The sequence below is a fragment of the Actinosynnema sp. NPDC049800 genome, from assembly GCF_040656635.1.
Classification (GTDB): Bacteria; Actinomycetota; Actinomycetes; order Mycobacteriales; family Pseudonocardiaceae; genus Actinosynnema.
On the sequence record NZ_JBFAMT010000003.1, the window covers coordinates 224,140 to 337,742 of the forward strand.

Annotated in this window: 116 protein-coding genes and 1 riboswitch (2 of these 117 only partly in view); of the genes, 28 read left to right on the forward strand and 88 right to left on the reverse strand. The window is 72.0% G+C overall.

Features of this window, described 5'->3' with window-relative positions:
- On the forward strand, nt 1-796 hold the 3' portion of the coding sequence (locus AB0I91_RS06305; RefSeq protein WP_498781722.1) for an AsnC family protein. It extends 116 nt beyond the left edge of the window; the window shows 796 of its 912 coding nt (coding positions 117-912); the start codon falls outside the window, past its left edge; its stop codon occupies nt 794-796.
- A gap of 25 nt (nt 797-821) precedes the next feature.
- Here the strand turns inward: AB0I91_RS06305 and AB0I91_RS06310 are convergent, their stop codons facing one another.
- From AB0I91_RS06310 to AB0I91_RS06330, 5 genes are all read right to left on the reverse strand, one after another.
- On the reverse strand, nt 822-2,054 hold the full coding sequence (locus tag AB0I91_RS06310; protein WP_499635567.1) for a multidrug effflux MFS transporter: 1,233 nt from the start codon (nt 2,052-2,054) through the stop codon (nt 822-824).
- 108 nt (nt 2,055-2,162) lie between these two features.
- A complete protein-coding gene (locus AB0I91_RS06315) occupies nt 2,163-3,098 on the reverse strand; it encodes an RluA family pseudouridine synthase (protein ID WP_498781724.1) in 936 nt (311 codons plus the stop codon).
- Between the two features lie 73 nt (nt 3,099-3,171).
- Complete coding sequence (lspA, locus tag AB0I91_RS06320) at nt 3,172-3,756, reverse strand: signal peptidase II (RefSeq protein WP_498781726.1); 585 nt, start codon at nt 3,754-3,756, stop codon at nt 3,172-3,174.
- Nucleotides 3,757-3,779: 23 nt separating this feature from the next.
- Nucleotides 3,780-5,102 carry an aminotransferase class V-fold PLP-dependent enzyme gene (locus AB0I91_RS06325; RefSeq protein ID WP_498781727.1) on the reverse strand — a complete coding sequence of 441 codons (1,323 nt, stop codon included), beginning with the start codon at nt 5,100-5,102 and terminating at the stop codon, nt 3,780-3,782.
- 39 nt (nt 5,103-5,141) lie between these two features.
- Nucleotides 5,142-5,256: riboswitch (SAM riboswitch) on the reverse strand.
- A gap of 140 nt (nt 5,257-5,396) precedes the next feature.
- Nucleotides 5,397-6,878 (reverse strand): potassium/proton antiporter, encoded by a 1,482-nt coding sequence (locus tag AB0I91_RS06330; RefSeq protein WP_499635569.1) that lies wholly within the window; start codon nt 6,876-6,878, stop codon nt 5,397-5,399.
- 197 nt (nt 6,879-7,075) lie between these two features.
- On the opposite strand from AB0I91_RS06330, the gene AB0I91_RS06335 reads away from it, so the two are divergent.
- Nucleotides 7,076-8,023, forward strand: a complete 948-nt coding sequence (locus tag AB0I91_RS06335; RefSeq protein ID WP_499635572.1) for a M28 family metallopeptidase — start codon at nt 7,076-7,078, stop codon at nt 8,021-8,023.
- Here the strand turns inward: AB0I91_RS06335 and AB0I91_RS06340 are convergent.
- A complete protein-coding gene (locus tag AB0I91_RS06340; protein ID WP_498781731.1) occupies nt 8,020-8,301 on the reverse strand; it encodes a DUF167 domain-containing protein in 282 nt (93 codons plus the stop codon). The two genes, AB0I91_RS06335 and AB0I91_RS06340, sit on opposite strands and share 4 nt — an antisense overlap.
- Entirely contained in the window at nt 8,294-8,842 is a 549-nt protein-coding gene (locus tag AB0I91_RS06345) for a TetR/AcrR family transcriptional regulator (RefSeq protein WP_499635574.1), read from the reverse strand. Before AB0I91_RS06345 ends, AB0I91_RS06340 begins: the two co-directional genes overlap by 8 nt.
- A 125-nt stretch (nt 8,843-8,967) precedes the next feature.
- Here AB0I91_RS06345 and AB0I91_RS06350 point away from each other — a divergent pair, with 125 nt between their 5' ends.
- Entirely contained in the window at nt 8,968-9,528 is a 561-nt protein-coding gene (locus tag AB0I91_RS06350; RefSeq protein ID WP_498781734.1) for an RNA polymerase sigma factor, read from the forward strand.
- Nucleotides 9,529-9,626: 98 nt separating this feature from the next.
- Nucleotides 9,627-10,193, forward strand: a complete 567-nt coding sequence (locus AB0I91_RS06355) for an RNA polymerase sigma factor (RefSeq protein ID WP_499635723.1) — start codon at nt 9,627-9,629, stop codon at nt 10,191-10,193.
- A 75-nt stretch (nt 10,194-10,268) separates the two neighbouring features.
- Here the strand turns inward: AB0I91_RS06355 and AB0I91_RS06360 are convergent, their stop codons facing one another.
- The 14 genes from AB0I91_RS06360 to ftsW form a co-directional block, all read right to left on the reverse strand.
- Complete coding sequence (locus tag AB0I91_RS06360) at nt 10,269-11,522, reverse strand: chymotrypsin family serine protease (RefSeq protein ID WP_499635577.1); 1,254 nt, start codon at nt 11,520-11,522, stop codon at nt 10,269-10,271.
- 336 nt (nt 11,523-11,858) lie between these two features.
- On the reverse strand, nt 11,859-14,966 hold the full coding sequence (ileS, locus tag AB0I91_RS06365; RefSeq protein ID WP_498781737.1) for an isoleucine--tRNA ligase: 3,108 nt from the start codon (nt 14,964-14,966) through the stop codon (nt 11,859-11,861).
- A 318-nt stretch (nt 14,967-15,284) separates the two neighbouring features.
- The gene (locus tag AB0I91_RS06370; RefSeq protein WP_499635726.1) at nt 15,285-15,785 is read right to left on the reverse strand and encodes a hypothetical protein; all 501 of its coding nucleotides are present in this window, start codon (nt 15,783-15,785) and stop codon (nt 15,285-15,287) included.
- Nucleotides 15,786-15,837: 52 nt separating this feature from the next.
- Complete coding sequence (gene wag31 / locus AB0I91_RS06375; protein ID WP_106613404.1) at nt 15,838-16,653, reverse strand: DivIVA-like cell division protein Wag31; 816 nt, start codon at nt 16,651-16,653, stop codon at nt 15,838-15,840.
- A gap of 45 nt (nt 16,654-16,698) precedes the next feature.
- Nucleotides 16,699-16,983 (reverse strand): YggT family protein, encoded by a 285-nt coding sequence (locus tag AB0I91_RS06380; RefSeq protein ID WP_033437765.1) that lies wholly within the window; start codon nt 16,981-16,983, stop codon nt 16,699-16,701.
- Between the two features lie 20 nt (nt 16,984-17,003).
- Nucleotides 17,004-17,621 (reverse strand): cell division protein SepF, encoded by a 618-nt coding sequence (locus AB0I91_RS06385; protein ID WP_498781741.1) that lies wholly within the window; start codon nt 17,619-17,621, stop codon nt 17,004-17,006.
- A gap of 70 nt (nt 17,622-17,691) precedes the next feature.
- Nucleotides 17,692-18,390, reverse strand: a complete 699-nt coding sequence (locus AB0I91_RS06390) for a YggS family pyridoxal phosphate-dependent enzyme (protein WP_498781743.1) — start codon at nt 18,388-18,390, stop codon at nt 17,692-17,694.
- Nucleotides 18,387-19,091, reverse strand: a complete 705-nt coding sequence (pgeF, locus tag AB0I91_RS06395) for a peptidoglycan editing factor PgeF (protein ID WP_499635580.1) — start codon at nt 19,089-19,091, stop codon at nt 18,387-18,389. Before pgeF ends, AB0I91_RS06390 begins: the two co-directional genes overlap by 4 nt.
- A gap of 187 nt (nt 19,092-19,278) precedes the next feature.
- A complete protein-coding gene (ftsZ, locus tag AB0I91_RS06400; protein WP_498781746.1) occupies nt 19,279-20,619 on the reverse strand; it encodes a cell division protein FtsZ in 1,341 nt (446 codons plus the stop codon).
- Between the two features lie 209 nt (nt 20,620-20,828).
- Nucleotides 20,829-21,341: a DinB family protein gene (locus AB0I91_RS06405; protein ID WP_498781748.1), complete on the reverse strand. Its 513-nt coding sequence runs from the start codon at nt 21,339-21,341 to the stop codon at nt 20,829-20,831.
- 111 nt (nt 21,342-21,452) lie between these two features.
- Entirely contained in the window at nt 21,453-22,214 is a 762-nt protein-coding gene (locus AB0I91_RS06410; RefSeq protein WP_499635584.1) for a cell division protein FtsQ/DivIB, read from the reverse strand.
- Nucleotides 22,215-22,277: 63 nt separating this feature from the next.
- On the reverse strand, nt 22,278-23,675 hold the full coding sequence (gene murC / locus AB0I91_RS06415) for a UDP-N-acetylmuramate--L-alanine ligase (protein WP_499635587.1): 1,398 nt from the start codon (nt 23,673-23,675) through the stop codon (nt 22,278-22,280).
- Nucleotides 23,672-24,775, reverse strand: coding sequence for an undecaprenyldiphospho-muramoylpentapeptide beta-N-acetylglucosaminyltransferase (gene murG / locus AB0I91_RS06420; RefSeq protein WP_498781751.1), 1,104 nt, complete (start codon nt 24,773-24,775; stop codon nt 23,672-23,674). Before murG ends, murC begins: the two co-directional genes overlap by 4 nt.
- A gap of 42 nt (nt 24,776-24,817) precedes the next feature.
- Nucleotides 24,818-26,266 carry a putative lipid II flippase FtsW gene (gene ftsW / locus AB0I91_RS06425; protein WP_498781752.1) on the reverse strand — a complete coding sequence of 483 codons (1,449 nt, stop codon included), beginning with the start codon at nt 26,264-26,266 and terminating at the stop codon, nt 24,818-24,820.
- A 126-nt stretch (nt 26,267-26,392) separates the two neighbouring features.
- Between ftsW and AB0I91_RS06430 the strand changes: the two genes are divergently transcribed.
- Entirely contained in the window at nt 26,393-26,881 is a 489-nt protein-coding gene (locus tag AB0I91_RS06430) for a hypothetical protein (protein WP_498781753.1), read from the forward strand.
- Between the two features lie 90 nt (nt 26,882-26,971).
- Here the strand turns inward: AB0I91_RS06430 and AB0I91_RS06435 are convergent, their stop codons facing one another.
- Together AB0I91_RS06435 and AB0I91_RS06440 are read right to left on the reverse strand one after the other, a co-directional pair.
- On the reverse strand, nt 26,972-27,205 hold the full coding sequence (locus AB0I91_RS06435) for a DUF397 domain-containing protein (protein ID WP_499635590.1): 234 nt from the start codon (nt 27,203-27,205) through the stop codon (nt 26,972-26,974).
- A gap of 19 nt (nt 27,206-27,224) precedes the next feature.
- The gene (locus tag AB0I91_RS06440) at nt 27,225-28,070 is read right to left on the reverse strand and encodes a helix-turn-helix domain-containing protein (protein ID WP_499607330.1); all 846 of its coding nucleotides are present in this window, start codon (nt 28,068-28,070) and stop codon (nt 27,225-27,227) included.
- A gap of 103 nt (nt 28,071-28,173) precedes the next feature.
- Here AB0I91_RS06440 and AB0I91_RS06445 point away from each other — a divergent pair, with 103 nt between their 5' ends.
- The gene (locus tag AB0I91_RS06445; protein WP_498781756.1) at nt 28,174-28,494 is read left to right on the forward strand and encodes a hypothetical protein; all 321 of its coding nucleotides are present in this window, start codon (nt 28,174-28,176) and stop codon (nt 28,492-28,494) included.
- Here the strand turns inward: AB0I91_RS06445 and murD are convergent.
- The 9 genes from murD to mraZ form a co-directional block, all read right to left on the reverse strand.
- Nucleotides 28,482-29,846: a UDP-N-acetylmuramoyl-L-alanine--D-glutamate ligase gene (gene murD / locus AB0I91_RS06450; protein WP_499607327.1), complete on the reverse strand. Its 1,365-nt coding sequence runs from the start codon at nt 29,844-29,846 to the stop codon at nt 28,482-28,484. The two genes, AB0I91_RS06445 and murD, sit on opposite strands and share 13 nt — an antisense overlap.
- Nucleotides 29,847-29,848: 2 nt before the next feature.
- Entirely contained in the window at nt 29,849-30,937 is a 1,089-nt protein-coding gene (gene mraY, locus AB0I91_RS06455) for a phospho-N-acetylmuramoyl-pentapeptide-transferase (RefSeq protein ID WP_230570221.1), read from the reverse strand.
- The gene (locus AB0I91_RS06460; RefSeq protein WP_499635593.1) at nt 30,934-32,394 is read right to left on the reverse strand and encodes a UDP-N-acetylmuramoyl-tripeptide--D-alanyl-D-alanine ligase; all 1,461 of its coding nucleotides are present in this window, start codon (nt 32,392-32,394) and stop codon (nt 30,934-30,936) included. Before AB0I91_RS06460 ends, mraY begins: the two co-directional genes overlap by 4 nt.
- Entirely contained in the window at nt 32,391-33,920 is a 1,530-nt protein-coding gene (locus tag AB0I91_RS06465; protein WP_498781759.1) for a UDP-N-acetylmuramoyl-L-alanyl-D-glutamate--2,6-diaminopimelate ligase, read from the reverse strand. The genes AB0I91_RS06460 and AB0I91_RS06465 overlap by 4 nt, the downstream gene beginning before the upstream one ends.
- Nucleotides 33,921-34,067: 147 nt before the next feature.
- Nucleotides 34,068-34,541, reverse strand: coding sequence for a hypothetical protein (locus AB0I91_RS06470; RefSeq protein WP_499635596.1), 474 nt, complete (start codon nt 34,539-34,541; stop codon nt 34,068-34,070).
- A 57-nt stretch (nt 34,542-34,598) separates the two neighbouring features.
- Nucleotides 34,599-36,509, reverse strand: a complete 1,911-nt coding sequence (locus tag AB0I91_RS06475; protein WP_499635599.1) for a peptidoglycan D,D-transpeptidase FtsI family protein — start codon at nt 36,507-36,509, stop codon at nt 34,599-34,601.
- Between the two features lie 61 nt (nt 36,510-36,570).
- Nucleotides 36,571-37,212: a cell division protein FtsL gene (ftsL, locus tag AB0I91_RS06480; protein WP_498781762.1), complete on the reverse strand. Its 642-nt coding sequence runs from the start codon at nt 37,210-37,212 to the stop codon at nt 36,571-36,573.
- A complete protein-coding gene (gene rsmH / locus AB0I91_RS06485; RefSeq protein WP_498781763.1) occupies nt 37,209-38,156 on the reverse strand; it encodes a 16S rRNA (cytosine(1402)-N(4))-methyltransferase RsmH in 948 nt (315 codons plus the stop codon). The genes ftsL and rsmH overlap by 4 nt, the downstream gene beginning before the upstream one ends.
- Nucleotides 38,157-38,326: 170 nt before the next feature.
- A complete protein-coding gene (gene mraZ, locus AB0I91_RS06490; protein ID WP_053715381.1) occupies nt 38,327-38,758 on the reverse strand; it encodes a division/cell wall cluster transcriptional repressor MraZ in 432 nt (143 codons plus the stop codon).
- Nucleotides 38,759-39,218: 460 nt separating this feature from the next.
- Between mraZ and AB0I91_RS06495 the strand changes: the two genes are divergently transcribed.
- Genes AB0I91_RS06495 through AB0I91_RS06505 form a run of 3 tightly spaced genes read left to right on the forward strand, consistent with a single transcriptional unit; the run spans nt 39,219 to nt 44,097 of the window.
- The gene (locus AB0I91_RS06495) at nt 39,219-40,358 is read left to right on the forward strand and encodes an AAA family ATPase (protein ID WP_499607313.1); all 1,140 of its coding nucleotides are present in this window, start codon (nt 39,219-39,221) and stop codon (nt 40,356-40,358) included.
- Between the two features lies 1 nt (nt 40,359).
- Nucleotides 40,360-41,625 (forward strand): DUF58 domain-containing protein, encoded by a 1,266-nt coding sequence (locus tag AB0I91_RS06500; RefSeq protein WP_498781765.1) that lies wholly within the window; start codon nt 40,360-40,362, stop codon nt 41,623-41,625.
- Nucleotides 41,626-44,097: a transglutaminase TgpA family protein gene (locus tag AB0I91_RS06505; protein ID WP_499635602.1), complete on the forward strand. Its 2,472-nt coding sequence runs from the start codon at nt 41,626-41,628 to the stop codon at nt 44,095-44,097.
- A gap of 297 nt (nt 44,098-44,394) precedes the next feature.
- On the opposite strand, the gene AB0I91_RS06510 is transcribed toward AB0I91_RS06505, so the two are convergent.
- The 6 genes from AB0I91_RS06510 to AB0I91_RS06535 all read right to left on the reverse strand — a co-directional run bounded on the left by AB0I91_RS06510 (nt 44,395) and on the right by AB0I91_RS06535 (nt 50,423).
- Nucleotides 44,395-44,778 (reverse strand): SCO2097 family morphological protein, encoded by a 384-nt coding sequence (locus tag AB0I91_RS06510; RefSeq protein WP_033437744.1) that lies wholly within the window; start codon nt 44,776-44,778, stop codon nt 44,395-44,397.
- Between the two features lie 1,044 nt (nt 44,779-45,822).
- Nucleotides 45,823-46,740, reverse strand: coding sequence for a hypothetical protein (locus tag AB0I91_RS06515; protein WP_499635605.1), 918 nt, complete (start codon nt 46,738-46,740; stop codon nt 45,823-45,825).
- A 179-nt stretch (nt 46,741-46,919) separates the two neighbouring features.
- Nucleotides 46,920-47,177 carry a hypothetical protein gene (locus AB0I91_RS06520; protein WP_498781768.1) on the reverse strand — a complete coding sequence of 86 codons (258 nt, stop codon included), beginning with the start codon at nt 47,175-47,177 and terminating at the stop codon, nt 46,920-46,922.
- Between the two features lie 84 nt (nt 47,178-47,261).
- Nucleotides 47,262-47,903, reverse strand: a complete 642-nt coding sequence (locus AB0I91_RS06525; RefSeq protein ID WP_498781769.1) for a Crp/Fnr family transcriptional regulator — start codon at nt 47,901-47,903, stop codon at nt 47,262-47,264.
- A gap of 97 nt (nt 47,904-48,000) precedes the next feature.
- Complete coding sequence (locus AB0I91_RS06530; RefSeq protein ID WP_498781770.1) at nt 48,001-49,284, reverse strand: DNA polymerase IV; 1,284 nt, start codon at nt 49,282-49,284, stop codon at nt 48,001-48,003.
- Between the two features lie 38 nt (nt 49,285-49,322).
- Nucleotides 49,323-50,423, reverse strand: a complete 1,101-nt coding sequence (locus AB0I91_RS06535) for an amidohydrolase family protein (protein ID WP_499607302.1) — start codon at nt 50,421-50,423, stop codon at nt 49,323-49,325.
- Nucleotides 50,424-50,459: 36 nt separating this feature from the next.
- Between AB0I91_RS06535 and AB0I91_RS06540 the strand changes: the two genes are divergently transcribed.
- Nucleotides 50,460-51,791 (forward strand): glutamine synthetase family protein, encoded by a 1,332-nt coding sequence (locus tag AB0I91_RS06540; RefSeq protein WP_499635608.1) that lies wholly within the window; start codon nt 50,460-50,462, stop codon nt 51,789-51,791.
- Nucleotides 51,792-51,797: 6 nt separating this feature from the next.
- Here AB0I91_RS06540 and AB0I91_RS06545 read toward each other — a convergent pair whose 3' ends face one another.
- The 3 genes from AB0I91_RS06545 to AB0I91_RS06555 form a co-directional block, all read right to left on the reverse strand.
- Nucleotides 51,798-52,403: a sigma-70 family RNA polymerase sigma factor gene (locus AB0I91_RS06545; protein WP_498781773.1), complete on the reverse strand. Its 606-nt coding sequence runs from the start codon at nt 52,401-52,403 to the stop codon at nt 51,798-51,800.
- A 201-nt stretch (nt 52,404-52,604) separates the two neighbouring features.
- The gene (locus tag AB0I91_RS06550) at nt 52,605-53,195 is read right to left on the reverse strand and encodes a sigma-70 family RNA polymerase sigma factor (RefSeq protein WP_498781774.1); all 591 of its coding nucleotides are present in this window, start codon (nt 53,193-53,195) and stop codon (nt 52,605-52,607) included.
- Nucleotides 53,196-53,274: 79 nt separating this feature from the next.
- Entirely contained in the window at nt 53,275-53,997 is a 723-nt protein-coding gene (locus AB0I91_RS06555) for a class I SAM-dependent methyltransferase (protein WP_498781775.1), read from the reverse strand.
- A gap of 34 nt (nt 53,998-54,031) precedes the next feature.
- On the opposite strand from AB0I91_RS06555, the gene AB0I91_RS06560 reads away from it, so the two are divergent.
- Genes AB0I91_RS06560 through AB0I91_RS06575 form a run of 4 tightly spaced genes read left to right on the forward strand, consistent with a single transcriptional unit; the run spans nt 54,032 to nt 57,314 of the window.
- Complete coding sequence (locus tag AB0I91_RS06560; RefSeq protein WP_498781776.1) at nt 54,032-54,868, forward strand: ParA family protein; 837 nt, start codon at nt 54,032-54,034, stop codon at nt 54,866-54,868.
- Nucleotides 54,865-55,500 carry a LysE family translocator gene (locus AB0I91_RS06565; RefSeq protein WP_498781777.1) on the forward strand — a complete coding sequence of 212 codons (636 nt, stop codon included), beginning with the start codon at nt 54,865-54,867 and terminating at the stop codon, nt 55,498-55,500. Before AB0I91_RS06560 ends, AB0I91_RS06565 begins: the two co-directional genes overlap by 4 nt.
- Entirely contained in the window at nt 55,487-56,281 is a 795-nt protein-coding gene (locus AB0I91_RS06570) for a DNA-formamidopyrimidine glycosylase family protein (protein WP_499635611.1), read from the forward strand. The genes AB0I91_RS06565 and AB0I91_RS06570 overlap by 14 nt, the downstream gene beginning before the upstream one ends.
- A 10-nt stretch (nt 56,282-56,291) precedes the next feature.
- On the forward strand, nt 56,292-57,314 hold the full coding sequence (locus tag AB0I91_RS06575) for a quinone-dependent dihydroorotate dehydrogenase (RefSeq protein ID WP_499635614.1): 1,023 nt from the start codon (nt 56,292-56,294) through the stop codon (nt 57,312-57,314).
- A 7-nt stretch (nt 57,315-57,321) separates the two neighbouring features.
- On the opposite strand, the gene AB0I91_RS06580 is transcribed toward AB0I91_RS06575, so the two are convergent.
- The gene (locus AB0I91_RS06580; protein WP_498781784.1) at nt 57,322-57,717 is read right to left on the reverse strand and encodes a MarR family winged helix-turn-helix transcriptional regulator; all 396 of its coding nucleotides are present in this window, start codon (nt 57,715-57,717) and stop codon (nt 57,322-57,324) included.
- 132 nt (nt 57,718-57,849) lie between these two features.
- Here AB0I91_RS06580 and AB0I91_RS06585 point away from each other — a divergent pair, with 132 nt between their 5' ends.
- Nucleotides 57,850-58,629: a nitroreductase/quinone reductase family protein gene (locus AB0I91_RS06585; RefSeq protein ID WP_499635617.1), complete on the forward strand. Its 780-nt coding sequence runs from the start codon at nt 57,850-57,852 to the stop codon at nt 58,627-58,629.
- A gap of 3 nt (nt 58,630-58,632) precedes the next feature.
- Here AB0I91_RS06585 and AB0I91_RS06590 read toward each other — a convergent pair whose 3' ends face one another.
- The 7 genes from AB0I91_RS06590 to rimO all read right to left on the reverse strand — a co-directional run bounded on the left by AB0I91_RS06590 (nt 58,633) and on the right by rimO (nt 65,052).
- Nucleotides 58,633-59,877: a uracil-xanthine permease family protein gene (locus AB0I91_RS06590; protein ID WP_498786622.1), complete on the reverse strand. Its 1,245-nt coding sequence runs from the start codon at nt 59,875-59,877 to the stop codon at nt 58,633-58,635.
- A 221-nt stretch (nt 59,878-60,098) separates the two neighbouring features.
- On the reverse strand, nt 60,099-60,878 hold the full coding sequence (gene pspM / locus AB0I91_RS06595) for a phage shock envelope stress response protein PspM (protein WP_498786620.1): 780 nt from the start codon (nt 60,876-60,878) through the stop codon (nt 60,099-60,101).
- Between the two features lie 16 nt (nt 60,879-60,894).
- Nucleotides 60,895-61,758, reverse strand: coding sequence for a PspA/IM30 family protein (locus tag AB0I91_RS06600; protein ID WP_498786618.1), 864 nt, complete (start codon nt 61,756-61,758; stop codon nt 60,895-60,897).
- 284 nt (nt 61,759-62,042) lie between these two features.
- Complete coding sequence (locus AB0I91_RS06605; RefSeq protein WP_123746079.1) at nt 62,043-62,468, reverse strand: helix-turn-helix domain-containing protein; 426 nt, start codon at nt 62,466-62,468, stop codon at nt 62,043-62,045.
- Nucleotides 62,469-62,624: 156 nt separating this feature from the next.
- A complete protein-coding gene (locus AB0I91_RS06610; RefSeq protein WP_498786615.1) occupies nt 62,625-63,098 on the reverse strand; it encodes a CinA family protein in 474 nt (157 codons plus the stop codon).
- Nucleotides 63,095-63,679, reverse strand: a complete 585-nt coding sequence (pgsA, locus tag AB0I91_RS06615; RefSeq protein WP_498786613.1) for a CDP-diacylglycerol--glycerol-3-phosphate 3-phosphatidyltransferase — start codon at nt 63,677-63,679, stop codon at nt 63,095-63,097. Before pgsA ends, AB0I91_RS06610 begins: the two co-directional genes overlap by 4 nt.
- Complete coding sequence (gene rimO, locus AB0I91_RS06620; RefSeq protein ID WP_498786628.1) at nt 63,676-65,052, reverse strand: 30S ribosomal protein S12 methylthiotransferase RimO; 1,377 nt, start codon at nt 65,050-65,052, stop codon at nt 63,676-63,678. The genes pgsA and rimO overlap by 4 nt, the downstream gene beginning before the upstream one ends.
- 475 nt (nt 65,053-65,527) lie before the next feature.
- Here rimO and AB0I91_RS06625 point away from each other — a divergent pair, with 475 nt between their 5' ends.
- The 5 genes from AB0I91_RS06625 to AB0I91_RS06645 all read left to right on the forward strand — a co-directional run bounded on the left by AB0I91_RS06625 (nt 65,528) and on the right by AB0I91_RS06645 (nt 68,252).
- A complete protein-coding gene (locus AB0I91_RS06625) occupies nt 65,528-66,028 on the forward strand; it encodes an amino-acid N-acetyltransferase (RefSeq protein WP_498786611.1) in 501 nt (166 codons plus the stop codon).
- Nucleotides 66,029-66,054: 26 nt separating this feature from the next.
- Nucleotides 66,055-66,945, forward strand: coding sequence for a MerR family transcriptional regulator (locus AB0I91_RS06630; protein WP_498786609.1), 891 nt, complete (start codon nt 66,055-66,057; stop codon nt 66,943-66,945).
- Nucleotides 66,942-67,262, forward strand: a complete 321-nt coding sequence (locus AB0I91_RS06635) for a hypothetical protein (protein WP_498786607.1) — start codon at nt 66,942-66,944, stop codon at nt 67,260-67,262. Before AB0I91_RS06630 ends, AB0I91_RS06635 begins: the two co-directional genes overlap by 4 nt.
- A complete protein-coding gene (locus tag AB0I91_RS06640) occupies nt 67,259-67,516 on the forward strand; it encodes a hypothetical protein (protein ID WP_499607288.1) in 258 nt (85 codons plus the stop codon). The genes AB0I91_RS06635 and AB0I91_RS06640 overlap by 4 nt, the downstream gene beginning before the upstream one ends.
- 298 nt (nt 67,517-67,814) lie before the next feature.
- Nucleotides 67,815-68,252 (forward strand): phospholipase, encoded by a 438-nt coding sequence (locus AB0I91_RS06645; protein ID WP_499607285.1) that lies wholly within the window; start codon nt 67,815-67,817, stop codon nt 68,250-68,252.
- 175 nt (nt 68,253-68,427) lie between these two features.
- On the opposite strand, the gene AB0I91_RS06650 is transcribed toward AB0I91_RS06645, so the two are convergent.
- Together AB0I91_RS06650 and AB0I91_RS06655 are read right to left on the reverse strand one after the other, a co-directional pair.
- Nucleotides 68,428-69,114 carry a glycoside hydrolase family 12 protein gene (locus AB0I91_RS06650; RefSeq protein ID WP_498786603.1) on the reverse strand — a complete coding sequence of 229 codons (687 nt, stop codon included), beginning with the start codon at nt 69,112-69,114 and terminating at the stop codon, nt 68,428-68,430.
- A 253-nt stretch (nt 69,115-69,367) separates the two neighbouring features.
- A complete protein-coding gene (locus tag AB0I91_RS06655; protein WP_498786601.1) occupies nt 69,368-71,824 on the reverse strand; it encodes an FtsK/SpoIIIE family DNA translocase in 2,457 nt (818 codons plus the stop codon).
- A 130-nt stretch (nt 71,825-71,954) separates the two neighbouring features.
- Between AB0I91_RS06655 and AB0I91_RS06660 the strand changes: the two genes are divergently transcribed.
- Complete coding sequence (locus AB0I91_RS06660) at nt 71,955-72,734, forward strand: lysophospholipid acyltransferase family protein (RefSeq protein ID WP_499635621.1); 780 nt, start codon at nt 71,955-71,957, stop codon at nt 72,732-72,734.
- A 271-nt stretch (nt 72,735-73,005) separates the two neighbouring features.
- Here AB0I91_RS06660 and AB0I91_RS06665 read toward each other — a convergent pair whose 3' ends face one another.
- On the reverse strand, nt 73,006-74,229 hold the full coding sequence (locus AB0I91_RS06665) for an MFS transporter (protein WP_499635623.1): 1,224 nt from the start codon (nt 74,227-74,229) through the stop codon (nt 73,006-73,008).
- A gap of 127 nt (nt 74,230-74,356) precedes the next feature.
- Nucleotides 74,357-74,926: a dienelactone hydrolase family protein gene (locus AB0I91_RS06670; protein ID WP_498786595.1), complete on the reverse strand. Its 570-nt coding sequence runs from the start codon at nt 74,924-74,926 to the stop codon at nt 74,357-74,359.
- Between the two features lie 685 nt (nt 74,927-75,611).
- On the opposite strand from AB0I91_RS06670, the gene AB0I91_RS06675 reads away from it, so the two are divergent.
- Nucleotides 75,612-75,776, forward strand: coding sequence for a hypothetical protein (locus AB0I91_RS06675; RefSeq protein WP_499635626.1), 165 nt, complete (start codon nt 75,612-75,614; stop codon nt 75,774-75,776).
- Nucleotides 75,777-76,002: 226 nt separating this feature from the next.
- Here the strand turns inward: AB0I91_RS06675 and AB0I91_RS06680 are convergent, their stop codons facing one another.
- From AB0I91_RS06680 to thyX, 6 genes are all read right to left on the reverse strand, one after another.
- On the reverse strand, nt 76,003-77,685 hold the full coding sequence (locus AB0I91_RS06680) for a ribonuclease J (RefSeq protein ID WP_498780758.1): 1,683 nt from the start codon (nt 77,683-77,685) through the stop codon (nt 76,003-76,005).
- Complete coding sequence (gene dapA / locus AB0I91_RS06685; RefSeq protein ID WP_499613446.1) at nt 77,682-78,578, reverse strand: 4-hydroxy-tetrahydrodipicolinate synthase; 897 nt, start codon at nt 78,576-78,578, stop codon at nt 77,682-77,684. The genes AB0I91_RS06680 and dapA overlap by 4 nt, the downstream gene beginning before the upstream one ends.
- Before the next feature lie 38 nt (nt 78,579-78,616).
- Nucleotides 78,617-79,237, reverse strand: coding sequence for a TIGR03085 family metal-binding protein (locus tag AB0I91_RS06690; protein ID WP_498780755.1), 621 nt, complete (start codon nt 79,235-79,237; stop codon nt 78,617-78,619).
- Between the two features lie 9 nt (nt 79,238-79,246).
- The gene (locus tag AB0I91_RS06695) at nt 79,247-80,698 is read right to left on the reverse strand and encodes a serine/threonine-protein kinase (RefSeq protein ID WP_498780753.1); all 1,452 of its coding nucleotides are present in this window, start codon (nt 80,696-80,698) and stop codon (nt 79,247-79,249) included.
- 67 nt (nt 80,699-80,765) lie between these two features.
- Nucleotides 80,766-81,155 (reverse strand): ACT domain-containing protein, encoded by a 390-nt coding sequence (locus tag AB0I91_RS06700; RefSeq protein ID WP_498780751.1) that lies wholly within the window; start codon nt 81,153-81,155, stop codon nt 80,766-80,768.
- A 6-nt stretch (nt 81,156-81,161) separates the two neighbouring features.
- Nucleotides 81,162-81,914: an FAD-dependent thymidylate synthase gene (gene thyX / locus AB0I91_RS06705; RefSeq protein ID WP_498780750.1), complete on the reverse strand. Its 753-nt coding sequence runs from the start codon at nt 81,912-81,914 to the stop codon at nt 81,162-81,164.
- A 173-nt stretch (nt 81,915-82,087) separates the two neighbouring features.
- Here thyX and AB0I91_RS06710 point away from each other — a divergent pair, with 173 nt between their 5' ends.
- Complete coding sequence (locus AB0I91_RS06710) at nt 82,088-82,612, forward strand: toxin-antitoxin system HicB family antitoxin (protein ID WP_498780749.1); 525 nt, start codon at nt 82,088-82,090, stop codon at nt 82,610-82,612.
- 9 nt (nt 82,613-82,621) lie between these two features.
- The gene (locus AB0I91_RS06715) at nt 82,622-83,512 is read left to right on the forward strand and encodes a DUF4097 family beta strand repeat-containing protein (protein WP_498780748.1); all 891 of its coding nucleotides are present in this window, start codon (nt 82,622-82,624) and stop codon (nt 83,510-83,512) included.
- A 54-nt stretch (nt 83,513-83,566) separates the two neighbouring features.
- On the opposite strand, the gene AB0I91_RS06720 is transcribed toward AB0I91_RS06715, so the two are convergent.
- The 4 genes from AB0I91_RS06720 to AB0I91_RS06735 all read right to left on the reverse strand — a co-directional run bounded on the left by AB0I91_RS06720 (nt 83,567) and on the right by AB0I91_RS06735 (nt 87,401).
- Nucleotides 83,567-84,154 (reverse strand): TetR/AcrR family transcriptional regulator, encoded by a 588-nt coding sequence (locus AB0I91_RS06720; protein ID WP_498780747.1) that lies wholly within the window; start codon nt 84,152-84,154, stop codon nt 83,567-83,569.
- Between the two features lie 72 nt (nt 84,155-84,226).
- Entirely contained in the window at nt 84,227-85,240 is a 1,014-nt protein-coding gene (locus tag AB0I91_RS06725) for an aldo/keto reductase (protein WP_499635630.1), read from the reverse strand.
- Between the two features lie 63 nt (nt 85,241-85,303).
- The gene (locus tag AB0I91_RS06730; protein ID WP_499635634.1) at nt 85,304-86,515 is read right to left on the reverse strand and encodes a winged helix-turn-helix domain-containing protein; all 1,212 of its coding nucleotides are present in this window, start codon (nt 86,513-86,515) and stop codon (nt 85,304-85,306) included.
- Nucleotides 86,505-87,401, reverse strand: a complete 897-nt coding sequence (locus AB0I91_RS06735; RefSeq protein WP_498780743.1) for an EamA family transporter — start codon at nt 87,399-87,401, stop codon at nt 86,505-86,507. Before AB0I91_RS06735 ends, AB0I91_RS06730 begins: the two co-directional genes overlap by 11 nt.
- A gap of 130 nt (nt 87,402-87,531) precedes the next feature.
- On the opposite strand from AB0I91_RS06735, the gene AB0I91_RS06740 reads away from it, so the two are divergent.
- Both AB0I91_RS06740 and AB0I91_RS06745 read left to right on the forward strand, forming a co-directional pair.
- Nucleotides 87,532-88,083 (forward strand): GNAT family N-acetyltransferase, encoded by a 552-nt coding sequence (locus AB0I91_RS06740; RefSeq protein WP_499635636.1) that lies wholly within the window; start codon nt 87,532-87,534, stop codon nt 88,081-88,083.
- Nucleotides 88,084-88,104: 21 nt separating this feature from the next.
- A complete protein-coding gene (locus AB0I91_RS06745) occupies nt 88,105-88,605 on the forward strand; it encodes a hypothetical protein (RefSeq protein ID WP_498780740.1) in 501 nt (166 codons plus the stop codon).
- On the opposite strand, the gene AB0I91_RS06750 is transcribed toward AB0I91_RS06745, so the two are convergent.
- The 21 genes from AB0I91_RS06750 to rimP all read right to left on the reverse strand — a co-directional run bounded on the left by AB0I91_RS06750 (nt 88,553) and on the right by rimP (nt 108,888).
- Nucleotides 88,553-88,930, reverse strand: coding sequence for a hypothetical protein (locus tag AB0I91_RS06750; RefSeq protein ID WP_498780739.1), 378 nt, complete (start codon nt 88,928-88,930; stop codon nt 88,553-88,555). The genes AB0I91_RS06745 and AB0I91_RS06750 overlap by 53 nt on opposite strands.
- Nucleotides 88,931-88,994: 64 nt before the next feature.
- On the reverse strand, nt 88,995-89,774 hold the full coding sequence (locus AB0I91_RS06755; protein WP_499613431.1) for a cellulose-binding domain-containing protein: 780 nt from the start codon (nt 89,772-89,774) through the stop codon (nt 88,995-88,997).
- A 226-nt stretch (nt 89,775-90,000) separates the two neighbouring features.
- Nucleotides 90,001-90,456, reverse strand: coding sequence for a tetratricopeptide repeat protein (locus AB0I91_RS06760; RefSeq protein ID WP_499613428.1), 456 nt, complete (start codon nt 90,454-90,456; stop codon nt 90,001-90,003).
- A gap of 35 nt (nt 90,457-90,491) precedes the next feature.
- Complete coding sequence (gene dapB / locus AB0I91_RS06765) at nt 90,492-91,250, reverse strand: 4-hydroxy-tetrahydrodipicolinate reductase (RefSeq protein WP_498780734.1); 759 nt, start codon at nt 91,248-91,250, stop codon at nt 90,492-90,494.
- Entirely contained in the window at nt 91,247-92,554 is a 1,308-nt protein-coding gene (locus tag AB0I91_RS06770) for a M16 family metallopeptidase (RefSeq protein ID WP_498780766.1), read from the reverse strand. Before AB0I91_RS06770 ends, dapB begins: the two co-directional genes overlap by 4 nt.
- A 95-nt stretch (nt 92,555-92,649) precedes the next feature.
- Nucleotides 92,650-94,887 (reverse strand): polyribonucleotide nucleotidyltransferase, encoded by a 2,238-nt coding sequence (locus AB0I91_RS06775; protein ID WP_498780732.1) that lies wholly within the window; start codon nt 94,885-94,887, stop codon nt 92,650-92,652.
- A gap of 226 nt (nt 94,888-95,113) precedes the next feature.
- Nucleotides 95,114-95,383, reverse strand: coding sequence for a 30S ribosomal protein S15 (gene rpsO, locus AB0I91_RS06780; protein ID WP_498780731.1), 270 nt, complete (start codon nt 95,381-95,383; stop codon nt 95,114-95,116).
- 122 nt (nt 95,384-95,505) lie between these two features.
- Nucleotides 95,506-95,958: a 2'-5' RNA ligase family protein gene (locus AB0I91_RS06785; RefSeq protein ID WP_498780730.1), complete on the reverse strand. Its 453-nt coding sequence runs from the start codon at nt 95,956-95,958 to the stop codon at nt 95,506-95,508.
- 12 nt (nt 95,959-95,970) lie between these two features.
- Nucleotides 95,971-96,459, reverse strand: coding sequence for a helix-turn-helix domain-containing protein (locus AB0I91_RS06790; protein WP_498780728.1), 489 nt, complete (start codon nt 96,457-96,459; stop codon nt 95,971-95,973).
- Between the two features lie 91 nt (nt 96,460-96,550).
- Nucleotides 96,551-97,492, reverse strand: a complete 942-nt coding sequence (locus AB0I91_RS06795; protein WP_499613419.1) for a bifunctional riboflavin kinase/FAD synthetase — start codon at nt 97,490-97,492, stop codon at nt 96,551-96,553.
- A gap of 47 nt (nt 97,493-97,539) precedes the next feature.
- Nucleotides 97,540-97,989 (reverse strand): hypothetical protein, encoded by a 450-nt coding sequence (locus tag AB0I91_RS06800; protein WP_499613416.1) that lies wholly within the window; start codon nt 97,987-97,989, stop codon nt 97,540-97,542.
- 17 nt (nt 97,990-98,006) lie between these two features.
- The gene (truB, locus tag AB0I91_RS06805; RefSeq protein ID WP_498780722.1) at nt 98,007-98,867 is read right to left on the reverse strand and encodes a tRNA pseudouridine(55) synthase TruB; all 861 of its coding nucleotides are present in this window, start codon (nt 98,865-98,867) and stop codon (nt 98,007-98,009) included.
- Nucleotides 98,868-98,935: 68 nt separating this feature from the next.
- Nucleotides 98,936-100,285 carry an MFS transporter gene (locus AB0I91_RS06810; RefSeq protein ID WP_498780721.1) on the reverse strand — a complete coding sequence of 450 codons (1,350 nt, stop codon included), beginning with the start codon at nt 100,283-100,285 and terminating at the stop codon, nt 98,936-98,938.
- Nucleotides 100,286-100,395: 110 nt separating this feature from the next.
- A complete protein-coding gene (locus AB0I91_RS06815) occupies nt 100,396-101,697 on the reverse strand; it encodes an MATE family efflux transporter (RefSeq protein WP_499635641.1) in 1,302 nt (433 codons plus the stop codon).
- Nucleotides 101,698-101,803: 106 nt separating this feature from the next.
- Nucleotides 101,804-102,781 carry a DHH family phosphoesterase gene (locus AB0I91_RS06820; RefSeq protein ID WP_498780764.1) on the reverse strand — a complete coding sequence of 326 codons (978 nt, stop codon included), beginning with the start codon at nt 102,779-102,781 and terminating at the stop codon, nt 101,804-101,806.
- A gap of 127 nt (nt 102,782-102,908) precedes the next feature.
- Nucleotides 102,909-103,358 carry a 30S ribosome-binding factor RbfA gene (gene rbfA, locus AB0I91_RS06825; protein ID WP_123746043.1) on the reverse strand — a complete coding sequence of 150 codons (450 nt, stop codon included), beginning with the start codon at nt 103,356-103,358 and terminating at the stop codon, nt 102,909-102,911.
- Nucleotides 103,359-103,407: 49 nt separating this feature from the next.
- Nucleotides 103,408-103,704, reverse strand: coding sequence for a DUF503 domain-containing protein (locus tag AB0I91_RS06830; RefSeq protein WP_498780717.1), 297 nt, complete (start codon nt 103,702-103,704; stop codon nt 103,408-103,410).
- Nucleotides 103,705-103,775: 71 nt separating this feature from the next.
- On the reverse strand, nt 103,776-106,871 hold the full coding sequence (gene infB / locus AB0I91_RS06835) for a translation initiation factor IF-2 (RefSeq protein WP_499635644.1): 3,096 nt from the start codon (nt 106,869-106,871) through the stop codon (nt 103,776-103,778).
- A gap of 88 nt (nt 106,872-106,959) precedes the next feature.
- Nucleotides 106,960-107,385 (reverse strand): YlxR family protein, encoded by a 426-nt coding sequence (locus AB0I91_RS06840; RefSeq protein WP_498780714.1) that lies wholly within the window; start codon nt 107,383-107,385, stop codon nt 106,960-106,962.
- A complete protein-coding gene (gene nusA / locus AB0I91_RS06845; RefSeq protein ID WP_498780712.1) occupies nt 107,327-108,349 on the reverse strand; it encodes a transcription termination factor NusA in 1,023 nt (340 codons plus the stop codon). The genes AB0I91_RS06840 and nusA overlap by 59 nt, the downstream gene beginning before the upstream one ends.
- A complete protein-coding gene (gene rimP, locus AB0I91_RS06850) occupies nt 108,346-108,888 on the reverse strand; it encodes a ribosome maturation factor RimP (protein ID WP_498780710.1) in 543 nt (180 codons plus the stop codon). The genes nusA and rimP overlap by 4 nt, the downstream gene beginning before the upstream one ends.
- 295 nt (nt 108,889-109,183) lie before the next feature.
- Between rimP and AB0I91_RS06855 the strand changes: the two genes are divergently transcribed.
- Nucleotides 109,184-109,627, forward strand: a complete 444-nt coding sequence (locus AB0I91_RS06855) for a hypothetical protein (RefSeq protein ID WP_499613404.1) — start codon at nt 109,184-109,186, stop codon at nt 109,625-109,627.
- Nucleotides 109,628-109,685: 58 nt separating this feature from the next.
- Entirely contained in the window at nt 109,686-110,120 is a 435-nt protein-coding gene (locus AB0I91_RS06860) for a ferritin-like domain-containing protein (RefSeq protein ID WP_230570292.1), read from the forward strand.
- A gap of 552 nt (nt 110,121-110,672) precedes the next feature.
- Here AB0I91_RS06860 and AB0I91_RS06865 read toward each other — a convergent pair.
- The 4 genes in view from AB0I91_RS06865 to AB0I91_RS06880 are tightly spaced (at most 41 nt apart) and all read right to left on the reverse strand, a layout consistent with a single transcriptional unit that may run on beyond the window.
- Nucleotides 110,673-111,428, reverse strand: a complete 756-nt coding sequence (locus AB0I91_RS06865; protein WP_499613402.1) for a hypothetical protein — start codon at nt 111,426-111,428, stop codon at nt 110,673-110,675.
- A 25-nt stretch (nt 111,429-111,453) separates the two neighbouring features.
- Nucleotides 111,454-112,461 (reverse strand): aminotransferase class V-fold PLP-dependent enzyme, encoded by a 1,008-nt coding sequence (locus AB0I91_RS06870; protein WP_498780701.1) that lies wholly within the window; start codon nt 112,459-112,461, stop codon nt 111,454-111,456.
- A gap of 7 nt (nt 112,462-112,468) precedes the next feature.
- Entirely contained in the window at nt 112,469-112,948 is a 480-nt protein-coding gene (locus tag AB0I91_RS06875; protein ID WP_499635647.1) for a DUF4442 domain-containing protein, read from the reverse strand.
- Nucleotides 112,949-112,989: 41 nt separating this feature from the next.
- Nucleotides 112,990-113,603: the 3' portion of an SDR family oxidoreductase gene (locus AB0I91_RS06880; RefSeq protein WP_499635650.1), read on the reverse strand. 163 nt of this gene lie beyond the right edge of the window; 614 of the gene's 777 nt are visible here — the last part of the coding sequence; the start codon falls outside the window, past its right edge — the gene reads right to left on this strand; the stop codon is at nt 112,990-112,992.

The following is a 113,603-nucleotide window of genomic DNA, read 5'->3' on the forward strand; positions in this document are numbered from 1 at the left end:
CCGGCTGATCACGTTGTCCGGCAGCGGGTTGCCGCTGCTCGTCGGCGTGGAGTGCGACCCGAACGGCATCCGCAAGGCGCTGGCCAACAGCGTGGCGTGGGGCAACTACTCGGGGCCCGGCGGCCAGGCCGCCCGCGGCACGCCGAGCGGGCCGTACCCGCCGCCGCCGGGCACGGTGCAGGGCACGCCGTCCGGCTCCTACCCCGGCTACCCCGGTCCGCAGGGGCCGCCGAGCACCCCGTTCCCGGCGCAGCCGCAGACCGGTCCGCAGCCCGCGGCGTCCGGTCCGGTGCGCGTGCCGGAGCCGGTCAGCACGTGGGGCGTGCCGGGCACGTCCGGCTGGGCTCGCGGCGACCAGGCGCCCGCGCCGCGCTCGCGCACCGGCAAGATCGGCAGCACGTTGGAGACCGAGGGCCTGGAGGGCGCCCGGTTCACCATCCAGCTGGTCGAGGTGGTCGACCCGGCGGACTTCCTGTTCACCGCGGCCGGGTACAAGCTGGCCGACGGCGAGCGGGCCGTGGTCGTGCACACGGAGCTGGCGAACATCGGCCAGGTGCCGTTCAACGCGCTGCCCGACATGTACCTCGTGCTGATGACCAACAAGGGTGAGACGGTCGGCAAGGCGCCGGTGTCGCTGTCGTCCCGGCCGCCGCACAAGATCGGCGTGCAGCCGGGCGAGACGGCCGGCGGCCACACCGTCTACGTGCTGCCCGAGGACACCGTGATCTTCTCGGTGCGCTGGAGCTCCCGCCCCGAGACCGACCTGAACACCCTGGTCTGGACCATCGACGACTGACCGGCCCGCGTGTCCGACGTCGGGCTCACGCGTGCTGGGTGTCGGGCTCGCGGCGGGCGGTCGGTTCGGCGTCCCGGGTGATGCCCACGTCGCCCCTGGTCAGGACGGCGAACAGGATCACGGCCAGGACCGTCGCGCCCGCCATCACGGTCACCATCGGCAGCACGCTCGCCGAACCGCCCGCGCCGACCAGCGGCGCCATCAGGCCACCGACCATGAACGTCGTCACGCCCAGCACGGCCGACGCGCTGCCCGCCGCCTCCGGGTGCCGCGCCATCGCCAGCGACCCGGCGTTCGGCATGAGCAGGCCGACGCTCATCGTCAGCACGAACAGCGGTGGCAGGAACGTCGCCAGCCCGCCGCCGACGAGCCCGCCCACCAGCAACCCGATCCCACCGGTCGCCGCACCCGCCAGCCCGATCTTGAGCAGTGGGCGCGGCATGATCCGGCCCGTCAGCCTGGTGTTGAGCAGCCCCGCCAGGACGATCGCCACCGAGTTCGCGCCGAACACCAGGCTGAACTGCTGCGGGCTCAACCCGTACACGCCCTGGAGCACGAACGACGCCCCGGCGACGTAGCCGAACAGGGAGCCCAGCGCCAGCGCCGACGCCAGCGCGTAGCCGACGAACTTGCGGTCGGCCAGCAGCCCGCCGAACACCTTGATCGTGAGCAGCAGGTTCGCCGGCCGCCGCTTGTTCCGCGGCAACGTCTCCGGCAGGCCCACGGCCAGGGCGATCAGCAGGGCCAACCCGATCAACGCGAGCGCGATGAACGTGCCGCGCCAACTGGTGAACCTCAGCAGCTGACCGCCCAGCACCGGGGCCGCCACCGGCCCCAGGCTGTTGACCAGCATCATCAACGACATGAACCGCGCCATCGCGAGACCCTCGAACCGGTCGCGCGCCACCGCCATCGCGATCACGAACCCGGCCGCCACGCCGAGCCCTTGCAGCAGCCGCAGGCCGGAGAGCGCGAGCGCGCTGGGCGCCACCGCGCAGAACAGCGAGGTCACGACGTAGCTGCCGATCCCGACCAGCAGCGGACGCCGCCTGCCCCACGAGTCCGACAGCGGGCCCACGAGCAGCTGCCCGACCGACAGACCGATGATGAACGTGGTCAGCGACAGCTGGATCTGCGACTCGGTCGAGCCGAACTCCGCCGCGATGCCCGGGAACGCGGGCAGGTAGGTGTCGATCGAGAGCGGGCCGAGCAGGCACAGGGTGCCCAGCAGCACCACCAGTCGGGACCTGTTGTCCATCGCCAACCCCCAGTGCTCGTCTGGCAAAAGCTTCGCAAGCCAAACGATCCGGGGAAAGCGATATGTCCGAGGTCACGCGCTGGGCGCAAGTGTTTCGCCCCGGACGGCTCAATATCCCTCTGCGCGCAGGAATTCCAGGGCGGCGGCGAGGTCGTCGGGGTACTCGCTGGTGAACGACACCCACTGGTTGTCGGCCGGGTGGTGGAAGCCGAGCGTGCGGGCGTGCAGCCACTGCCTGGTGACGCCGAGGCGCTTGGCCAGCACCGGGTCCGCGCCGTAGGTGATGTCGCCGACGCACGGGTGCCGCAACGCGGAGAAGTGCACCCGGATCTGGTGCGTGCGACCGGTTTCCAGGTGCACGTCGAGCAGCGACGCGGCGCGGAACGCCTCCACCACCTCGTAGTGCGTGATGCTCGGCTTGCCGTTCGCCATCACGGCGAACTTGTAGTCGTGCTTGGGGTGCCGGTCGATCGGCGCGTCGATGGTGCCCTTGATCGGGTCCGGGTGGCCCTGCACGAGCGCGTGGTAGAGCTTGTCGACCGTGCGCTCCTTGAACGCGTGCTTCAACGCCGAGTACGCGTGCTCGCTCTTGGCCACCACCATGACGCCGGTCGTGCCGACGTCCAGCCGGTGCACGACGCCCTGGCGCTCGGCGGCGCCCGACGTGGCGATCCGGACGCCCGCCGCGGCCAGGCCGCCGACCACGGTCGGACCGGTCCAGCCGGGGCTGGGGTGCACGGCCACGCCGACCGGCTTGTCGACCACGATCACGTCGTCGTCCTCGTGCAGGACCACCAGGCCCTCCACGGGCACGGCCTGCACCTGCACCGGGCGTTCCGGCTCGGGGAGGGTGATCTCCAGCACGGAGCCCGCGACCAGGCGGTCCGACTTGCCGGCGGGCTGCCCGTCGAGCACGACGTCACCCGATTCGGTCAACGCCGCCACCACGGTCCGCGACAGGCCGAGGAGCTTGGCCAGACCGGCGTCGACCCTCATCCCGTCCAAGCCGTCCGGCACCGGAAGGGACCGGTAGTCGCCGCTCATGCGCACACCTCGCTGACGCTCGGCGTGGCAAGAGCGGGGCCGGCTGCGTTGAATGACTCGCTCGCAAGCTCGCTCATGCGCCCGCCTTCTTCTCGCTGGACTTCTTCTCCACGCGGGTGCCGTCGTAGTCGCGCTGGAGCAACGCCATCAGCACGATCACGCCGCCGCCCACGCAGATGGCGGAGTCCGCCAGGTTGAACACGGGGAAGAAGTTGCCCCACGGGTCGAGCACCGAGATGAAGTCGACCACGCCGCCGCGCAGCGGGCCGGGGCCGCGGAAGATCCGGTCGACCAGGTTGCCCATCGCGCCGCCCAGGACCAGGCCGAGGCCGATGGCCCAGCCGACCGACCGCAGCCGGCGCGCGATCCACAGGATGAACACGACCACGCCGGAGGCGATCAGGGCGAGGATCACCGTCCAGCCCTCGGCCAGGCCGAACGCGGCGCCGGTGTTGCGGATCAGCGGCAGGTAGAGCAGGCCGCCGAACAGCTCGATCGGCTCGCGCCCCTCCAGCTTGTCCACCGCGATGATCTTGCTGACCAGGTCGAGCGCCAACACCAGCGGCGCGATGACGGCCAGCAGCAGGACCCGTCGCTTCGGCAGCGGTGCGTCCGGCTGGTCCGGCGTGTCCGGCTCGGTGTTGGGATCGGTGCTCACCGGGCCATTGTCCAGCATCGGAGTCAGCGCAGGAACGGCGGGAGCGCGCGCTGGTCGTCCAGCGGCGCCCAACGACCCTCCCGGACCTCGTACTCCCACCGCGAGCCCTCGACCACGAGCGCGCGCAACGCGGCCACGAACCGGTCCACGTGCTCCTCGGTGGTGCCCAGCCCGATCGACGCGCGCAGCGCGCGTTCGCCGTGGGCGAGCCGGTGCACGGCCACGTGCGCGCAGAACGCGCCGTCACGCACGCCGATGCCGTGCTCGGCGGACAGCGCGGCGGCCAGGTAACCGGCGTCCTGGCCACCGACGGTGAAGCTCACCACACCCACCCGGTCCTGGTCCGAGCCGAACAGCGTCAGCTCGTGCACGCCGGGCACGGTCTTCAGGCCCTCGCGCAGCCGCGCCAGCAGCACGCGCTCGTGCTCGGTGGTCTGCTCCCAGTGCCTGCCCAGCACGTCGCACGCCACGGCCAGCGCGTGCACGCCCACCACGTTCGGCGTGCCCGCCTCGTGCCGCTCGGGCACCGCCGACCAGGCCACGCCCAGCCGGTCGCCGTGGTCGGTGACGCGGGCCGTCGCACCACCGCCCACCAGGTACGGCTCGGCGGCCTGCAACCAGTCGGACCGGCCGACCAGCACGCCCGCGCCGAACGGGGCGTAGATCTTGTGCCCCGAGAGCACGGTGTAGTCGACGTCCAGCGCACGCACGTCCACCGGCCGGTGCGGCGCGAGCTGGGCGGCGTCCAGGGCGATCCGGGCGCCGTGCCGGCGGGCCACCCGGGCCAGCTCGGCCACCGGCCAGATCTCGCCGGTCACGTTGGACGCGCCGGTCACCACGACCAGCCGCGGGCCGACCGGCGCCGCGCGCAGCGCCCGGTCCAGCTCCAGCACCGCCTGGGCGGGCGAGGCCGGCGTGCGCAGGCGACGCACGTTCGGGCCGCGCCACGGCAGCAGCGCGGCGTGGTGCTCGGTGTCGAAGAGGATCACGGCGGTGTGCTTCGGCAGGCTCCTGGCCAGCAGGTTCAGCGCGTCGGTGGTGTTGCGGGCGAACACCACGGCGTCGCTGTCGCGGGCGTTGAGGAACCGCCGGACCGACGAGCGGGCCTGCTCGTAGACCTTGGTGCTGACCTGCGAGGCGAAGCCCGCGCCCCGGTGCACGCTGGCGTACCAGGGCAGCACCTCGTCCACGGCGTCGCGGACCTGCTCCAGGCACGGCGCGCTGGCCGCGTGGTCGAGGTTGGCGTACTCGACGCGCTCACCGGTGACCAGCGGCACGCGCAGCGACGCGCCGACCACACGGGGCAGAGCCGCGACGGTGGTGGTGAGGGGAACTGCGATCGTCATGACGCCCTCCGGGGTCCGGGGACACCCCACCGGAGAGGGAGCCCGCGCTTGCCGGGCGCCCTGCGCGCCAGGCCAGGTCCTCACCAGGGGCACCCCACCGCGGTAGGAGGGTTGCCGGCCAGCAAGCCTGGGCTTAGCGCTGGCACTCATGACCTTCGCCCCGAAGCTAACCCAGCCCGCGCGTCCCCGTCGAGGGGCGTTCACATCCTGGGAGCGCCACGGCGGGGCCGGCGTCGCGATCCTGGGGCGTCACGACGGGGCCGGCGCGGGACGTCACGAGCCGTCCCGGGCACGTCACGGCAGACCGACGTCGCCCTTCCAGCGCGCGAACCGACCCGCCCGGTCCACGGCGCGGATGCGGCGCTCGGTCGCCGTGCGCATGGCCTCGGTGCACACCACCAGCAGCTGGTCGTGCTCCTGCAAGCGGGTCGTCGGCTGCGGCGTGAAGCCGTTCGCGTCCCGCACCACGAGGCTCACCGACGAGCCCGGCGGCAGCCGCAGCTCGGACAGGTACACGCCGTGCAGCTTGGAGCCGGGCTGGATGCGGACCTGGAGCAGCTCCGCGCCCAGGTCGTCCAGCGCCGACGAGTCGACCTGCACCTCGTGCGCCTCGCCGGACTTGACCAGCCCCAGCCACTTGGCCAGCCACGGCAGGCTCGTGCCCTGCACCACGGTCAGCACCACGACCAGCACGAACACCGCGTCCACCAGCTGCTGCGCCCCGCGCACGCCCTGGATCAGCGGGATCAGGGCGAACACGATCGGCACGGCCCCGCGCAGCCCGGACCACGAGATGAACACCTGCTCCCGCCACGGCACCCGGAACGGCAGCGCCGCGAACGCCACCGACAGCGGCCGGGCCAGCAGCACCAGCACCGCGCCCGCCACCAGCGCGGGCACCAGCGCGTCGAGCAGCCGTCCCGGCGACGCGTACAGGCCGAGCAGCACGAACAGGCCGATCTGCGCGATCCAGCCCAGCCCTTCGGCGAACGACAGGGTGTCCGCCCGGTGCGGCAGGCGGGCGTTGCCGAGCACGAGGGCGGCGATGTAGACGGCCAGGAAGCCGGACGCGTGCGCGAGGTCGCCGACGGTGTAGGCGAGCAGGCACACCGCGACCGTGGCCAGCGGGTACAGGCCGGTGGCGGGCAGCGCGGCCCGGCGCAGGCCGACGCCGCCGAGCCAGCCGAGCACGATCCCGATCGCCCCGCCCGCGATCAGCTCGTAGCCCATCAGCAGCGGCGCGGTCCACGTGATCGGGTCCGGCGCGGCGAGCAGCACGACGGCGATGTAGACCGGCGCGTCGTTGATGCCGGACTCCAGTTCCAGCGAGCCGATGAGCCGCTTGCCGACGCCCACCCCGCGCAACACGCTGAACACGGCCGCCGCGTCGGTGGACGACAGCACGGCGCCCCACAGCAGCGCCGTGCGCCAGTCCATGTCCAGCAGGAAGTGCAGCGCAAACCCGGTGACCGCGATGCTCACGCCGACGGCGACCGTCGACAGCGCGATGCCGAGGCCGAGCGCGGGCTTCACCGCGCTCCACCGGGTGGTGAGACCACCCTCGGTGAGGATCAGCACGAGCGCCACCGTGCCGAGTGAGCGGGTCAGGTCGGCGTCCTCGAACTGGATGCCCACCACGGCTTCGCCGAGCAGCACCCCGATGCCGAGGTAGAGCAGGAGGGACGGCAGACCGAGCCGGATCGACACCCTGACCGCGATGACCGAGAGCAGCAGGACCGCGGCGGCTATGCCCAAGTAGCCCGTCACATCGCCCACTCGACCTCCACGCCGCCGCTGCGTCACCCGACGGGGTCATTCTCCCCGGTGATACCGAAATGGACGAATCCGGCACCGCACGCAGCGTCACCAGCCGAACGTCGCTAGCGGGAACCATGCGAAACCGTGCATGTTGACGACAGGGTCCGCCGCCCCCGGTCACCTCCACGTCCCCGCACCTCCCTGCTGGAGTCACCGTGAAGCTGCGAACGATCTCCATCGCGCTGGTCACCACCGGCGCGCTCCTCGGCTCGGGCCCCGGCCCGGCCACCGCCGCGCCGCCCTCCGCCCTGGCCGGGCCGAACATCCCGGTCTCCGCCGTGCAGGCCGACCTGGCCCAGCTCCAGAGCATCGCCACCTCGAACGGCGGCAACCGGGCGCACGGCCGTCCGGGCTACCTGGCCTCGGTGAACTGGGTGAAGTCCAAGTTGGACGCCGCCGGGTTCACCACCAGGGTGCAGTCGTTCACCAGCAACGGCGCCACCGGCTACAACCTGATCGCCGACTGGCCGGGCGGCGACCTGAACAACGTGGTCATGCTCGGCGGCCACCTCGACAGCGTGTCGGCGGGCCCGGGCATCAACGACAACGGCACCGGCTCGGCCGGGCTGCTGGAGGTCGCGCTGGCCGTGCGGTCCACCGGCTTCCAGCCGACCAAGCACCTGCGCTTCGCCTGGTGGGGCGCGGAGGAGCTGGGCCTGGTCGGCTCGACGTACTACGTGAACTCGCTGTCCACAACGGACCGCTCCCGGATCGACGCCTACCTCAACTTCGACATGATCGGCTCGCCTAACCCGGGCTACTTCGTCTACAGCGCGTCCGGCCAGCCGTCGGGCTCCCTGCGGCTCCAGCAGACGCTCCAGGGCTACTTCGGCTCGATCGGCGTGCCGACCGAGCTGACCAGCGTGGGCGGGCGGTCCGACCACGCCGCGTTCGCGCGGGCGGGCATCCCGGTCGGCGGCACGTTCACCGGCGCCGAGGGCATCAAGACCTCCGCCCAGGCGCAGAAGTGGGGCGGCTCGGCCGGTGTCGCGTTCGACCGCTGCTACCACCGCTCGTGCGACACCTCGTCGAACGTGAACGCGACCGCGCTCGACCGCCACACCGACGCCATCGCGCACACCCTGTGGACGCTGGCGGCCTAGCCGTCCAGCAGCCGCGCCAGCAGCTCGGCGGCGCCGGCCGGGGCGGGGTCGACCCGCACGACCTTGTCCCGGCCGCGCTCGCCCGCGACCACCTCGACGTCCTGCCTGCGCACGCCGAACGCCTTGGCCAGCGCCTTGCGGACGGCCTCGTTCGCCTTGCCCTCCACGGCGGGCGCGGCGACCGCGACGACCAGCGCGCCGTCACCCCACCGGCCGCCGACGGCCTCGCGCTTCGCGCCCGGCTTGACCCTGATCGAGAACCGGAAGGCGTCAGCCACGGCACAGCACCAGGGTCAACGTCTCCTCCACCAACGCCCGCCGCGCCCGCACCAGGTGCGGGCCGGCCGCCAGCAGCTGGGCCTGCCCCAGGTAGACCGAGTAGGCGAGCACGGCCCGCCGGCGCGCCACGTCGGCGGCGAAGCCCAGCCCGACGAACAGCTCCTCCAGGTAGCCGATGCGGCGCTCCGTGACGCGGCCGAGCACCGGCGCCACCGCCGGGTCGTCCTTGGCCGCGAGCATGGCCAGCTCGACCGCGCTGTGCTCGACGTCCTCCAGCACGGTGGCGAACAGCAGCCGCAGCCTCTCCGACGGCTCCGACACCGAACCGACGAGCTCGATCACGGCCTCGGTGTGCTCGCGCTCCCAGCGTTCCAGGGTGGCCTTGAGCAGGGCTTCCCGGTTGGGGAAGTGCCAGTAGGCGCTGCCCTTGGTCGCCCCGATGCGCGCCGCGAGCGGTTCCACCGCGACCGCCGCGACCCCGCCCTCGACCAGCGCCCGCAGGGCCACCTCGGTCCAGTCGTCGCGCGTCCGCCGTGCCATGTCCCCATACGCTATCGAATGGAAGCCCGGCCGCGGCCGTCGCAGCGGTGGCCCCCGACCGGATTTCCTCCACAACCTCCGGTCTCGTCCGTCTACCCGGTACGGGACCGGAGGGGGGAGGGTTCGTGACGCCGGAGGATCCCGACGACCACGCGGCCACCTTCAGCGACTTCTACCACCGGGAGCGCACCCGGCTGTTCCGCTTCGCGGCCGTGATGTCACCCCACCTGGACCACGAGTCGGCGGTCCAGGAGGCGTTCGTCGGCGCGTGGCGGAACTGGCCGGTGATCGCTCCCGGCGCCCGACGTGCTTGGCTGGTGAAGACGATCCGCAACCTGCTGGTGGACCAGGCCCGTCGGCGGGAGCGGCCGGGCGACCTCACCGACGAGGTCCTCGCCCGGCAGCGCGGCACGTACCGGATCCTGGTGCCCAAGCAGCGGGACGCCGAGGCGTGGCACGAGCTGGTCAGCACGCTGGCGGCGGTCGCGAACCTGCCGGACCACCTGCGCACCGCGCTGGTCCTGCGGTTCTGGGACTTCGACGACGACGAGATCGCCGACGTGCTGGGCTGTCGGCGCGCGTCCGTGCGGCGGTACGTGTCGCAGGCGCGGGCGCGGGTCAGCGAGCGGGTCGGCAACGAGGAGCGACGGGTGCGCGGCTCCCAGCGCGGGAAGGAGACGTCATGACCGACGAGCTGGATCCCCGACTCGACCACCTGCGCGCCGAACTGGCCGAAGCCATCCCGGAGGACCCCGGCACGGACGACCTCGGCGTGGCGGCGATCATGGCGCAGGCGTCCCGGTACGAGCGGCAGGCCGCCCTGGTGCAGGCCGCGCGGTCCGGTTCACGGGCGGCGCTGGACTCCCTGGTCGCCGAGCTGACGCCGTTGGTGTGGCACGTGGCCAGGGGCAACGGCCTGGACCAGCCCACCGCCGAGGACGTCGTGCAGACGGTGTGGCTGAGCCTGCTGCGGCACCTGGACCGGCTGGCCGACCCGAAGGCCGTCGCGGGCTGGCTGATCGTCGCCACCCGCCGGGAGGCGCGACGCGCCTGGCGCGACCTCAACGGCCGCCCGGCCCTGTCCACCGACTCAGCCCTCGACATGCCCGACGACCGGTGGCTGCCGGAGCCGGAAGCCCTGCGCGACGACCGCGACCGGCGGCTCTGGCACGCGTTCAACGCGATGTCCCGGCGCTGCCAGGAGCTGCTGCGCCTGACCGTCCTGGCGGGCCGGGCCGAGTACCGGGCCGTGGCCGAGGCCCTGTCCATGCCGCGCGGCTCGATCGGCCCCACCCGGGGCCGCTGCCTGAACCAGCTGAAGGCCCGGTTGGAACGGGACGACGTGCGCTGACACCCGATCCTCGCGCCGAGCGGGGTGGCAGGCCTCGACCTGCCACCCCGCTCACGTCGCTCGCGCGGCGCGGTGTCACTGGGTGCTGGGCACCACCCCGAGGGCCTCGTTGATGGCGTTGACGTCGACGCTGAAGACCATCAGCGAGCACGTCCGCCCGTCACCGGCCGGCAGGCCCTGGCAGTCGTCCTCGTAGAACGTGTCGATGCTCTCGATCATGCCGAGGATGACGGCCTTGTCGAGCCCGTCGCTGGTCCGGGGCCGATAGGTCGGGCCACCGCTGTCACCGTTGCCCGCCGAGCCGATGCGCGACTGCTTGAGCGTCTCGAAACCGGGCCCCACGACACCTTCGGGGTAGTCGTACCAGACCCCGGTTTCGTACACGAGGACGTCATTGCACACCTCGCCGGAAAGCGCACCACCGTGGCACACGTATTCACCTTCGACCGCCTGGCTCCACGCGTGCACCTGCTTTCCGGTGCCCATCGACGAATCCCAGGCCCCGGTGTAGAGGACGGGGCTGTACCCGGGCCCCACCAGCAGCCGGGAGTCGGATTGGTAATCGTCGTCGACCGAAATCCCGTAAACCCGGTCGGAGACGCCCGCCATCCAGAATCCGTCCGGGCTGAAGCAGTGTTCCGCGGTAACGGCGCCCGTGCCGCCATCGGGCAGGTCGACGGCCCACCCGGCCGAGCAGATACTAGTCTGCGTCCGGTCGATCAGGAGGGCGCCGCCCCAGAAAGGGGCTGAATCGGCATAGCGCACGGCGCGCTCGCGCTTCCCCCTCTCGAACACCTCGATCGCCATCCGGCTCTCGATGCGCGCCGACGCGACCGAGACCACCGCGGGGTCGACGCCCACCTTGAGGCCCGTGTAGTCGTCGTTGGGCGCCGCCGTGACGGCCGGCTCGTAGGTCTCGAGGATCCGCCGCGACTCCGCGTGCAGTTCCTCCAGCGTGTAAGGCACGTCCTTGAACTCGACCGCGATGCCCGCGCCCTTCTCGGCGGCCACCAGCTCCCGCACCGCCGTGGGCACGTCACCGTGCCAGAAGAACGTGACTGCGAGCCGGTCGACGTCGATCTTCGCGTCCACGTAACCCGCGCGGTCCGGTGCGTTCGCGACCTGCTCCACCAGCCTGAGCAGCGGCTGCTGGCGGGTTGTCTTCGAATCGGGCGTCGCACCGCCACGGGGTGGCGCGACGTTCTTGTCCTGTGTCACCGAGGGAACACCTCCCAACGCCGACCTGACCTTGTCCGGCAAGGACTCCGACGTGTCCGCCGCCGACGGCAGCGCGGCCACCGCCGCCGCGACGACAATCCCCGCGGCCACTACCGCGACACGTCTGACACGCGAAGTTCCACCAGTTGTGAACACCATTCCCCCACACGCTGACCGTACTGTCCGGAAGGAATCTTCCGATCAGCAGGATCATGGACGCGCGAGGGGACCGACAACCCCCTTTCCCGGTGCCGCGGCCACCACGGGCGCCAGTGTAGTGCGAAAGGCGCACCGCCCGCACCGGGAAGGAGCAGCCACCCGAATCCGAATGACCGAGGAATCGGCCGGAAAGCGGGGAAGGGCCCGGAAAAGCGTTTCCCGCCGGCGGGATGGGAATTCCCGCCGGCGGGAAATGGAGCAAAGCCGGCCCGTTCGACCCGGGACGGGTCAGGCGCGGACGACCGCGACCCGGACCTTCTGGCCCTCGCCGACCACGCCGTCCGAGCCCTCGGCGACCTCGCCGTGCTCGACCGACTCGGCGAGCGTCTCCTCCTTCACGAACGCCTCGAACCGGCGCACCGCGTCCGCCACCGCCGCCGGCAGCTGCACCGTCAGCGCGATCCGGTCCGACACGTCCAGCCCGGCGTCCTTGCGCGCCTGCTGCACCACGCGCACCAGGTCGCGGGCCACGCCCTCGGCCGCCAGGTCCTCCGTCACCGCGGTGTCCAGCACGACCAGCCCGCCGCTGTTCGGCAGCGCCGCCGTCGCGCCCTGGTCGGTGGCGACCAGCCGCTGCTCGTACTCCTCCGGGAACAGCTCGATCCCGGCGGCCACGACGCGACCGTCCACCTCCTGCCAGTCACCCGCCTTGACGGCCTTGATGACCTTCTGCACGTCCGGCCCGAGGCGGGGACCGGCGGCACGCGCGTTGACCGCCAGCTGGAAGTGGCCGTGCGCGTCCACGTCCGTGGTGAGCTCGACCTCCTTGACGTTCACCTCGTCCCGCAGGATCCCGGTGAACGCCTCCAGCTGCGCCACCTCGCCCGAGGCGATCACGAGCTTCGCCAACGGCAACCGCACCCGCAGCTTGTTCGACTTCCGCAGCGACAACGCCGTGGACGCCACCTGCCGCACCTGGTCCATCGCGGCCACCAGGGCGTCGTCCGCGGGCAGGTCCGCCGCCGACGGGTAGTCGGCCAGGTGCACCGACCGGCCGCCGGTCAACCCGCGCCACACCGACTCCGCGGTCAGCGGCAGCAGCGGCGCCGCCACCCGGCACACGACCTCCAGCACGGTGTGCAGCGTGTCGATCGCGTCCTGGTCGCCGGACCAGAACCGGTCGCGCGAACGCCGCACGTACCAGTTGGTCAGCACCTCCAGGAACTCCCGGATCGAGGCGCACGCGCCCGAGATGTCGTACACGTCCAGCTGCGCCGTCACCCCGGCCACCAGGTCGTGCGTCTTCGCCAGCACGTACCGGTCCAGCACGTGCTCCGACGACGTCCGCCACTGCCCCTCGACCCCGTCCGCGTTGGCGTACAGGGCCAGGAAGTACCACGAGTTCCACAGCGGCAGCACGGCCTGCCGCACCGCGTCGCGGATGCCGCGCTCGGTCACCACCAGGTCGCCGCCGCGCAGGATCGGCGACGCCATCAGGAACCAGCGCATGGCGTCCGAGCCGTCGCGGTGGAACACCTCGTTGACGTCCGGGTAGTTCTGGCGCGACTTGGACATCTTCTGCCCGTCGTCGCCCAGCACGATCCCGTGCGCCACGCAGTTGCGGAACGCGGGCCGGTCGAACAGCGCCGTGGCCAGCACGTGCATGGTGTAGAACCAGCCGCGCGTCTGGCCGTTGTACTCGACGATGAAGTCGCCCGGGTAGTGGTCCTCGAACCACTGCGCGTTCTCGAACGGGTAGTGGACCTGGGCGAACGACATCGAGCCGGACTCGAACCAGCAGTCCAGCACCTCCGGCACCCGCCGCATCACGGACTTCCCGGACGGGTCGTCCGGGTTCGGCCGGGTCAGGTCGTCGATCGTGGGCCGGTGCAGGTCGGTCGGGCGCACGCCGAAGTCGCGCTCCAGCTCGTCCAGCGAGCCGTAGACGTCCACCCGCGGGTACGCCGGGTCGTCCGACACCCACACCGGGATCGGCGAGCCCCAGAACCGGTTGCGGGAGATGTTCCAGTCGCGGGCGTTCTCCAGCCACTTGCCGAACTGGCCGTCCTTGATGTGCTCGGGCACCCAGTTGATCTGCTGGTTCAGCTCGACCATGCGGTCCTTGAACCGCGAGACCGCGACGAACCACGACGACACGGCGCGCTGGATCAGCGCGTTGTCGCACCGCCAGCAGTGCGGGTACGGGTGGTCGTAGGTCTCGTGCCGCAGCAGCAGGCCCGCTTCCTTCAGGTCGCGGATGATCGGCTTGTTGGCCTCGAAGACCTGCAACCCCTCGTACGGCGGCACCTCGGCGGTGAACCGGCCGTGCGCGTCGACCGGCACGACGACCTCGATGCCCGCCGCGTCGGTGACGGCCTTGTCCTCCTCACCGAACGCGGGCGCGATGTGCACCATGCCCGTGCCGTCCTCGGTGGTGACGTAGTCGGCGGCCAGCACCTGGTGCGCGTTCTCCCGGCCGACGAAGAAGTCGAACGGCGGCGCGTACTTGCGCCCCACCAGGTCGGCGCCCTTGTACCGGGCCACGACCGGCGGCTCCTCGCCCAGCTCGCGGGCGTACGCGGGCACGCGGGCCTCGGCGAGCAGGTAGCGCTCGCCGTTCGCCTCGACGGTCACGTAGTCGACGTCCGGGTGCACGGCGGCGGCCAGGTTCGACGGCAGCGTCCACGGCGTGGTCGTCCAGACCAGGGCCAGCTCGCCGGTCTCCAGGCGCAGGCCGACGGTCACCGCCGGGTCCTGCCGGTCCCGGTAGGTGTCGTCCATCTTGGTCTCGGTGTTGGACAGCGGCGTCTCGCAGCGCCAGCAGTACCAGAGCACCCGGAAGCCCTCGTAGACCAGGCCCTTGTCCCACAGGGTCTTGAAGGCCCACATGACGCTTTCCATGTAGTCCAGGTCGAGGGTCTTGTAGTCGTTGTCGAAGTCCACCCAGCGGGCCTGCCGGGTCACGTAGTCGCGCCACTGGCCGGTGTAGCGGAGCACCGAGGTGCGGCAGGCCTCGTTGAACTTCTCGATCCCGAACGCCTCGATCTCGCTCTTGGACGAGAACCCGAGCTGCTTCTCCGCCTCCACCTCGGCGGGCAGGCCGTGGGTGTCCCAGCCGAAGCGGCGCTCGACGTGCTTGCCGCGCATGGTCTGGTAGCGCGGGACGACGTCCTTGACGTAGCCGGTGAGCAGGTGGCCGTAGTGCGGCAGGCCGTTGGCGAACGGCGGGCCGTCGTAGAAGACGAACTCGTTCGCCCCGTTCTCCCCGGCCGGGCGGGCGTCGATCGAGGCCTGGAACGTCCGGTCGGACTTCCAGAAGTCGAGGACACCCTCCTCGAGGGCGGGGAAGGACGGCTGGGAGGGAACGGAACCCTCGCCTGCCTTCGGGTAGGCCATCGTGCTGCTCCTCGCGTGCGTCCAACCGGCTCACGGGGACGACACGCCGGTCAGGCGCACCGCGGTACCACCCCGCTTGCCAGGGCGCGAAGGCACTGGCCTCTCTTCGACGGCTGTGACGGGCCGCTCCCGTCCGGTTCTACTGGGGCTCGCGCCCGTTCTTCCGGAGGCTCCCCGGTGATGGCCGGATCAACGCCGTGCTGCCACCCAGGGTAGCCGAACCGCGCAAACCACTTTGAGCCGTTCCCCTCGGAAGGGCCTCCCGACCCGTTGCCGAGCAGGGGCGTCCTCCGCGCACGCGATCCCGTGCAGCGGGACTCAGTCGGCTTCCGACCGGTCCGCGGTCCGCTTGCGGGCGGCGAGGCCGGCGTCCGGGCGGCACACCGCGCACGGCGTGAAGCCCAGTTGGCGCGCCTCGTCGACCGGCAGGCCCAGCGACGCCCGTGAGGCGAGCCAGGAGCAGTCGGCGAGGTGGTAGCGAGGACGCTCGTCCAGCACCCGCACCTCGTCCGTGAGCTCGCTCACGATCAAGGCGTCGGCCGCGTCCGTGTCCTCCTCGCCAGGTTCGAGATGTGCCTGATCGGGTGGACTTTCCGGGGTTTCGCCCTCGGTGCCCCGCGGCACCTCGTGTTGATCGCCGGCGCTAACCTGGTGATCAACAACTGCGGCGCCGGCAGCCTGGGGGCCCGACCGGCGGCGAAGCCACCAGTCGAGCACCAGGACCACGGCAGCGGCCCCGCTCGCACCCACGGACAACCAGGCCCAGTGCGTCTGGGCGCTGGTGAGCGCGGGCACGAGCAACCCCAGGGCTGCCAGCACCAACAGCAGGACTGTGTAGAGCACGTCGAGCAGACTAGATCAGCAACGCCGATCAGCCGGCTTCGGCGCGCGCCCCGAACGAGTACCCACCCTGCTGACGGCCGTCGGACGGCGCGGCGGGGCCGCGGTCCTGCAGGTCGCGCAGCGACGACTCGAGCATCGTCTTGAGCCTCGTGCGGTACTCGCGCTCGAAGGTCTGCAGCTTGTCGATCTGCTTCTCGAGCGTGTTCTTCTCCTGGGTGATGTTGCCCATCACCTCGGCGTGCTTGCGCTGCGCGTCGCGGTCGAGCGCGCTGGCCTTCTCACGGGCCTGCCGCTCCAACGTCTCGGCGCGGGTCCGCGCGTCGTTCAGCATGGTCTCGGCACGCGTGCGCGCCTCGTTGACCATCGTGTCGGCCTTGGACCGCGCCTCGGACAACAACTGCTCCGACTTGGTCCTGGCCTCCGACAGCATCCCGTCGGCCTCGGCCTTGGCCTCGCCGGTGAGCCGGTCGGCCATCTCCTGGGCCAGGCCGAGCACCTTGGCGGCCTGGACGTGGTGGTCACCACCACCGCCGGGCGATGTCTGCTCCAGCGCCGAAGGGGGCGGCACCGGAGCGAGCCTGCGGGGCTCGTCCACGACGCGGCTCGGGCCGACGCCCGCGGCAACCTTCGCCCGGGCGTCTTCGAGGTCGGCACGCGCGGTCTCGACCTGCTGGTCGAGCTGCTCGACCTGCTGGCGCAGGTCGTTGTTCTCCTCGATCAGGCGGGCCAGTTCGCCCTCAACCAGGTCGAGGAACGCGTCCACCTCGTCCTCGTTGTAGCCCCGCTTGCCAATCGGCGGCTTGCTGAACGCGACGTTGTGCACGTCCGCGGGGGTCAACGGCATCAGATCACCTCACGCACTCCTGGGCTGTGGACATCCCTGGTCCCCTCACCTGGGATCGGCTACTCGCATCAGAATGATAACGACCAGCAACAGCACAATAATGGACAAGTCCAGACCGATGCCGCCGATCCGCACCGTCGGGATGATCCGACGCAGCAAGCGGACCGGAGGATCGGTCACGGTGTAGACGGTCTCAAGCGCCACCGCGACCCCGCCCGCAGGCCGCCATCCCCTGGCGAAACTACGGACGAGCTCCACGACGACACGCGCCGTGAGCAGCAGCCAGAACGAGAACAACACGTAGTAGACCACGAGCCAGAGGGCATCCACATGCTCAACTGTGCCACCACTCAGCCCTGGTTGAGGAACCCGCCCTCCGCGAGTCGCCTGCGGTCCTCCGCTGTGACGTCGATGTTCGGGGGTGAGAGAAGGAACACCTTGTTGGTGACCTTGTCGATCGAGCCGCGCAGCGCGAACGCCAGACCGGCCGCGAAGTCGACCAGCCGCTTGGCGTCCGCGTCGTTCATGTCGGTGAGGTTCATGATCACCGGCGTGCCGTCGCGGTAGTGCTCCCCGATCGTCCGCGCCTCGTTGTAGCTGCGCGGATGCAGCGTGGTGATGCGGGCGAGCGGGTTGCCGGCGGGCTCCGGGGCGGGCCGCAGCCTGCCCACGGGCTCGCGCTGCGGCTCCACGGCCAGTGCGCCGTGCGTGTCCGGGCTCCACGGCCGACGCGGGCGGGCGCCGCGCTCCGGCTCGAAGTCGTCCCCGTCGTCCAGCTCGGCGCGGTAGCCGTTGAACGAGCGGCGACGGGCGGTGCGCTGCTCCGGGTAGGTCTCGTACTCTTCCGGGTCGGCGTAGTCGGACCGGTAGTCCGCGTAGCGCCGGTCGTCGTCGTAGGCGGCCGGGTCGTCGGCGTACTCGGCGGGAACCATCCCGAAGTAGGCCTTCAGCTTGTGAAACCCGCTCATGGCTCGAGCCCTTCCTCCGCCGAGATCCCTACCCGAAGGACGTCGCGGCCGTCCCAGAGGTTCCAGACAGTTACGGCGAGGCTAGTCTCCGGCTGCCCAGCAACGCTGTTCCGACACGCACGCACGTGGAACCGTGCGCTATCGCATCCTCCAGGTCACCGCTCATCCCCGCCGAGATCACGGTGGCATCGGGATGATCGACCCGCAAGCGGGTTACCGCTTCGTATAGAGCGGCAAACGCCTGCTGTGGAGACATCCCGAGGGGTGCGACGGTCATCACACCTCGAAAAATAAGTTCACCTGAACGTGCTACGTGATCGGCCAGTCGCGGAAGGTCACCGATCGGGTGACCGCCGCGGGTCTCGTCACCGTCGATGCTGACCTGGACCAGCACCTCGGTCGGCTCGGTCGCGGCCTTGGCGATGGCGTCGGCGAGCCGGACCGAGTCGACGGTGTCGATCCGGTCGGCCCAGCGGAGGACGGACTTGGCCTTGTTCCGCTGGAGCGAGCCGACCATGTGCCACTTCGCCGCGGCGTCCGGGCGCAGTTCGGCGAACTCGGCGGTCTTGCGGCTCGCCTCCTGGTCGCGGTTCTCGGCGAAGGCGGTGAGGCCGAGGTCGCTCAGGATGGCCACGTCCTGCGCCGGGAAGGTCTTCGTGACGGCCAGCAAGTCGACCTCATCGGGTGATCTTCCGACGGCCGCGCACGCCTTGGCGATGCGTTCCCTGACCTCCGCGAGTGACAGGGCCAGCTCCTCGCGCCGGTTCACGGCTCCATCCAGACGACGCCCGCCAGCCGTCCCGTCCCCGGGTCGCGGCGGTGGCTGAACAGGGACTTCTCCTCGACCGTGCAGCGCGGGTCGACCCCGATCCGGCCCACGCCCGCGTCGGCGAGCTGCTGCCAGAGGCCCGCGCGCAGGTCCAGGGCGGGCTTGCCGGCGCGGGTCTTGGACGCGCTGCCGGGCAGGTGCTTCTCGACGTCGTCGCGCATCGCGGCGGGCACCTCGTAGCACTGGCCGCAGACCGCCGGGCCGAGCAGGACCTCGACGCGGTCCACCCGCGCGCCCAGCTCGACCATGCGGTCCAGGGTCGCCGGGACGACGCCGACCCGTGCGCCGACGCGTCCGGCGTGGACGGCGGCGATCACGCCCGCCTCGGGGTCGCCGAGCAGCACCGGCACGCAGTCGGCGGTCAGCACGACCAGGCCGAGCCGCTCCTGGCTCGTGACGACGGCGTCGGTGGCCTCCAGCGGCTCGCTCACCGGCCCGTCCACGACGCCGACCGTGCGGCCGTGCACCTGCTCCATCCAGACCAGCCGGTCGGGTTCGAGCCCGATCCCCTCGGCGAGCCGCTTCCGGTTGGACTCGACGGCCGCCGGGTCGTCACCGACGTGGTCGCCGAGGTTGAAGGAGTCGTAGGGGGGTTTCGACACGCCGCCTTCGCGGGTGGTCAGGACACGACGGATGCGCACCACCCAAGCTTCCCAGACCCCGCGTGCCGAACTCCCGGGTCCCGCGAGTCGAGCCTCCGGGACCTCGGAATTCGCCGTTCAGGTCGGGCGTGTCGAACGCGCAAAACCCCCGGGTCCGACGCTCTCGACGGCCGATCGGCCGTCCTGAGCGTTGAACTCGGGGGTCCTGAGTGTTCGACTCGCGGGGTCAGCGACGCATGAACGGCGGCACGTCGACCTCGTCGTCGGGGTCGTCCGTCACCGGCACGGCCCGGTTCGGCAACGACCCGCTGGTGCTCCCCGGCACGCCCGGCGACAGCGACCTCGGCATGGTCGGCTGCGGCGCGGCGTACGGGGACTGGCCGTTGCCCTGGCCGGACTGCGGCTGCTGCGGCACGGTCGGCCGCGGCGGCACCGGCTGCTCCACCTGCTGCACGGGCTGCGGCTGCGGCTGGTGCTGGTGCACGGGCGGCGGTTGCTGGACCTGCGGCACCGGCTGCGGCTGCGGGTTGTGGTTCACCTGACCCGCGGCGGCCGAGGCCACGGGCGTGCCACGCGGCGGGCTGGACAGAGCCTGCGGCTCCAGCTTCTTGTGCGTCGGCCCGCCACTGTCAAAACCCGCCGCGATCACCGTCACCCGGACCTCGTCACCGAGCGAGTCGTCGATGACCGTGCCGAAGATAATGTTCGCGTCGGGGTGCGCGGCTTCCTGCACCAGCGAAGCCGACTCGTTGATCTCGAACAGCCCGAGGTCGCTGCCACCGGCGATCGAGAGCAGCACGCCGTGCGCGCCCTCCATCGAGGCTTCCAGCAACGGCGAGTTGATCGCCTTCTGGGCGGCTTGGACCGCTCGGCCCTCGCCTCGGGCCGAGCCGATGCCCATCAACGCGCTGCCCGCGCCGGACATGACCGACTTGACGTCGGCGAAGTCCAGGTTGATCAGACCGGGCGTGGTGATCAGGTCGGTGATGCCCTGGACACCGGACAGCAGCACCTCGTCCGCGGAGCGGAACGCGTCCATCAGCGAGACGCCGATGTCGCCGAGCTGCAGCAGCCGGTCGTTCGGGATCACGATGAGGGTGTCGCACTCGTTGCGCAGGGCCTGGATGCCTTCCTCGGCCTGCTTGGCGCGGCGCTTGCCCTCGAACGAGAACGGTCGCGTGACCACACCGATGGTCAGCGCGCCGAGCTTGCGGGCGATCGAGGCGACCACGGGCGCGCCACCGGTGCCCGTGCCACCGCCCTCGCCGGCGGTCACGAACACCATGTCCGCGCCCTTGAGGACTTCCTCGATCTCCTCGCGGTGGTCTTCGGCGGCCTTGTGGCCGACTTCGGGGTTGGCGCCTGCACCGAGGCCGCGGGTGAGTTCGCGGCCGATGTCGAGCTTCACGTCGGCATCCGACATGAGCAGCGCCTGGGCGTCGGTGTTCACCGCGATGAACTCGACGCCCTTGAGCCCGACCTCGATCATGCGGTTGACGGCGTTGACACCGCCACCGCCGATGCCGACGACCTTTATCACCGCGAGGTAGTTGTGCGGGGGCGTCATCGGTCCGCCTTCCTGATCGTGTCCGTGCTCATGTGCTGGAGTGGATGACCACCGGTGTCACAGCCCGGACGGATCTCCACCCGGATTGAAACTCTCAACCAGAGGTTCAGAGTTATGTCAACCCCGTATGTTCCTGCTGGACGTTATGCATCGCGAATGCCTCGGTCCAGCAGCCACGCCGTGTTGTGTCCTGACCGGGTGAGCGGTCTCTACTCGCCGGTCACCCCGTCGAGCAGTTCCCGCACCACGTCCAGGTGCCCCGCGTGCCGACCCGTTTCCTCGATCATGTGGATCAGCACCCAGCGCACCGAAAGCCGCTTGTCGCCGCGGAACGCCACCTCGTGGTCGAGGTCGAGGCCCGCGACGAGTTCCCGACTCGCCGTGCACTGCTCAGCGTAGTCGGCGATCAATCCCGAGATCGTCTCGCCCGGCTCGATGCGCCAATCGGCGTCCGGGTCCTCGCGGGTGTAGGGGGCGCGCGAAGGCCGGCCGGCCAGCGCCACCTCGAACCAGTAGTGCTCGACCCACCGCAGGTGCTTGACGATGCCCGCGGCCGTGTTGAGCTGCGACGGGAGCACCGATCGCGCGGCGTCGTCGTCGGACAGCCCGGCGCACTTGAACTCGATCGTCCCGCGCAGGAAGTCGAGGAAACCCGACAGCAGGGCGCGTTCGTCGCCGGTGTACGGGAGTTCGATCCGGTTGTCCACCGGCGTCTGCGTCATACCGGAAGTATCACCGCGCGACCACGCCCGGACGATCGACTTTCCCGGATACCTCGTGTGGCGGGTTTCACCACGTCACCGGGTTTACCGGCCCCGTTCCCGGGACCGGGTTCACGACACCGTGGGCAGTTCGGGGCTGGACACGTCGAACACGGTGCCCTTGCGGGTCATCAGCACGTCGAGCACGGCGGCCTTGCGCACGGTGTCGGCGGACGAGCCCCAGCGGGCCTCACGGCTGCCGCTCAGCATCAACCGGATGTCCGAAGGCGAGTCCGCGGTGACGCTGAGCACGTCCTCCCGCAACGCCCCGGGCACCTGCGTGAGCACGGACACCGCCGCGGCGACCGCGTCCGCGGACACCTTCAGCTCCGGCAGGCCGGCCGGCGGCTGCACGACGGTCGCGTAGTCCTTGCCGGTCACGTCGACCAGGTGCGCGCCGTCGGGCGCGATGATCACCGCGACCGGTTCCCGCTCGTCCACGGTGAGCCGCACGGTGCCGGGCACGACCCGCTCGACCTCGACACCGGCCACGCGCGGCAGTTCCCGGACCCGGGCGGCGACCGCGTCGACGTCCAGCCGCACCAGGGGCGTGCCCGGCTCGATCGCGGCGGCCGTGCGGACCTCGTCGCCGGTCAGGTTGGCCACGCCGCGCACCTCGACCTCGCGGACGCCGAGCGCGGGCGTGAACCAGACCGTGCAGACGACGACGGTCACCACGAGCATCGCGAGGATCGCGCCGACGCGGCGGCGGACCACCTTGCGCCGGTACAGCTCGGCCCGCGTCGGACGTCGGGTGGGACGACGGCGCGCCGGCGGCCGGGAACCCGGGCCGGAGGAAGCGCCCGGACGACGACGCGCCGCCTGTGTGCTCATGTCACGCCTCGCCCGCGCCCGACGACGGGACCGGGGCGCCGGGCGCCGCGCTCGCGAGCCCGCTCATGCCCGGTCCAGCTCGCCGACGATCTCCGGCCCGAGCATGGTCACGTCGCCCGCGCCCATGGTCACCACCAGGTCGCCCTCGCCGACCATGCTCGCGACCAGCGCGGGCACCCGGTCGAACGACGGCTCGTAGACCACCTTGCCGACGTCGAGCGGCACCAGGCCCGAGACCAGCGCGCCGGTGACGCCGGGCTCCGGCTCCTCCCGCGCGCCGTAGACGTCGAGCACGACGACGCCGTCGGCGGCGCCGAGCGCGGCGGCGAACTCCTCGGCGAACAGCCGCGTCCGCGAGTACAGGTGCGGCTGGAACACCACGACCAGCTTGCCGTCACCCGCGACCGGCCGGGCGGCGGCGATCTGGGCGGCGACCTCGGTGGGGTGGTGGGCGTAGTCGTCGTAGACCCGCACCCCCCTGGCCTGGCCCTTGAACTCGAACCGCCGCCGGACGCCGCCGAACGCGGCCAGCCCGATCAGCACGCCCTGGCGGTCCGCGCCCAGCTCCAGCGCGGCGATCAGGGCGGCGATGGCGTTGCCCGCCATGTGCTCGCCCGGCACGGCCACGCGCACGTCCACGACGTCGCCGTCCAGCTCGACCCTGGCGACGCCGCCGGAGTCGGCGGGCCGGTAGTCGAGCACGCGGACCGAGCCGTCGCCGGTGGCCGTGCGGCCGTAGGTGCGGACCCGGATGCCGAGCTTGGCGGCCCGTTCGGCCAGCGCCGCCGAGCCCGGGTCGTCCGCGCACGCGATCAGCACGCCGTCGGGCGTGATGCGCTCCAGGAACGAGTCGAACACCGCCACGTACGCCTCGACGGTGCCGTGGTGGTCGAGGTGGTCGGCCTCGACGTTGGTCACGACCGCGACCGACGGCGAGAAGTAGAGGAACGAGCCGTCGCTCTCGTCGGCCTCGGCGACGAACACGCCGCCGGCGCCCTGGTGCGCGTTCGCGCCGGACTCGTTGAGGTCGCCGCCGATCGCGAACGACGGGTCCATCCGGCAGTGCTGCAGCGCGACCGTGAGCATGGACGTGGTCGACGTCTTGCCGTGCGTGCCGGCGACGCACACCACCCGGTGGTCGAGCATCAACGCGGCCAGCGCCTCGGCCCGCCGCAGCACGACCGTGCCGCGGGCGCGGGCTTCCACCAGCTCCGGGTTGTCCTCGCGGATCGCGGTGGACACCACGACCGCCGTGGGGCCGTCGGGCAGCTGGTCGAGGTTCGCGCCGGCGTGGCCGACCGCGATCGCCGCGCCCTGCGCGCGCAGCGCGAGCACGGTGCGCGAGTCCTTGGCGTCCGAGCCGGACACCTGGGCCCCGCGGGCGAGGAGGATCCGGGCGATGCCGCTCATGCCCGCCCCGCCGATGCCGACGAGGTGCACGCGGTCCAGGACGTCGCTCACTTCTTGACCACCTCGAGCACCATGCGGGCCAGCACCTCGTCCGCCTCGCGGTGACCGGTGCTCAGCGTGGCCGCGGTCATCGCGGCCAGCCGGTTGCGGTCGGACACCAGGGGGACCACGTTCGCCGTGATCCAGTCCGGCGTCAGCTGCTCGTCGGGCACCAGCAGGCCGCCGCCGGCGGCGACGACCGCGCTCGCGTTGAGCGACTGCTCGCCGTTGCCGATCGGCAGGGGCACGAACACCGCGGGCAGGCCCACGGCGGACACCTCGGCCACCGTCATCGCGCCGGACCGGCACAGCACCGCGTCCGCCGCCGCGTAGGCGAGGTCCATCCGGTCCAGGTACGGCACCGGCACGTACGGCGGCGCGCCCGGCACCGACTGCACCGCGACGGTGTTCTTGGGGCCGTGCGCGTGCAGCACCCCGATACCGGCCTGGGCGAACGCCGACGCGGCGCCGGACACCGCGTTGTTGATCGACCGGGCGCCCTGCGAGCCGCCGAACACCAGCAGCGTGGGCGCGGTCGGGTGCAGGCCGAAGTGGGCGCGGGCCTGCTGCCGCAGCTCGGCGCGCTTGAGCGAGGTGATCGAGTAGCGCAGGGGGATGCCGATGATCTCGGCGTCGGTCAGGCCCGAGTCGGGCACGGCGGCGGCGACCCGTTCGGCGAACTTCGCACCGACCTTGTTGGCCAGGCCCGCCTTGGCGTTGGCCTCGTGCACCACGATCGGCACCCGGCCGCGCGCGGCGAGGTAGGCGGGCAGGGCGACGTAGCCGCCGAAGCCCACCACGACGTCGGCGCGGACCCGTTCGAGCACCTCACGGGTGTGCTTCACGGCGCCGCGCACCCGCAGGGGCAGCTTGAGCAGGTCGGGCGTCGGCTTGCGCGGCATCGGCACCGGCGGGATCAGCTCCAGCGGGTAGCCGCGGGCCGGCACGAGTCTGTTCTCCAGACCGCGCTCTGTGCCGAGCGCGACGACCCGCGCGTCGGGCCGAAGCCGCATGACCGCGTCGGCCAGGGCCAGGGCTGGCTCGATGTGCCCGGCGGTGCCGCCTCCGGCGACCACCACGCACGGTCCGGCCTGCTGGGGAACCCCGGTCACGCATTTCCTCCTCGCGTCGGTGTACCGCTGTGTCCGGTACCGCTAACGCCCGTCACGCCGCCTGGACCGCGCGTCCCGGTCCTGGCCGGCCTTTCGGGATTCGCGACGACGGTACTCCGACGGCGGAGCGTGACGACCGGCCATCCTCCGCTCGTCGACGGGAGGCGGCGCGGCCTTGCGGCCGCGGGGAGGCGGTGACGGCCGCACCGGGCGCCGCTTCGGCGGCGGCTTGTAGACCACGGGCGCGGGCAGCTTCAGCACCCCGCCGACCCGGCCGGGGCCCAACGACCGCAACGCCGAGACCGCGTCCGGCTCGTGACGTGCGCAGTTGGCGAGGATGCCGAACACGAACATCGTCGTGACGACCGACGTGCCGCCGGAGGAGATCATCGGCAGGGTGATGCCGGTGACCGGCAGCAGCTGCACGACGTAGCCGATGTTGATCGCGGCCTGCGCGACCAGCCACACCGTGAGCGTCGCGGACACCATGCGGATCCACGGGTCGGTGTTGCGCGCCGCGATCCGCAGGCCTACCACCGCGAGCAGGACGAACAGGCCGAGCACCAGCACGCAGCCGATGAAGCCCAGCTCCTCGCCGATCACGGCGAAGATGAAGTCGCTGTGCACGTTCGGCAGGTAGCGCCACTTCGAGCTGCCGTTGGTGAGGCCCTTGCCGAAGAACCCGCCCTCGGCCAGGGCGTAGAGCGCCTGCAACGCCTGGAGCCCGTCGCCCTGCGGGTCGGCGGCGGGGTTCAGGAAGGTCTGCACGCGCTTGAACCGGTAGTCCGAGCCGAGCGCGAGCACCAACGCGCCCGTCACCGCGCCGATCGCGATGATCCCGAAGATCCGCATGGGCGCGCCCACGAACCAGAGCAGGCTCATCAGCACGACACCCAGCGTGATCGTGCCGCCGAGGTCGGGTTGCAGCATCACCAGCGCGAACACCAGCATCGCCACGGGGACGACCGGGACCAGCAGGTGCCGGTACTGGTCGAGGAGGGCGCGCTTGGTCACCAGGACGTGCGCGCCCCAGAGCGCGAGGGCGAGCTTCGCGGGTTCGATGGGTTGGAACGAGACGGGTCCGATGGTGAACCACGACTGCGCGCCGCCCAGGACCGAGCCGAGCGGGGTCAGCACGAGGACGAGCAGGATGACGCAGACGAGCATCGCCATCGTGCTGCCGTGCCGGATCGTGCGCAGCGGGATGCGCAGGACGATCAGGAAGACGATCGCGCCGACGCCCACGTACAGCAGTTGCTTCTTGAAGACGCTGTAGGCCGACGCGCCCTCCGCGACCTCGCCCGGCGCGGACGCGGACAGCACCATGATCAGCCCGAGCACGGTGAGCATGCCGAAGATCGCGAGCAGCAGGTGGAAGTCCGCCAGCGGACGGCCGAGCCAAGCGGTCAACGACGTCCGCACCGCGACCACGCGCTTGCGCTGCGCTCTGGGCGGTCGCTCCCCCACCGGCTTCCGGTCCACCGCAGTCATGCGCCCATCGTCTCCCGCGCGGCCCGGCGAACGCCGCCAATCGGCCGCGTGTCGCGCGACGCGACCGCGATCACTGCCCGGTGACCCGGATGGCACCTCCCGCGAGTTTCAAGGTACTTTGCAACTATGGGCATCTCGGCGTCCGAGATCAACTTCAGCGACCTGTCGAACAAGCCGGCCGACTCGGTCCGCAAGCTCCAGGAGTCGCCGAGCCGGACGCTGCTCGTGCACCGGCGCGGCGACGAGGAAGACCTGGTGCTCACCACCGTGAGCAGAGCCGAGGAGGTGCGCGAGGTCATCTCGACCACGACCGCCCTCTTCGTGGCTCTTGTGCAGCACAGCGAAAGCGTCCGGGACCTGGTGACCGACGTGATGCCCAAGGCGTTCCCGTGGGTTCGGTTCCTGCCGCGCGAGGACATGCGGGCGTTCGTCGTGGAACTCGTGGAGACGTTGGAGGCCGCCGACTCCCTGGGCACGCCGGCCCCGGTCACGCAGCTCATCAGCGAGTGGCAGCACACAGCCGAGGTCCACGCCGATCCACGGCTCCTCGCGATCCTTCAGCAGGACGGCGAGGACCCGGGTGACGTCCCCGAACCGGGAGCGACCACCGCGTGAGCCCGAAGAAGGGCGACCCGGTCGCACCACCGCCGTGGGCGCGGAGTGGCGCGTTCGCCACTGCACCACCCACCGACTAGACCCTGAACGCTAGACGTTGTCCCGCTTGACACCGGCCAGGAAGATCGCCATGGCCCGGCCGCCGAACGTCAAGGCCGGGCCGGCGGTGTTCTTGCTGTCCCGAACCCGGAACGCGTCAGCCGAAACCGCCACCTCGACGCAGTTGCCCGAGCCGTTGCTGCGGCTGCTCTTACGCCACACGGCCACCTCGACGCAGGCACCGCCGCCGTTGCTACGGGTGCTCTTCCGCCACTCCGACCACATCGCGTTCCCCCTCGGCGAGCTAAAGATCTTCGATCACCCTCCTGATCAGCGCGACCGACTCGTGTGGGTCGAGCGCCGCAGCTCGCAGGTGATCCAACACCAGGCTATACCGCTCGACCTCGGCCTCTTCATCCAAATAGAGGCCGCCGGTCAGGTTCTCGATGTAGACCACACTCGGGAAGTCCTCGAACTTCAACAGGTGGAACGCGGTGCCCATGGCCATGTGCTGGCCCTTGCCGAAAGGCAACACCTGGAGTGTCACATTGGGCCGCTCGACCACCTTCGACAGGTGGTTCAGCTGTTCCAGATGCACCTCGCGGCCGCCGACCGCCCGGCGCAGCGCTGCCTCGTCGACAATCGCCCACACCGACAGCGACCCGTCTTCCACTCGGCGCTGCCGGGTCTGGCGCAGCTCAGCGCGCTTGTTGATGACTTCGTCCGTCGCATCGGGTGCGTAGGCGCGCATCGACCACCACGAGTAGGCCGGGGTTTGGAACAGGCCTGGGATGAGGTCGATCTCGAAGATGTTGACCGCCGTGGCTTCGGACTCCAGGACCACGTACTCGGAGAACCAGTCGAACAGGACATCGCCGTACACGTGCCACCAGCCGCGCTTCTTGGCGACCTTCGCCAACCGCAGCAACCAGGCCGTCTTCTCGGGTGTGGCCCCGTAGAGCTCCGCGAGCGCCCGGGTGTCTACTATGGACACACCGGTGTACGCCGACTCGATGCGACTGATCTTCGACTTCGAGTAGCCCAGGTTCTCGACCACGTCGTCGAAGTCGAGCCCTGCCTCCTCGCGGAGTTGGGTCAGCGCGCTCGCCAGGACGCGCCGCCGGACTCCAGGGCCTTGGTTCTGCGGCATGGTGCGACATTAGCGGGAAACAGGGCCACTGATCGGGTGAACTTCTGCCGATACGCACATTGCCGTGTTGCATCGAAAGCCGCTGAAGTGCACCTTTGGGCGCATGATCTCCGATGCGCTCGCCCGCGCCTTCCACCTGCTCGACCAGGACATGCTCGGCTACCTGGACGCCGTCGAACTGCTGACCAACGAGCACGAAACCGACGACGACACGGTCCGCGCCATCGCACGCACGGAAGTCCCGCGCCTGGTCGCGGCCCTGCGCGGCACGCTCGGCAACCACCAGGCCGACGCCTTCGGGCTGTGCCTGGGCTGCGCGCCGACCTGGCTCGACGGCCGGTTCACGCGCACGCCGTGGCCGTGCCCGGTGGTCGACGCCGCCCACACCTACCTGAAAGACCCGGACAGCATCTACCCGCGCTGACCGACCAGCCCCACCACCGCGTCGGCGAACGCGTGCCCGCGATGGGCGTAGTCGGTGAACATGTCCATCGACGCGGCGGCCGGGGCGAGCACCACGGCGTCCCCGGGCTTCGCCATCGCACGGGCCTCGTGCACGGCGTCGGCCATGGAGCCCTCGTCCAGCACCACCACCGGCACCGACGGCGCGTGCCGGGCCAGCGCCGAAGCGATCACCTCGCGGTCCGCGCCGATCAGCACCGCCCCGCGCAACCGATGACCTTCATCCCGCACCAGCTCGTCCACCGACGCACCCTTGAGCAGCCCACCCGCCAACCACACGACGCTCTCGTGCGACCGCAACGACGCCGCCGCCGCGTGGGGGTTCGTGGCCTTCGAGTCGTTGACGTACGAAACCCCGTCCACCGTCGCCACGAGCACGGCCCGGTGCGCCCCCGGCGTGAAGTCGCGCAGGCCCTGGGCCACCGCCGCCGCCGACACGCCGTGCGCACGGGCCAGCGCCGCCGCCGCCAGGGCGTCGGCGATCCCGGGAGGCCCACCGGGGTGGACGTCGGCGACCGGCAGCAACACCTCGTCGGCAGGCCCGAACGCCCGGTCGACCAACTGCCCGTCGTGGACGCCGAGCTGGCCTTCCTCCGGCGAGGAGAGCGTGAACCCGACGTGCGCGGCGGCCGGCGACGAGGCCAGCAGCCGCGCCACCACGGGGTCGTCCACCCCGCCGACGGCGACCTCACCGGTCAGGACACCGGCCTTCGCCTCCGCGTACGCCTCGAACGTGCCGTGCCAGTCGAGGTGGTCCTCGGCCAGGTTCAGCAGCACCCCGGCGAACGGCCGCACGGACGGCGACCAGTGCAGCTGGAAGCTCGACAGCTCCACCGCCAGCACCCGGCGCCCGGCCAGCAGGGCGTCCACCACGGGCAGGCCCACGTTGCCGCACGCCACCGCGTCGATCCCGGCCGCGCGCAGGATCGACTCCAGCATCCCGACGGTCGTGGTCTTGCCGTTCGTCCCCGTCACGGCCAGCCACGTCGGCGGGTCGGCCAGCTCCAGCCCCATCCGCCAGGCCAGCTCGACCTCGCCGATCACCTCGATGCCCGCCGACGTCGCCGCCTCCAGCAGCGGGCTGGACGGACGCCACCCCGGGCTGGTCACGACCAGGTCCGTCCCCGAGGGCGGCTCGACCAGGCCGGGCGTCAGCGTCACGCCGGGCAGCAGCTGTTCCAGCGCGGCGAGGCGGTCGGCCGAACCGTCGGTGACGGTGACGACCGCGTCCGCCGCCAGCAACGCCTCCGCCGCCGACCGGCCGGTCACCCCGGCGCCGGCCACGAGGACGTGACGACCTGCGAGGAATCCCATCGTCAGCTCTCGACCGCGGTCAGCCACTCGCTGTAGAACAGGCCGAGCCCGAGCATGCAGCACATGCCCGCGAGCAGCCAGAACCTGATGATCACCGTGGTTTCCGCCCACCCGGCGAGTTCGAAGTGGTGGTGGAACGGCGCCATGCGGAACAACCGCCGTCGTGACGTCCGGAAGACCGCGACCTGCAGGACCACCGACAGCGCCTCGACCACGAACAGACCGCCGATGACGACCATCAGCAGCTCGGTGCGCGTGGCGATGGACAGGCCGGCGACCAGACCGCCCAGCGCGAGCGAGCCCGTGTCACCCATGAAGATCTTGGCCGGCGCGGCGTTCCACCACAGGAAGCCGATGCAGCCGGCCATCGCGGCGGCGGCCACCAGCGCGAGGTCCAGCGGGTCGCGCACGTCGTAGCAGCCGGCCACGAGCAGGTTCGAGCAGTTGTAGCGGAACTGCCAGAAGCTGATCACCACGTAGGTGCCGAGCACCATCGCGGACGTGCCGCCGGCCAGGCCGTCGAGGCCGTCGGTCAGGTTCACCGCGTTGGACCAGGCGCTGATCGCGGCGTAGCAGAACACCACGAACCCGACCACGCCGAACGACACCACGGCGATGTCGCGCACGAACGACAGGTTCACCGAGGCGGGCGTCATCCCGTCCTTGTTCGGGAACTGGATGACCAGCACGGCGAAGATGATCGTGGCCACGAACTGGCCGACCAGCTTCGCGGTCTTGTTCAGGCCCAGGTTGCGCTGCTTGCGGATCTTGATGAAGTCGTCCAGGAAGCCGACGACGCCCAGCGACGTGGTCAGCATCAGCACCAGCAGGCCGGACGCGCTCGGCGTCTGGTCCTGCGCGGACGCCGACATCGAGTTCACCAGGTGCGAGCCGAGGTAGCCCGCCCACATCGCGACCAGGATGGCGACGCCGCCCATGGTGGGCGTGCCGCGCTTGGTCTTGTGGCTCTGCGGTCCCTCTTCACGGATCTCCTGGCCGAAACCCTGCCGGGAGAAGATCTTGATCAGGTACGGCGTCAGCATGATCGACGTGATCAGGGCGATGGCCGCCGCGATCAGGATGCTCTTCACTTGCTGACCGCCTCCAGGAGAGCCTCGGCAACCCGCCACAGGCCGTATGAGTTGGATGCCTTCACCAGGACGACGTCACCCGGCCGCACCTGGTCGCGCAGCAGCTCGACGGCCGCCGTCACGTCGGGCACCAGAATCGCTTCTTCGCCCCAAGATCCTTCCAGGTGCGCCCCCTGGTGCATCGCGCGGGCGTCCTGACCGACCACGACCAGCTTGTTGATGTCCAAGCGGACCGCGAGCCGGCCGATCTCGTCGTGCGCGCGGATCGAGTCCGCGCCCAGTTCAGCCATCGGGCCCAGCACCGCCCAGCTGCGGCGGGCGGGCGTGGCGGACCGGGAGATGGTGGCGAGCGACTTCAGCGCCGCGCGCACCGACTCCGGGTTGGCGTTGTACGCATCGTTGATGACGGTCACACCGTCAGGACGTTCGGAGACCGCCATGCGATGCGCGGACACCCGTTCGGCCGAGCCCAGGCTCCGCGCGATCTGGTCCGGGGTCGCGCCGAGTTCGAGCGCGATGGCGGCGGCGGTGAGGGCGTTGCCGACCTGGTGCGGCCCGTGGACGGCCAGTCGGACGTCCGCCTCGCCCTTCGGGGTGACCAGGGTGAACCGCGCGCGGGCCTGCTCGTCCAGCTCGATGTCCTTGGCGCGGACCTGCGCGGACGGGTTCTCGCCGACGAAGACGACCTTGGCCTTGGTGCGGCCGGCCATCCCCGCGACGAGGGGGTCGTCGGCGTTGAGGACCGCGATGCCGTCCTCGGGCAGGGCCTCGACCAGCTCGCCCTTGGCCTTGGCGATGTTCTGCCGCGAGCCGAACTCGCCGACGTGCGCGCTGCCGACGTTCAGGACCGCGCCGACGCGGGGCACGGCGACCTGGCACAGCTCGGCGATGTGGCCGATGCCCCGGGCGCTGAGCTCGAGGACCAGGAACCGGGTGTCCTCGTCGACGCGCAACGCCGTCCAGGGGTGGCCCAGCTCGTTGTTGAACGACCCCGGCGGCGCGATCGTCGGGCCCAGCGGCGCGAGGACTTGGGCGATGAGGTCTTTGGTGGACGTCTTGCCGGACGACCCCGTCACGCCGACGACGGTCAGGTGCTCCAGCCGGTCCGTGACGTGCCGGGCGAGCTTGGCCAGCGCCTTCAGCACGGCCGCGCCCGCGCCGTCGGTGTCGCCGGACAGCACGTAGGCGTTGCCCTCGGTCCGGTCGACGGGTGGCGCGATGACGGCGGGCGCGTCGACCTCCCGGCCCGCCAGCACGCCGACCGCGCCCCGCGCCACGGCCTGGGCGGCGAAGTCGTGGCCGTCGACCCGTTCGCCGGGCAGCGCCAGGAACAGGCCGCCGGGCGTGACCTCGCGGGTGTCGAACTCGACGCTGCCGGTGACCACCTCGGCCCCGGTGGCCTGGTGGAGCTTGCCGCCGACGACCTCGGCGATCTCGGCGAGGCTGAGCTGGATCACCGGGTGGCTCCTCTGATCGCGCCGGTCAGTGCGTCCACGTCGGAGAACGGCTGCACGACGCCCGCGATCTCCTGGCCGGTCTCGTGGCCCTTGCCCGCGACCACGACGACGTCGCCGGTGCGCGCCAGGGAGACGGCGTGCTCGATGGCGCGGCCGCGGTCGCCGATCTCCACGACCTCGCCGCGCTCGTCCTCCGGCACGGCCAGCGCGCCGTGCAGCATCGCGGCGCGGATCCGCGCCGGGTCCTCCGTGCGCGGGTTGTCGTCGGTGACGATCAGGACGTCGCTGCGCCGTGCCGCCTCCTCGCCCATGAGGGGGCGCTTGGCCGTGTCGCGGTCGCCGCCGCAGCCCAGGACCGTGATGACCCGGCCGGTGGCGCGGGCGCGGACCGCGTCGAGCGCGAGGGCGACGGCGGCCGGCTTGTGCGAGTAGTCCACGACGGCGGTGAAGTCCTGGCCCTCGTCGACGCGCTGCATCCGGCCGGGCACCTGGACGTTCTTGAGGCCCTCGCGGACGGCTTCGAGCGGGATGCCCCGGACGTGCAGGCAGGCGATGGCCAGCAGGGCGTTGGCGACGTTGAAGTCGCCGGGGAGGCTGAGCTCGACGTCGAGCGCGACGCCGTCCGGGCCGTGCGCGGTGAACGCCTGCTCGCCCGTGGCGGACACGGTGACGTCGGTGGCCGTCCAGTCGGCGGGCTTCGTGGTCGCGACCGTGACGGTGGCGTCCTTGACCAGGCGCGGGCCCCACTCGCCGTCCACGCAGACCACCTCGGCCCTGGCCCGGCCGTCGAACAGCTCGGCCTTGGTCCGGAAGTAGTCCTCCATGTCCGGGTGGAAGTCCAGGTGGTCCTGGGAGAGGTTGGTGAACGCGCCGACCGCGAACCCCACGCCGCCGACCCGGCCGAGGCGCAGCGCGTGGCTGGAGACCTCCATGACGACGTCCGTGGTGCCGCACTCGGCCATCGCGGCCAGCAGGGCTTGCAGGTCGGGCGCCTCGGGGGTGGTCAGGGCGCTGTCGAGCCGGGCGCCCGCGACGCGCGTCTCGACCGTGCCGATGAGCCCGGTGGCGCGACCGGCCGCGACCAGGGCCGACTCGATCATGTAGCTGGTGGTGGTCTTGCCGGAGGTGCCCGTCACGCCCCACACGGCGAGCTTGGTGGACGGCTCGCCGTAGACGCCGGAGGCCAGCAGCCCGAGGACCGCGCGGGGGTCCGGGTGCACCAGCACGGGCACGCCGTGGACCTTCGCCGCGCCTTCCTCGTCGGTCAGCACGGCCACCGCGCCGTGCTCCACGGCTTGGGCGGCGAAGTCGGCGCCGTGCACCCGCGTGCCCGGCAACGCGGCGAACAGGTCGCCGGGTCGCACGTGCTGGGCACGCAACGTCACGCCGCTGACCTGGACGTGCGCCCGGTCCGGGGCGGTCAGGTGGGCGTCGATGGTCGTGGCGAGCTCGGACACGGCAACGGGCTGGGTGCGGGAAGGGCGAGGCGGAGCGGTCGCGACCTTGCCCTCGAGCTTGGCAGGCACGCGCGGAAGGCTACCGGCGCACGGAGAGTGTTCGGCCGGCACGTCCACTCCGGACCGGTTTTCCCGTCCCACCACCCCACTGAACCTGAATTGTTTTGCATATTGAGGGAGGTGAGGGCCGGTTGCCGTGCGGTGGGACGACGCGGATCAGCAGTCGCCCCGGTAAGCGACCGCGGTTTCGCGGGCGGCGGTCGTCGGCTCGTCGTTCAACACCGCGATCGCCTCCGCGGCGGGCACGCCCTCGGTCAGCTTGCGCTTCGCCTCGGCCGCCGCCAGGGCGACCGCGCTGAAGTGGTGGCCCATCTCGGGGTGGTCCGCGAGCAGCAAACCGTGCACCGCCATGCTGCTGACGTAGACGTTCACCGTCCGCCGCTCCTCCGGGGTCTCCCCGTCGGCCAGCGCGAACCTGGCCAGGTCGTACATCGGACCGGCGGCGGTGACGAACGCGTTCAGGTCCGAGCACACCTCGACGAGGGACTTGCCCGCGGTCGTCGACGGCGCCGGTGAGGACGAGACCGGTGCCGGCGGCGAAACGGCCACGTCACCGGAATCGGAACCGCACGCCACCAAGGCGACCATCGCGACGCCCGCCACCGCCACCAGCCGGCCGAGTTCTCCCATGCCGGGAACGGTAGGCGGCGGCGACCCGGCGGCACCGGCGTTGGCAGGAACCGGACGTCACCGCACCAGCGGCACGATCGGGCTCTGCTCGGCCGACATCGGGATCTGGTAGCGCTGCGCCAGGTACGACGCCACGTCGTGGAACAGCGGCGCGGCCGACTGGGGGTTGCCGGTCGGGTTGTCGAGCATGATGCCGACCACGAACCGGGGGTCCTCGGCGGGCAGCATGCCGGCGAACGTGATCCAGTACTGCGAACTGCTGTAACAGCCGCACTTCGGGTCGATCTGCTGCGCCGTGCCCGTCTTGCCGCTGATCTGGTACCCCGGCAGCGCGGCCGGCGTGCCCGTGCCGCTCTGCAGCGCCGAGTCCGACCCCGGCGCCTTCTGCACCACCGCGCGGAACATGTCGCGCACCGTCTTGGCCGTCTGCGGCGACACGACCCGCTCGGTCTCGGCCGGGCCGATCTCCTTGCGGCTGCCGTCGGCGGACACCTCGGCGCGCACGATCCGCGGCGCGATGCGCACGCCGTCGTTCGCGATCGCCTGGTACATCCCGGTCATCTGCAGCAACGTCATGTTCAGGCCCTGCCCGATCGGCAGGTTGCCGAACGTCGAGCCGGACCACTGCTTCAGCGGCGGCACGTACCCGGGCTCCTCGCCGGGCAGCCCGGACTGGGTCCGCTCGCCCAACCCGAACTTGCGCAGCATGTCCGAGTAGCGGTCCTGGCCGATCTTCTGCGCGGTCATCAGCGTGCCCACGTTGGACGACTTCGCGAACACGCCGGTGAACGTCATGTCCAGCGGGCCGTGGTCCCACCAGTCACCGATCACCCGGTCGGCGACCTCGATGCGGCCGTCCACCCGCAGCACGCTGTCCGGCTGGTAGATGCCGTCCTCGACGGCCGTCGCGGCGGTCACCACCTTGTTCACCGAACCCGGCTCGAACACCGAGGTGACCGCGACGTTGCGCTTCTGGTCGTCGGAGGCCTTGCCGAAGTCGTTCGGGTCGAACGTCTTGTCGTTGGCCATCGCCAGGATCTCGCCGGTCCGGCTGTCCAGCACCACCGCGGAACCGCTGCGCGCCGCCGTCCTGGTCGTGTAGTCGGTGACCATGCGCTGCAACGCGTACTGCGTGTCCAGGTCCAGCGTCAGCTCGAGGCTCTTGCCGGGGGTGGCGGCGGCCAGCTCCTGCGACCGGCCCGGTCCCGGGATGACCACGTCGTCGTTGCCCTGCATGGTGTCCACGACGCGCAGCCCGTTGCGACCGGCGAGCAGGTTGTCCTGCGCGATCTCCAGCCCCAGCAGGCCGTGCGTGGCGGGCGGCTCCGCGTCCTTGCGCCAGTTCGCCGCGCCGATGATGTTCGACGCCAGCTCGCCGTTCGGGTACACGCGCACGGCCCGCGCCTCGGAGCCGACGTTGTAGTACTTCTCCGTGATGATCGCGGCCTTGCCCGGGTCGACGTTGTCCACCAGCTCCACGTACGTGGTGTCCCGGGACAGCTTCGCGAGCATGGTGTCCCGGTCCGTCTTCTGCCCGGCGACCTCCTTGCCCAGCGTCTGCTCGATGAACGCGGCGATGTCGGCGATCCGGTCCTCGAAGCTGCCGATGTCCGGGTCGTCCTCCAGCGCCTTCGCCCACTCCTGGCGCATCCGCTGCGGCACGACGTAGAGAGCGCGCGCCTCGACGCTGAACGCCAGCTGGTTGCCGTTGCGGTCCAGGATCGAGCCGCGCGGCGCCAGGATGTCGATCTTCGTGGCGCGCTGCTGCTCGGCCTGCGCGGACAACGCCTCCGCCTGGAAGCCCTGCACCTGCACCAGCTTGAGGCCGGCCAGGAGCAGCGCGCCGACCAGCAGCAGCCGGCCCACGGCGAGGCGGACCCGGCTGTTGCCGCCGCGCCGCGCCCGGGGAGCGGGCCCGCGGACGGACAACGGGCGTCGCACGGGTCTGCCCCGGCTGGGCCCCGGCATCACTGACCTCCTGGTACCGGCTGTCGCACTGGTTGTTCGCGCCTGTGGTCCGAGCCTGCGTTCAGCCCTGCGGTGGCTGTTGGCCGCCCGCCTGCTGACCGGTCTGGTCGCCGGCGGGCGGTTGCTGCCCGGTCTGGTCGCCGGCCGGGGGTTGCTGCCCGGCCGGGTCCTGCGCGGGCGGCGTGGTGGACGACGTGGGCGGTGGCGGCGGCTGCACCGCGGACGGCTTGCCGTACACCTCGACCGTGCCGTCCGGCAGCTGCCGCAACCGCGCCGGATCGCCCGCCGGGACCAGGCCGAGCTTCGTCGCGGCGTCGGCGAGGCCCGGCGGCGACTCGGCCAGCGCGACCTCCCGCCGCAGCTGCTCGACCTGCCGGGCGAGCCTGGTCTCCTCGGCCCGCGCGTCCTGCAACCGGTACGAGTCCGCGGTCGCCGCGGTCGCCAGCCACATGATCGCCGCGATGCCGACGCCGAGCACGACCATCACCATCACCACGAACGGCGCCTTGGGCGCCACCGTCGGCTGGCGGGTCACCGACGGGCGGCGCTTCGACGACGTGCGCTGGGCACGCCGCGCGTAGGCCCGCTCCGCCGCGGCCGAACGGCGGCGCTCCGCCGGCACGGCCTTCAGCGCGCGTTCACGGGGCTTGGACGATCTGGCCGCGGACGGCACACCGCCGCCGGACCTCGCCGGCGCGGTCATGTCGCCTCCCGGATGCGTTCCGCCGCCCGCAGCCGCACGGAGGCGGCCCTGGGGTTCTCCTCGATCTCCTGCTCGTTCGCCTGCTCCGCGCCCCTGGTCACCATCCGCAGCTGGGGACCGTGCCCCGGCAGCTCGACCGGCAGGTCCTGCGGTGACGTCGACGTGGCCAGGGCGGTGAAGGCGCGCTTGACCATCCGGTCTTCCAACGACTGGTAGGACTCCACGACGATCCGCCCGCCGACGGCCAGCACCGACAGCGCGGCGGGCAGCGCCAGGCGCAGCGACTCCAGCTCCTCGTTCACCTCGATGCGCAGCGCCTGGAACGTCCGCTTCGCCGGGTGGCCGCCCGTCCGGCGGGTCGCCGCGGGCACCACGTCGTAGAGCAGCTCGACCAGCCGACCGCTGGTGGTGAACGGCTCGCGCTCGCGCTCCCGCGCCACGGCGCCGGCGATCTTGCGGGCGAACCGCTCCTCGCCGTAGTCGCGCAGGATCCGGGTCAGGTCGTCCACCGAGTACGTGTTCAGCACGTCGGCCGCCGTCATGCCGGTGCCCGCGCTCATCCGCATGTCCAGCGGCGCGTCCTTGGAGTAGGCGAACCCGCGCTCCTCGGCGTCCAGCTGCAGCGAGGACACCCCGAGGTCCATCAGGATCCCGTCGACCTTCGCGCCGCCGACCGCCTCGGCGATCCCGTCGTAGGTGGTCTGCACGAACTCCACGCGATCGGCGAACGGCGCCAGGCGCCGCCGCGACAGCTCGATGGCCTGCGGGTCGCGGTCCAGCCCGATCAGCCGCACGCGCGGGTGCGCCCGCAGCACCGCTTCGGAGTGCCCGCCGAGGCCGAGCGTGCAGTCGACGAACACGGCGTCCCGATCGGCCAGCGCGGGGGCCAGGAGGTCCAGGACGCGGTCGAGCAGCACCGGCACGTGACGCGCCTGCTCCACCATGTCCCCTCCCTCGATGGTCCCCCCTCACAAAGACAAGAAATTCGGGTGTCGTCAGGTCCCCGCCCGCCCGTCGGACCTGGCGCCGGGGAAGGTGCGCCAGGGCCGAAAGCCGAGCGGACCGAGGCCTCACGGCACCCGAAACCTCGAAGCAAACGGCCGTTCCAGCCGATCTAGAAGACGCCGGGCAGCACCTCCTCGCGCGCCGTGGCGTAGCTGTCCTCGTGTTCCTCGAGGTAGCGCTGCCACGCCTGCGCGTCCCAGATCTCCAGCCGGTTGATCGCGCCGATGACCACGCACTCCTTGGTCAGCCCCGCGTACCGCCGCAGCTCCGGTGCGATCGACACCCGGCCCTGGCCGTCCGGCCGCTGCTCGTCCGTCCCCGCGAACAGGTAGCGCTGGTAGGCGCGGACGGCCTCGTTGGTGAACGGAGCGTCCGCGACCTTGCGCGCCATCTGCTCGAACTCCGCCCGGGGGAACACGTAGAGGCAGTGGTCCTGGCCCTTGGTGACCATGAGACCCCCCGCTAGCGCGTCCCGGAACTTCGCAGGCAGCGTCAGTCGGCCCTTGTCGTCCAGCCTCGGGTAGTGCGTGCCCAGGAACACGGCGCCCACCTCCCGACGCCGGAAGCTTCACTTCCGACCGGCAGTGGAGCCCCCGTCTGCCCCACCGGCCGCCACAGTACCCCACTTTTCACCACAGTCAACGCTGAAACGGGTGGTTGCACGGCCTGTGGCGAAGCGTTTACGCAGGTAGAACGAAGATGTCCACCGTGGAGGGTGGTGGGGGACGCCGAGCGCGACCACCTCCGCGGGTGAGCCGAACCGGCCCGAACTCCACCCGGATGGCCCAGTGAAATCGGGCAAAACCGGTTCGCCGGCGGCCGCGGTGGGGAATCGTGGTGGGGTGCGGTGAACCGGTCGGCTCGGCGGGCCGTGGAACCCACGAGCACGAAACTGTTCAATCGGTGTAGGGCGCTTCGCCCTGGTTTGACACACTGCGTGAAACGCTCACCGCCACCGCGAACCGGTCGCGGTAGGGCCGCGCCCTGCTCCAGGAGGTCGAGTGACTCCGAGTACACAGCCAGCCGCGCTGCCAGAACACTCCTACGGGGGCAGCGGCGCGCCGGCGGGCAACCAGGCGAACCCCGTCGGCGGGGCCGACACCCGCGCCGCGCACGCCAACCACGTGCCGCCGGTCCGGGAAGAAGCGCTCGCCGAGCTGCACGCCGCGGTCGGGCGGATCGCCGCCAACGTGGAGAAGGTCATCGTCGGCAAGCCCGACGTCGTCCGGGTCGCGCTGGTCACCCTGCTGGCCGAGGGCCACCTGCTGGTCGAGGACGTGCCCGGCGTCGGCAAGACCTCGCTGGCCAAGGCGCTGGCCCGGTCCATCGACTGCACCGTGAGCCGCATCCAGTTCACCCCGGACCTGCTGCCGAGCGACATCACCGGCGTGTCGATCTACAACCGGCAGGACAACGACTTCGAGTTCCGCCCCGGCCCGGTGTTCGCGAACATCGTGGTGGGCGACGAGATCAACCGCGCCTCGCCGAAGACCCAGTCCGCGCTGCTGGAGTGCATGGAGGAGCACCAGGTCACGGTCGACGGGCAGACCTACCCGCTCGGCGCGCCGTTCATGGTGATCGCCACGCAGAACCCGATCGAGATGGAGGGCACCTACGCCCTGCCCGAGGCCCAGCGCGACCGGTTCACCGCGCGGGTCTCCATCGGGTACCCGGACCCGGCGGCCGAGCTGGCGATGGTGGACGAGCACGCGGGCCACGACCCGATGGCCGACCTGCGGCCGGTGTCCGACGCCGAGCAGGTGCTGCGGCTGGTCAACGTGGTGCGGCGGGTGCACCTGTCGCCGGAGATCCGCCGGTACGCGGTGGAGCTGGTCGGCGCCACCCGGCGGCTGCCCGAGCTGCGGCTGGGCGCGTCGCCGCGCTCGACGTTGCAGCTGGTGCGGGCGGCCCGGGCGCAGGCCGCGCTGGCCGGTCGCGACTTCGTGGTGCCCGACGACATCCACGCGGTGGCGGTGCCGGTGCTGGCGCACCGCCTGGTGCTGACCGCGGAGGCGCAGGCGGCCCGCCGGTCGCCTGCCGACCTGGTCCGCAACCTGCTGCAGCGGGTGCCGGTGCCGCAGGCGGCGCTGGACCCGACCGGGCAGTTCCTGCACCACGTCAACCCGAACAACCACCGCTGACATGCGCGGAGCCCTGTCCGGGCTGACCACCCGGGGCCGGTGCCTGTTGGCCGCGGGGTTCGCGGCCGGTTTGTGCGCGGTCGTGCTCAACGAGCGGGACCTGCTGCGCGTGGCGGCGTTCGTGGTGGCCCTGCCGCTGCTGGCGGCCTGGCTGGCGCAGCGGGCCAGGGTCGGCCTGCACGCGACGCGGCTGCTGCACCCCAGCCGGGTCCAGGTGGGCTCGGCGACGGACGTCCGCGTGGAGCTGCGCAGCGCCGGACGGCTGCCGACCGGTGGGCTGCTGCTGGAGGACGCGGTGCCGTACGCGCTGGGCGCGCGCCCGCGGTTCGTGGTGGAACGGCTGCCGCGCAACATCGTGACCGTGCTGCGGTACCCGCTCAAGCCGGTGATGCGCGGCGTCCAGCAGGTGGGTCCGCTGATGGCGCGGATCACCGACCCGTTCGGCCTCGCCGAGTTCGACCGCGAGATGGCGGGTCGCAGCCGGCTGGTCGTGGTGCCGCGCGTGGTCGGGCTGACCGGCCTGCCGAGCGGTTCGGGCATGGGCTCCGGCGACGACGGCTCGATCCGGCTGCGCGCCGGTCAGGGCGAGGACGACGCGGTGGTCCGCCCCTACCGGCACGGCGACGACCTGCGGAAGGTGCACTGGCGCTCGACCGCGAGGCGCGACGAGCTGATGGTGCGGGTCGAGGAACGGCCCTGGCGCGGCGGCACGACCGTGCTGCTGGACCACCGGCTGGTCGCGCACCGGGGCAGCGGTCCCGGCGCGAGCCTGGAGTGGGCGGTCTCGCTGGCCGCGTCGATCTGCCTGCACCTGCACCGGTACGGCCACCAGGTACGCCTGGTCGGCGACGACGGCCGGGTGCTGGCGGGCGGTCCGGGCAACAGCGGGTACAGCGACTCGGTGGTGCTGGACGCGCTGGCGGCGCTGACGCCGTCGCACCGCCGTGAGCCCGCCGCAGGGGTGGACCCGGGCGCGGGTCAGGAAGTGATCGCGATCCTCGGCGGCAGCACGCCCGCCGTGGTGGACGCGCTGGTCCGCAACCGGCCGCGCGGCATGCGCAGCCTGGCGGTGGTGATGGACGTCGCCGCGTGGGGGTCCGCGTCCGAGGAGCCGGCGCCCGACCCGGCCGACGCGCAGCGGTTGCTGAGCGGCGCGGGGTGGGGCGTGGTCGTGGCGCGGCCGTCGACGCCGATGGGACAGGTCTGGCAGGAGCTGTGCCACAGCGCGGGCAACCGCGGCCCCGTGGTGCGCACGGAGGTGGGCTAGGTGACCGGCAGGACGAGCGCGGTGGGCGCCGACAACTGGGTCGTGAACGCGACGCCCGCGGTCGCCGGGCTGGCCACGCTGTGCGCCGCGACGGCGTTGTCCAGCGTGCTCGACGGGGTGCTGTGGCTGGTGTACCTGGCCGTGGCGATCGCGGTGGTCGGCGGCACGGGCGTGCTGCTGCGCGCGACGCGGGCGGCCGCGCCGCTGGTCGCCCTCGGGCAGCTGCTGGCGTTGACGTGCCTGCTGGTGACGGTCTTCACCCGCAGCGGTGTGCTCGTCGTGCTGCCCGGTCCGCAGTCGTTGCAGGACCTGCTGGCGGTGCTCGGCAACGCGATGACCGAGGTGCAGACCGGTGTGCCGCCCGTGCCGGACAGCCCGGCCATGCGGTGCCTGGTGATGGTGGCGATCGGGCTGGTCGCGATCCTGGTGGACACCCTGGCGGTCGGCCTGGGCGCGCCCGCCGCGTCGGGGCTGGTGCTGTTGTGCGTGTTCGCGGTGCCCGCGTCGCTGGCCGACGAGATGCTGCCGCTGTGGACGTTCGTGTTCGGCGCGGGGGCGTTCGCGCTGCTGCTGGCCGTGGACGGGCAGCACCGGCACGAGGCTTGGCGCGGCCGGTTGCCCAGTGGCGGGCAGAGCGGGTCGGGACCGGCGGCGACGGCGGTGGCCGGGTTGGCCGTGGTGGTCGCGTTGCTGGCGGGCGCGGGTCTGACGCTGGTCGGCACGGTCGGTCGGCTGCCGGGCACCGGCGGGGAGGTCGGCGGCGGCAGCGGCGGGCTGGGCATCGACCCGATGACGCAGCTGCGGGGCATGCTCAACCAGGGCGCGCCGCGCGAGCTGTTCCGGGTGCGGGACATGCCGGGCACCTCGGCGTACCTGCGGGCGATGACGTTGCGCCAGTACGTGCCGGACAAGGGCTGGGAGCTGGGCGGGAACATGCCGGAGGGCGTGCCCGCGAACGGCGCGCTGCCCGAGCAGCCCGGCGATCCCGGCGGCGGCACGGCCGCCAAGGTCCGGATCGAGCCGGTGAACTGGGTGGACAACTGGCTGCCGGTGTACGGGCGGCCGCGCGGCATCCAGGAGGTCGACGACAACTGGAGGTTCGACCCGGAGCGCGGGATGGTCTACAGCGTCCGGCCCCGCAAGTCCGGGGAGTACACGCTGGAGACGGTGTTCGACACGCCGTCGGCGGACACGCTGCGGAAGGTCGACAGCCAGGTGGACATCGACCCGGCGTACCTGGAGGCGCCGGGCGTCGGTGGCCGGGTGGCGGAGTTGGCGCAGCGGATCGTGGCCGGGCACGACAACCAGTTCGACCGGGCGACGGCGTTGTACCGGTACTTCACCGACGGTACGCAGGGCTTCGAGTACAAGGTGCAGACCTCGACCACGAAGACGTCGGTCGACGCCTTGGAAGACTTCGTGTTCAACGGCAAGCAGGGGTTCTGCGAGCAGTACGCGTCGGCGATGGCGATCATGGCGCGGTCGGTCGGCATGCCGGCGCGGGTGGCGCTCGGCTTCACGGCCGGGTACGCGACCGGTGACGTGCAGACGATCACGTCGCAGGACGCGCACGCGTGGGTCGAGATCTACTTCCCCGGCTACGGCTGGATGACGTTCGACCCGACGCCGCTGGTGGACGGGCGGGGCGCGACCCCGCCGTACATCTCCGGTCTGGACGCGGACGACGAGGAGGACAACCCCAACGCCAGCGCGACGGCCACCACGACCACGACGGTGGCTCCTGGGACGTCGGCGTCCGCGTCGGCCGTGCCGGACGCGTTGGGCCAGGACGGGACGACGTCGACGGAGGAGTCGACGCCGACGTGGCACTTCGTGACGCTCGGGGTGGTCGGGCTGCTCGCGTTGCTGGCGACGGTGGCGTTGCGCGTCGGCGGGCCGCGGTCGCCGGGACAGGGGTCGAGGGGGCCCGCGTGGCTGCGTTCGGCGAGGTGGCTGCGCCCGGCGGCGTTGGTGGCGGCGTTGGTGGGTTGGGCGGTCGTGCTGACGTTGGCGGTGGCGCTGCTGTCGTGGTGGTTGGGGGCCGTGCTGGTGGTGGCGCTGGTGGTCGCGGCGCCGGCGGCCGTGCGGGCTTGGCGGCGGCAGCAGCGGTTGCGCGCGGTGTCCGGGCTGGGGCCGGACGCGGCGAGCGCGGCTTGGCAGGAGTTGGTAGCGGAGTCCGTCGACCGGGGTACGCGGGTGCCGCGCACGGAGACCGTGCGGGTGGCGGCGCGGCGGTTGGTGCGGGCGCACAACCTGGACGAGCAGGGACGGGACGGGCTGCGTGCCGTGGTCGGCGCGGTGGAGCGGTCCTGGTACAGCACGCAGGCGGCGGCGGACCCGTCGCTGCCCGGCGCGGTGGACAACGTGCGCCAAAGCCTGAACCGCAACGCACCGCTGGCGTTGAAGGCCAAGGTCCTACCCCGCTCGGTGCTCCAACCGAAGCCGCCGGAGGAGCGCGACCCCGACGAGTGATCAGGGGACGCTGAGCGGTTGGTGCGACGGTCAGAGGGCCGGGGGACTTCCCCCGACCCTCTGACTTTTCACCGGCCTCTCCCCTTCACGGGCCTGCTCCCCCGGCCCTCTGACCTTTCACCGGCCCTTCCCCTTCACGGGCCTGTTCCCCCTGCCCTCGCCCTTCGCCCGGCCCCACACGTGCCTGGCCTGAGGCCTGGGTCCGAACCTGGTCGGGCACGCAGACGGCCCGCCCCGGAGGTTCCCGGGGCGGGCCGTCTGCGTTGTTCAGTCGTTCAATCGGGGCTGTCGCGTGGACTACTCGTCCTCGAAACGGCGACGGAAACGTTCTTCCATCTTCTGTGAGAACGAGCTGCGGCTGGGCCGGCTTCCCTCTTCGCTGGGCTCTTCGGCACCCTGGTCACCACGACGCAACGTCGTCACGGTGAGCAGTACGCCGAAGAACATCAGCAGGAAGCCGACCACGCTCACCACCGGGATACCAGCGAGCTTCGGCAACATCACACCCGTCACCAGCAGTGCCACACCCACGGCGAACAACGCGATGCCTTGGATGCGACGCCGTCGGGACGGCTTGCGCAGCTTGGCACCGCGCACAGTGGATGCGAACTTCGGGTCCTCGGCGTAGAGCGCGCGCTCGATCTGGTCGAGCAGTCGCTGCTCGTGCTCGGAGAGTGGCATGGCTCCTCCTCCGGCACAGCGGTCGCGGGCGCCGGGTAATCACGGTTGCCGCCGGTCCCGGCGGACGCCCCGCCCTGGGGGCGTCACAACCAGGATACGATTCGCAAGGCTTGGCGACTACCCAGTCCGTGCCCCTAAGCGGTTCGTTCTGTCACCATCATCCTCACGGGTCAACGGTCAGACCACCGTGAGGTCGCACAAGTTGCCTCGACCTCGGCTGTCAAGGCCCAGAAAAGCTCCGATGTTCACTCCCCTGCGCGGGTGATCGAGGGCCGCAACCACCCCACTGCGGTCGTGGGACGGGCATCAAAGCCCCTCTCACCCTTCCTCCCGTCCCACGTTCGAACCTTTCGTGCACGCTCTGTAATCGCTCCGGCACCCCCTTGGCGGAGCCGACAGAGACCAAGATCACAACCTGTCACCCGACTCCCACCTCCCCACACCTCCTCGGCAGGCGACTGTGCGGGCCGAGTACGGAACCACGAACCGACCCCGCGACCACGTGAACATCGTTGCTAGCTCTGGGTGTTCACCTCCTTGCTGTTCGTGTTCGGCCCGGGACGATTCGGCTGGGGCGCCGAGACGGGAGGGGTCCGGACTGTCCTGGGTGGACTACGGCCAGGTGGGGTGGGCGGCGGGTGGTTGGGACGCGCGGGGGGTGGCTGTGGTGAGTCGAGGGGGTGGTTGGTGCGGATGGTCGAGTCGTGGCGGCCGGTTGGGGTCGACGGTCAGGTGAGGGGCCGCGGTTGGTCGGGCGGCGGTTGGTCGGGCGGCGGTTGGTCGGGCGGCGGTTGGTCGGGCGGCGGTTGGTCGGGCGGCGGTTGGTCGGGCGGCGGTTGGTCGGGCGGCGGGGCGAGGTCGGCGGGGTGAGGTCGGCGGGGTGAGGTCGGCGGCGGGCAGGGCTTGGCTGTGGCCGGTTGGTGGGATGTGGCCGGTGGGCGCTGCGACCGGTCGGGGGCGGCTGCAGAGCGGTGGGGGCGGCGGTTGGTCGGGCGGCGGGGCGAGGTCGGCGGCGGGCAGGGCAGTTGGGGGTTAGGGGTGGGGTCAGGGGGCGGGCCTCCTTGGGGTGGGGAGGTTGGTTGCGGTGATCCGCGGCCTCGGGCGGGTGGTGGCTTGGGTGGATGCGCGTAGTAGGTCCTGGGCTACGGCGGTCGGTGATTGGCGCAGGCGGGTGGGGGTGGTGTGCAGGACGATGGCGCCGGCGGCTTGGAGGAGGTCGGCCCCGGGGGTCGGGGTGTTGAACTGCCAGGCCAGGGCGCGGTCGTTCCACCAGGCGTCGGCGATGCCGAGCGGACGGCCCTCGGCGGTGGTCAGGGGGACGCCCCAGGCCGGTGGTGGCAGGGGGAGGTCGTCCAGGACGGCTTTGGCCCAGGCTTGGGGCACCGACCGCACGCCGTCGGCCAGTTCGGAGAGGACCTGTCTGGCCTGTTCCGACGACCTGGCCAGCCCGGCCTTGAGGTCGGCGACGGGCACCCCGCCGTGGCGCACCACCTCGGTCAGCACGGCTCGGATGTCGTCACGCTGGTTCAGCGCCTTCGCGGTGTCGATGGCGGCCCTGGCCAGTGGTGCGGTCAGGAAACCTCGGCGCAGCACCGGGTCGGGTAAACGGCGGACCCGGGTGATCCGGACCTTCGCGGCCGGTTCCAGGGCGCGGTTGACGAGGATCTGGACCGGGCCGGTGGCCGGCAGTGCCCGCAAGCCGTGCAGTTGCAGCGCGTCCACGCCGGTGAGCAGGGTTTGCGGGCCGCCGTAGCGCAGCGCCGCGCGGACCAGTTGCGCCCGCGTCGGCGGTGTTCGGGCCAGCAGCAGGATTCCCGGCAGGACGTGCTGCCACGGGCCCTGCGGCCGGCAGCGGACGGCCAGTTCGCCGCTCGGCAGACCCAGGCTCAGCAGCTCCGACGCGGTGGCGACGCGGTGGGGGAAGAGACCGCCCAGGGCGTCCAGGTCGATGGTGGTTCGCATGTGTCCACCATCGGCGGTCGGGGTGGGGTGGTCGATGGGGAGATCGCGAACTGTGGACAACTCGGTGGGCTGTGGACAACTCGCCGGCGACCCGGACGAAAAGAGGCCTTCCGCAGACCCGACCGTCTGCGGAAGGCCTCAGCGAACGGCGGCCACCCCTCGTTGGCCACCGCGTGGCTTCACAGGCGCACGAGGTCCTCGTGGATCTCCACGTCCAGCTCGCGGCGGACGGAGCGGACCTCGCGCCAGGCGTCGTACACGGCGACCAGACCGCCCGCGAGCACGAAGGAGACGGCGAGCGCGACCACACCGTCGAGATCGGACTTGACGACGACCACCACGGCGGCCCACACCATGACGGCGGTGAAGACGAGAGTGGTCGCGAGGCGTTCGGTGAACCGCCGGCGGGACCTGGCAGGCTCCTCGATGTGGTTCATGACTCCCCCTCTGAACTCGGCTGATGACTCATTTGTAGGAGTTCCGCCGCCCGAGTTCTGCGTCAGATGACGCACAAGGGGAAATCAGTTGGTGAAGTCGTAGAGCCTGCTCACCTGATGGATGTCGATCTTCCGCCGCCCGGTGCTGATGATGCCCTCCTCGCGCAGTCCGCGCAGCACCCGCACGAGCGATTCCCGCGACGTGCCGGCGATGCCCGCGAGTTCCTCCTGGCTCAACGCGATCGCGCCTTGGTCGGCGATCCCCCGCTCCAGCGCCACGTCGATGAGCACGGCGGCGACGCGCTGCGTGGCCGTGCCGCTGATCTGCACGCGCTGGCGGTCCGTGTCACGTTGCCGCGACACCACGACGATCAGCACGGACCACGCGATGCGCGGGTACCGCTGGCACAGCCCGGCGAACGAACCGGCCGACAGCACCAGCGCCCGCACCTGGCCCAAGGCCCGCACGGTCGCCGAACGCGGCCGCCCGTCGACCGCCGAGCGCTCACCGACGATGTCACCGGCCCCGCGCACCGCCAGCACCTTCTCGCTGCCGTTCGCCGTGGTCGCGGTCACCCGCAGCAGACCTCGGCGCACCACCAGCACGTGCCGGGTCACCTCACCCTCGTAGCAGACCACGGAGCCGGACGGGTAGTCGCGCTCGACGCCCGTCGCCAGGAGCACCTCGTGCTCGGAGGGCGTGAGCAGACCCCAGAACCGATCCACGTCACCACTGTGCCGGGTGATCGACGCGCGAGCCCTCGATCAGGCCCGCGACCACCCGAACGGCGCGGGCAACGGGGTCGGGAAGCCGAACAGGCGATCAGTCGCCGCGCTCCGGCTTGGGCTCGTCGTGCCCCGACCTGCCCGGTCCCTGGCCCAGCAGCGAGGCCGGTCGGATCGCCGCCGTGCCGAACCTCGACCGCGCCTGGTCGGCCGCCTGCTCCGCCTCGCGCCAGCCGCGCTCCGGCGCGTCGAACATCAGCTGCTCGCCGTCGTCGCCCTCGACCAGCTGCTCGATCCGCACGCCGATCAACCGCACCGCGCCGGGCGGCACCTGCTCGTCCAGCAGGGTCGACGCCGTCTTGTAGACCTCCTGCGTCACGTCCGTCGCCACCCGCAACGTCTTCGACCGCGTGATCGTGGTGAAGTCGGAGAACCGCACCTTGATCGACACCGTGCGCCCGCGCAGCCCCCTGGACCGCAACGTCGCCGCCGAGCGCTCCGACAGCCGCAGCAGCTCCCGGCGCAGCAGCTCCCGGTCGAAGTGGTCGACCTCGAAGGTCTCCTCCGCGCCGATCGACTTCTCCCGCGTGGACGGCACCACCGGCCGGTCGTCGTGCCCCTGCGCCAGCGCGTGCAGGTGCTCGGCCAACGCCACGCCGATCAGCCTGCGCAGGCGCGGCAACGGCGTCGCGGCCACGTCCGCCACCGTCTCCAGTCCCACCCGGTCCAGGTTCTCGGCCGTGCGCTGACCCACGCCCCACAGCGCCGACACCGGCAACGGGTGCAGGAACGACAGCACCTCGTCGCGCGGCACGACCATGAACCCGTCCGGTTTGCACATCCCGGACGCGAGCTTGGCCAGGAACTTCGTCGGCGCCACGCCCACCGAGCAGGTGATCCCGTGCGCCTGCTGCACCTGCTCGCGGATCAGCTTCGCGATCTCGCCCGGGGTGGCGCGCATCCGCTTCAGCGCGCCGCTCACGTCGAGGAACGCCTCGTCCAGGCTCAACGGCTCCACCAGCGGCGTGATGTCGCGGAAGATCGACATCACCCCGCGCGAGACCTCCTGGTACCGGGCGAAGTTCGGCGGCACGAACACCGCGTGCGGCGCGAGCCTGCGGGCGTGCGAGGTCGGCATGGCGGACCGCACGCCGAACTCGCGGGCGATGTAGTTCGCCGACGCGACCACGCCCCGGTTCGCCGTGCCGCCCACGACCACCGGTTTGCGCGCCAGCTCCGGCCGGTCGCGGATCTCGACCGACGCGTAGAAGGCGTCCATGTCCACGTGCAGCATCGAGCAGCCGGTGTCGTCCGGCCAGACGTCGCCGCGGGCGAGGAAGCGATCGACCAGACCGCGCGGCAGGTTCGCGCTGCGGCCCACGACCACCTCCGTCCTGACCCGAACACCCGTTCGAGACTCTACGCCAAGCGGTAGGCCCGCTGCGCGTTCTCCCACCCGATCAGGTGGGCGATCCGCTCCGCGTCCGCCAGGGCGAAAGCATGGTCCCGCAGACCGGCCGAGAGGAAGTCCGACAACGCGCGGCGGAAGAACAGCGCGCCCAGGTAGTACAGCTCGGCCAGCGCGAACGCGTCGGTGGAGAACAGGAACTTCCCGAACGGCACGATCTCCAACGCCTCGGCCAGCACCCGGCTCGCCCGGTGCGCCACCGTGTGCGTGGCCAACCCCAGGTCCACGAACACGTGCGGGAACACCTGCGCCAGGTAACCGGCGGTGCGGTGGAACGGGTAGTTGTGCAGCAGCATGATCGGCACGCCCAGCGGCGCCGTCGCCCGCAGCAGGTCCGTGAGCAGCGACGGGTCGCACCGGTGCAGCGACAGGTCCGCGTCCCCGTAGCCGACGTGGAACTGCACGGGCAGCCCCCGGTCCAGCGCCTCCCACACCAGGAACCGGCTGATCACCTCGTCCGCGCACCGGGTCGAGCCGGCTCTCAGCCACCGGTCGGCCGCCGCCACCACCTCGGCGTCCGCGGGTCGTGACGGGTCGAGGTCCAGCCCCACCCGGTAGGCCGCGATCGACTTCGCCGCGACCGCGGACGACGAGTCCAACGCCGCCCGCACCCGCGCCGGGAACCCCGAGGCGCCCTCGGGCACGACCGCCTCCGCCACCCGCTCCAGCCGCAGCACGCGATGTTCACGCGATCCGGTGAACGAGGCGGGCCCCACGAACCCCTCCGGCCAGACCCCGTCGTCCACCAGGAACGTCGAGATCTCCGCCGCCGACACCAGCGCCCGGTTCACCTCGGCCGCACCCAGCGACCGCCGCCGCGCCACGTACTCGTCGGCGGGCGCGAGGACCGGCAGATCCAGCAAAGGCGCACACCAGCGCCGCACCGCGAGCCCCAGCGACGAGTCGAACAACGACGTGCCCAACGGCGACGCGGACTCGGCCTCGGTCAGGTTGGACTCGAAGCCGTCCCGGTCGAGGTCGACGCCCAGCACCCCGTGGCAGTGGTGGTCCACGAGGCGCAACGACGCCACGCACGGCAGCAGATGGTCCACTTGTTGAACAGTAGTGACCTGGTGTAACCACGCACGATGGACACCGCGGAGCGGGAACACCGACGTGCGCTGGCGGCCGAGATGGTGGACGACCTGCTGGAGCAGGACGTCGTGGCGGTCGCACTGACCTGGGTCGACCACAGCGGCATCACGCGGGTGAAGTCCGTGCCGCTCGCGGGGCTGCCCAGAGCCGCCGCGGACGGCGTGGGCGCGTCGCCGGTGTTCGACGCGTTCCTGCTGGACGACACGATCGTCTCCGGGCGGCACGCCGGCGGGCCGGTCGGCGACCTGCGGCTGCACCCCGACCTGGACCGGCTCACCGTGCTCGCGGGCCAGCCGGGCTGGGCGTGGGCGCCCGCCGACCGCTTCGACCAGCAGGGCGAGCCGCACCCGCAGGACGAACGCGGCCTGGCCAGGGCGGTGGCCGACCGCCTCACCGTGCACGGCTACGAGGTCCAGGCGGGTTTCGAGGTCGAGTGGGTCGTCGGGCAGGGCGACACCGACGAGTTCCGGCCCGCCACCACCGGGCCCGCCTACGGCCACGCGCGCCAGGTCGAGCTGTCCGACTACGCCGCGGACCTGCTGTCGGCGCTGGCCGAGCAGGACGTCGAGGTGCTCCAGTTCCACCCCGAGTACGCGCCGTCCCAGTTCGAGCTGTCCACCACGCCCGAGGACCCGGTGCACGCGGCGGACACGTCGGTGCTGGTGCGGGAGACGATCCGGGCCATCACGCTGCGGCACGGCATGCGGGCGTCGTTCTCGCCGAAGGTCACCGCCGACGGCGTCGGCAACGGCGGGCACCTGCACCTGAGCCTGTGGCGCGACGGCCGCAGCCTGTTCCAGGACGGCGAGAGCTGGTTCGGGCTGACCGAGGACGCCGACGCGTTCGCCGCGGGTGTGCTGCGCCGGCTGCCGGCGCTGTGCGCGATCGGCGCGCCGTCGGTGGCCAGCTACCTGCGGCTGGTGCCGCGGCACTGGGCGGGCGCGTTCGCCGTGTGGGGCCTGGAGAACCGGGAGGCGGCGCTGCGCCTGGTCGCGGGTCGCGACCTGGAGGTCAAGTGCTACGACCTGTCGGCGAACCCGTACCTCGTGGTGGCGGCCACGATGGCGGCGGGCCTGGCCGGCATCGTGGAGCAGGCGCGGCTGCCCGAGCCGGTCGGGGTGGACCCGGCCGCGCTGCCGGAGGCCGAGCGCCTGCCGACGTGCCTGGGGGACGCCGTGGCGGCGTTCGAGGCGGACGAGGCGCTGACCGAGGCGTTCGGCGCGGAGTTCGCCGCGACGATCGCCGACGTGCGGCGCGGCGAGATCGCCCGGTTGGCCGACTGCCCGCCGGAGGAGGTCGCCGCGCTGACCCGCTGGCGGCACTGAACGCCGTCAAGCGTCGTGCCGGGCCTCGTCCAACGCCTTGCGCAACCGGGTCAGGGCCCGGTGCTGGGCCACCCGCACGGCGCCGGGCGTCGAGCCGACCGCCTCGGCGGTCTCCTCGGCGGACAGGCCGAGGACCACCCGCAGCACCAGGATCTCCCGCTGCCGGGCCGGCAGGACGTCGAGCAGCTGCCCCATCCGATCGGACAGCTCACCCTGCAACGCCCGCTGCTCGGGCCCCGGTTCGAGGCCCGCGCTGTCGGGCAGCTCCGGCACGGACTCGGCGCGGTTGCGCGCCGACGCGCGGTGCGCGTCGGCCACCTTGTGCGCCGCGATCCCGTACACGAACGCCATGAACGGCCGGCCCTGCTCGCGGTAGTTGGGCAACGCCTTCAGCACGGCGAGGCAGACCTCCTGGGCCACGTCCTCCGCCGACGCCGACGACCGCTGCCCGTGCCCGACCCTGGCCCGGCAGTACTTCACGATCACGGGTCTGATCGCGGCCAGCAACGCGTCGACCGCCCGCCGGTCGCCGCGGACCGCCCCTTCGACGTACGCCTCCGGTCCCCCCTCCACCCTTGCCGCCGAGGAGGACGCCACGTCCTCGCTCCGCACCGACCTCACCGACCGGAATCCCGGCACAACCGACACACCAACCACCATCGCCGCCATCGCGAGCTCCTCGGCGTCCGCGCGCTGGACGCCCCTCGGGGGCACATGCGAACGCGACGCCGACCGCACACGCGGATGACGCGACTCACACGAAGTTACCCCGAATGGCCGCGTTTAGTCCCCGTTCGGACTAGTGGCGGCCCACTATCGGACGCGCTGCGTGATCGAGGACCGTTCGATCTCTCTTCGGAGCCGGGTCAACGCCCGGTGCTGCGCGACGCGGACCGCGCCGGGCGTGGCGTCGACGGCGACGGCGGTCTCATCGGCCGTGAGGCCGACCACCACCCGCAGCGCGAGGATCTCCCGCTGCTTGTCCGGCAGCAGGCGCAGCAGTTCGCCCATCCGCTGCGCCAGCTCCACGCGCAACGCCGTCTGCTCTGGGCCCGCGCGCTCGTCGTCCGGGCCGTCGGGCACCTCCGGCACCGGCTCGGCCCGGTTGCGCAACGCCGCGCGGTGCGCGTCCGCCACCTTGTGCGCCGCGATGCCGTACACGAACGCCAGGAACGGCCGGCCGTGGTCCTTGTACGTCGGCAACGCGGTCAACAGCGCCAGGCACACCTCCTGGGCCACGTCGTCGGCCGACGTGGACGACCGCTCGTGCCCGCCGACGCGGGCGCGGCAGTACCGCACCACCAGCGGGCGGACGGCGGCCAGCAGCGACGCGACCGCCCGGCGGTCGCCGGCGACGGCGGCGCGCACCTCGTCTTCCAGGTCCTCGGGCGCGGTGGCGGCCATCAGCCGGCCCCGGCTAAGTGCGGGTCTCCCATGGCGGGTCCTCTGCGGATAGGCGGCGGAGGACTCCGTTCTACCGCACTCAGGCCGGCTTTCGGCCCATGAGGTGCAACCGGGCGGCCACGTCGCGCAGCGGCGGGCGGGTCGACGCGGCCAGTTCCAGCTCGGCCAACGCCTCCGCGGCGCCGGGGTTGGCCTCCAGCACGGCCCCCGGCACCAGGTCGGACACCACGCCGTGGCCCTGGACCAGCTCCACCTTCAGCCCCGCGGCCACCACCGACGCCTCCAACCCGGCCACGTCGAACCGGCGCAGCAGCGGGTCGCGGGTGCCGACGAGCTGACCGGCCTCGTCGTCCAGCAGCCGACGCGCGTCCACCAGCCGGCCCGCGATGGCCCGGTGCAGCACGGCCGCGTACCGGTTCGCCACCAGCAACGACACCGCCCCGCCCGGGGTCGCGGCGGCGGCCAGCGCGGCCAGCGCGACGCCGACGTCGTCCACGACCTCCAGCAGGCCGTGGGCCAGCACCAGGTCCGCCGAGGCGTCCCGGTCCAGCGCGTCGGTGTCGCCCTGAACCGCGGTGACGCGGTCCAGCACGCCTTCGTCGGCCGCACGGCGGTGCAACGTCGCCAGCGCGTCGGGGCTCGGGTCGATCACCGTCACGGTGCACCCGGCCACGGCCAGCGGCACGGCCCAGACGCCGCTGCCACCGCCGACGTCGAGCACGCGCGGCGGTTCACCGCCCCGGCGGTCCCGCGCGGCGGTCAGCTCGGCGTCGAGCACCCTGTGTACGGCGTCCGGTCGCATGGACGTAGAGCGTAAGGGCCGTAGGCTGCACTACGTGCATACGGTGGCGGTGCTCAGCCTCAAGGGTGGCGTTGGGAAGACGACGGTCGCGCTCGGTCTCGCGTCGGCGGCGCTTCGGCGTGGCGTCCGGACGCTGGTCATCGACCTGGATCCGCAGTGCAACGCCACCTCCACGCTGGAACCGGATGACACCGAGGCCAGCATCTACGACGTCCTGCAGGACCCGAGCCGCGACACGGTGGACAAGGCGATCGCGCCCAGCGCGTGGGGCGACGGCGTGGACGTGCTCGCCGGTTCGGAGGACGCGGAGTCGCTGAACCACCCCGACCCGGGCGAGACGCGGCTCGGCAGGCTGCGCGAGGCGCTGCGCCTGCTGCAGGACGACGAGGACCCCTACCAGCTGGTGCTGCTGGACTGCCCGCCGTCGCTCGGTCAGCTGACCCGGTCGGCCCTGGTCGCGGCGGACCGCGCGCTGCTGGTGACGGAGCCGACGATGTTCGCGGTGGCGGGCGTGCAGCGGGCGTTCGAGGCGGTGCAGGCCGAACGCGAGCACAACGAGGACCTGCAGCCGTTGGGCGTGGTGGTGAACCGGGTGCGGCCGAGGTCGCACGAGCACCAGTTCCGCATCGACGAGCTGCGGGACATCTTCGGGCCGCTGGTGATGCCGGTGGCGTTGCCGGACCGGCTCGCGGTGCAGCAGGCGCAGGGCGCGTGCATGCCGATCCACGAGTGGGGCACGCCGGGCGCGCGCGAGGTGGCCTTGGCGTTCAACCTGCTGCTGGCCCGGATACTGCGGATCAGCCGGAGCAGACGCAGGGCCGTGCACCACGACTTCAACGACGAGGAGATCGAGGAAGCGGTGGAGGCGTGAGCACGACCGCCGTCCTCGCGTTCACGGTCGCCGCCGTCCTGCTCACGATCACGCCGGGCCTGGACACCATGATGCTGCTGCGCATGGTGCTCGGCGGCGGGCGCAAGGCCGGGGTCGTCGGCGGGTTCGGCACCACGCTCGGCTGCCTGGTGTGGGGCGCGGCGAGCATCGCCGGGCTGACCGCGCTGCTGGTGGCGTCTCAACTCGCCTACGACGTGGTGCGCTACGCGGGTGCGGCGTACCTGCTGTGGCTCGGCGGGTCGGCGCTGTGGAAGTCGTGGCGCGGCGGCGCGTTCGACCGGCCGGCCGACGTCCTCGCGATCACGCCGGCGCAGGCGTTGCGGACCGGGTTCACCACGAACCTGCTCAACCCCAAGATCGGCGTGTTCTACCTGAGCCTGCTCCCCCAGTTCCTGCCGTCAGACCAGGCGTCGGCCGGGTGGGGCGCGCTGCTGGTCGGCGTGCACGTGGCGATCGGCCAGGTGTGGCAGCTCGTCGTGGTGTGGCTCGCCGGACGTGCGGTGGTCGTGCTGGCGAAGCCCGCGGTGCGGCGGTGGACCGAGCGGCTGACCGCGTCCGTGCTGGTCGGGTTCGGCCTCAAGATGGCGTTCGACAGCGGTGCCCGAGGGTGACACGGTCTTCCTGGCCGGGCAGCGCCTGAACGAGGCGCTGGCCGGCCGCCGGCTCCTGCGCGGCGAGCTCCGCCACCCGAAGTGGGCCACCGCCGACCTCAGCGGGCGGGACGTGCTCCAGGTGCGTTCGGTCGGCAAGCACCTGTTCACCCGGTTCTCCGGCGACCTGAGCCTGCACAGCCACTTCCGGATGGACGGCGCGTGGCACCTCTACCGGCCGGGCGAGCGCTGGCGGCGTCCCGGCCACCAGGTGCGGGCGCTGCTGGAGGTGCCCGACCGGGTCGCGGTGGGGTTCGCGCTGCACGACCTGGAACTGCTGCCGACCGACCAGGAGTCGCGGCTGGTGGGCCACCTGGGCCCGGACCTGCTGGGTGAGTGGGACGACGGGCGCGCGGCCGAGGCGGTCGCCAGGCTGGCCGCGGACCCGGACCGCGAACTGGGGCTCGCCCTGCTCGACCAGCGGGTGGTGGCGGGCGTGGGGAACCTCTACAAAGCCGAGGTGTGCTTCCTGCTCGGGGTGTCGCCGTGGAGCCCGGTGTCGGCGGTGGACCCGGCGGAGGCGGTGCGGCTGGCGCGCAAGCTGCTGCTGGCCAACGCGTGGCGGCCGGAGCAGAGCACCACCGGTCAGCTGGGGCGCGGGCGGCAGCACTGGGTGTTCGAGCGGGGCGGCAAGCCGTGCCTGCGCTGCGGGACCAGGGTGCGCGTCGGCGGGCAGGGCGCGGGCGTGCTGGAGCGTCCCGCGTACTGGTGCCCGCGCTGCCAGCCAGGGCCGATCGCTTAGGGTTACCGCCGTGGTCTACAAGAGCGCGGTGCGCAAGGCGTTGTTCCGGATGCACGGCGGGGACGCGGAGCGGGTCCACGAGACCACTCTCGGCGTGATGGCGAAGCTGAGCCCGGCGGCGAAGCTCGTGAAGCGCAAGCCCGCCTCGCCGCGCACGGTCTTCGGCGTGCGGTTCCCGAACCCGGTCGGCCTCGCCGCCGGACTGGACAAGAACGGCCGGGCGCTGCCCGCGTGGGCCGCGCTCGGGTTCGGGTTCGTCGAGGTCGGCACGGTCACCCGGCACGCGCAGCCCGGCAACCCGAAGCCGCGCCTGTTCCGGCTGCGCGACAGCGAGGCGATCATCAACCGGATGGGCTTCAACAACGACGGCGCGCTGGAGCTGGCCAACCGGCTCGACCGCCTCGGCCCGCTGTCCGTGCCGCTGGGCATCAGCCTGGGCAAGTCCAAGGTCACGCCGGTCGAGGAGGCCGTGGAGGACTACCGGACGTCCCTGCGCGCGCTGTACCGGCACGGCGACTACTTCGCGATCAACATCAGCTCGCCCAACACGCCGGGCCTGCGCAGCCTCCAGGACCGCGGCGCGTTGACCGAGTTGCTGTCGGCCCTCAACGCCACCGCCCGCGAGCTGGCCGGTGCGAAGCCGCGCAAGCCGATCCTGGTCAAGATCGCGCCCGACCTGACCGACGAGGCGATCGCCGAGCTGCTGGAGGTGTGCGCCGCGCACGAGGTCAGCGGCCTGATCGCGACCAACACCACGTTGTCGCGCGACGGCCTGGCGCCGGCCGACCGGCGGCTGGCGGGCGAGGCGGGCGGGCTGAGCGGCAGGCCGTTGACCGAACGCGCCCGCGAGGTGGTGCGGTTCGTGAGCCGGGAGACCGACGGCAAGCTGCCGATCATCGGCGTCGGCGGCATCGCGAGCCCCGACGACGCGAAGCGGATGCTGGACGCGGGCGCGAGCCTGATCCAGCTCTACACGGCGTTCATCTACGAGGGCCCCGGGTTGGTGCACCGCATCAACCGCGCGCTGCGGTGAGGCTACCTCACTCGTCCAGCGCGTCCTCGTAGGCCTTGAAGGTCTCCACGAACACCCGGCGCTGATCGGGCGTCAACGGCTCCAGCGCCGTCCGCCACGCCCGCGCGCCCCTGGCCAGCCACGCGTCGATCGCGGGCCGCATGGCGTCGGTGATGCTGACGATCCGCTTGCGGCGGTCCTCGTCGTCCTCACGGCGTTCCAGCACGCCTTTGCGGCTCAGCTCGGCCACCATCAGGCTGACCGTGGTCGGCGCCACCTCCAGTCGCTTGGCCAGGTCGTTCACCGTCGCCGGGCCGTCGAACAGCAGGTAGGACAGCAGCGTCAGGTGCCGCGGGGCCAGCGCCAGGGACTCCAGCTCCGCGGGCACCTTGATCCGCTTCGCCCGGCCCACGATGCGCGGCATGAGCAGCAACAACGCCCGGATGGCGTCATCGGTGGTTGACACCGGACACCGGCCTCCTTACCTTTGACCTCAAAGAGGCTTTGCCTTCAAAGCCAAGCTGCCGTGACCGTTCAGACTAGTGGGGGCACGCACGTGAACGAGCTGATCATCGAGGAGTTCCGGGCCAACGGCGGCCTGGTGGGAGGCCCCTTCGAGGGCGGGGACCTGCTGCTCATGACCACCGCGGGCGCGCGCACGGGCAAGCCGCGCACGAACCCGGCGGTCTACCTGCGCGACGGCGACCGGCTGCTCGTGTTCGGCTCCAACGCGGGCCGGCCGAAGCACCCGGACTGGTACCACAACCTGCTGGCCGACCCGCAGGTCACCATCGAGGTCCGGGAGGGCGGCGTGCTCCGCGAGCACGCCGCCCGGGCCGTGCCGCTGGAAGGCGCCGACCGCGACCGCTTCTACGCCGTGCAGGCGCGGCGCGACCCGGCGTTCCGCGCCTACGCCGAGGCGACCACGAGGGTGATCCCGGTCGTCGCGCTCACCGTGCTGCGGCTGGACCCGGAGCGGGTCGAGGCGATCGTGGCGCAGCTGCGCCGCCACCACGACGACCTGCGCGCCCAACTGCGGCGGTTGCGGGCGGACCCGACCGGCCGCCGTGACCTGCGTGATCACTGCCTGGCGTTCTGCGACAACATGCGGATGCACCACATCAGGGAGGACGGCGCGTTCACCGCGTTCGAGGACCACGACCCAGCGCTGGCGCCGGTGCTGGCCCGGCTGCGCGAGGAGCACCGGGTGGTGGCCGGGGTGATCACCGAGATCGCCGCCCTGGCCGACGACCCGGACCGGCTGCTCCCCGAGCTGGACCGGTTGGAGGAGGAGCTGGAAGCGCACTTCGCCTACGAGGAGGCCGCGCTCGGGTGACGCTCAGGCCTTGCGGGCGGTCCGCAGCCAGCGCAGGACCGGGTGCAGGATCACCACCAGCAGCGAGCCCCAGACCAGGCCGCCGAGTTCCATGTCACCCAGCTCCAGCGTCAGGTCGCCCACGCCGGCGACCAGCGCGGCACCGCCGACCAGCGCGTTGCCCGGGTTGGTCAGGTCGACCCGGTTCTCCATCCACACCCGCACGCCGACCAGGCTGATCAGGCCGAGCAGCACCAGCGTCGCGCCGCCGACCACGCCCGCCGGGATGGTCGCGAGCACGGCGGTGATCTTCGGCGAGAACGACATCAGCACCGCGGCCACCCCGGTCACCGCGTACGCGGCGGTCGAGAAGACCTTGGTCACGCCCATCACGCCGATGTTCTCGGAGTACGTGGTGGTGCCCGACCCGCCGCCGACACCGGCCAGCGCGGTGGACACCCCGTTGGCGATGATCGAGTCGCCGACGTTGCCGTCGAGGTTGCGGCCGGTCAGCGCGCCGATCGCCTTGACGTGGCCGACGTTCTCCGCGACCAGCACGATCACCACCGGCAGCACGAGCAGCGTGACCGACGGCCGCAGCTCCGGCGCGTGGAACTCGGGCAGCCCGAACCAGGCGGCCCGACCCACGGCGGCCGTGTCGACCAGGTCGAGCCAGAAGCCCAGCGCCCAGCCGACGACCACGCCGATGAGCACGGAGAAGCGGAACGACGAGCCGCGGCCGAGCACGCCGCACAGCAGGATGATCCCCATCGTGACCACGGCCGGCAGCGGCTGCTGGGCGAACGAGTCGGTGGCCCGGTGCGACAGGTTGAGGCCGATCAGCACGACCACCGCGCCGGTCACCACCGGCGGCATCACGGCCTCCAGCAGCCGCACGCCGAGCGCCTTCACCGCCACCCCGATGATGATCACCAGGAGGCCGGCCGCGAGCACGCCGCCGAGCTGCGCGGCGATGCCCTCGTCCCGGGCGGCGGACAGCGGCGCGATGAACGCGAACGACGCGCCGAGGTAGCTGGGCACGCGGTTGCGGGTGATCACCAGGAACAGCAGCGTGCCGAGACCGGAGAACAGCAGGGTGGTGCTGACCGGGAGACCGGTGGTGGCGGGTACGAGGATCGTGGCGCCTGCCATCGCGACCAGGTGCTGGGCGCCGAAACCGATGGTGCGCGGCCAGGTCAGCCGCTCCTGCGGCGCGACGGCGTCACCGTCGATGGGGCGGCCATCGCCGCGCACGGTCCACAACGCCACTCAATGACCTCCCCGGCGACCAGGACGGACCACGCTGTCCGACCCAGGGATCCTGCCACGCCAAGTAGTGGCCGCGGCCATATAACGGTCTGATAATCACACGATCGCAGCAGCGTACGCCACTGCGGACTCGAGGTTAGCGCAACTCCGCTACGCAACGTGACGCAATCGCGGTTCGTGCAGATGGCCGTGCGGCCGGTGCGGAGAGATCCGCGACGAGGTCAGCGCGACAGCTCGCGCAACGCGGAGGCGAGGCCCGCGAGGTGGTCCGTCGCGTCGCCCAGGACCTGCCGGGGGTTGGAGGCGGTGCTCTCGGCGAGCACGCGACCGGCGGCGGCGACCAGGCCGCAGTAGCCGTCCACGCCCTCGTCGAGCTGGGCCCGCAGTCTTCGCACCCCTTCGACCAGCGGTGCGCGGTCCAGCGGCGGGGCGGTGTCGCGCGCCCGTTCCACGGCCTGCAACTGGCGGGAGACGGCCCGGATCGCGGAGGCGGCCTCGGCGCCGGTGGCGCGGGCCTGCTCGACCGAGTCGGTGGGGATGGACGTCAGCGCCGCGGAGTCGAGCTGGCGCAGCAGCTCCCGCAACGTGTCCTGGGCGTCCTCCAGCCGTTCCATCGGCTGACGGGCCGCCGAGGAGCGGGCGGGCAGCGGCTCGGGCGCCGGCGCGGCCTCCAGCTGCCGCCGCTCGGCGTCGATGCCCCTCATCTTCAGGTTGGTGCGCACGGCCAGCACGGACGTGCCGGCGAACCCGAGGGCCGCCACCACGCCGGGCGCCGCGCCGAGCGCCCCGACCAGCGTGAGCGTGCCGACCACCGCGAGCAGGGCCAGCACGATCAGCCAGAAGGTGAGCACGCGGCTCGATCGGCGGTACCGCCGATCGAGCTTCGCGCGCGGGTCGTTCCAGGCGGCGTACCGCCGTTTCACCTGGTCCGCGAGGTGCCCTTGGAGCTGGCCGCCGATGACCTGAGCGATCTCGCCGGCCACCTTCCGCCGGGGTTCCATCGCGGACACCACCCTCTCAGCTCTGGCTCGCCGGCGGGTTCTGCTGGACCTGCTGGGTGGGCTGCGCCTGCGTCTGCTGGACCCGTTGCTGGATCTCCTGCTGGATGCTCGCGCTCGCACTGGCGGGCTGACCGCTCGTCACCTCGCCGGCGACCTTGCCGCCCGCCATCGACGCGCGGATCTGCTCCAGCCGCGAGTGGCCCGCCATCTCGGTGGTCGACTGCTGGACCTCCAGCATCCGGCCCTGCACCGAGTTCTGCGCCAGCTCCGCCGAGCCGAGCGCGGTGGTGTACCGCTTCTCGATCTTGTCGCGGACCTCTTCCAGCGACGGCGTGTTGCCCGGCGCCGCCAGCTCGGTCATCTGGCGCAGCGAGTGCGAGACCTGCTCCTGCATCTTCGCCTGCTCCAGCTGGCTGAGCAGCTTGGTGCGCTCGGCGAGCTTGGTCTGCAGGACCATCGCGTTGCGCTCGACCGCCTGCTTGGCCTGCGTCGCCGCCTGCAACGCCTGGTCGTGCAGCGTCTTCAGGTCCTCGATGCTCTGCTCCGCGGTCACCAGCTGGGTGGCGAAGCCCTGCGCCGCGGTCTCGAACTGCGTCGCGCGCGCGTCGTCACCCTTCGCCCTGGCCTCGTCGGCGAGCACGAGCGCCTGGCGTGCGGATGCCTGGAGCTTCTCCACTTCGCCGAGCTGGCGGTTGAGCTTCATCTCGAGCTGGCGCTGGTTGCCGATCACCGCGGCGGCCTGCTGGGACAGCGCCTGGTGCTGCCGCTGCGCCTCCTCGATGGCCTGCTGGATCTGCACCTTCGGGTCGGCGTGCTCGTCGATCTTGGACGAAAAAGCCGCCATGAAGTACTTCCATGCCTTCACGAAAGGGTTGGCCATCTGCTACGCCTGCCTTCTCCGCACTTCCCTGGCTCGCGCTCGTGATTGGCAACGACCCGGTGCCGGTGTTGGTTCCATCGTGTCAGGTGTCCCGCGCTGCTTCCACCGACCTGGGGAGATATCCGGGATCACCCTGAGTCACCCCCCGACTTTCGTCGGCATGGTCATCCTGCCCGTCCGCCTCCCGGGCGACGCGGCGACCCCGTGCGGGGTTGCCAACTCGTTGCAAGCGCCGAAAGCCGAGCCGGTCGGACCGGCTCGGCTCAGGCACGTGTCACCAGGTGTTACGCCGCCACCACCGCGTTGCGCGGCTTGCTGATGGAAGTGGACAGCCGATGCGTCAGCACGGGCTGCAAGCGCAGGTCGGACAGGTCGTTGCCGATCACCGCGGGCACCATCGTGCCGCCCTCCAGACCCGCCGACGCGGACGCGGGCGCCCGTTCGGTGAGCTCGGCGGGCGTCGGCACGGGGCGCTGGACGGCGCCGATGTCCGAGGCGACCAGGTGCAGCAGCTCCCACAGGGGCAGGTCCAACGCTTCGCAGATCGCGGCCAACAGCTCGCTGGACGCCTCCTTGCGGCCACGCTCCACCTCGGAGAGGTACCCCAAGCTGACGCGGGCGGTCCTGGAGACCTCGCGCAGCGTGCGGCGTTGGGTGGTGCGGGCATGGCGGAGCCGATCACCGATCGCCTCGCGTAGCAGCACGGTCATCGCGCGCCTCCTTCCGGCCGGCCGTGCCACCACGTTACCGACCCGTCCCGTCGACGGGCAGTGACTTCCCGACACGTCCGCCAAGGGCGAACGAGTGAACTCGTCGGTAAGTTCCCGCGTGGGTGTCCCGGTGTGACGGGGAACGCGCTGCTCACGTCACTCGCCGGGGATCTTGAGGTGGTCGAGCAGGAGGTTCAGCGCCGCTGTTGTCGAACTCTTGCGGACTTCGTCACGCCCACCACCGAGAGTGAGCGTTCGGACGAGCGTTCCGGACGGACCGGACAAACCGATGTGGACGGTGCCCGGCCCGACGCCGTCCTGCGGGTCGGGACCGGCCACGCCGGTCAGCCCGAGGCCCCACGTCGCGCCGCAGCGCTCCCGTGCGCCCTCGGCCAGCTGCCGGGCCACCTCGGGGTGCACGGCGCCGTGCTCGGCCAGCAGCGCCGCGTCCACGCCCGCGAGCGCGTGCTTGAGGTCCGTCGCGTAGACCACCAGCCCGCCGCGCACCACGGCGCTGGAACCGGGCACGGAGGTCAGCTCGGCGGTCACCAGGCCCGCGGTCAGCGATTCGGCGGTGGCGACCGTCTCACCTCGTTCCGACAGGGTCCGGACGACGTCGGCGGCGCTCACGCCCCGGCCACCGCCCGCTTGCCCCTGGCCCGCAGCCGGAACGCGCGGATGACGTAGTCGACGCCCGTGACGACGGTCAGCACCACGGCCGCGCCCATCGTGACCACCGAGACGGCGTCCAACCAGGACGGCAGCGGCAGCACGTACAGGCCGATGGCGACGATCTGCACGAGCGTCTTGGCCTTGCCGCCGCGGCTGGCCGGGATCACGCCGTGCCGGATGACCCAGAAGCGCAGCAGCGTCACGCCGAGCTCGCGGACCGCGATGACCACCGTCACCCACCACGGCAGCTCGCCGAGCAGGCTCAGGCCCACCAGCGCGGCGCCGGTGAGCGCCTTGTCCGCGATCGGGTCGGCGATCTTGCCGAAGTCGGTGATCAGGCCGTGCTTGCGGGCCAGGTTGCCGTCCACGTGGTCGGTGACCGACGCCACGGCGAACACCCCGAACGCGGCCAGCCGCCACCACGACTGGTGACCGTCCTCGGCGAACAGGAAGTAGAGGAACACCGGCACGAGCACCAGCCGGGACATCGTCAGCACGTTGGCGATGTTCAGCACCGGCACGCGCGCGGGTTCGGTCACCTCGGGAGCACCTCGATCGCTGTCACGACCAGGTCGACGCCCTCGGAGGAGTCGACGCGGCAGCGCACCAGGTCCCCGACCCGCAGGCCGTCGGCGTTGGTGACGACGCACTCGCCGTCGACCTCGGGCGCCTGGTGGGCGGCACGGCCGACGCAGTCGTTCTCGTCGTCCTCCTCGGTCTCGACCAGGACGACGACCTCCTCGCCGACGCGGTCCTCGGCGCGCTGGGACGTGAGTTCCTCGACCAGGTTCGAGATGCGGGCGACCCGCTCGGCGATCGTGTCGGCGTCCAGCTTGTCCGGCAGGTTCTCGGCCTCGGTGCCGTCCTCGTCGGAGTAGCCGAACACGCCGACCGCGTCCAGCCGGGCGGCGGTGAGGAAGCGCTCCAGTTCGGCCACGTCGTCCTCGGTCTCACCGGGGAAGCCGACGATGACGTTGCTGCGGATGCCCGCGCGCGGCGCGAGGGAGCGGATCTGCTCGACCAGGCCGAGGAACGACTCGGTGGAGCCGAACCGGCGCATCCGGCGCAGCACGGGCTCGCTGGAGTGCTGGAAGGACATGTCGAAGTAGTCGGCCACGCCGTCGGTCGTGGCGATGGCCTTGACCAGCGTGGGCTTGGTCTCGGCGGGCTGCAGGTAGGACACGCGGACGCGGTCGATGCCGGGCACCTTCGCCAGCCGCTGCAGGAGCAGCTCCAGGCCGCCCAGCTCGCGCGGCAGGTCCTTGGCGTAGGAGGTGGAGTTCTCCGAGACCAGGAACACCTCGCGCACGCCCTGCTCGGCCAGCCACATCGCCTCGGCCACCACCTCGTCCGGGTGTCGGGAGACGAACGCGCCGCGGAAGGACGGGATCGCGCAGAACGAGCAGCGGCGGTCGCAGCCGGAGGCGATCTTCAGCGGTGCCACGGGCGTGTCGGCGAGGCGGGTGCGCAGCACGCGCGGGCCCCAGCCGTGGCCGGGCACCTGCACCTCTTCGGCGGCCTTCGGCCGCTGCACGGGCGTGAGCGGCAGCAGCGTGCGCCGGTCGACCGGCTTGTGCGACTCGATGCTCTGACCGGCCAGGACGTCGTCCAACCGGTCGGCCAGGTCGGTGTAGTGGTCGAACCCGAGCACGGCGTTCGCCTCGGGCAGGCTGTCGGCCAGCTCGGCGCCGTAGCGCTCGGCCATGCACCCGACCGCGACCACCTTCGCGCCGCTGTCGGCGGCGGCGAGGAGGGTGTCCACCGAGTCCTTCTTGGCGGACTCCACGAAGCCGCACGTGTTGACCACGACCACGTCGGCTTCGTCGTCGACCAGCTCCCAGCCGCCGGCGGTGAGGCGACCGGCCAGCTCCTCGGAGTCGACTTCGTTGCGGGCGCACCCGAGGGTCAGCATGGCGACGCGCTTGGACGTGGTGGGGGAAGACACGGTGCTCAGCGTAACCGGCGCTCGCCCCCTCCCCGTCCGCCCGTGGGGTGTGCTGTCGAGGTCAGGTGCGCAGCACCGCTCGCGGCGTTCCCCGCCGCCACCGCGCGACCGTCGGACCGGACACCGCGAGTCCGGTCGAACAGCGCAATTCGCCCACGAGAAGTCGCCCACGTCGGCGCCGAACGGGCCGGGCTCCCGGCCGACTGGGAATTCGCGTTCCCGGTGGACCACTCATATACCGACAGCGGTTCCGAAATGTCGGATTGGGCCGCGCGGCCGGGGACGACGCGTTCGGCCGCGGCAGCCCGCCGAGCGCCGTCACCCGGCCTGCGACGACGGAAGACCGAAGGTCGTTGCGCTGCGGCTCTGGGGGTTCGCCCGGATTCCGTGGTGGCCACCCGCCGGATAAGACGCGGTCGCGACCGAAGGTTACGTTGAGCGCGTGAACGACTCGATCAACGTGCGTCGCGCCCGCACCGGCGACGTTCGGGCGATGAAGGCCCTCATCGACGCGTACGCCGGCAAGGTGCTGCTGTCCAAACCGCTCGTCACGCTGTTCGAGGACATCCAGGAGTTCTGGGTCGCCGAGGAGGACGGTGTCGTCCTCGGGTGTGGCGCGTTGCACGTGCTGTGGGAGGACCTGGCCGAGATCCGCACGGTGGCGGTGTCGCCGCACGCGTTGGGCCGGGGCATCGGCCACCGGATCGTGCACCGGTTGATCGAGACCGCTCGCGAGCTGCAGCTGGAGCGGTTGTTCGTGCTGACGTTCGAGACCGGGTTCTTCGGCAGGCACGGGTTCGTGGAGATCGACGGCACGCCCGTCTCCCCCGAGGTGTACGAGGAGATCATGCGGTCGGCCGACGAGGGCGTGGCGGAGTTCCTCGACCTCTCGTACGTGAAGCCCAACACCCTGGGCAACTCGCGCATGCTGCTGCACCTGTAACTCTTCGAGCGTTCACTCGAAGAGTCTTGACTCCACGAACGGCGCCCGCCAAGATCGAGGACGTGGAGCAGTTGACGGTCGACGAGCTGGCGGTGCGGGTCGGCCTGCCGGGCAGCACGATCCGCATGTACCAGACCAAGGGCGTGCTGCACGCGCCGCGCAGGCAGGGCCGCGTCGCCTACTACGACGCCTCCCACCTGGAACGGCTCACCCTCGTCCAACGCCTCCAGTCCCGCGGCTTCTCCCTGCCCGCCATCGCCGAACTGGTGAAGGCGCGCGAGAAGGGCGCGAGCGTCGCGGCGGTGCTGGGCGTCGGCGAGGCGGAGGGCCCGGACGACTGGGTCCGGATCAAGGTCCGCGACATCAGCCGCCTGGTCCCGCTCGGCGACGTCCGGCCGCGCGTCCTGCGCCGCGCCGTGCAGCTCGGGCTGGTCCGCTGGCGCCACGGGTGGCCGCACGTCCGCCGCTGGGCGCTGGAGGCGGGCAACCGGCTCGCCGCGCTGACCGTCCCCAGCGAGGACGTGCTGGACAAGTTCGCGAACCTGCGCACGGCCACCGACGGCATCGCGGCCGACTTCGTGGAGGTCTTCGAGCGCAGGCTGTGGCCGCAGCTGGCGGAGAACGCGGACCAGGACGACCAGCTCGACCGGATGCGCGCGCTGCTCGTGGAGCTGACCTACACCGCCGAGACGGTGGTCATCGGCACGCTGCGCGAGTCCATCCGCGAGGCCGCCGAGCAGTTCGCCCGCCGCCACCAACTGCTGCCGAGCGACGACTTCCAGCCCGCCTGGGTCGAGGAACCGGTGCCCATCGCGGAACGTCTCATCGAGACCGACGAGGACGACGAGTTCCCCGACGAGCCGACGATCCAGCGGTTCCTCGACCGTGGCGACGACCACGACGAGCCGGGCAGGTGACGGCGCCCGGTCCCGCCCTGGTGCGGGGCGAACTCCCAGACGTGCCCGGCGACGGGGCACGGGTGCGGGTCGAGCCGGTCGAGCCGGTGCGGAGGGGTTCGGCTCGCCCGCTCGACCCGGACCGGCCCACCGCGCCGGTCCGCCCGCACCCGAGCTCGCCGGGCCTGCCGGTGCCGGACGCCGGCTCGCGCGTCGTCGGCGCGGCGCCCGCCGGGCTCGGCGGAGGTTTCCCGCGACCGGACGGTGACGCGGTCGGGCGGCCGCAAGCGCTTGCCCCGGCGTCGCCGTCCCGCTTCCGCACCCGGGGGGCGGCGTGATCGCACTGATCGGCGGGTTGGTCGGGCTGCGCGCGGGGTACCGGTACGACCGGTCGATCGGCAGGCACCCGTTGCGGTCGGGGGTGAAGCGGTTGGTGTTCTGGGTGCTGGTGTTCGTCGCCGAGTGCCTGCTGGTGCCGCCGGTCGCCGCCGCGGCGGGTCCGGTGGTGTGGCTCGTGGCGTTCGGGTACGTCATGGCGGCGGGACTGGCCGGGCCTTGGGTGTCGGAGTACTACCGGCGGCGTGCGGCGTGATCGCGCCCGTACGACGTCCGTCCGAACCGGCCGCGTGAAGTGCCCGCGGCGGCTTGCGTCCGGGCAGACCAGCCCGCATCGGCCGGGCGCGGGCAGTGTGATGGGCGGTTCGGCTTGAGCGGAGGGGCGTTGTGGCCCAACAGGTCTGCCTCCGGACGGCCCAGTGGCCGGTTGACCCGGTGATCAGGTGCGGGCGAACGTTCACCCGTCGTTGACGCGGTATGAGCCGATCGGGGCTGTTGTGCGTTGATCTCGACCGGTAAGAACCCCTCAAACCCGAAAACCGAGGGGAAGAACAGTGCTCGCGAAATCCCTGCGCAATGCTTTCACCGTCGTGCTCGCCTCGCTCGCCCTGCTGGTCGGCGTCGGCACCGGTGTCGGCCAGGCGGCCATCAACGCGCCCGCCGTGACCGACGACTACCTCTTCAGCAAGTCCTTGTCGCAGTTCAGCTCCCTGCGCACGCAGCGGCCTTACAGCGACCAACTCGACTGGTCGTCGGACGGTTGTTCGTGGTCGCCGGACAACCCGTTCGGGTTCAAGTTCCTGCCGGCCTGCCACCGGCACGACTTCGGTTACCGCAACTACAAGCGGCAGGGGCGGTTCAACGAGACGACCCGGCTGCGGATCGACAACAACTTCAAGACCGACCTGTACCACCAGTGCGCGGGCAACTGGTCCTGCAACCGCACGGCGGACCTGTACTACAAGGCCGTGCGCGAGTTCGGCGCGAGCTGACTTCCCCATCGCTCCGCGGGGTCTTCCGGCGTGCAGCCATTTGTGGTGCGCCGGCAGTGATCGCGCGGAGTCGGAGTGGCCGTAGGGGGGTTGCGTGCCATGGCGCGCAACCCCCGCAACTCCGCGACCAGCCCTCGCCGGCGACAAATCCGGGCGGTTGGCGGTGTAACCGGACTCAGGTGGTGATGGAGAAGCTGTTCGAGACGAAGTCCATGCCGCCGGACGACGAGGTGATCTCGAAGCCGAACTGCACGTCGCCGACGGTCACGTCGCCGTACCAGCCGCGCGCCCCGATCCACTTCAGCACGGCGAGCACGTCGACCGTGCCGGCGTTGGTGTTGCCCGTCCGCACGAACGAGAACACGGCGTTGGAGCCGTTGGAACCCCGGTACACGTCCCACGTGTGGCCGCCGACGGAAGCGGTCGCCTGCTTCGACCCGATCGGCCCGACCGCGCCCTGCTTGTTGACCCAGATCATGATCTCGTAGGCGTGGTTGTCGGCCCAGATGTCATAAGCCGTCGCGTACGCGCCCGAACCCGGCCGGGACACGTTGAAGGAGCTCGAAAGCCTGCTCAGCCCGCTGAGCTTCCGGTTCACGGCCTTCGCCGAGTGGGGGTAGGACTTCACGCCGCCGGTGTTCGGGTGGTTCGCCCACACGCCCCAGTTGCTGTAGGAGTTCGCCCAGATCGCCTGGAACCCGGCGCCGGAGCCCCAGATGTTGTTGCGGACGGTGTACCCGCCGTTCGACCACGTGGCCCACTGGTCGCTGGACGACCAGGCCGCGGCGTGCGCGACACCGGTCGCACCGAGCAGGGACCCCACCAAAGCGACCGCGACCGCGGCCGAGCGCATCCTGTTCATGACGCTTCTTCCCGGGCACCGTTGCCCACTCGTCGCGTCAGTCGAATCGCTTCGATTCGACGGGCGCGCGGAATACCTGGCGAGGCGGCGGAGTGGACGAACTATTGCACCCCAATGGTCCACGGGTCAACGCCGGGGTTCGAACGCCAGGACGATTCCGGCGCATTCGACTGGTTCGACCGACTCGTTCGACCGAATTCGACGACGGGCCGCGACGTGCTGATCCGACGCAATGCGCGGAATGACCGAGGGATCAGTCGTCCCCGTCGTCGTCCGGGCCGGAACCGCCTCGGATCAGGTGGACGACCGAGTCCAGCTCGTCCGGCTTGATCAGGACCTCACGGGCCTTCGAACCCTCCGACGGCCCGACGACACCGCGCGTCTCCAGCAGGTCCATGAGCCGACCGGCCTTCGCGAAGCCGACCCGCAGCTTGCGCTGGAGCATCGACGTCGAGCCGAACTGCGAGGTGACGATCAGCTCGGCCGCCTGGATCAGCACCTCCAGGTCGTCACCGATGTCGTCGTCGATCTCCTTCTTCTCGCTCGCCTTCGCCGCCGTGACGCCGTCGGTGTACTCCGGCTGCGCCTGGTCCTTGGCGAAGTTGACGATCTCGGAGATCTCGTCGTCCCCGACGTACGCGCCCTGGACGCGCACCGGCTTCGAGGCGCCCATCGGCAGGTACAGGCCGTCGCCCATGCCGATCAGCTTCTCCGCGCCCGGCTGGTCCAGGATGACCCGCGAGTCGGTCAACGACGACGTGGCGAACGCCAGCCGTGACGGCACGTTCGTCTTGATCAGGCCGGTCACCACGTCCACCGACGGCCGCTGCGTCGCCAGCACCAGGTGGATGCCCGCCGCACGCGCCTTCTGCGTGATCCGGACGATCGCGTCCTCGACGTCGCGCGGCGCGGTCATCATCAGGTCGGCCAGCTCGTCCACGATCGCCATGATGTACGGGTACGGCCGGTAGACGCGTTCGCTGCCCGGCGGCGCGGTGATCTCGCCCGACTTGACCTTCCGGTTGAAGTCGTCGATGTGCCGCACCCGGTTGACCTGCATGTCCTGGTAGCGCTGCTCCATCTCCTCGACCAGCCAGGCCAGCGCGGCGGCGGCCTTCTTCGGCTGGGTGATGATGGGCGTGATCAGGTGCGGGATGCCCTCGTACGGCGTCAGCTCGACCATCTTCGGGTCGATCAGGATCATCCGGACCTCGTCCGGGGTGGCGCGCGCCAGCAGGGACACCAGCATCGAGTTCACGAAGCTCGACTTGCCCGACCCCGTCGAGCCCGCGACCAGCAGGTGCGGCATCTTGGTCAGGTTCGCGGTGACGAAGTGGCCCTCGATGTCCTTGCCCAGCCCGATGACCATCGGGTGGTTGTCCTTGACCGTGGACGGCGAGCGCAGCACGTCGCCCAGCCGCACCATCTCGCGGTCGCTGTTGGGCACCTCGATGCCGACCGCGGACTTGCCGGGGATCGGCGCCAGCAGCCGCACGTTGTCCGTGGCGACCGCGTAGGCGATGTTCTTGGTCAGCGCGGTGATCTTCTCGACCTTCACGCCCGGACCCAGCTCCACCTCGTACCGGGTGACCGTCGGGCCGCGGGTGAAGCCGGTGACCTGCGCGTCGATGGAGAACTGGTCGAGCACGCCGGAGATGGCCTCGATCATCACGTCGTTGGCCTTGCTGCGGGCCTTCGGCGCGTCGCCGTCCTTGAGGATGGTCGGCGGCGGCAGCCGGTAGTCGCCCTCGACCGCGCGCACGGCGATCGCGGCCGTTTTCGGGGTCTCCGGGGTCGACTTCGGCTTGGGCGCCGGCTTGGGCGCGGGCGGCGGTGGCGGCTCTTCGTCCAGCGGCAGCTCGGGCTGCTCGTCGGGAACGGCGGCGGCGACGGCCTGGCGGCGGTTGCGGGACGGGCGGCGCAGCTTGGCCGGCTTCTCCTCCGGCTCGGGCTCGGCCTCCGCCTCCTCGGCGCCGAAACCGTCGAGCTGGTCGGGCTTGCGGTGCAGGAGGCCGCCTAGCTTGGCGGGCACGTCGCGGATCGGCAGGTGCGCGAGCAGCAGCACGCCGTAGGCGAAGATCAGCACGAGCAGCGGCCCGGCGACCCACGACGTGAGGCCCTGCGCGAGGAAACCGCCGGAGAGGTAGCCCAGCGCGCCACCGGCGTCACGGCGGGCGGCCGGGTCCATCGGCAGGCCGCCGGCGAGGTGGAACATGCCGAGGAACCCGACCGCGACCAGGATCGAGCCGATCACCAGGCGTGGCCGCGCCTCGGGGTTCGGGTCGGTGCGCATGAGCGTCACGCCGATCACCAGCAGCACCACGGGGAAGATGACGGCCGGGCCGCCGACGGAGCTGCGCACGGCCACGTCGACCCACCGGCCGACCGGTCCGCCCGCCTGCCACCACACGCCCGCGGCGGTGATCACCGCCACCGCGATGAGGACCAGCGCCAAGCCGTCGCGGCGGTGCGCGGGGTCGAGCTCCTTGCCGCGGCCGACCGCGCGGACCACCGAGCCGACGCCGCGGCCGAGCAGGCCCCAGACCCGGCCGACGGAGCCGGAGGACTTCTTCGCGGGCGCGCGCTTGGCGGGTGACCGCTTCGAGGCCGGCCGGGAACCGCCGGACCTGGACGCGCTCGCACGGGCTTTCGACCCGGAGCCGGTGCTGCGGGTCGTGCCCTTGCGCGAGGTTCCAGTTCGGCCGGCCATGGTGTATACGGTAGTCCCTCTGGCCTCAGCTGCCCCAACGTTCACGGCGGACGCGACGTGCGCGGCTCGACGCCCATGGTTGCCCGGAACCCGGTGCGCCGACACCTCGACACGCCGTAGCCTGCCCGTCGTGTCCACACCACTGCTGTGGCGCGTGCTGACCACCGTCGACCAAGGGGTCGTCGGTCTCAGCGGACGACTCGAAGTCACCGGCGACATCCCGGCGGACCTCAGGGGCCGTCCCCTGCTGCTCGCGTCCAACCACATCGGCAACCTTGACCCCTTCGTGCTCATCGCGGCGTGCCGCCGGATCGGTGTCGCGCCGCGGTTCCTGCTCGCGGGCGGGTTGCTCGACGCGCCGGTCCTCGGTCCCCTGCTGAAGGCGTCCGGCCACGTGCGCGTCGACCGCTCGGCCGCGGACGTCGGCGACGCCTACCACCGCACCGTCGAGGTGCTGCGGCGCGGCGGCGACCCGATCGCGATGTACCCGGAGGGCCGGATCAGCCTCGACCCGGGGCTGTGGCCGGAGCGGGGCAAGACGGGTGCGGCGAGGTTGGCGCTCAGCGGCGGGATCCCGGTCGTGCCGGTGAGCCAGTGGGGCGCGCACGAAGCCGTCTACTGGGGCAACACGCACGTCGGCGGGTGGGCGGATGCCAAGCCCTACCTCACGTCCTACGTGCGCGGCCTGCGGAAGCGGCCGACGTTCAAGGTGCACTTCGGCAAGCCGGTGGACCTGTCCGGGCTGGAGGACGGCAAGCCGGGCGACGCGCGGCGGGCGCACGAGCGGATCATGCGCGCGATCACCGCGGGCCTGGTGCCGTTGCGGCCGGACGAGCCGGACCTGCCGAAGTTCCACGACCCCACGCGGCCGACGACGGGCAAGAGCCCGTGGCGCCCGGAACAGGGCTGAGCGGCACGGGATCACGGCTCACCCTCGCGCGGCCGACGTAAGGCGGGCGCGGTCGTCACCGAGACCGCGCCGCCCGGTCCGATGCGGCGACCCGTCCTCCCGCCGTCGATCGCCACGTCGGAACCCGGCGTGACAACAACAGGCCGGCCACGGCTCCGACGCGCCACGGCGGAGCAGCCTGGGTCCGTGGGCGACCCGGCCCACCGGAACAGGAGGTCACGATGCGGAACCACGACCGGTACGCGCGCAACAAGAGCTGGTGAGGTCCGGATCAGCCACCCGCGGGCACGCCGGCCGCGGGTGGCTGGTTCGCCCGGTGCCACGCCACCGCGCACGCGAGCGAGCACAGCGCACCCACCGCACCGGCCGCGGCCGTCGCGGTCGCCGGGTCCCAGAGGTCGGCCGCCCAGCCGCCGACGAACACCGCGAGGCCCTGCGCGGCGATGATCCCGGACGCCGCCACCCCGATGGCGCGGCCGCGTTCGGCGTCGGGCGTCGCCCGGACGAAACCGCTCTGGGTCTGGAACAGGTACGCCGTGGACGCCGCGCCGGACAGGCTCCACAACGCGAAGGTGAGCACGAGACCGGGGTGGAACGCGCACAGCACCAGGGGAATCCCCGCGCCGACCGCGAGCACGCCGACGAGCCGGGCGCGGTGGTGCAGGGGCACGTGCCGGACGAACAGCCAGGCGCCCAGCACGCTGCCGAGCGGATCGGCCGCCATGAGCACGCCCACCGCCGCCGGTCCGGCGCCGAGCCGATCGGCGTACGGGGCGGCCAGCGCCTCCGGCACCACGTACCAGCCGACCAGCCACGCCAGGAGCACGAGCACGCGCCGCCGCGGGTCGGTGGCGATCGACGTGACCACCGCGCGCACCGAGCCCCCGGCGTCCCTTGCCGCGGCGGCTCGGGGCCGGTTCAGCACACCGATCCGGATCAGCGCAGCCGACACCAGGAACGTCACCGCGTCGCCGACCAGCGCGAGCCCCGGGCTGATCGCGGCGACCAGCACCCCACCGCCGGCGAACCCGACCAGTTGCGCGGCCTGGCTCGTCATCTGCCGCACGGCCAAGCCGCGCTCGTACAGGTCGCCGGGCAGCACGTCGGGCAGCAACGCGCCCTGGGCGGCGGTGAACGGCGATCCCAGCAGCACCACGACCACGAGCAGGGCGCACAACGCCCACAACGGCAAGCCCGGCAGTGCCATCGCCGCCACCAGGCCGGCGCGCGCGAGGTCCGCGCCGACCATCACCGCCCGCCGCGGGCGCCGGTCGGCGAGCCAGGACAACAGGACCCCGCCGAACAACGCGGGCAGGAACGTCAACGCGTACGCGACCGCGGCCCACAACGCCGACTGCGTGCGCCCGTACACGAGGACGGCCAGCGCGACCCGGGCCAACTGGTCGCCGAGGACCGAGAACAACTCCGCGGCCCAGAGGAAGCGGAACTCGCGCAGCCGGAACACCGCGATCACGGCCGGTTCGCTGCGGTTCACCACCCCAGCATCCCGACGACCCGACGCCGCGCCGGACCGCTGTCCGCTAGCTGCCGGGGGCCGAGGTCGTTGCGGCTCAACGGGGTGGGCCTTGGCGTGGCCTCTCCGGCGCCGACGCGCCGGCCGATCAGTTCAGGAACGCCAGCACGCGCTCCATCATCAGCACGGCGGCCACCTCGTCGTACGACGACAGGCTCTCGTCGGCGAACAGGTGCTTGTCGCCGGGGTACAGGAACAGCTCCCCGTCCGCCGCACCCGCCACCAGGGCACGCGCCGCGTCGAGGTCGCCGTCGTCCACGAACACCGGGTCGGCGGCCATCGCGTGGACCTGCACCGGCACGCTCGCGGGCCACGCGTCGCCGAACTCCGACACCGGCACGCAGGCGCTGACCAGCAGCGCCCCGGCGGCGCCCGGCTTGGTCTGGGCCAGCAGCTGCGCCGGCAGCACGCCGAGCGAGAGCCCCAGGTAGACGACGTCGGCGGGCAGGCCCTCGGCGGCGACCCGGCCGCGTTCGGCGATCGTGCCGAACCCGACCGCCTGCACGTAGTCCATGCCGTCGGTCAGGTCGACGAAGACCCGTCCCTCGAACAGGTCCGGCACGTGGACGGTGTGCCCGGCCCCGGCCAGTCGTTCGGCGAAGCTCGTCACGCCGGGCGTCACCCCGTGCGCGTGGTGGAACAACACCACTTCGGCCACAGCCGATCCCCCCGTCCTGCCGGTATTCCTCGCGTACCCCGAGGCGGGGAACCCTAACGCGCACACCGGCCGAAGGCGCGACGGGCTCGGTGCGGCCGAGCGGCTCCGGAAGGGTTATCACCCGACGTGAGCAGCCGGGGCGCGGTGATCCCACCGTCAGGCCGGGCAGTGCCCGGACGGTCGGCCGGCGTTGCGGCGTCCGAGCGCGAGAACACGAGCCGCGTCGATCCGCACCCATCCGGTTGCCCGGGTGGGGGAATCGCGGTGGAACAGGTTTCCCCACCGATCCGAACAAGTGCGGGTATCGGCATCATTCGATCGATTCCACCGTTCCCGAACAGGGCTCCGCACCTGTTCCTCGACAGTAGGCGTCGCCATACCCTTCCGGTGCACCACCACTTGTCTCACGGTCACCCTCGATCTTCCGGAATAATCCCGAGTGTGGTTTGCCCACCCGGCGGTAGGACCAGGGTGGAGCGCCGTTCGGACGGCGCCGATACTTCTTCCAGCGGACCCGGCGCACCAGCGCCGATGGATCGGAAACCCATTCGGAAGTCCGCGACAAAGGAGCATGGACCCGTGAAGAACATTTATCGCGTTGCATCCCTGACCGCCGTCGGCATCCACTGCGGCCGCCGTTTCCCTGCTGAGCGCGGGCTCGGCCCAGGCCACGCACATGGATTGCGTGGAATACCTGCAGGACCAGGGGTACTCGATCACCCAGGAGATGATCCGGGGCTGCCGCGACGGCGCCCAGGGGAAGGTCGTGAACTGCGAGAACATCCTCGTTCGGGCCGACGTGACGGCGAGGCACGCCTCGGCGGCCTGCGAGCTCGCGTCGAAGCAGTAGCCGGCGACTCCTCCGGTGGTGGGGGGGGGGCGCGCCGGCCACACCCCCCCCCCCCCAACGCCAGGCGGCCCCGCCCCGCGGGGGGGGAGCCCGGGAGGCGGCGCGGCGCGGCGCGGCGCCCCCGCCCGCGCGGGCCGCCCGCGGGGGGGGGGCGCCCGCCCCCCCCCCCCCCCCCCCCCCACCACCAGGCAGTTCGCGCCGGCTGCCGCGGGAGGTCGACCGGCGGTCAGTTCACCGGGATGATGGTCGGCACGATCATCGGCCGCCGCCGGTACGTCTCGGCGACCCAGCGGCCCACCACGCGGCGCACGGCCTGCGCGATGCGGTGCGAGTCGGTGATGCCCTCGGCCTCCGTGCGGGACAGTTCCATCTCCACCAGCGAGATCGCCTGGTCCAGGGCCTTCGGGTCGTCGGAGAAACCCCGGCCGGACACCGTCGGCGGTGCGACCGCGCGGCCGCTGCCGGAGTCCACGGCCACGGTGATCGCGATGAACCCGCCCTCGCCGAGCACGAGCCGGTCGGACAGGGTCGACTCGCCGACGTCGCCGACCGACAGGCCGTCCACGTAGACGTGGCCCACCTCGACCTTGCCGGTGATCTCCGCCTTGCCGTCGACCAGGTCGACCACCACGCCGTCCTCGGCGATGACGACCCGCTCCGGGTCCACCCCCGTCGCCACGGCCAGCGCCGCGTTGGCCCGCAGGTGCCGCCACTCGCCGTGCACCGGCATCACGTTCGACGGCCGCACGGCGTTGTAGAGGAACAGCAGCTCGCCCGCCGGCGAGTGGCCGGACACGTGCACCTTGGCGTTGCCCTGGTGCACGACCGTCGCGCCGAGCCGCGCCAGGCCGTTGACCACGCCGAACACCGCGTTCTCGTTGCCCGGGATCAACGACGACGCCAGCACGATCGTGTCGCCCGCCCTGATCGAGATCTGCCGGTGCTCGCCGCGCGCCATCCGCGACAACGCCGACAGCGGCTCGCCCTGCGAGCCGGTCGACACGAACATCACCTCGTCCTCGGGCAGCTCCATCGCCTCGTTGAGGTCGACGAACAACCCGTCCGGCACGTTGAGGTAGCCGAGCTCGGCCGCGATGCCCATGTTGCGCACCATCGACCGGCCGACCAGCGCGACCCGCCGCTCGTACTGCACGGCCACGTCCAGCACCTGCTGCACCCGGTGCACGTGGGAGGCGAAGCACGCCACGATCACCCGCTGGTTGGCCTTGCGGACCACGTTCTCCAGCACCGGCCCGATCTCGCGCTCCGGCGCGACGAACCCCGGCACCTCGGCGTTGGTCGAGTCGACCAGGAACAGGTCGACGCCCTCGTCGCCGAGCCGGGAGAACCCGGCCAGGTCGGTGAGCCTGCCGTCGAGCGGCAGCTGGTCGAGCTTGATGTCGCCGGTGTGCAGCACCAGCCCGGCGGACGTGCGGATCGCGACCGCGACCGCGTCCGGGATGGAGTGGTTGACCGCGAAGAACTCCAGCTCGTACGGCCCGTAGGAGCGCCGGTCGCCGTCGGTGATCTCGATCAGCCTCGGCGTCTGGCGGTGCTCCTTGCACTTGGCCGCGAGCAGCGCCAGCGTGAACCGCGAGCCGACCACCGGCAGGTCGGGGCGCAGCTTCAGCAGGAACGGCACCGCGCCGATGTGGTCCTCGTGCCCGTGGGTGAGCACCAGCGCCTCGATGTCGTCCAACCGGTCCTCGATGGCCCGGAAGTCCGGGAGGATCAGGTCGACGCCAGGCTGGTCGTCCTCGGGGAAGAGCACGCCGCAGTCCACGACGAGCAGCCGGCCGGCGTGCTCGAACACCGTCATGTTGCGGCCGATCTCGCCAATTCCACCCAGTGCGACGACGCGCAGACCTCCGTCGGGCAGTGCGGGCGGGGGTGAGTTCGGGTTGATCACGCGTTGACTCCCAATTCGGCCTCGACGGCCTCGATGTCCTCGGTTGAAGCGGGTACCAGCGGCAGCCTCGGGTCGCCGACGTCGAGGCCGCGCAGGCGCAGCGCGGTCTTGGCGTAGGTCACGCCGGGCATCCGCTTGAAGGGCCTCAGCAGCGGCAGCAGCGACTGGTGGATCGCGGTCGCGCCGGCGACGTCACCGGACTCGAACGCGTCGACCAGCTCGCGCAGCCGGTCCGCGGCGAAGTGCGAGATGACGCTGACGAACCCGACCGCGCCGACCGACAGCCACGGCAGGTTCAGCGGGTCGTCACCGGAGTAGTAGGCCAGGTCGGTGGCGGCGATGACCTTGCTGCCCGCGAGCAGGTCGCCCTTGGCGTCCTTCACCGCGACGATCCGCGGGTGCTCGGCGAGCCGCAGCAGGGTCGGCACCTCGATGGGGATCACGGTGCGCGGCGGGATGTCGTACAGCATCACGGGCACGCCGACCTGGTCGGCGACGGTGGTGAAGTGCGCGAACACACCCTCCTGGGTGGGCCGCGAGTAGTACGGGGTGACCAGCAGCAGGCCGTGCGCGCCCGCCGCCTCCGCCTGCTTGGCCAGGTGCGCGCTGTGCGCGGTGTCGTACGTGCCCGCGCCGGCGACCACGGTGGCGCGGTCGCCGACCGCCTCGACCACGGCGCGGACCAGGTCCGCCTTCTCCGCGTCGGTCGTGGTCGGGCTCTCGCCGGTGGTGCCGTTGACCACGAGACCGTCGTTGCCCAGCTCGACCAGGTGCTCGGCGAGCCGCTGCGCCCGGTCCAGGTCCACCGCCCCCTCCGCGTCGAACGGGGTGACCATGGCGGTGAGCACGCGGCCGAACGGGCGGCCGGGCGAGGCGGTAGGACTTCCGGTCATATGCGGAAATCTACCGCGTCACCCTCGGCAAGCTGCGACTACATGCTCCGGTCGAGGGCTCGCACCAGCCGCACGGCGTCGTCCGAGCCGTCGTACTCGACGCGTGCGGCGGCCCGGCCGAACACGTGCACCAGCAGTTCCGAGACCTGCCCGGTCAGCACCACGGGGTCCGCTCCACGCTTGGCCACGACCGCCTCGCCGTCCGGGCGGCGCAGCACCACCCCGACCGGGCTCTTGCGGTACATGAGCCGGGCGGTGGGCGCGAGCCGCTGCCACAGCACCGCGTCTCGTACCGGATCGGGTGAACGCGGCTCCCAGTCGTCCCGCGCCCGGCGCACGTCCTCGTGGTGCACGAAGTACTCGACGGAGTTCACCAGCTCGTCGATGAGCGCGTAGGGCGAGAACCGGGGCGGGCCGACGCGGACCAGCTCGACCAGCTCGTCCCACGGCCTGGCCGCGTAGGCGTCCTGGACGCGCTGCGTGTGCCCGGCCAGCGGCTTGACCAGGATGCCGGCCGCCGCGTCCGGGCGGCGTTCCCGCAGCACGAGGTGCGCGGCGAGGTCCCGGGCGCGCCACGGGTCGCACAACGTGGGCGCGTCCGGCCCCACCTCGGCGAACAGCTCGGTCAGCAGCCTGCGTTCGTCCTGCGCGACGCCCATGGACCCACGTTACTTGGCGTACACCTGGTCCTTCAGCGCGGTGCCGTCCTTGTTCCACAGCACGCAGGCCACGTCGCGGTAGCGCTTGTCCGAGGACGAGGACTTCGACGGGTCCTCCGCCCAGACGCCCGAGGTCGGCACGACGGCGACGTAGCGGAGCTTGGACTCCTTGTCCTGCACGGGCACCCGCTCGGACATGAAGTACAGCGTGCAGTAGTTCTCCGCGTACCCGCGCAGCCACTCGTCGCCCGGGTAGGGCATCTTGTCCGACCCGAACGGCTCCGCCGCCGCGTAGACCTCGACCCGGTGCGGCTCGTCGCAGTCGGTGTAGTTGACCGTGGTGTTGGGGTCGACCAGGTTGTCGCCGCACTGCCCGGCGCCCGCCTTGAACTGGGCGGGCTCGATCGTGCCGCCCGGACCGTAGGTGACCGTCTCGGCCATCGCGGCGGGCGGCTGCTCGGTGAACAGCCACCGGCCCAGGAACACGCCGCCGACCAGCAGCGCGACCGCGGCCACCGCCGTGCCGGTGATCAGCAGGCCCTTGAGCCACGGCTTGCGCACCGCGGTGGGCTGCGCGTAGTGCATGGTCGGGTTCGGCGCGCCGAACCCGGTCGGCGGTGTCGGGTGGGCCGCCGCGCGTTCCAGCATGGCGCGCGCCTGCGGGCCGGTCAGCCGGGCGTTCGGGTCGGGCATCATCAGGCCGGTGATCACCGCGCCGAGCACGCCGTGCGCCCTGGTCAGGCGGGGCATCTCGTTCATGATCGCGTGCAGGGTGGACGCGGTGGTCGGCCGGTCGTACGGGTTGGCGCCCTCGACGGCGTAGCAGAGCGTCGCGCCCAGCGCCCACAGGTCGGAGGCGGGCGAGGCCTCGTTGCCGTGGATGCGCTCCGGCGACATGTAGGCGGGCGAGCCGATGAGGCTGCCGCTGGTGGTCAGCCGCGGGTCGTCCACGGCCTGGGCGATGCCGAAGTCGGTGAGCTTCACCCGGCCGTTGGGCGTGACCATGAGGTTGCCGGGCTTGACGTCGCGGTGCACGATCCCGGCCTGGTGCGCGGAGTCCAGGGCGGACAGCGCCTGGACGGCCATCGAGATGACCCGGTCCTGCGGCATCGGGCCGTGCGCGCTGATCAGCGTGGACAGCGTGGCGGCCTCGACCAGCTCCATCACGATGTAGTTCATGCCGTGCTCGGCGACCACGTCGTACACGGTGACCACGCCGGGGTCGTTCAGCCGGCCCGCGGTGCGCGCCTCGCGCATCACCCGCTCCTCCAGCACCCGGCGCTCTTCCAGCGCGATGCCGTCGGGCAGGTGCAGCTCCTTGATGGCGACCTGGCGGCCGATCACGTTGTCCTGGGCGCGCCAGACGACGCCCATGCCGCCGCGTCCCAGCTCGGCGAGCAGGGTGTACCTGCCCGCGATCACGCGGGGTTGCGCGCTCACACCTTGCGTCGGACCAGTCACCGTCACTCCTCGAAACCCGCGGACCGGGCGGAACGCTACTTCAGACCACGTGACGCCCGATCCGGTTTCACGGTTTCGTGACTTCGTGCCCGGACGACCGCAGCGCCTGCACGGCGCGGGCCAGGTCGCCCGACTTCACCAGCAGGTGGTCGGTGTCGTAGGTGGACAGCGCGAACAGGCTCACGCCCGCCGCGGCCAGTTCACCCGACAGGGCGGCCATGATGCCAGTGAGGGTGAACTCCAGCGGACCGCGCACGGTCAGCAACCGCCAGCCGGGCTGCGCGGTCTCCGCCTCGGGCGCGTGCTCGGCCGGGCACACGATCGACAGCTCGTCGGGCGTCCTGGTCACCGAGACCAGGCCGGGCGCGTCGAGCAGCCCCGCCGGGACGGGCGCGTCGGCGGGCAGCCGCGCGACCGTGTACTCCCCCGGCAGGACGTCGACGATCAGCCGCTTCACCGGCCGTCAGCCTTCGGTGACCAGCGGGCTGGAGGCGACCTCGGTGCCGTCGGCCAGGGTCGAGATGGTGAAGTCGGCGAACACGTTGGCCGCCGCCTTCTGCAGCTGGCGCAGGCACTCCACGGCCAGCGCGCGGATCTCCACGTCGGCGTGCTCGGTGGCGCGCATGGCGATGAAGTGCCGCCACGCGCGGTAGTTCCCGGTCACCACGATGCGGGTCTCGGTGGCGTTGGGCAGGATCGCCCTGGCCGCCTGGCGCGCCTGCTTGCGGCGCAGCGTGGCGCTGGGCACGTCGGAGAACTTCTCCTCCAGGCCCTTCAGCAGCTCGTTGTAGGCCTCGACGCTGGCCTGCGCCGCCGCGAGGAACTTCTCGTGCAGCTCCGGGTCGTTCGCGATGACGTCCGGCTCGACCATGGCGGCGTTGCGCTCGGGCACGTACCGCTGGGACAGCTGCGAGTACGAGAAGTGGCGGTGCCGGATCAGCTCGTGGGTGAGCGAGCGGGAGATGCCGGTCAGGTAGAAGCTGACCGAGCCGTGCTCCAGCACGGACAGGTGGCCGACCTCGATGATGTGCTTGATGTAGCCGGCGTTCGTGGCGGTGGCCGGGTTCGGCTTCGTCCACGACTGGTAGCACGCGCGGCCGGCGAACTCCGCCAGCGCCTCGCCGCCGTCGGCGTCGGTGGACCACGGGACGTCCGCAGGCGGGAAAAACTCCGTCTTCGCAATCAGCTGGACGAGCGGCGACACCGTTTCGGTCACGACGAACCTTCCTTGCAACTTGGCTACGCCGCGCAGCCTAGTCGAGCGACAGAGAGCAACTTTTCAGCCTACAGCGCGTGTCCGTCCGCGCCCTGCGGACGGCACAGCCTGGCGTCATGAACGACATCACAGACTTCCTTGACTGATGTCAGGTTTGACGTCATGGTGGTGTCATGGATCTGTCGCCGTACATCGCAGCACTGCGCGAGGACCTCGCGACGGCCGCGTCCGCCGGGGACGACAACACCCGGCGCACCGCGGCCCTGCTGTCCGCAGCACTGGAGCCCGCCGCGCGGCTCGCGCTCATGAACGCGCTGTCCGACCTGGCCGCGGAGGTCACCGCGGCCCTCGACGGCCCTGTCGTCGACGTGCGGTTGGACGGACGGGACGTGCAGGTGGTCGTCACCGGCACGGCCGCTCGGGAAGAACACGAACCCGAGCCGCAGGAAGTTCCCCGGCCCTCCGCCGGTGACGCCACGCGCGTCACCCTGCGGCTGCTGGACGAGCTGAAGTCGAAGGCCGAGCAGGCCGCCGCGGCCCAGGGGATGTCGCTGAACACGTTCGTCGCGCAGGCCGTGCAGGGGGCGGTCGGCGGGCGGCGCGGTGGTGGTGGCCACAAGCACTGGGGGCCGCCGAAGGACCAGTCGGGCGGCGAGTCGTCGTCGTCCTCCCGCGTCCGCGGCTGGGTCCAGGGCTGAGGGGGGATCATGGAATCGGATGTCGTCGTTCGGCAGCAGAGCTTCGAGGTCGACGGGGTCGTGGAGGTCGACGTGGCGCTGCTCTCCGGCCGGGTGCGGGTGCACCTGGTCGACGAGCCCGGCGTGCACGTCGAGGTCAAGCACGACCCGTCGCCGGGCGAGTCCTGGGCCGCGGGCCTGTCGGGGCTGCTGAGCTGGGTGAACGACCAGTTCGGCAACGGCCGCGGGCAGCCGGCGGGACCGGCCGAGGCGGTGCGCGACGCCCGGCTCGAGCTGACCGGCGGGCGGTTGAGGGTGCACTCGTCCAAGGCGCTGCCGCTGCGCGCCGTGCCGTTGAGCGTGACGGTGCGCGCGCCCGCCGGCTCCCACGTGATCACCAAGGCCGGTTCGGCGGAGGTGACCGTGACCGGCGCGGCGGGTCGGCTGGAGGTCCAGACCGGCACCGGTGACGTGACCGCGGATCGCGCGGACGCGTCGTCACAGGTCAACTCGGGTTCGGGCAAGCTGAGGCTCGGTCCGATGCTCGGCGGGCTGCGGGCGAAGACCGGCAGCGGCGACGTCGAGGTGTCGTCGATCGGCGGGAACACCGTGATCTACACGGGCACCGGCGACGTGTGGCTGGGCGCTGTGCAGGGCGACGTGCAGGTGCGGACCGGCGGCGGTGACGTCACCATCGCCGACGCCGCGTCCGGCAAGGTCCAGCTGGGCACCGGTTCGGGCGACGTCCGCGTCGGCGTTCGGCCCGGCGTGGCGGCGCAGGTCGACCTGGCCTCCAGCTCGGGCTCGGCGCGCAGCGACCTGGACGTCTCCGACACGCCGCCGGCGGACGAGCCGTCCCTGTTCATCACCGGCCGGACCGGCAGCGGCACCGCCCTGGTGACCACGGCGACCACGGCCTGACCACCGGACCACGCCGCGGCGTGCGCACCCCCGATGCGCGCGCCGCGGTTTTCCCTACTCGCGGGCCCTCAGTCCCGCCACCAGGAGTGACACCACCGCCTCGAAGCTCGCGTCGATGCCCGGCGTCGACCACAGGGGCGCGTGGACCGGGTCGTGGAACCGCGCGGTGGCGGCCAGGACGGCCTCGGCCGCGCCGGCCGGGTCGTCGGTGGCGAAGTCGCCGGACGCCACGCCGTCCTCGACGATCCGGGTCAGGTCCTCGACCAGCGTCGCCACGTGGGCGTCCACCACGGCGCTGTTCTCGGTCACCAGCACCGAGTACGTGGCGAACAGCTCCGGGTCGTCCAGCGCCTTCACGCGCTTGGACTCGAAGAGCGCCGCCAGCCAGTCGCGCAGGCGCCGCGGCGCGGGGGTGTCGGCGGTGGCGAGGTCGGTCAAGCCCGCGTGCGCGCGGGCGAGCCACCGCTGCGTGACCGCCTCGCGCAAGGCGGCCTTGGTCGGGAAGTGCCGGTAGACGCTGCCGTGGCTCACGCCGAGGGCGCGGGCCACGTCCACCACGGTCGCCTTGGCCGGGCCGAAGCGGCGGAGGACGTCCTCCGTGGTGCGGAGGACGTCCTCCGCGGTCAGTGCGCCTTCCGCCACGTGGTGCTCCCTGGTGTCGCCGGCTGGTCCCCGGTCAATTGTGCGCGCACCGGCCGGCGACCCCGACCACGGTCAGCGCTCGCTGTCCAGGTGCGCCATCAGGGCCGGCGCGTAGCGCTCGCCCGCCGCGGCGTCGGCCGGGACCGCGGCCTCGATCCGGGACAGGTCCGACTCGGTGAGCGTGACGTCCAGCGCGCCGAGGGCCTCGGTCAGCCGGTCGCGGCGGCGTGCGCCCACCAGCGGGACGATGTCCTCGCCCTGGGCCAGGACCCAGGCGATGGCCAGCTGCGCGACCGTCGTGCCCTTCTCCGCGGCCACCGCGCGCAGGGCCTCCACCAGCGCCAGGTTGTGGCCGAGGTTGTCGCCCTGGAACCGCGGCGACACGGCGCGGAAGTCGTCGGTCCGCCTGGCCGCCGTCCAGTGGCCCGAGATCAGGCCGCGCGACAGCACGCCGTACGCCGTGATGCCGATGCCCAGCTCGCGGGCGGTGGGCAGGATCTCCTCCTCGATGCCCCGGGAGATCAGCGAGTACTCGATCTGGAGGTCGACGATCGGGTGCACGGCGTTGGCCCGGCGCAGCGTGTCCGCGCCCACCTCGGACAGGCCGATGTGGCGGACGCGGCCCTTCTCGACCTCCTCCTTGATCGCGCCCACGGTCTCCTCGATCGGGACGGCCGGGTCGAGGCGGGCCGGGCGGTAGACGTCGACGTGGTCCGTGCCGAGCCGGCGCAGCGTGTAGGCGAGGAAGTTGCGCACGGCCTCGGGCCTGGCGTCGTTGCCGTGCCAGCCGCCGTCCGCGTCGCGCAGCGCGCCGAACTTGACGCTGATCGCCACGTCGTCGCGGTTGCGGTCGCGCAGGGCCTGGCGGATCAGCAGTTCGTTGTGGCCCATGCCGTAGAAGTCGCCGGTGTCGAGCAGCGTCACGCCCGCGTCGACGGCGGCGTGGATGGTGGCCACGCTCTCCGCCTCGTCGGCCGGGCCGTACAGGTCCGACATGCCCATGCAGCCCAGGCCGAGCGCCGACACCTCGGGACCGGTCTTGCCCAGGACCCGACGCCGGGTCACGCGGTGGGTGGAGTTCGTCATGACTCCACTATGAGACTTGGGCTGACAGATTTCAACTTCTGTCAGCCCATCGAGTGGCCGCTCTCACCGCGCCACCGTCTTCAGCACTCCTGCGAGGTCGCCCTTGAGCACGACCTCGACGTCCTCCAGCTCCAGCCAGTCCGCCATGTGCCGCAGCTCGGCGGCCAGCTCGACCGCGACCCGGCCCACGTCCGCGCCCGGCTCGGCGTACGCCGCCTGCACCCGCAGCACCCCCGCCGCCCGGTCCGCCTTCAGGTCGACCCGCCCCACCAGCTCGCCGTCCAGCAGGAACGGGAACACGTAGTAACCGTGCACGCGCTTGGGCCCGGGCACGTAGATCTCGATCCGGTAGAAGAAGTCGAAGATCCGCTCGGTCCGGGCCCGCTCCCAGATCAGCGGGTCGAACGGGCACAGCAGCGCCCGCCCGGTGATCCGCCGCGGCACGCGCACCTCGACGTGGCGGTACGCGGGCACGCCCCACCCCTGCACCTCGACCGGCTCCAGCACCCCTGCCTCGACCAGCTCCGCCACGGCCTGCCGGCTGCGCGCGGGCTGCAACCGGTAGTAGTCGCGCAGATCGGGCTCCGTCGCCACGCCCATCGCCGTCGCCGCACGCGTCACCAGCTCGCGCGCGCCCTCCTCCGCCGTCACCGACAGCCGCCGGGCCAGCACCTCCGGCGGCAGCACGCGTTCGCTCAGGTCGTACAGCCGCTCGAAACCGCGCCGCGTCCCGGTCGTCAGCACGCCCTCGCCGAACAGGTACTCGCACACCTTCTTGACCTCGGACCAGTTCCAGCCCCAGTGGTCCTTGGCCCGCGGCCCGCCACCGGCCAACGCCTTCTCGATCGCGCCCGCGCCGAGCGGCCCCAGCTCCTTCACCACCGCCAGGATGTCGTCCACGAGCTGCGGCGAGCGCTCGGCGACCGTCGTGTAGTTCTTCCACCAGCCGGGGCGCTTGGCCCCGGAGTGCAGCAGCGGCCAGTCCTCCACCGGCACCAGGCTCGCCTCGTGCGCCCAGTACTCCACCAGCAGTCGCGGCTTGCGCGCGCTGTGCGACCACGACGCCTCGTCCACCAAGGACGGCGCGTAGGCCCCGAGCCTGCTGAACAACGGCATGTAGTGCGCGCGGACGGCCACGTTCACCGAGTCCAGCTGCAACAACCGGATCCGGGACAGCACCTTGAGCAGGTGCCGCCGGTTGGGCGCGGAGGCGGGGCGCGCGTCGGCGAAACCCTGTGCGCCCAAGGCGATGCGGCGAGCGACGTCAGCGTTCATCTTCTGCACGGCTGGATACTCCCACCGGGGTACGACGTTTCCGCTCGGCCCGGACCACCAGCACCACCGCCAGGACCACCAGCAGACCGCCGAGCAGCTGCGACACCCCGAACCGCTCGTCCGCCAGCCACACCCCGAGCACCACCGCGATCACCGGGTTCACGTAGGCGTAGGTCGCCACGGTCGACACCGGCAACTGCCCCAGCACGTACACGTACGAGCTGAACGCCAGCAACGACCCGAACACCACCAGGTAGCCCCACGCCGCCCACGACGTCGTGGTGATCGCGCCGAACGACACCCGCTCCCCCGCGACCAGCCCCACCACCGTCAACGCCGCCCCACCGGCCAGCATCTCCACCGCCGACAACGCGAACGGGTTCGCCGGCGTGTCCAGCCGGCTGCTCAGGAACGACCCCAGCGCCCACCCGAACGCCGCCAGCAGCACCACCCACGGCCCCCACCACGACGACTCGCCCAGGTCGTCGGACAACAACACGGCCAGCCCCACCAGGCCGATGGTCACACCCGCGTACGTCACGCCGTGCGGCCGTTCACCGGCGATCCGCCGCATCAGCACCACGTACAGCGGCACGGACGCCACCAGCAGCGCCGCCAACCCCGACGCCACCGACTGCTCGGCCAGCACCACGAGCCCGTTGCCCCAGGCGGGCAGCAGCAGTCCCAGCAGCACCGACGAGCCGAACTGCCGCCGCGTCATCCGCAGCCCGCCGCGCCACGCCACCACCGCCGCCAGCACCGCGCCCGCGAGGAGGAACCGCGTGCCGCCCGACAACAGCGGCGGCATCGACTCGATGCTGAACTTGATGCCCAGGTAGGTCGAACCCCAGACCACGTACACGACGCCCAACGCTGCCCACCGCACGTCACCGACGCTTTCACGCCGGCACGGGTGCAATCACGCGGATTTCCGCCCTGCAGCCGTGAGATCGGACTCCCCCGCACGCCGACCCGCCTCCGCACCCGGCGTGCCGAGCGGCGGATAGGGTGCCGGCATGGCCGACGCCACCGTGCGCACCGCACAGCCCGACGACGTGGCGGAGATCGCCCGCATCCACCGAGACACCTGGCGCACCGCCTACCGGGACATCGTCCCCGCCGAGGTGCTGCAAGCCATCGACGTGAACGAGACCGCGCCCGCGTGGGCCGAGGCGGTCGGGCACGGTCAGGTGTTCGTCGCCGCCGAGGGCACGTGGACGGTGGGGTTCTGCGTCGCCGGGCTGGCGCCCGAAGAAGAAGTGGCGCACGCGGACGGCTCACTGCCCGAGGACGCGGCGACGACGGCTCTGGTGAGCGTGCTCGTGGAGCCGCGCTGGGCGCGGCGCGGGCACGGCGGCAGGCTCCTCGCCACGGCCGCCTCCGACCTGCGTGAAGCCGGCGCCACGAGGGGTGTCGCGTGGGTGCCCGAGGCCGACAAGGCGTCGATCGGCTTCTACGGCAAGGCGGGCTGGGACGCCGACGGCACGGTCCGCACCCTGGACGCGGGCGGGCGGCCGTTGCGCGAAATAAGGGTTACCGGGGGGCTGACCCTACTGCTCGAGCCGTGACCGCACGGGTAGCCTCGCCAAGTGCTCGGGTGGTTGTGCCTCACGTTCGGCGTCGCCTTCGGCTCCGCGCTGGTACCCCTCATCAGCATCGAGATCTTCGTCATCGGTCTGGTCACCCAGCAACCGGGCATCTCGTGGTGGTGGATCGGTATCGCGGTCGCCGTCGGCCAGGTGCTGGGCAAGATGTTCTACTTCCTGGCCGCCCGCGGCTCGCTGCACCTGCCCGCGTTCATGAGGCGCGAGGTGAAGCCGGCCAAGGCGTTATCGCCGTGGCGGCTGAAGTGGAAGGCCAGGCTGGAGTGGGTGCGCGTGCGCTGCCACCGCCACCCGCACTGGATGTTCGGCACGCACGCGGTGAGCTCCGTGGTCGGCCTGCCGCCGTTCATGTTCACCACCGTGCTGGCGGGCCTGGCCGGCATGTCGTCCTGGCTGTTCATCTCCACCAGCGTGGCCGGCCGGTTCGCCCGGTTCAGCGTGCTCGCCGCCTCGCCTGCCGCGGTGGCTGGCTGGTGGGTGCACTGACGGCGCGCTGGTGGCGCACCAGGCGCTGCTCGGGCACGACCAGGCCGTAGTGGTCGTGCAGCTCGGCTTGCTCGGCCTCCGAGAGGTCGCGGTCGCCGACCTTCGGCGCGTCCTCCACCTCGCGCTTGTCGACCGGCACCACGAGCCTGCGGTCGCGGACCTGGGCGCCGCGGATCGGGACGAGCGTCGTGCCGCCGTCGCTGCGCACCGAAGCCCACAGCGGCCGGTCACCGGCCAGCCACACCCCCGCGACCGGTCCGATGGGCCGGCCGTGCCGATCCAGCACGTCACAGTCGTAGAGGCGGTCCACCGCTGTGCGATCCATGCTTCATCGGCTACCCCGCCACTCGGCTGAGCGCACGGTGAACCACCCGGTCGTGTGACCCCGCTCAGGGCCGTTCGTCGGGCCGCTCACCCACCCGTCCGAGGTGGCGCCGCACGACGAGCAGGACGGCGATGCCCACGGCCGCCACGAGCAGGCTGATGACCAGGCCGAGGCGCAGCGCGTCCACCCCGCTGTCGGGGCTCACGTCCGCGGACAGCACGACGGCGGGCTTCGGCGACGCGGTGGGCCAGGTGAACGTGCCCGAGGCCGCCGCCGACGACTCCGACGGCCCGGTCGTGGCCGAGGACGAGGCCGAGGACGCCGACGTGGTCGTGGTCGTCGTGGTGGTGGTCGTGGCGGACGGCTCGGTCGTGAGGGACGGCGTGGACGACGACGCCGGGGCGCCGGTCGTGGTGACCGCGGTGACGGGCGAGCCCGTGCACGGCACGCCGTTCACGGTGAACGACGTCGGCGCGGGGTTGCTGCCCGACCAGGAGCCGTTGAAACCGACCGTCACCGACCTGCCCGTGGCCACCGCGCCGTTGTAACCGGTGTTCGTCACCCGCACGGTGCTCCCGCTCTGGGTGAACACGCCGTTCCACGTCTCGGAGGTGATCCGCTGCCCGGCGGTGAACGTCCACTCCAGGGTCCAGCCCGACAGCGGGTCGCCGAGGTTGGTCAGGGTGACGCGCGCGCCGAACCCGCTGCGCCACTGGTCGGTGACGTCGTAGTCGACGTCGCAGCCGACCGCGGCGTACGCCGTGGCCATCGGGGTGACGAGACCGGTCGCGACCAGGGCCGCGGCGACGGCGAGGGCCGCCCGGACGATCCGAGCGAAGGGCATGGGCACTCCTGGGACGGGCGGCGGTTCGCCTGATTCTTCCCCAGGACGCCGGCGTGATCAGCCGATCGTGAGCGCGATGCCCAGCGCGACGACCACGACCAGGCAGGAGACGGCCAGCCGCAGGTTCTCGCAGGTCTTCGCCATGTACCCACAGTAACCACGCCTACCGGAAGAACCAAGGCAACAGAGCGTGAAGACCGAATGAATCGCGCCTCACTCGAACGGCTTACGCCCGATTCGTCGGCAGGGAGAACAAGTCGATCGCTTTCCGCATGGTCTCGCGGGCCCGGCCGCGGTCACCGGCCAGGTCGTAGGCCTGCGCCAGCAGGAACCACGCCCGCCAGTCCTCCGGGCGCGCCTCGACGTCCACGCGGCGCTCCTCGAACCAGGCGTCGGCCGCCTCGCGGTCCACCCGGCCGGACGGGCGACGCGGCAGCCCGGACGTGTCGAGGAGACCGCCCTCGGCGTCGAGCTGCCGCGCCATCCGCTCCGTGGTGAAGCCGAACCTGAGGTTCGTCCACGCGATCCACGCGCCGATCAACGGCAGCAGGAGCACGCCGACGCCGAGGCCGACGCCGACCGGGTCGCCGGTGCCGAGCAGCACCACGGCCCGGCCGCCGAGCAGCACGAAGTACACCGCCAGCGCGGCGGTGATCACGAACGCGACGGTGCGGGTCTTCACGGTGTCGGCTTCACGGTGTCGGCTGCCCCGGCGGGTCAGAGGTCCATGTACTTGTCGAGCCCCACGGAGAGCCCGGGGTGCCGCGCGATCGACCGCACGGCCAGCAGCACGCCCGGCATGAACGACTTGCGGTCCAGCGAGTCGTGCCGCAGCGTCAGCGTCTCGCCCTCCGTGCCGAACACGACCTCCTGGTGCGCGATCAGCCCCGCCACGCGCAGCGAGTGCACCCGCACGTCGTCCACGAGCGTGCCGCGCGCACCGGGGGCCTCCTGCGTGGTCGCGTCCGGCATCGGGCCGACGCCCGCCGCCTCACGCGCCTGCGAGATCAGCCGGGCCGTGTGCGCGGCGGTGCCGGAGGGGGCGTCCACCTTGCGCGGGTGGTGCAGCTCGATGACCTCGGCCGACTCGTAGTACGGGGCGGCCAGCTCGGCGAACCGCATGGACAGCACGGCGCCGATGGCGAAGTTCGGCGCGACCAGCACGCCCAGCCCCGGCTTCGCGTCGAGCCACTCGGAGACCGTGCCCAGCCGCTGCGCGTCGAACCCGGAGGTGCCGACGACGGCGTGGATGTCGTTGTCCACGCAGAACCGGATGTTGTCCATGACCACGTCGGGGCTGGTGAAGTCGACCGCGACCTGCGCGCCGGCGTCGGCCAGGTTGAACAGCCAGTCACCCGCGTCGACCATGGCGACGACTTCCAGGTCGCCGGCGGCCTCGACCGCGCGGCACACCTCGGCGCCCATGCGGCCCCTGGCCCCGATGACGCCTACGCGGAGTGGTTCTGCGGAACTCAAGAGATCACCTCGTGCACCTGGGACGGCAGATCGTCGGCGTGAGCGTAAGGGCCGACCACGGCGGCGGCGACGGGACGTCGCAGCAAGTCCTTCGCCAGCGTGGCGACATCGGCCGCGGTGACCTCGTCGATGCGCGCCAACGTCTGCTCGACGGACAGGTAGTCGCCGTAGTTCAGCTCGCCCTTGCCGATGCGCGACATCCGCGAGCTGGTGTCCTCCAGGCCGAGCACGAGCCCGCCGCGCAGCTGGCCCTTGCCGCGGGCCACCTCCGCCTCGCTCAGCCCGTCACGGGCCACGGTGGACAGCACGTCGCGCACGACGCCCGCCACGTCGCCGAGCCGGTCGGGCTGGCAGCCCGCGTAGATCGACAACGTGCCCGCGTCCGCGTAGAGGCCGACCGACGAGTACACCTGGTAGGCCAGGCCGCGCCGTTCCCGGACCTCCTGGAACAGCCGCGAGCTCATCCCGCCGCCCAGCGCGGCGTTGAGCACGTTCAACGCGAACCGGCGCTCGTCGTGCCGGTCGAGCCCGCGCACGCCCAGCATCAGGTGCGCCTGCTCGGTGTCGTCGGAGTGCAGCACCAGCTTGCGCGAACCCGGGATGCGCGCCCGGCCGACGCGCGGCGCGACGGGCGTGCCCACGCGGTCGAGCCGGTCGCCGATCTGCTTGCGCACCAAGCGCATCACGTGCGCGTGGTCGATGTTGCCCGCCACCGCGAGCACCATCCGCGGCAGCGTGTAGCGCTTCTTGTAGAAGCCGAACAGCGCGTCGCGGTCCATGTCCCCGATGGACTGCTCGGTGCCCAGCACCGGCCGTCCCAGCGCGTGCTCGCCCAGCAGGGCGTCCAGGAACGCGTCGTGCAGCAGGTCTTCCGGGTCGTCGTCGCGCATGGCGATCTCTTCGAGCACCACGCCGCGCTCGGTCTCGAAGTCGCGCGGCTCGCACAGCGCGTCGAACACCACGTCGCACACCAGGTCCATCGCCAGCGGCAGGTCCTCGTCCAGGACGTGCGCGTAGTAGCAGGTGTGCTCCTTGGCGGTGAACGCGTTCAGCTCGCCGCCGACCGCGTCGATCTCCTCGGCGATCTGCGCCGCCGTGCGGTTCGCCGTGCCCTTGAACAGCAGGTGCTCCAGGTAGTGCGCGGCGCCCGCGACCTCGACCCGCTCGTCGCGCGACCCGACCTGCACCCACAGGCCGACCGACGCCGACCGGACGCCGGGGATGCGCTCGGTGATGACCCGCAGGCCGGAGGGCAGCACGCTGCGGCGCACGGCGACGCCCGCGTCACCGCGTTCCAGCGACATCGTGCTGCCCGGCTTCTGCAGGTGCCCGAGCCTGCGCGTAAGCGGACGGCCGCGGGTGCCCGAAGCACCCGCGGCCGTCCCGTTGACGCTCTTCGTCACTGCGCGTTGGCCTCGGCAGGTGCGGTGTCCTGCACGGGCGCGTCGCCGGCCGGGGCCTGCTCCGCGTCGTCGCTGACCAGGACCAGGCTGATCTTGCCGCGCTGGTCGATGTCGGCGATCTCGACCTGGAGCTTGTCGCCGACCTTGACGACGTCCTCCACCTTGTTGATGCGCTTGCCGTTGCCCAGCTTCGAGATGTGGATCAGGCCGTCCTTGCCCGGGAGCAGGGACACGAACGCGCCGAACGCCGCGGTCTTCACCACGGTGCCCAGGAAGCGCTCGCCCACCTTCGGCAGCTGCGGGTTCGCGATCGCGTTGATCAGGCCGATCGCGGCCTCGGCCGACGGGCCGTCCGCCGCGCCGACGTAGATCGTGCCGTCGTCCTCGATGGAGATGTCGGCGCCGGTCTGCTCGGTGATCGAGTTGATCATCTTGCCCTTCGGGCCGATGACCTCGCCGATCTTGTCGGTCGGGATCTTGACCGACGTCACGCGCGGCGCGAACGGGCTCATCTCGTCCGGGCTGTCGATGGCCTCGGCCATGACCTCCAGGATGGTCAGGCGCGCGTCGCGGGCCTGGCCCAGCGCGCCCGCGAGCACGTCGGACGGGATGCCGTCGAGCTTGGTGTCGAGCTGGAGCGCGGTGACGAACTCCTTGGTGCCGGCGACCTTGAAGTCCATGTCGCCGAACGCGTCCTCGGCGCCGAGGATGTCGGTCAGCGCGACGTACTCCGTCTTGCCGTCCACCTCGTCGGACACCAGGCCCATGGCGATGCCCGAGACCGGCGCCTTCAGCGGCACGCCGGCGTTGAGCAGCGAGATCGTGGACGCGCAGACCGAGCCCATGGACGTCGAGCCGTTGGAGCCCAGCGCCTCGGACACCTGGCGGATCGCGTAGGGGAACTCCTCGCGCTTGGGCAGCACGGGCATCAGCGCCCGCTCGGCCAGCGCGCCGTGGCCGATCTCGCGGCGCTTGGGCGAGCCCACGCGGCCGGTCTCACCGGTGGAGAACGGCGGGAAGTTGTAGTGGTGCAGGTAGCGCTTGTGCGTCTCGGGGGACAGCGAGTCGATCTGCTGCTCCATGCGCAGCATGTTCAGCGTGGTGACACCCAGGATCTGGGTCTCGCCGCGCTCGAACAGCGCCGAGCCGTGCGCCCTCGGGATGACCTCGACCTCGGCCGACAGCGACCGGATCTCGGTGAGGCCGCGGCCGTCGATGCGCACCTTGTCGCGCAGGATGCGCTGGCGCACGAGCTTCTTGGTCAACGAGCGGAACGCCGCGCCGACCTCCTTCTCGCGACCCTCGAACTGCTCGGCCAGCTTCTCCAGCACCGACGCCTTGATCTCGTCGATGCGGGACTCGCGCTCCTGCTTGCCGCCGATGGTCAGCGCCTGCGCCAGCTCGCCGGCACCGGCCTGCTCGACGGCCTCGAAGGCGTCGGCCTGGTAGGCCGGGTAGGTCGGGAACTCGCCGGTGGCCTTGGCCGCGACCTGCGCCAGCTGGGCCTGCGCCTCGCACAGCACCTTGATGAACGGCTTGGCGGCCTCGAGACCCGCGGCCACGACCTCCTCGGTCGGCGCCTGCGCGCCGTCGCCGATCAGGTCGACGACGTTCTCGGTGGCCTCGGCCTCGACCATCATGATCGCGACGTCGTCACCGACGACGCGGCCGGCGACGACCATGTCGAACACGGCCTTCTCCAGCTGCTCGTGGGTCGGGAACGCCACCCACTGGCCCTCGATCAGCGCCACCCGGACGCCGCCGATCGGGCCGGAGAACGGCAGACCCGCGAGCTGCGTGGACGCCGACGCGGCGTTGATCGCCACGACGTCGTACAGGTCGGCCGGGTTCAGGCTCATCACCGTGATGACGACCTGGATCTCGTTGCGCAGACCGTCCACGAAGGACGGGCGCAGCGGCCGGTCGATGAGGCGGCAGGTCAGGATCGCGTCGGTCGACGGGCGACCCTCGCGGCGGAAGAACGAGCCGGGGATGCGGCCCGCGGCGTACATGCGCTCCTCGACGTCCACCGTGAGGGGGAAGAAGTCGAAGTGCTCCTTGGGGTGCTTCGACGCCGTCGTGGCCGACAGCAGCATCGTCTCGTCGTCCAGGTAGGCGACGACCGAGCCCGCCGCCTGGCGGGCCAGGCGACCGGTCTCGAAGCGGATGGTGCGCGTGCCGAACCGACCGTTGTCGATCGTGGCGGAAGTCTCGTGGACCTCGATGTCCGTCATATGGGTACTCCTCGTCATGCGGGTCACAGCGCGCTCAGGGCGCGGGATCGCGGTTCGGACGAGGCCGGTCTTCGATCGAAGTCCCCTGGGGTTTCCTCTACCAGGGGGCCACTACCGAGGACCGGCGAACTGTCGTCCCGTGCGCCGCGCGTGCTTCCCTCGTCTTTTGTTCTCGAATTAACGCCAAGGGGGAGTGACCTTGGTGGTCACTCCCCCTCGGCAGGTCTCACCTGCGCAGGCCGAGCCGCCCGATGAGGGCGCGGTAGCGCTGGATGTCCACCTTCTGGAGGTAGTTGAGCAGCCGGCGGCGACGGCCGACCAGCAGGAGCAGGCCACGACGCGAGTGGTGGTCGTGCTTGTGCTGCTTCAGGTGCTCCGTCAGGTCGGCGATGCGCTTGCTCAGCAGCGCGACCTGGGCCTCGGCCGAACCGGTGTCCGTGTCGTGGACGCCGTACTCGGAGAGGATGGTCTTCTTCTGTTCGGTGGTCAGTGCCACGTGCTCGTTGCTCCTTGTGCTGGTTAAGTGCCGTGCGGCCCCACGTGAGCGGGGTAGTCGGTACTGGCCGCCACGGACCGCAGCCAGACCCAAATGTCGAGGTTACCAGCAGTGGCGACGCGTTACCCGTTTGCCGTGCTCAAGGGCACTCGGTCGAGCACCGAGTAGCCCTCGGCCGGGTGGCTGCGGACCAGGGCGACCTCGGTGGCCGTCCACTCGCGACCGGTGAACTCCACGTGCGGCAGCACGGCGCCGCGGGCCACGGTGACGTGCGGTCGCCAGTCCGGCGGCACGCGGGCCGCCTCACCCAGCTCGGCCAGGTCGCCGGCCACCCCGATCCACAGCACCTGGCGGAACGTGCCGCTGCCGCGCAGCCTCAGCACGGGCGCGGTCACGCGGTCGAGGCCGTCGAGCTGACCGGCGGGCTCGGCCTCGCCGAAGAACCGGACGGTGACGTGCCAGCGGGCCGGGTGCTGCCAGCGCAGCCGGGGGTGCGCCGCGCGGAACGGGCGGAGGGCGTCGTGCAGCTCCTCGACGACGTCGGCGGGCGGGAAGATGGCGGAGAAGAGGCTCACGAGCGGGGCCGGTCAGGCGTCGCGGACCTTGCCCGCGCGGCGCAGCAGCTCCGCCAGGGCCGGGAAGTCCTCGCCGAGCACGTCGGCGGCCTGGGACAGCTCGCGGCCGTCGGCCAGGCGGCGCAGGAACGGGAACACCACGGCCTCGTCGTCCGCGCTGCCGTTCACCGGCAGTGAGTCGCGGCTCACGGTCGGCTTCGACTGGCGGACGTCCTCCAACGCGCGCTGCAACGCGTCGGGCGAGCCGGACGCGACGTCGGGGGTGAGGACCTTGCGCTCCAGCATGATCATCCGGGCCAGCACGGACGGGTTGCCGATCTTGGCCCGCCGTCCGCTCATGACCTGGCTCAGCATCGGCGCGCTGATGCCGAGCACGTCCGCGAGCTGGGCCTGGGAGATGCTGAACGCGACCACGAGCCGGCGCACCCGGTCGCCCAAGGGTTCCCCGTACCACTCCCGCTGCAACGCGAGATTGCGCTGGACGATCTTGTGGTCCTCCACCTTCGCCTCTCCCCTGACCGACGGACGTGTCAGGCATCTTGCCAGGTCGCCCGGTGTCGCACGGTGGGTTCCACCCACCTGGTTCAACCTGTCAGGCGTCACCCGGATCCAGCAGGAGGTCACGTGCGGTGGCCACGTCGCGGTGCATCTGCTCCAGCAGCGACTCGACGCTGTCGAACTTCACCATGTCCCGCAGCCGGTCCACGAAGTCGAGCGCGACCCGCTGGCCGTAGAAGTCCTCGTCCACGTCGAGCACGAAGGCCTCGACCCGCCGTTCCCGGCCGGAGAACGTCGGGTTGGTGCCCACGCTCACCGCGGCCTTGAGGCGGCGGCCGGAGCCGTGCACGAACCAGCACGCGTACACGCCGTCCGCCGGCACCGCGGCGAACCGCGCGGTCGACAGGTTGGCCGTGGGGAAGCCCAGTTCCTTGCCGCGGCCGTCGCCGCGCACCACGATGCCCTCCAGCCGGTGCGGCCGGCCGAGCGCCTGCGCCGCGGCGGCCACGTCGCCCGCGTCGATGCACGCCCGGATGTAGGTCGACGAGTACGTGACGCCGTCGTCGGTCACCAGATCCGCCCCCTCGGTCACGAAACCGAATCTCTTGCCCAGCTCGCGCAACAGCGTCACGTTGCCCGCCGCCTTGTGGCCGAACGTGAAGTTCTCCCCCACCACCACGGCCGCCACGTGCAGCCGGTCCACCAGCACCTCGTGCGCGAACTCGTCGGCCGGCGTGCGCGAGAGCTCGGCGGTGAACGGGATCACGCAGAACACGTCGACGCCGAGGCCCTCGACCAGCTCGGCCCGCCGGTGCAGGCTCGTCAGCTGGGCCGGGTGGCTGCCCGGCCGGACCACTTCGGACGGGTGCGGGTCGAAGGTGATGAGGACGCTCGGCACGCCCTTGTCCTCGGCCAACCCGACCGCGCGGTCGATCAGCGCCTGGTGCCCGCGGTGGACGCCGTCGAACACGCCGATGGTCACCACGCAGCGGCCCCAGCCGCCGGGCAGGTGGTCGAGCCCTCTCCAGCGTTGCACGCGGGCCAGCCTAGGCCGTCGGCCCCGGCGCGCCGGCCGAGGTCGGGCTAGTCGTGACGGATGTCGCGACCGGCCTGGTGGACGGTGCCGCCGTCGCGCGCGACCGCGTTCTGGTTGACCGTGGTCGGCGAGTTGATCGTGACCGGGCCGAGGTTGCCACCCTGCACGACGGTGCCGTGCACCGTGCCGCTGATGTTGTTGTGCACGTTCGCGGTGGACGGCTGCGACTGCGGTTGCGGTTGCGGCTCGGCGGTGGCCGGTTCGGTCGACCCCGCCGGTTCGGGTCGCTCGGCCGCTTCGGATCGCTCGGCCGGTTCGGCCGGCGGCGTCGGGGCCGGTGCTTGCACGCGCAGGGCGATGACCACGCCCAACGCGGTGAGCAGCACGACCGTCACCCACGCCCACGGGTTCGCGCGGCCGTCGGTGGCGAGGTTGATCGCCACCCCCGTGGCCGACGTCACCACACCGGCCGCGGCCGGCCACACCCATCTCGACATGTCGTCCACGGTAGGCCTCATCCGCTCGGCGTGAGTACCACCAACGGCTTGGCGATCGGACCCTCGTCCTTCGCCAGCGCCACCACGTGGCCGTCCGGGCCGAAGACGCCGTACGTGCCGTCCAGCCCGCCCGCGGCCAGCCGTTGGCCGTGCGAGAGGGCGACCGCCTCGCGGGGCGCGATCTCGCGGCGGGGGAACGCGGTGGCCACGGCCGAGTCCAGGTCCAGGGACAGGCCCGGCGCGCTCTCCAGCTGCTCCAGCGTCTTGGCCACGCGCAGGTCGAACGGGCCGACGCGCGTGCGGCGCAGGGCCGCCAGGTGGCCGCCGACGCCGAGGTCCGCGCCGAGGTCGCGGGCCAGCGCGCGCACGTAGGTCCCGGACGAGCACTCCACCATCACGTCGAGCTCGGTGACGCCCTCGCCCTCGCGGCGGATCGACAGCACGTCGAAGCGGTGCACCGTGACCGGGCGCGCCGGGATCTCCACCGTCTCGCCCGCGCGGACCCGCGCGTAGGCGCGCTTGCCGTCGATCTTCACCGCGCTCACCGCGCTGGGCACCTGCTCGATCGCGCCGGTCAGCTTCGCCACACCGGCCCGGATCGCGTCCTCGTCCACTTCGGACGCGTCGGCCGTGGAGAGCACCTCGCCCTCGGCGTCGTCGGTCGTGGTGGACGAGCCGAGGCGGATCGTCGACAGGTACGCCTTGCTGTCCAGCGCGAGGTGGCCGAGCAGCTTGGTGGCCCGTTCGATGCCGAGCACGAGCACGCCGGTCGCCATCGGGTCGAGCGTGCCCGCGTGCCCGACCTTGCGGGTGCCGAGGATGCGGCGGACCTTGGCCACCACGTCGTGGGAGGTCATGCCGTCGGGCTTGTCGATCACGACGAGGCCGGGCGGGACGGGTGGCCCAGAGGGACGAACACGAGAAGATGCGGACACGGACGAGGATCCTAGGCGTCGACCAAAGCGCGCTTGCCGGCCGCGCCGGTCGCCACGTCCCACCGGCGGCGGCGCAACTGCACCGGCACGGACTCGCCGCGGTCCTCGGCGGCGAACACCGCGGCGCGCGCCCGGCGCCACCACACCACCGTGCGCCACAGGCCCGCCAGCAACACCGCCACCACGGACGAGAACGCGACCCGGTACGCCTGCGGCGCCGAGAGCACGGGCTCGACCACGTCCAGCAGCACGCCGACGGCCAGGGCGGTGAACGTGATCGCGGCGAACCCGCCGACGTTGGCCACGCCGGTCGCCGTGCTCACCCGGTGCAGCGGGTTGTAGTCGCGCACCAGCGCGAACGCCACGCCGGACGCCGGGTTGCCCAGCGCCAGCACCGCGAACACCGCGTACAGCGCGGGCGTCGGCAGCACACCGCCCGGCCAGCCGAGCAGCACGGCCCAGGACAGCACCGCCACGGCGAGGTAGGCGCCGACGATCGGCATCCGCCACTCCGGCCGGTTGCCGATCACCGTGCCCATCACCGGCCCGGTCACGATCGCCACCAGCACCAGCGTGCTCAGCACCGCCGACGCCGACGGCCGCGACAGGCCCTGCGCCTCGACCAGGTACGGGAAACCCCACAGCAGGCCCAGCACGGCGGGCGCGGACATCGACGTGAAGTGCACCCAGAACCCGAGGCGGGTGCTCGGCTCGCGCCACGCCTCCTTCACCTTCGCGCCCACCGCGCGCAACGGCACCGGCTCGACCACGGGCTGCGGGACGCCGTCGGGCACCTCGCGCACGCGCCACGCGACCACCGCCGCGTACGCCGCCGTGGCCAGGCCCGCGACCAGGAACGTCACCGTCCAGCCCGCGTTGTCCAGCAGCAAGGTCAGCGGCACGGTGGCCAGCAGGTTGCCCGCGCCGCCCAGCGCGGCGGACAGCGTCATGACCACGGTGAACCGGCGGGGCGGGAAGTGGGCGGCGGCCAGGCGCAGCACGCTGACCCACGTCATGGCGTCGCCGACGCCGAGCACCGCGCGTGCGGCCAGGCCGAGCGGGTAGGACTCGGCGAGCGCGAACAGGGTCTGGCCCACGCCCATGAGCAGGGCCGCGGCGGTGAGCACGCGGCGCGGGCCGAAGCGGTCCACCAGCAGGCCGGTGGGGATCTGCATCAGCGCGTAGAGGCCGATCTGCAGCACGGTGAACGTGCCGAGCGCGGCGGGTCCGACGGCGAAGCGGTCGCTCGCCTCCAGGCCGGCGACGCCGAGCGAGGTCCGGTGGAACAGGGCGGCGATGTAGACGAGGACGGCGGTTGACCAGATCAGCCACGCTCGTTTGGTGGCACGATCGACCGGCAAGGGGTGTCTCCTAGGCTTCCGTGCGGCAGCACTCGCAGTATCGGGAAACAGTTGCCTACTGTTAACGATTCCGGAGGGTGCCGAACACCACATCACGCCTGGTCACCGCGTCACCACACGGTGCCGACGCGCGCCCACTTCCCCGATCTGGTGCGCATGAGGACCAGCACGAGCCGCAGCACCATGAACGCCGACAGGCCGCTCCAGATCCCGATCAGCCCCCAGCCGAACGCGTGCGACGCCCACACCAGCGGCAGGAAGCCGAGTGCCGCCGAGGCCAGCGTCGCGGTGCGCAGGAACGCCGCGTCGCCCGCGCCGAGCAGCACGCCGTCCAGCGCGAACACCACGCCGGCGATCGGCTGCAGGCCCACGAAGAACCACCAGGCGTGCGGGATCTCGTCCAGCACGGCCCGGTCGCTGGTGAACACCATCGGCAGCGGGCCGGCCAGCGCCGCGAACAGGACGCCGAGCAGCACGCCGAACCACAGCCCGTACCCGGTCACCTGCCAGGCGAACCGGCGCGCCTGCTCACGGCGTTCCGCGCCGAGCGCCGCGCCGATGATCGACTGCGCGGCGATCGCCAACGAGTCCAGCACGAGCGCGAGGAACGTCCACAGCTGCAGCACGACCTGGTGCGCCCCGACCGCGCCGACCGACGTGCGCGCGGCCACCGCCGCGGCGGACAGGAAGCACGCCTGGAACGCGAGGCTGCGCAGGACGAGGTCCCGGCCCAGGCCCAGCTGGGCCCGCATGCGGTGCCGGTCGGGCCGCAGGCTCACCCGTTCCGAGCGCAGCGCCTTGAAGAACAGCCCGGCGGAGAGCACCTGGGCGATCACGTTCGCGATCGCGGAGCCCTCCAGGCCCCAGTGCGCGCCGTGCACCAGGACCGGGCACAGCACGGCCGAGACGGCGTTGCCGACGAGCACGTACCGCAGCGGGCGCCGGGTGTCCTGCACACCGCGCATCCAACCGTTGCCGGCCATCGTGACCAGCACGAACGGCGCGCCGAACAACGCGATCCGCAGCCACGCGACGGCGTTGTCGGCCACCTCGCCGCCACCGCCGAGCAGCCGTGCGGCGGGACCGGCCAGCACCTGACCGAGCACGATCACCAGCGCGCCCACGGCCAGCGCCAGCCACGTCGCCTGCACGCCCTCCTCGACCGCCTCGCGCCGCCGGCCCGCGCCGAACAGCCGTGCCGTGCGCGCCGTCGTGCCGTAGGAGAGGAACGTCAACTGGGTCGCGACCTGCGTGAACAGCACGCCGCCGACCGCGAGGCCCGCCAGCGGCAGCGCGCCGAGGTGCCCCACGACCGCCGTGTCCACCAGCACGTACAGCGGCTCGGCCGCCAACACCACCAGCGCGGGCGCGGCCAACCCGACCACCCTGCGCGCCGGAACCCGCTCCTCCACCTGATCCCCTCAATGCACGACGAATCCGTCCCGGGCGCAGGACTCACCCGCGTGTCCTACGTCCGGAACGCGCGTGTCCTACGCCCGGAACACCCGAGTCGAACGCTCAGGACGGCGCGGTCACGGTCTCCAGGGCGGCACGCAGGCTCGCCAGCACCTCGTCGGCCTCGCCGGCGGCGGTGAAGCCCGCGGCCAGCCGGTGGCCACCGCCGCCGAGCAGCTGCGCGACCTCGCGCACGTCCACCCGGCTCACCGCGCGCAACGACACCGACCACGACGACGGCCGCAGTTCCTTGAGCACCGCCGCCACCTCGGCCTCGGCCGTGGTGCGCACGAGGTCGACCACGCTCTCGACCTCCTCGGGCCGCAGCCCGGCGGCGTCCTCCAGCGTCACGACGGCGTGCACGAACCCCAGCCCACCCGCCGCGTCACGCTCCAGGCGCGCCCGGCTCAGCACCTTCGCCAACATGCCCAGGTACCCGAACGGGTGAGAGTCCATCAACGGCCGGGCCACGGCCTCGGCGTCCACCCCGGCCGCGAGCAGCCGGGCGGCCACCTCGTGCGTCGTCGCCGACGCGTGCCGGAACGACCGCGTGTCCGTCACCAGACCCGCGTACACGCACCGCGCCACCGGCTCGTCCAGCTCGACGCCCAGCACGTCCAGCAGCCGCAGCACCACGAGCGCGGTCGCCTCGGCCCGGTCGTCCACCACGTTCACGTGCCCGAACCCCGGGTTCGACACGTGGTGGTCCACCACGACCACCACACCGGCGGTGGACACCCGATCGGCCAACGGACCAAGCCGCCCGACACTGCCCGTGTCCAACGCGACCAGCACCGGCGGCGCGGCGGGCACCGCGGACGCGGGCACCAGCAGCCCCGCCACGTCCAGGTCCCGCAACGTCTCCGGCACCTCGGCCGGCGCGCCGAACGACACCCGGACCACCGCGCCCCGGCGGTGCAGGGCCAGCCCCAGCGCCAACGCGCTGCCCAACGCGTCCGCGTCGGGGTTCACGTGCGCCAGCAGCGTCACGTCGGTGGCGGTGGACAGGACGCGAGCGGCCTCCGCGAGTTCCGCGCTCAAGTCGCCGGTCGCGCGGAGGCCGTCGGACACCCGGGCGCCATCGGACGCGCGGACACCATCGGACGCGCTCGGGTCGGGAGACGCGCTCGGGTCGTTCAAGCTCGGATCGTTGTGCACGGCGAGAACGCTAGTCGGCGTCCTCGGCCTCGCGCGGAGGCTTGTACGGGTCCGGCTCGCCCGCCGGCTCCGCGCCGTGCGCGATGCGCGCCACCTCGGCGTCCAGCTCCCGCGCCTTGGCCAGCAGTTCGTCCATCCGACGCGCCTCGGCGGGCACGTTGTCGGTGACGAACGACAGGGTCGGCGTGAACCGGACACCGGTCTGCTGGCCGACCATGGTGCGCAGCACGCCCTTGGCCTTCTCCAGCGCGGCGGCGGCGCCCGCGAGGTCCGGCTCGGAGTCGAGCTTCTCGCCGAGCACGGTGTAGTAGATCGTCGCGTCGTGCAGGTCGCCGGTCACCCTCGTGTCCGTGATGGTGACGCGAGCCAGCCGGGGGTCCTTCACCTCGTGCTCCAGCGCGGAAGCCACGATCTGCGAGATCCGCTTGGCCAGCTTGCGAGCCCGTGCCTGGTCGGCCACGGCGCTCCCCTCCTGTCGTTGCGATTCGTCGCCTGCTCGGCGACGCTTGCTAGTCGTCCTCCGGCCCGACCAACCTGTGGCGGGCGGAGAGAAGTTCCAGTTCGGGCCGTCCGGCCACCAGCCGCTCGCACGCGGCCATCAGGTCCCTCACATGCTCGGCGTCGGCGGCGACGGCCGCCACTCCGATCAGGGCCCGGCGGTGCAGGTCCAGGTGGCCCGCCTCGGCGACCGACACCTCGAACCTGCGGCGCAGCTCGGCCACGATGGGCTTGACCACGGACCGCTTCTGCTTCAACGAGTGCACGTCGCCGAGCAGCACGTCCAACTCAAGGGCACCGACGAACACAGATGATCACCAAGGGTGTCCAGAGGTGCGGGGCCGCCGGCTACGACGGCCCCGCACCTGGCTGAAGACGATCAGGCGCGCGGCTTCTCGCGCATCTCGAACGTCTCGATGATGTCGCCGACCTTCAGGTCGCTGTAGTTGCCGAGCGTCAGACCGCACTCGAAGCCCTCGCGGACCTCGGTCGCGTCGTCCTTGAACCGGCGCAGCGAGCTGATCGGCAGGTTCTCCTGCACGACGTTGTTGTCGCGCAGCAGGCGGGCCCGGGCGTTGCGCCGGATCTCGCCCGACATCACGAGGCAACCCGCGATCGTGCCGACCTTGGAGGACTTGAAGACCTCGCGGACCTCCGCGCGGCCCAGCTGGACCTCTTCGTACTCCGGCTTGAGCATGCCCTTCAGGGCCTGCTCGATCTCGTCGATCGCCTGGTAGATCACCGTGTAGTAGCGGACGTCCACGCCCTCGCGGTTGGCGAGCTCGGTGGCCTTGCCCTCGGCCCGGACGTTGAAGCCCAGGACGATGGCGCTACCCGCGACGGCGAGGTTGATGTCGCCTTCGGTGATGCCACCGACGCCGCGGTGGATGACCCGCAGCTCGACGTCGTCGCCGACCTCGATCTTCATCAGCGCGTCCTCGAGGGCCTCGACGGTACCCGAGTTGTCGCCCTTGATGATCAAGGTGAGGGCGCTCGTCTCCTTCAGCGCGGCGTCCAGGTCCTCCAGGCTGACGCGCTTGCGCTTCGCGGCGTTCATCGCGTTGCGGTTGCGGGCCTGGCGGCGCTCGGCGATCTGCCGGGCCACCCGGTCCTCCTCGACCACGAGGAACGTGTCGCCCGCGCCGGGCACCGAGGTGAGGCCGATGACCTGCACCGGACGCGACGGCGTCGCCACCGTGACGTCCGCGCCGTGCTCGTCGACCATGCGGCGCACGCGACCGTAGGCGGCGCCCGCCACGATCGAGTCACCCACGCGGAGCGAACCGCGCTGGACCAGCACCGTGGCCACCGGGCCGCGACCGCGGTCCAGGTGCGCCTCGATGGCGACGCCCTGCGCCTCCATCTCCGGGTTGGCCCGCAGGTCGAGCGAGGCGTCGGCGGTCAGCAGGATCGCTTCCAGCAGGCCGTCGATGTTGATGCCCTGCTTCGCCGAGATGTCGACGAACATGGTCTCGCCGCCGTACTCCTCGGCGACCAGCCCGTACTCGGTGAGCTGCTGGCGGATCTTGGCGGGGTTGGCCCCCTCCTTGTCGATCTTGTTCACCGCGACCACGATCGGCGCGTTGGCCGCCTGGGCGTGGTTGATCGCCTCCACCGTCTGCGGCATCACGCCGTCGTCGGCCGCCACCACGATGACCGCGATGTCGGTCGAGTTCGCACCACGCGCACGCATGGCGGTGAACGCCTCGTGACCCGGGGTGTCGATGAACGTGATCAGGCGCTCGTTGCCCTCGAGCTCCGTGTTCACCTGGTAGGCGCCGATGTGCTGGGTGATGCCACCCGCCTCGCCCTCGGCCACCTTCGCCGTGCGGATGGTGTCCAACAGGCGCGTCTTGCCGTGGTCGACGTGACCCATGACGGTGACGACCGGCGGGCGGATCTGGAGGTCCTCCTCGCCGCCGGCGTCGTCGCCGTAGGTGATGTCGAACGTCTCCAGCAGCTCGCGGTCCTCCTCCTCGGGGGACACGACCTGCACGTTGTAGTTCATCTCGGAGCCGAGCAGCTCCAGGATCTCGTCGGAGACGGACTGCGTCGCGGTGACCATCTCGCCGAGGTGGAACAGCACCTGCACCAGCGAGGCCGGGTTGGCGTTGATCTTGTCGGCGAAGTCGGTCAGCGAGGCGCCACGCGGCAGGCGGATCGTCTCGCCGCTGCCCTTGGGCAGGCGGACGCCACCGACCGAAGGCGCCTGCATGTTGTCCATGTACTCCTGGCGCTTCTGCCGCTTCGACTTGCGGCCACGACGCGCCGGACCACCGGGACGGCCGAAGGCACCCGCGGCGCCGCCGCGACCACCGGGACCGCCACCACCGGGACGACCGCGGAAACCGCCGCCACCACCGGCCGGTGCGCCACCGCCACCGCCGCCACCGCCACCGGGGCGGAAGCCACCGCCGCCGCCACCGCCGCCACCGGGACGGAAGCCGCCACCGGCGCCACCGCCGCCGCCACCGGGGCGGAAGCCGCCACCGGCGCCACCGCCACCACCGGGACGACCGCCGCCGCCACCAGGACCGCGGCCACCGCCGCCACCGCCACCGGGACCGCCGGGGCCACGACCGCCGCCACCACCGCCACCGGGGCGGGGCGCGGGACGACCGGGCATCATGCCCGGGTTCGGCCGGGGCGGCATGTTGCCGGGGTTGGGCCGGGGACCGCCGGGACCGCCACCGGAGCCACCCGGACGGGGGCCTGCCGGACGTGAGTCACCGGGCTTGGGGCCGGACGGCCGCTCGCCGCCACCCGGCGCGGCCGGGCGGGGCGCCTGCGGACGCGGCGCCGGAGCGCCACCGCCCACGCCGAACGGGTTGTTGCCCGGACGCGGGGGCCGCGGGCCGGCGGGCTTGGGGGCCTGCGGGCGCGGCGGGACCACGGACGGGGGGTTCTGCGCCGCCGCGGGCTGCTGCTGCGGTGCGCGGGGGCCGGGACGAGGGCCGGGGCCACTGGTCCGCGGCGCCTGCTGGGGCGCCTGCTGGGGCCGCTGCTGCGGCTGCGGCGCGGGTGCCGCGGTCGGCTGCTGCTTGGGCGCCTGGACGGGCGTCGGAGCCGCGGCCGCCGCCGGGGCCGGGGCCTCGGGCTGCGCGGCGGGAGCCGGAGCCGCGGGCGCCGGAGCGGCGGGCTTGGCCACCGGCTTGGGCGCCATCGGCTTGGGACCGGGCACCGGGCGGGGACCCGGCTTGCCGGCGGTCGCCGGCGGGCGCGGGGCCTCGCTCTTGGTCTCGCCCGAGGCCGCGCTCGTCGGCGCGGGCTTCGGCGGCGCCGGGCGGGCGCCTGCGGGCTTGGGCTTGGACTCGCCCTTGGCGTAGGCGTCACGGAGCCGCCGGGCCACGGGGGCCTCGACGGTGCTGGACGCGGACTTCACGTACTCGCCCTGGTCGGCGAGCTTGGTGAGTAGTTCTTTACTCGTGACTCCGAGCTCTTTGGCGAGCTCGTGCACGCGGGCCTTACCTGCCACTGCACTCCTCTGTGAGGGAGGCCGGCGGGCAAGTCCCGTCGACCTCGTCTTAACGTCGCGCGTTCATGTCTTCAGCTTCACGGCTGACTCATGACGGGTCGACCTGCTTCCTTGCTTCCTGCTGGTCACGGGGCGATCCCGCGACCTCCTGCCCACACTGCTCGAGATGACCGCGCACGCGTTCCACGTCGAGCGGACCCTGGACCCTGAAGGCCCGGGGGAACGCCCGTCGCTTCTCGGCGTTGCGGAGGCAGTCCGGATCGGGGTGCAGCCATGCTCCCCTACCGGGCAACCGTCGACGTGTGTCCGGGACCACAGCCCCGTCCACGACCACCACGCGCAGCAGCTCGGAGGGCAACGTCCGAGAGCGGCATCCGATGCACGTACGAACCGGGCCGATGTGCGCGAGATCCGATCCCCGACGTTGAACCACTGAGAAGTCTATCCCCTGTTGCCTATTCAGCCGAACCGGATGCCGATGCGCCCGCCGGAGCGGCCCCGCCGGCCTCCGCATCACTGCGGATGTCGATGCGCCAGCCGGTGAGCCTGGCGGCCAACCGGGCGTTCTGCCCCTCCTTGCCGATGGCGAGGGAGAGCTGGAAGTCCGGGACCACGACCCGTGCCGTCTTGGCGCGCTCGTCGAGCACCTTGACGGAGACAACCTTCGCCGGTGACAAGGCATTCCCGACGAACGTGGCCGGGTCGTCGGAGTGGTCGATGATGTCGATCTTCTCACCGGCCAGCTCGCTCATGACGTTGCGCACGCGGGCGCCCATCGGCCCGATGCACGCGCCCTTGGCGTTGACGCCGGGGACGGTCGTGCGGACCGCGATCTTCGAACGGTGACCTGCCTCACGTGCCACCGCGGGGATCTCCACGGTGCCGTCGGCGATCTCCGGGACCTCGAGCGCGAACAGCCTGCGCACCAGGTTCGGGTGCGTGCGCGAAAGGGTGATCTGGGGGCCTCGCGAGCCGCGGGACACGCCGACGACGTAGCACTTGAGGCGCGAGCCGTGCTCGTAGGACTCGCCGGGCACCTGCTCGGCGGGCGGCAGCACGCCCTCGGTGTCGCCGACCTGGACCACGACCATGCCGCGGGCGTTGGCGCGGGCGTCGCGCTGCACGACGCCGGCGATGATCTCGCCCTCCTTGGCGGAGAACTCGCCGAACGTGCGCTCGTGCTCGGCGTCGCGCAGGCGCTGGAGGATGACCTGGCGGGCGGTGGTGGCGGCGATGCGGCCGAAACCCTCGGGGGTGTCGTCCCACTCCTCGGCCACGGTGCCGTCCGGGTTGAGCTCCTGGGCGAGCACGCGCACCGCGCCGCTCTTGCGGTCGATCTCGACGCGGGAGTGGGCGTGGTGGCCCTCGGTGTGCTTGTAGGCGGTCAGCAGGGCCGTCTCGATGGCTTCGAGAACGGTGTCGAAGGGGATGTCCTTGTCCCGTTCGATCGCCCTGAGAGCGGCGATGTCGACGTTCACTCCGACTCCTCCTTCAGGTGCTTGCCTTCGAGGAGCGCGAGCTCGTCGACCGGCGGCTGCTTGAACTCGACTTCGACGACGGCGCGCTCGATCGTCCGGTACTCGACGCGGCGCAGCTCGCCCTTGACCAGCAGCACGACGCCGGTGTCGTCGGCATCGCCGACCCGGCCGAAGAACTCGACCGGGTCCGGTTCCTTGGCAGGGGCCTGCGGCTTGACCTTCACCAGGCGCAGCCGGTTGCGCTTCCAGTGGCGAGGCTTGGTGAGCGGGCGGTCCGCGCCGGGCGAGGTGACCTCGAGCGTGTACGGCCCGGCGATCAGGTGCTCGTTGGCGTCGAGGGCGGCGGAGACGGCGCGGCTGGCCTGCGCCACCTCGTCCAACCCGATCCCGTCGTCGCCGTCCACGACCACCTTGACCAGCCTGCGACGCCCAGCCTGGTTCACGTCGAGCAGTTCGAGGTCGAAGCCGATCGCCTCGACCGCCTCCCGCACGACGGGTGTTAGCTGCGCGGCGAGTTCTCCGCGCGGCGGGCTGGACATGTGGTGACTCCAGGTTCTGTTCGAGTGCAGAGGGCACGGCAACCCCGGCCGACGCTGCACTTCGCCGGCCGTGGTCGCCCAGACTATCTCGTTCGGCGGGCTCCCACGTGCCACGGGCGAAGGCGGCACGTGGGGTGGGTGGGGTCGGTGGGGGTGGGTGGGGTCGGTGGGGGTGGGTGGGGTCGGTGGGGGTGGGTGGGCGGATGGATGGGTGGGTGGATGGGTTGGGGTGGGAGGTGCGGTGGGGTTGGTGCGGCCGGGTTGGTGCGGTGCGGCTCTGGCAGGATCGGAACACGTGATCGGAAGAACGGCGTTCAGCAGGCGCGCGGTGCTGCTGGCGACGGCGACGGCGCCGTTGGCGGTTGCGTGCACCACACCCCCTCCCCCTCCGCCGCCACCGGACCCGCTGGCGGAGCTGGTGAAGGCGGCGCTGTCGGACGCCGCGCTCGCCACGGCGGTCGGAGCGCCCGAGACGGCCGCGGCGCGGACCGAGCACGCGACGCGGTTGCAGGCTGAGGTCGACCGGGCGACGCCGCGGGTGCCGGGGTCGTCGGTGGTGCCGACGACGTTGCCTTCGGTGGCGCCGCAGGCGGGGGCGACGCGGGAGGCGTTGGCGCCGGCGTTGCAGGCGGCGCAGAAGCAGGCGGCTGAGTTGGTGGCGAAGGTGGAGACGCACCGGGTGGGGTTGGTCGCCTCGGTGGCGGCCGGGTGCGCGAGCCTGGTGGAGGCGCTGTCGTGAGTGGCACGGGCGCTGTCGTGAGTGGTGGGGGCGCTGTCGTGAGTGGTGGGGGTTTGTCGTGAGCGTGGACGCGGTGCAGGACGCGTTGGCGGCGGAGCACGCGGCGGTGTGGACGTACGGGCTGGTCAGCGCGTTCATCTCGGTGCCGCAGCAGTCGGCGGCGGTGGCGGACGGGGCGAACGCCCACCGGGCGCGGCGGGATGTGACGGAGCGGTGGTTGCGCGATGCGGGCGCGACGCCCAGGCCTCCGGCAGCGGCCTACCTGCCGCCTCAGCCGGTGGACAGCGCGGCGTCGGCGATCGCGGCGTTGATCACGGTGGAGACGGATGCGTGCGTGGCTTGGCGCGGGGTGTTGGAGCGGACTGATGACGCGGCGCTGCGGACGTCGGCGTTGGACGCGTTGACGGTGTCGGCGGTGCGGGCGACGCGGTGGAGGAAGGTGGCAGGGGTTACGCCGACGTCGATCGCGTTTCCTGGTGCGGGGGTTGGTTGAGGTTGGTTGATGGTCGGCGAGATGTAGGAGCCTCGAAGATCAAAAGAGTCCTCGCCGGACGGGCAGATCAGCAGGATGACGACCGGTGGGTGGGTACGCGCCGGGTCCGTTGTGGGTCGGGTTTCGTGTCATCCCACCGACCTCCCTACGGGCTACCACACGTATCAAGGGGGGCGACATCAGTGAACGCCGAGGTATAGGTCGGACAGCGCCCCCCTTGACACGCGCGGTAGGGCGGAGCCAGGTCGGCGGGATGACACGAAGCCCTTCGTTTGGGGGAGGGCGAGCGTGACGTGGCCCCTGGTTGGGGTGTGCGCGGTGCGGTGGGTGCGGTGGGTGCGGGCGGTGCGGTGGTGCGGGCGGTGAGGTGGTGCGGGCCGAGTGGGCGGTGCGGGCCGAGTGGGGGGTGCGGGCCGAGCAGGCGGTGCGGGCCGAGCAGGGGTGCGGGCGGTGAGGGGGGTGCGGGCCGAGCGGGTGGTGTGGTGGCGCGGGGTGCGGGCCGGGGGCGGCGCGGGCGGTGAGGGGCCTGGTGGGCCGAGGTGTGGGGGTTGGTTAGGCGTTCAGGTCGGCGGCGAGGCGGAAGGCGTCGTTGCTGATCCGCTTCATCAGCTGGTTGTGCGCGGTCTCGTCGGGGCCGTGTTTGACCGAGTCCGATTCGATGATGATCACGTCGCGGTCTTGCAGGCGGGCGGCGAAGCCGCCGTTGGCCAGGGTGGTCAGGTTCGGCACGCGGACGGCGCCGTCTTTGACCAGGTCGTTGACGTTGCCGGTGCCGTCGCGGGTGGTCAGGTCCTTCAGTTTGGCGGCGTCCTCGGGTGTCTTCATCCGCACGATTGACACGGACGTGTAGACCTTCACCCCGTCAGGGGTGGTCGTCGTGTACAGACCGCGCGTGAGTTGTTGGCACGGCGTGTTGGTCAGGAACGTCTTGGTCTGCCCGTACGCGTGCGACGCGCAGTCGCTGTCCTTCAGCGGCTCGGGGACGTCGGGCGACGCGGCGAAGGAGAACTCCCCCGACGGCGCGGACGTGGTGGTGGGGGTGCCGGTGGGAGTGTTCTTCGGCATCACGACCAGCCACACCAGGCCGGACACCACCGCCACGCCGAGCAGGCCGAGGCCCTTGAGCACCATCCCGCGGCGCGGGTGCGCCGTGGGAGCGGCGGGCCCGCGGCGTGGCGGGGGCGGAGGCGAGCTCAGCAGCGAGTCCAGCTGCCCGATCTCCGACCGCCACAGCGGGGCGGTGTCCGACGGTCGGACGGGCGGGATCCGCTGCGTCACCTCTTCGGGTGATTCGGGAGGAACCGACACAAAGACCCACGGTAACGGAAGCGGGTCAGCTGAGCGCCGTGAGCACCTGATCGACATCCTCGGCGGTGTTGTAGAGGTGGAAGGCCAGGCGGACGCGGCCGGCTCGGATGCTGGACCGCACGCCGGCCGCCGCGAGCCGGTCGGCGGCGTCGGGGAGGTCGAGGGAGACGATCGCGGTTCCGCGGGGAGGCAAGTCGAGGCCGGTGAGCAGGGCGTCGGCCAGGCCCACGTTGTGGTCGCGGACCGCCCCGAGGTCCAGCGAGGCGAGGTGGGGGAGGGAGACGGCGGCGCCGAACTGGGACAGCAGGACCGGGGAGAGGTCGAGGCGGCGGGCGTCGGGGGCCAGGCGGAGCGGGAGGCCGTAGACCGTGCTCCACGGGTCGTCGCCGGCGTACCAGTTGGCCGCCACGGGCACCGTGCGCTCCAGGGCCGAGGGAGAGCACGCCAGCCAGGCGCAGCCCCGTGGCGCCATGAGGAACTTGTAGCCCACGGCGACGACCCAGTCGGCCCAGCCCAGGTCGAGCGGTAGCCAGCCGATCGCCTGGGAGGCGTCCAGCAGGACCGGCACGCCGGTCGCGCGCAGGCCGTCCAGGTCGACGACGCGACCGTCGGCGGACTGCACGACGCTGACCGCGACGAGGTCGTGCGCGCCCGCGTGGGCGACGATCTCGTCCAGTTCGACTTCGGTGACCCGCAGGCCGCGGGCGGCGAAGGGGAACGTCAGGCTGGTGAACTCGCCGCGGGCGACGAGGACCGAGGCGTCGGCGGGCAGTCCGGCGGCGACGAGGGAGACGAGCTGGGAGCCCGACGCGCCCGCGGCGACGCGGTCGGACGGCACGCCGACGAGCCGGCCGAACGCCTCGCGCGCCGTCGTCACGTGCTCGTCGACCGCGCCCGGCCCGTCCGCGCCGGCCGACCACCGGCGCACGGCGTCCGCGACGGCCGTGGCCGCGGGTGTGGGAGGGACGCCGATGCTCGCGGTGTTCAGGTAGCCGAGGGGGACGTCGAAGGTCGTGCCGAAGGCTGAGCGCATGGGGTGATCACACGGTCTCGGCGATCCCGTCGTCCACCGAATTGCGGTTCTTGCGGCGGGCGTAGACCTGCTTGCGGGTGCGGGCGACGACCTCGCCGGCGGAGTCCACGACGTCGGTGGAGAACCACAGCAGGGCCTTGCTGTCCGAAGCGGCCCGGGAGCGCAGCTCGTCGAGGTGCTCGTCGGTCAGGTGGAACTCGGCGTGGACGGTGCCGCGGCCGGGCTTGACGAACTCGATCTCGCCCGCCCGGTCCCACACCAGGTGCTCGCGGCCGAGGTGGTGCAGCACGAGCAGCATCCAGAACGGGTCGGTCATCGAGAACAGCGAGCCGCCGAAGTGCGTGCCCACGTAGTTGCGGTTCCACCAGTGCAGCCGCATCCGGACCTTGGCGTGGCGGTAGTCGTCGGACAGCTCGACCACGCGGATGCCGGCGAACAGGAACGGTGGCCACAGGTTCATGCCGCGGCGCAGTCGGGATGCCTTCACGGCGACTATGTTACCAGCGGGTAATAGTCGGTCGGGTGGAATCAGTGCAGGGTGATGACGTTCTTCGTCACCTTCGAGGCGGCGTCCGAGCAGAGGAACGCGACCACGTCGGCCACGTCCTCGGGCTGGGAGACGTCGTGCGCGGCGCGCACCGCGTCGTTGACCCAACCGGTGTCGGTGACGCCCGGTTTGACGACGTTGGACGTGATGCCGTGCGGCCACAGCTCGGCCGCCGCGGACATGGCGTAGTTGTCCAGCGCCGCCTTCGCCGCGCCGTAGGACACCTCGCTCGGGAAGCCGAGCGGGCCGCCGGAGGTCAGGCCGACGATGCGGCCCCAGTTGCCGCCGCGGGCGATGTGCCGGCGGGCGAACTCGGCGATCAGGAGCGCACCGGCGCGGGCGTCCACGGCGAACTGCGCGTCGAACGTCTGGGGCGTGACGGCCTGCAGGACGCGGCCGAACTGGTCGGTCTCGACGGCCAGGAACGTGTCCTGCACCCAGCTGGAGGCGTTGTTGACCAGGATGTCGACCGGCCCGAAGAGCTTCTCCGCGGTATCGAAGAGCGTGCCGGGCGCCAGCGGGTCGGTGAGGTCGATCTCCAGAGCGTGCGCCTTGCCGCCCGCCTCGGTGATGGCGGCGACCACGTCGGCCGCGT

Excerpts from the sequence above, each read along its gene's own strand:
- AB0I91_RS06770 (WP_498780766.1), bottom strand. The coding sequence starts at position 92,554 with ATGTCGCTGGAACGCGGTGACGCGGGCGTCGCCGTGCGCCGCAGCGTG.
- ftsL (WP_498781762.1), bottom strand. The coding sequence starts at position 37,212 with ATGACCGCGCCGGCGAGGTCCGGCGGCGGTGTGCCGTCCGCGGCCAGA.
- AB0I91_RS06345 (WP_499635574.1), bottom strand. The coding sequence starts at position 8,842 with ATGGCACGGCGGACGCGCGACGACTGGACCGAGGTGGCCCTGCGGGCG.
- AB0I91_RS06325 (WP_498781727.1), bottom strand. The coding sequence starts at position 5,102 with ATGACGATCGCAGTTCCCCTCACCACCACCGTCGCGGCTCTGCCCCGT.
- dapA (WP_499613446.1), bottom strand. The coding sequence starts at position 78,578 with ATGACCGGAAGTCCTACCGCCTCGCCCGGCCGCCCGTTCGGCCGCGTG.
- AB0I91_RS06600 (WP_498786618.1), bottom strand. The coding sequence starts at position 61,758 with ATGGCCAACCCTTTCGTGAAGGCATGGAAGTACTTCATGGCGGCTTTT.
- AB0I91_RS06540 (WP_499635608.1), top strand. The coding sequence starts at position 50,460 with ATGGACACCGCGGAGCGGGAACACCGACGTGCGCTGGCGGCCGAGATG.
- AB0I91_RS06445 (WP_498781756.1), top strand. The coding sequence starts at position 28,174 with ATGATCTCCGATGCGCTCGCCCGCGCCTTCCACCTGCTCGACCAGGAC.
- murD (WP_499607327.1), bottom strand. The coding sequence starts at position 29,846 with ATGGGATTCCTCGCAGGTCGTCACGTCCTCGTGGCCGGCGCCGGGGTG.
- AB0I91_RS06470 (WP_499635596.1), bottom strand. The coding sequence starts at position 34,541 with ATGGGAGAACTCGGCCGGCTGGTGGCGGTGGCGGGCGTCGCGATGGTC.
- AB0I91_RS06715 (WP_498780748.1), top strand. The coding sequence starts at position 82,622 with ATGGAATCGGATGTCGTCGTTCGGCAGCAGAGCTTCGAGGTCGACGGG.
- ftsW (WP_498781752.1), bottom strand. The coding sequence starts at position 26,266 with ATGACTGCGGTGGACCGGAAGCCGGTGGGGGAGCGACCGCCCAGAGCG.
- AB0I91_RS06655 (WP_498786601.1), bottom strand. The coding sequence starts at position 71,824 with ATGGCCGGCCGAACTGGAACCTCGCGCAAGGGCACGACCCGCAGCACC.
- rimO (WP_498786628.1), bottom strand. The coding sequence starts at position 65,052 with ATGCTGACCCTCGGGTGCGCCCGCAACGAAGTCGACTCCGAGGAGCTG.
- AB0I91_RS06710 (WP_498780749.1), top strand. The coding sequence starts at position 82,088 with ATGGATCTGTCGCCGTACATCGCAGCACTGCGCGAGGACCTCGCGACG.
- AB0I91_RS06315 (WP_498781724.1), bottom strand. The coding sequence starts at position 3,098 with ATGAGCGGCGACTACCGGTCCCTTCCGGTGCCGGACGGCTTGGACGGG.
- ftsZ (WP_498781746.1), bottom strand. The coding sequence starts at position 20,619 with ATGACGCCCCCGCACAACTACCTCGCGGTGATAAAGGTCGTCGGCATC.
- pspM (WP_498786620.1), bottom strand. The coding sequence starts at position 60,878 with ATGGAACCCCGGCGGAAGGTGGCCGGCGAGATCGCTCAGGTCATCGGC.
- AB0I91_RS06355 (WP_499635723.1), top strand. The coding sequence starts at position 9,627 with ATGGCGCAGGCGTCCCGGTACGAGCGGCAGGCCGCCCTGGTGCAGGCC.
- AB0I91_RS06740 (WP_499635636.1), top strand. The coding sequence starts at position 87,532 with ATGGCCGACGCCACCGTGCGCACCGCACAGCCCGACGACGTGGCGGAG.
- wag31 (WP_106613404.1), bottom strand. The coding sequence starts at position 16,653 with ATGCCGTTGACCCCCGCGGACGTGCACAACGTCGCGTTCAGCAAGCCG.
- AB0I91_RS06690 (WP_498780755.1), bottom strand. The coding sequence starts at position 79,237 with ATGGGCGTCGCGCAGGACGAACGCAGGCTGCTGACCGAGCTGTTCGCC.
- AB0I91_RS06385 (WP_498781741.1), bottom strand. The coding sequence starts at position 17,621 with ATGAGCGGGTTTCACAAGCTGAAGGCCTACTTCGGGATGGTTCCCGCC.
- AB0I91_RS06440 (WP_499607330.1), bottom strand. The coding sequence starts at position 28,070 with ATGCCGCAGAACCAAGGCCCTGGAGTCCGGCGGCGCGTCCTGGCGAGC.
- AB0I91_RS06725 (WP_499635630.1), bottom strand. The coding sequence starts at position 85,240 with ATGACGAACTCCACCCACCGCGTGACCCGGCGTCGGGTCCTGGGCAAG.
- AB0I91_RS06520 (WP_498781768.1), bottom strand. The coding sequence starts at position 47,177 with ATGAACCACATCGAGGAGCCTGCCAGGTCCCGCCGGCGGTTCACCGAA.
- AB0I91_RS06500 (WP_498781765.1), top strand. The coding sequence starts at position 40,360 with ATGCGCGGAGCCCTGTCCGGGCTGACCACCCGGGGCCGGTGCCTGTTG.
- AB0I91_RS06555 (WP_498781775.1), bottom strand. The coding sequence starts at position 53,997 with ATGCGACCGGACGCCGTACACAGGGTGCTCGACGCCGAGCTGACCGCC.
- AB0I91_RS06870 (WP_498780701.1), bottom strand. The coding sequence starts at position 112,461 with ATGCGCTCAGCCTTCGGCACGACCTTCGACGTCCCCCTCGGCTACCTG.
- AB0I91_RS06550 (WP_498781774.1), bottom strand. The coding sequence starts at position 53,195 with ATGGCCGCCACCGCGCCCGAGGACCTGGAAGACGAGGTGCGCGCCGCC.
- AB0I91_RS06410 (WP_499635584.1), bottom strand. The coding sequence starts at position 22,214 with ATGAGCACACAGGCGGCGCGTCGTCGTCCGGGCGCTTCCTCCGGCCCG.
- AB0I91_RS06800 (WP_499613416.1), bottom strand. The coding sequence starts at position 97,989 with ATGTCGAGATGGGTGTGGCCGGCCGCGGCCGGTGTGGTGACGTCGGCC.
- rsmH (WP_498781763.1), bottom strand. The coding sequence starts at position 38,156 with ATGGTGGAGCAGGCGCGTCACGTGCCGGTGCTGCTCGACCGCGTCCTG.
- AB0I91_RS06730 (WP_499635634.1), bottom strand. The coding sequence starts at position 86,515 with ATGAACGCTGACGTCGCTCGCCGCATCGCCTTGGGCGCACAGGGTTTC.
- AB0I91_RS06775 (WP_498780732.1), bottom strand. The coding sequence starts at position 94,887 with ATGACGGACATCGAGGTCCACGAGACTTCCGCCACGATCGACAACGGT.
- AB0I91_RS06430 (WP_498781753.1), top strand. The coding sequence starts at position 26,393 with ATGGGCATCTCGGCGTCCGAGATCAACTTCAGCGACCTGTCGAACAAG.
- AB0I91_RS06840 (WP_498780714.1), bottom strand. The coding sequence starts at position 107,385 with ATGCGGAGGCCGGCGGGGCCGCTCCGGCGGGCGCATCGGCATCCGGTT.
- AB0I91_RS06435 (WP_499635590.1), bottom strand. The coding sequence starts at position 27,205 with ATGTGGTCGGAGTGGCGGAAGAGCACCCGTAGCAACGGCGGCGGTGCC.
- AB0I91_RS06755 (WP_499613431.1), bottom strand. The coding sequence starts at position 89,774 with ATGCCCTTCGCTCGGATCGTCCGGGCGGCCCTCGCCGTCGCCGCGGCC.
- AB0I91_RS06405 (WP_498781748.1), bottom strand. The coding sequence starts at position 21,341 with ATGACGCAGACGCCGGTGGACAACCGGATCGAACTCCCGTACACCGGC.
- AB0I91_RS06515 (WP_499635605.1), bottom strand. The coding sequence starts at position 46,740 with ATGCGAACCACCATCGACCTGGACGCCCTGGGCGGTCTCTTCCCCCAC.
- AB0I91_RS06750 (WP_498780739.1), bottom strand. The coding sequence starts at position 88,930 with ATGGATCGCACAGCGGTGGACCGCCTCTACGACTGTGACGTGCTGGAT.
- AB0I91_RS06580 (WP_498781784.1), bottom strand. The coding sequence starts at position 57,717 with ATGCCGCGCATCGTGGGCCGGGCGAAGCGGATCAAGGTGCCCGCGGAG.
- AB0I91_RS06650 (WP_498786603.1), bottom strand. The coding sequence starts at position 69,114 with ATGAACAGGATGCGCTCGGCCGCGGTCGCGGTCGCTTTGGTGGGGTCC.
- AB0I91_RS06310 (WP_499635567.1), bottom strand. The coding sequence starts at position 2,054 with ATGGACAACAGGTCCCGACTGGTGGTGCTGCTGGGCACCCTGTGCCTG.
- AB0I91_RS06475 (WP_499635599.1), bottom strand. The coding sequence starts at position 36,509 with ATGCCGGGGCCCAGCCGGGGCAGACCCGTGCGACGCCCGTTGTCCGTC.
- AB0I91_RS06605 (WP_123746079.1), bottom strand. The coding sequence starts at position 62,468 with ATGACCGTGCTGCTACGCGAGGCGATCGGTGATCGGCTCCGCCATGCC.
- AB0I91_RS06510 (WP_033437744.1), bottom strand. The coding sequence starts at position 44,778 with ATGCCACTCTCCGAGCACGAGCAGCGACTGCTCGACCAGATCGAGCGC.
- rimP (WP_498780710.1), bottom strand. The coding sequence starts at position 108,888 with ATGTCCAGCCCGCCGCGCGGAGAACTCGCCGCGCAGCTAACACCCGTC.
- ileS (WP_498781737.1), bottom strand. The coding sequence starts at position 14,966 with ATGGCCTACCCGAAGGCAGGCGAGGGTTCCGTTCCCTCCCAGCCGTCC.